Below are 108,597 nucleotides of genomic sequence, written 5' to 3' on the forward strand. Positions count from 1 at the left end.
TGCGTCCTGCGAGAAAAAGCGCCGGTGCGAAACCACCGGCATGCGCGTCCGTATGGACGCCTGTTCATCGATGTCGCGCTCGACCAGCAATACCGCTTCGCCTTGCGCCCGTTCAGCAACGATCCGCCCCCAGGGGTCGACGATCGCCGCGTGGCCATGGGTTTCCCGTGGCCCTGGATGGATACCGCCCTGGGCAGCGGCCAGCACGTAGCACTGGGTCTCGATGGCCCGTGCGCGGATCAGCACTTCCCAGTGCGCCGCTCCGGTCACGGCAGTGAACGCGGCCGGAGCGGTGATCAATTCTGCTCCGGCAGCGCGCAAGGCGCTGTAAAGCTCCGGAAAACGCAGGTCATAGCAGACACTCAAGCCGAGCCGCCCGACGGGTGTGTCAGCGACCACTACCTGGGAGCCGTGGGCATAGTCGTCGGACTCACGATAACGACCCCGCTGATCGGCCACGTCCACATCGAACAGGTGCAGCTTGTCATAGCGCGCCGCAATCTCGCCATGCTCGTCGATCAGCAGGGAGCAGGCGTGGGCCTTGGCCGTTGGTTGACCCTGCGGTGGTAGCGGCAAGGTACCACCGACTATCCATAACCTGAGGTCGCGGGCAGTGCGTTTCAACCAGGGCAGGATCGGTCCATCGCCCGAAGCCTCGGCGCGACCAATGGCGGCGGCATCATGCCGCCCCATGGCCGCGAAATTTTCCGGCAGCACGGCCAGCCGTGCGCCTGCCATGGCCGCCTGCTCGAGCAAAGCGCCAGCACGTTGCAGGTTGGCCAGCACATCGTCCTGGCTGACCATCTGGATCACCGCTGCCTTCATGGTTATCCCTGGCTTTATTTATCGAAAGGTTTCACAAATGTGATTTTAGGCTCTTTGACCGGTCCCTCGACGCGATAGTGCACGCTGGCGAAACGCGACACCCGATCGCCGATCAGGCGGTCCACCAGGAACAAGGCGCCGCCCACTGCCGGTGCACCCACGATCAGTGCTGCCAGGGGCAGGTTATTGGTGACCGGCAGGGATACCTGCAGGTTGGCGTTGACCTGATCGCGAACCATGTCCAAGGTGCCCTCGAGTTCGAAATTGCTGGAAGGCCCGGTGACGGTGATCGGTTCGCGGGTGACATACACCCCGTCGCTGGCTACCAGCAGGCCCTTGACCCGATCGTAGGCCAAGCCTTTGGAGAACAGGTCGGAAAAGTCCAGGCGCAAACGCCGGCCAATGGCATTGAAGTTGAGCAAGCCGAACACCCGCAGTGCCTGGGCACTGCCTTCCACCTCGACGAACTGGCCGCTGCGCAACGCCGCGTCCATGCTGCCGGAGAAACGCTTGAGACCGACCCAGGCTGGCGAGCCGGGCCAGCGACCATCGACGTCCAGGCGGAAGTCGCGACTGGTGACGGTCGGCGCGAAGCCCCACGCCTTGAGCACGTCGCCCAGGTTCTTGCCATCCAGCCGGCCTTTGTACCAACTGCTGGTGGCCCCCGGCACGCCCTCCCAACCACCGCTGCCGTCGACCCGCAGCCCCTTGAACGACAGGTCGATGTCGTCTGCTGAGACCCCGCGGGGGGTAGGACGTAACTTGATCGCAGCACTGCCGTAGAAGTCATCGCCACGGTAGAGCTTGTCGATGGACAGGTCCAGGGCCGGCACTTTACGCGGGTCGAAGTCAGCAAGTGGATCCGGCCCGTCTTCGTCCTGCGCCTGGGACGGATCGGCCGCCGGCAGCCGCAAAGTCTGCAGGCGCACCGCCATCGCTGCGCCCTTGGCGTCCGGTAGCCGGGCATTGCCGATCACCTCTCGGCTGTCCAGGCGCAGATCCCAGGCCGGACCACTGCGGGCCAGGCGCACCACGGCCTGGTTCAGATCCATACCGAAGGCCTTGAGCTGGCCGATGCTCAGGTCGACACTCTGCAGGCTCTGTCGGGCGCTGCCACCGGGATCGCTGCCGCCCAGCCGTTCGGCCTGAGCCTGCCAAGGGGCCAGGTCGAGGGTTTGCAGCCGGCCACGAACACGCAGGCCTTGGCCGGTCGGCAGTTGCGCCGTGCCAGCGCCCAGCAGCAACTCGCCACGGCCCTGGGCCAGCTTGTCGGCGGGTGCTGCATAGGCGAGCCGCGCCAACTCGTCGTAAGCTGCATCGAAACGACGTTCGGCGCCTTGCAGGTTCATGCTGAAACGACCGTCGCGGGTCTCGGCGGCTGACTTGCCGAAAGGGGCCGGCAGGTCCATGGCCAGGCCCTTGAGCGACGAGCGGACATTCAGACTGTTGTCGCGTTTGCCCAGGTTGACCTGCAACTGGTAGGGCAGTTCGCCCGAAACCGGTAGCGTCTGGTCGAACTGCAACCAGTCGGTCAGGGCCTTGAGCGCCACCTGGCCGCTGGCTTCGATGCGCGTCTGCATCTGCCCCGGCGCGCCCTGGGCGACGATCTGTGCGGTCACCGGTTTGCCAAACGCCTGCAGATTGATGCCCTTGCCACTCAAGCCTTTGTCCAGGTCGAAACTGAAATCACCTTTCAGGCGACTGAGTTCCAACGTCGGTGGCGCGATCTTGAGACGAGCATCGTGGGTGGCGAAATCCACCAGCACCTTCGGCTGCTCACCATGAGCCAACGGAATGTCCAGCTTGATCTTGCCGCTCAACGGGCCTTCGCCTTCCCAGCCGGCGAAGATTTCGCCGGTGCCGATGGGAGCTTGCTTGAGAATCCTCAGGCCATCGCCAAGGGTGCCGGCAAAGTCGCCATCCAGGTGCAAGTGACTGTGCTGGCCCTCCTCCACATGTGGAATGTCGACGTTGACGTCGCTGACCTGGGTATCGAGCAACAGCCCATGACGCGCTTTGATACGCACGCCGCTGTCTTCGATCAGGACATCGCCATCGACATGCTGCACCTGGGGCCAGCCGGGCTGGAAGTCGAGCGCCGCGTCATTGACCTTGAAAAACAGGCTGATGCTGCGAGCCTCAGCCGGGGCACCATGGTTGAGCGAGCCCTGGTACTGGAAATAGCCTTGCTCGACATTGCCTTTGACGATGGCGCTACGCAGCCACTCGTCCAAGGCCGGACTGAGGACTTCGGGCAGGTATTTGGCGGTGTAGCGGCCATCGCCGTCGGTGAGGCCCACCCGCAGGTCCATGTAGCTTTCGTGTCCAGGCTCGAAGAACAACCGGATGAGAAAGTCTGCGGCGATCTTGCCCTCCTCACCGAGCACCTTGATATAGGGCGCGATGAGGGTGAAGCCTTCCTGGTCCAGCGCCCAGGTCAGCCGCGCATTGGCCTTCTGGTAATGCCAGGGTTTTCCGAAGATCGGATACAGATGCAGCATGAAGGCGTCGCTATCCAGGCGCAATTCGCCATGCCCCAAGTCGCCGCTGATGCTGCCGCTGACGTTGCCGGCAGCCGGCGCGCCGTGGTATGCGTCGAAGCCGACCTTGTCCAGGTTGGCGGCGAACTGTAAACGTTGATCGCCTTCTGCCTTGGGTCGGATATCCAGGCGCACATTGCGCAGGGTACCGGTCACCTTCAGGCCATCGACCACCGCCATGAGCTTCTCCGGCAGTGGCGCGAGGGCATCGATCAATGGCGTCAATGGCGTAAGGTCGAGACGGTCCGCCTGAACCTGCCAGGTCGGTCCCCCTGCATCCTGCCCCTCACGCTGTTGCAGCTGCAGGTGGGACTCCCAGCGTTTTTCACCCATGCTGGCGGCGAGTGAGTCGACCACGACGTCGAACCCCTGCTCACGGCGCTGGAACCAGGCCCCCAGGGCGAGGTTGTCCAGCTTCACCGCTTTGCGCCCGGTGTAGGCACCGCGCAGCTCGGGCGCATTGAGGCGCACCACCGCTCGTTCGAGCCCCCCTTTACGCCAATCGATCCAGAATTCGCCACCGGCGCGCAGGGCTTGCGCCTGCCACTGGCCCAACAGCCGCGGCGGCAGCCAACGCGACCAGTCGCTCTGCGGCAAGCTCAGGTAGACCTCGGCACTGCCTTGGCGCCAGGCATCGGCGGTAGCGCGACTGCGCAGGTTCAACGCAAGGGGCTGACCATCGGGCAAGGTGGCCCGCAGGTCGAGGGCCTGGCGCGAAGCGCCGGCCTGCAAACCGAGACTGACATAGGTGAGTGTCAGCGGATCGCGCTGCCAAGGCTGCAAGGTGACTTGGCTGTCGAAGACGTCGACCCGCCCCAACCGCTCCAGACGTTCCAGGGTTTCGGCCGGATCCAGCGGTGCATCGTCTTTCTTCGGCAGGCCTTCGAGGGCCCAGCCGCCCTGCTCGTCTTCCCGGGCGATCAATTGCAGGCCGCTGAGCTCGATGTGCGCCAGACGCACCTGGCGGGCCATGAGACTGCCCCACAGATCGGGCATGACCCGCACATCGTCCAGGCGCAGGGCCGAAGCCCCCTCGCCCAGCTGCAAATCACGCAGGCGCAGCACGGGCACCAGGCCGCTCCAACGCCCTTCGAGCGCACCGATGTGCACCGGCAGGCCCAAGGCCTGCTCGGCCTTGGTTTCAACGTCTGCGCGGTACTCGGCCACCAGCGGCACCAGTTGCCGTCCGAGGCTGACATACAACGCGACGAGTACTGCCAGCAGCGCGCAGATGCCAAGACCCCAGCGGGTCATGGCAACCGGAACGCGGGTCAGACGCCCCATTGCCGTGGCCCTCCAAGTCGTCTATCCATCATGGCCCGATGTACCGGTTTTGCCAGCCCGAGCGGCTTCTATTGCGGGTCAGAGCAGCACCACATCGTATTGTTCCTGTGAATACATCGACTCGACCTGGAAGCGAATCGTTCGACCGATGAACGCTTCCAGTTCAGCCACGTTGCCCGACTCTTCATCGAGCAGCCGGTCGACCACTTTCTGGTTGGCCAGTACACGATAGCCCTCTGCCTGGTAGGCGCGGGCCTCGCGAAGGATTTCGCGGAAAATCTCGTAGCAAATGGTTTCAGGGGTTTTCAGCTTGCCGCGCCCCTGGCAGGCCACGCAGGGCTCGCACAGTACTTGCTCAAGGCTCTCGCGGGTGCGCTTGCGGGTCATCTGCACCAGACCGAGCTCGGTGATGCCGATGATGTTGGTCTTGGCATGGTCACGTTCGAGCTGCTTTTCCAGGGTGCGCAATACCTGGCGCTGATGCTCCTCATCTTCCATGTCGATGAAATCGATGATGATGATGCCGCCAATGTTGCGCAGGCGCAGCTGCCGGGCAATGGCCGTGGCCGCCTCGAGGTTGGTCTTGAAGATGGTTTCTTCGAGGTTGCGGTGGCCGACGAATGCGCCGGTGTTGACGTCGATGGTCGTCATGGCCTCGGCCGGATCGACCACCAGATAACCGCCGGACTTCAATGGCACCTTGCGCTCAAGGGCGCGCTGAATTTCGTCCTCCACACCGTAGAGATCGAAGATTGGCCGTTCGCCGGGATAATGTTCGAGGCGGTCGGCGATTTCCGGCATCAATTCGGCGACGAACTGCGTGGTCTTCTGGAAGGTTTCCCGGGAATCGATGCGAATCTTCTCGATTTTCGGATTGACCAGGTCGCGCAGCGTACGCAAGGCCAGGCCGAGGTCCTCGTAGATGACCGTCGGCGCCCCGCAGGTCTGGATCTGGCTGCCGATCTGCTCCCACAACCTGCGCAGGTAACGGATGTCCTGGAGGATTTCCTCGCTGCGTGCGCCTTCGGCCGCGGTGCGCAGGATGAACCCTCCGGCGTCCTTGATGTTCTCACTGTCCACACAATCGCTGACCACCTGCTTGAGGCGCTCACGCTCGGCTTCGTCCTCGATTTTCAGCGAAATGCCGACATGACTGCTGCGGGGCATGTACACCAGGTAACGCGAGGGAATGGACAACTGCGTGGTCAGGCGCGCGCCCTTGGTGCCGATCGGATCCTTGGTCACCTGGACCACCAGGGCCTGGCCCTCATGGACCAGGGCGGTAATGTTTTCAACCGCCGAACCTTCGCGCTGGGAAATCTCCGAGGCGTGGATGAACGCAGCGCGCTCCAGGCCTATGTCGACGAAGGCCGCCTGCATGCCTGGCAGGACGCGCACGACCTTGCCCTTGTAGATGTTGCCGACGATGCCTCGGCGTTGCGTGCGCTCGACGTGCACCTCTTGCAGCACGCCGTTTTCCACCACTGCCACACGTGATTCCATCGGGGTGATGTTGATCAGGATCTCTTCACTCATGGCAGGCTCTCGTCCAAAGTCTTCGGTAATGATGGATCGCTGTCGAATCGCTGGCTAGCGCGGTGCTGAAACCTCGTGTTGCTGCCAGCAGGCGATGGAAAACTGTGCCAGCAGTTGGGCGGTCTCGAACAGCGGTAGGCCGACCACCGTGGAGTAGCTACCCGTCAGGGATTTGACGAACACCGCACCCAGGCCCTGGATGGCGTAACCGCCGGCCTTGTCCAACGGCTCGCCCGTGGCCCAATAGCGCAGCGCCTCGTCGTGACCGATGGCGCGAAAATGCACATCGGTGGCCACGCACACGTCCAGGCAGCGCTGGCCGTCGGTCACCGCAACGGCGGTGAGCACCTGGTGCTGGCCGTCGGAAAGATCTGCGAGCATCGCCAAGGCATGCGCTTGGTCACGGGGCTTGCCCAGCATCTGGCCCTTGGCCACGACCACGGTGTCGGCGGCCAACACTACGCCTGGGCCACTCAGTCGAGCGAAGCCTGCGGCAGCCTTGGCGCGGGCCAGGCGCAGGGCGTACTCGGTGACGGCCTCGTCGGGCAGAGGGGATTCATCGATGGGAGCAGTGACGACACTGAACGGCACGCCGATCTGAGTCAGCAGTTCACGCCGCCGCGGTGAGCCGGAAGCCAGGTAAAGCGGGGTCATTCGGACATCTCCCTGTCAGTCGCGGCATCGCCGTCAGTTGATGTGCAGGCGCCGGCGCAGATCGCGCAGGGCGAAACTGATCCAAGGCCAGAGCAAGGCACTGATGACCGCCGACCAGACCAACGCCAGGGTCGGCAAGCGGTTGCCGGTGAGCGCGCTGAGCCACAGCTGGATGAGCTGGGCGATGCCGAAGATCACCAGGATCACCAGGCTTTGCTGCCACATGGGAAACATGCGCAGGCGCTGTTGCAGGGACAGCACCAGGAAGGTGATCAAGGTGAGAATCAGGGCGTTCTGGCCGAGCAGTGTGCCATACAGCACGTCCTCGGCCAGACCGAGGGCGAAGGCTGTGGTCATGCCGACCTTGTTCGGCACCGCCAGGGTCCAGAACGACACCAGCAGGGCCAGCCACATGGGCCGGAACACTTCCATGAACTGCGGCATGGGCGACACGCTGAGCAGCAGGCCGATGGCGAAGGTCAGCCAGATCACCCAGCCGTGGTTGCGTCGCGAAGCAGCCATCATTGTCTCCGGGGTTGGGTCGGCGTCGCCGGAGCCGCGGCTGGCGCCGGAGCTTCAGGCACGGCGGCAGGTGCAGTCGCAGCCGGAGCCGCCGGGACAGCCGCTGCGGGAGCGGTCGCCCCGGAAGCGCCGGTCTCGGTCGCCGGCTGGGCCGGGGACGTCGCGCCCTTGCGATCGGCCTCTTCCTGGGCGACGGCGGCGTCGGTCGCGCGTTGCTCCGGTGTGCGTCGGTCACTGAACACCAGCAGCATGTAGCGGCTGCGGTTGAGGGCGGCAGTGGGGATGGCGCGAACGATGGCGAACGGCTGGCCGGAGTCGTGGATCACTTCGTTGACCGTGGCCACCGGGTAGCCGGCGGGGAAACGCTGGCCCATGCCGGAACTGACCAGCAGGTCGCCTTCCTTGATGTCGGCGGTATCGGCCACATGACGCAGTTCGAGACGCTCAGGGTTGCCGGTACCGCTGGCGATCGCGCGCAAGCCATTGCGGTTGACCTGCACCGGAATGCTGTGGGTGGTGTCGGTCAGCAGCAGCACGCGCGAGGTGTAGGGCATCAATTCGACCACCTGGCCCATCAGGCCACGGGCATCGAGCACCGGCTGGCCCAGGAACACGCCATCACGTTCGCCCTTGTTGATCATGATCCGGTGGGTGAACGGATTGGGATCGACGCCGATCAGCTCGGCGACTTCGACCTTCTCGTTGACCAGCGCCGAGGAGTTGAGCAACTCGCGCAACCGCACGTTCTGTTCGGTCAGGGCCGCCAGCTTCTGCAGCCGCCCCTGCAGCAGCAGGGCTTCGGTCTTGAGCTTCTCGTTCTCGGCGATCAGTTCGTTGCGGCTGCCGAACTGGCCAGCCACGCCCTGCCAGAGGCGCTGCGGCAGGTCGGTGATCCAGTACGACTCCATCAGGACCAGGCCCATCTGGCTGCGCACCGGTTTGAGCACGGCAAAACGTGCGTCGACCACCATCAGCGCGACGGACAACACCACGAGCACGAGCAAGCGCACGCCCAGCGAGGGGCCCTTGGAGAAAAGCGGTTTAATGGGCCGTTCCTCGTGGACGACTCAGGAAGTCATGGGACATGGGACAACGCACCAGCCTGGTTGCGGGTTGACGGAAACGGCGCACGATTTGCGCCTGCCCAACGCATACAGGTAGCACTGCGCGTGCTACCTGTAAACCGGGCGCTCGGATGCAGCGAGCGAAATCACTCGCTGGAGAGCAGGTCCATCGCGTGCTTGTCCATCATCTCCAGGGCGCGACCACCGCCACGGGCGACGCAGGTCAGCGGGTCTTCGGCGACGATCACCGGCAAACCGGTTTCCTGGGCCAGCAGCTTGTCCAGGTCACGCAGCAACGCACCACCACCGGTCAGCACCAGACCACGCTCGGCGATGTCGGAGGCCAGCTCCGGTGGCGATTGCTCCAGCGCGCTCTTGACCGCCTGAACGATGGTCGCCAGCGACTCCTGCAGCGCCTCGAGCACCTCGTTGGAGTTCAGGGTGAAGGCACGCGGCACGCCTTCGGCCAGGTTGCGACCACGCACGTCGACTTCACGCACTTCGCCACCTGGGTAGGCGGTGCCGATTTCCTGCTTGATACGCTCAGCGGTGGATTCGCCGATCAGGCTGCCGTAGTTGCGGCGCACATAGGTGACGATGGCTTCGTCGAAGCGGTCGCCGCCAACGCGAACGGATTCGGCATACACCACGCCGTTGAGCGAGATCAGAGCGATCTCGGTGGTACCGCCACCGATATCGACGACCATCGAGCCCCGCGCTTCCTCGACCGGCAGGCCGGCACCGATAGCGGCGGCCATCGGCTCTTCGATCAGGAACACTTCGCGGGCGCCGGCACCCAGAGCCGACTCACGGATCGCCCGGCGCTCGACCTGGGTCGACTTGCACGGCACGCAGATCAAGACCCGCGGGCTCGGCTGCAGGAAGCTGTTCTCGTGAACCTTGTTGATGAAGTACTGCAACATTTTTTCACAAACGCTGAAGTCGGCGATGACGCCGTCCTTCATCGGGCGAATGGCGGCAATGTTGCCAGGTGTACGGCCCAGCATGCGCTTGGCTTCGGTACCGACGGCCACGACGCTTTTCTGGTTGCCGTGGGTACGGATGGCAACAACCGAGGGCTCATTCAGGACGATACCGCGCTCACGCACGTAAATAAGGGTGTTGGCAGTACCCAGGTCGATGGAGAGATCGCTGGAAAACATGCCACGCAGTTTCTTGAACATGGGAAAGTGACCCTGGGGAAAGCGTGGGTAAAAAAGTGCGGCAAACTCTAACAATGGCAGGGATTTTGGGCAAGGAGCCAATATGTTAAATTGGCTGTTTTTCCGAGCATGCCGACAGATGATCGCGGCCGTATGACCGCCAAAATGCTGGCATGTTCCTCATCACGGACCCTATTCCGTTCTTTGTTTCCCCTGGAGATTCCCATGGCGCTCGAACGCTGCGACGTGGAAAAGATCGCCCATCTGGCCCGTCTGGGCCTCAATGAAGGCGAACTTCCGCGCATTACCGATGCCCTGAACAGCATTCTCGGCCTGGTCGACCAGATGCAGGCCGTCGACACCACTGGCATCGAGCCACTGGCACACCCACTGGAGGCCAGCCAGCGCCTGCGCCCCGACCAGGTCACCGAGCACAACCAGCGCGACGCCTACCAGGCCATCGCACCCGCGACCGAAAACGGTCTGTACCTGGTTCCCAAAGTCATCGAGTAAGGGATAGAGCCTGCCATGCATGAATTGACCCTGGCCGAGATCGCCCGCGGACTCGCCGACAAGTCGTTTTCCTCCGAAGAGCTGACCGGCGCCCTGCTGGCGCGTGTCAAGCAACTGGACCCACAGATCAACAGCTTCATCAGCGTCACCGAAGAGCTGGCCCTGGGCCAGGCGCGGGCCGCCGACGCCCGTCGCGCCGCTGGCGAAAACGGCGCGTTGCTCGGCGCACCGATCGCTCACAAGGACCTGTTCTGCACCCTCGGCGTGCGCACCAGTTGCGGCTCGAAGATGCTCGACAACTTCAAGGCGCCCTACGACGCCACGGTGGTCGCCAAGCTGGCCGAAGCCGGCATGGTCACGCTGGGCAAGACCAACATGGACGAGTTCGCCATGGGTTCGGCCAACGAATCCAGCCACTACGGCGCGGTGAAGAACCCGTGGAGCCTCGAGCACGTGCCAGGCGGCTCGTCCGGTGGCTCGGCTGCGGCAGTGGCCGCGCGCCTGCTCCCGGCCACCACCGGCACGGATACCGGCGGTTCGATCCGTCAGCCGGCGGCACTGACCAACCTCACTGGCCTCAAGCCGACGTATGGTCGTGTCTCGCGCTGGGGGATGATCGCCTACGCCTCCAGCCTCGATCAGGGCGGCCCGCTGGCGCGCACCGCCGAAGACTGCGCCCTGCTGCTGCAAGGCATGGCCGGCTTCGACGCCAAGGACTCCACCAGCATCGACGAGCCGGTGCCTGACTACAGCGCCAGCCTGAACGATTCGCTGCAGGGCCTGCGCATCGGCCTGCCGAAGGAATACTTCGGCGCCGGCCTCGACCCACGCATCGCCGAGCTGGTCCAGGCCAGCGTCAAGGAGCTGGAAAAGCTCGGCGCGGTGGTCAAGGAAATCAGCCTGCCGAACATGCAGCACGCCATTCCGGCGTACTACGTGATCGCGCCTGCGGAAGCCTCCTCCAACCTGTCGCGTTTCGACGGCGTGCGTTTCGGCTATCGCTGCGATGCGCCCAAGGACCTCACCGACCTGTACAAGCGCTCCCGTGGCGAAGGCTTCGGCGCCGAAGTGCAACGCCGCATCATGGTCGGCACCTATGCCCTGTCGGCGGGTTACTACGATGCGTATTACGTCAAGGCGCAACAGATCCGCCGGCTGATCAAGAACGACTTCATGGCGGCTTTCGAAGGCGTCGACCTGATCCTCGGCCCGACCACGCCGAACCCGGCCTGGAAGCTAGGCGCCAAGAGCAGCGACCCGGTCGCCGCCTACCTGGAAGACGTCTACACCATCACCGCCAACCTGGCCGGCCTGCCGGGCCTGTCGATGCCGGCCGGCTTCGTGGACGGCCTGCCGGTGGGCGTGCAACTGCTGGCACCGTACTTCCAGGAAGGCCGCCTGCTCAACGTCGCGCACCGTTACCAGCAAGTCACCGACTGGCATACCCGCGCTCCTAACGGCTTCTGAGGAATTCACACATGCAATGGGAAGTTGTGATCGGGCTGGAGATTCATACCCAGCTGGCCACCCAGTCGAAGATCTTCTCCGGCAGTGCCACCACCTTCGGCTCCGAGCCGAACACCCAGGCCAGCCTGGTCGACCTGGGCATGCCCGGCGTACTGCCGGTGCTCAACGCCGAAGCCGTGCGCATGGCCTGCATGTTCGGCCTGGCGATCGACGCCGAAATCGGCAAGCGCAACGTGTTCGCGCGCAAGAACTACTTCTACCCCGACTTGCCCAAGGGCTACCAGATCAGCCAGATGGACCTGCCGATCGTCGGCAAGGGCCACCTGGACATCGCCCTCGAAGACGGCACCATCAAGCGTATCGGCGTGACCCGCGCGCACCTGGAAGAAGATGCCGGCAAGAGCCTGCACGAAGACTTCAGTGGTTCCACCGGCATCGACCTGAACCGTGCCGGCACGCCCCTGCTGGAAATCGTCTCCGAGCCGGACATGCGCAGTGCCAAGGAAGCCGTCGCCTATGTCAAGGCGATTCACGCCCTGGTGCGTTACCTCGGCATCTGCGACGGCAACATGGCCGAAGGTTCGCTGCGTTGCGACTGCAACGTGTCGATCCGGCCAAAAGGCCAGACTGAGTTCGGCACCCGCTGCGAGATCAAGAACGTCAACTCGTTCCGCTTCATCGAGCGCGCCATCAACAGCGAGATCCAGCGCCAGATCGACCTGATCGAAGACGGCGGCAAGGTCGTTCAGGAAACTCGCCTGTACGATCCAAACAAGGACGAGACCCGCTCGATGCGCAGCAAGGAGGAGGCCAACGACTACCGTTACTTCCCCGATCCGGACCTGCTGCCAGTGGTGATCGAGGATAGCTTCCTGGAAACCGTCCGCGCCGGCCTGCCAGAGCTGCCGACCCAGAAGGTCGAGCGCTTCCAGCAGCAGTACGGCCTGTCGGCCTACGACGCCAACGTCCTGGCCTCCAGCCGCGAACAGGCGGACTACTTCGAGGAAGTGGTGAAGATCGGCGGCGACGCCAAGCTTGCCGCCAACTGGGTCATGGTCGAGCTGGGCAGTCTGCTCAACAAGCTTGGGGTCGAGATCGACCAGGCACCGGTCAGCGCCGCGCACTTGGGCGGCATGCTCCTGCGCATCCGCGACAACACCATCAGTGGCAAGATCGCCAAGACCGTGTTCGAGGCGATGGCTGCCGGTGAAGGCGATGCCGACAGCATCATCGAAAGCAAAGGCCTCAAGCAGGTCACCGACACCGGTGCGATCGACAAGATGCTCGACGAAGTCCTGGCTGCCAACGCCGAGCAGGTCGAACAATACCGCGCAGCCGACGAGGCCAAGCGAGGCAAGATGTTCGGCTTCTTCGTCGGCCAGGCGATGAAGGCATCCAAAGGCAAGGCCAACCCGGGGCAGGTGAACCAATTGCTCAAGGCCAAGCTCGAAGGGTGACGGTTTTGTCCCTGTAATCCTTCGCGGGCAAGCCCGCCCTCGCAGCCCCCGCGCCACCCTCCCAGGCGGCGCCTCACCTGTGGGAGCGGGGTTGCCCGCGAATGGCCACCCTGGAGAACCCCTGACTTGCTGATGCGATCACTGGGCACCCTTGCCTTCATCTCCTTCCTGGCCGGCTGTGCCAGTCACGACATCGACCCACGCGGCTACGACCAGACCGGTACCGCGTCCTACTATGGCTCGCGCCACCATGGCAAACGTACTGCCAGCGGCGAAGCCTTCAATCAACATGGCCTCACCGCCGCCCACCGCAGCCTGCCGTTTGGCAGCAAGGTGCTGGTCACCAACCTGTCGAACCAGCGCAGCGTGGTGGTCCGCATCAATGACCGCGGCCCACACACCCGGGGCCGACTGATCGATCTATCCCGTGCTGCAGCGGAAAAAATCGGCATGCTGCGTAGCGGAACTGCGCGCGTGCGGGTACAAGGGCTGAGCGACTGATCCGACCTGACGCCCCATCTGACAGGAGCCCTGACCATCTTCGACCTGGCCACCCTTCCCACCCTCAGCCTGCTGCAACTGGGCGCGGCACTCGTATTGCTGATCGGCGGTGCCGAATTGATGGTGCGTGCCGCCCTGCGCCTGGCCCAGCATCTGCATGTGCGACCGCTGATCATCGGCCTCAGTCTGGTGGCCTTCGGCAGCACGGCGCCACAGCTCACGGTGAGCCTGCAAGCTGCCTACCAAGGTGCACCGGACGTTGCCGTGGGCAGCGTGATCGGCAGCAACATCTTCAACGTTCTGGTCATTCTCGGCCTGGCCGCACTGATCATTCCCTTGCGGGTTTCCCGTCAGCTGGTGCGTCTGGATATCCCACTGATGATCCTGGCGAGCGTCCTGGTCTACGCCCTGTGCGTCAATGGCCAGCTGGGGCGCTTCGAAGGGCTGGTACTGTTGCTCGGCCTGGTCGGCTACCTGGCCATGCTCTGGCATCAGTCTCGCCACTATGCCCGCACCTACCCAGCGCCCGCCTTGGTCGCCGTGCGCCCTGGCCGCTTCTGGTCCGCCACCTTGCTGCAAGTGTCCATTGGCTTGGTGCTGCTGAGCCTGGCCGGCCACCTGCTGCTGCAGGCCGCCGTCGAGGTGGCAACCGACTTGGGGCTTTCCGAGCGCGTCATCGGCCTGACAGTGGTAGCGGTCTGCACCTCACTGCCAGAACTGGCCGCCGCACTGGTCGCGGCGTTGCGCGGTGAACGGGAAATCGCCGTGGGCACGGTGATCGGCAGCAACCTGCTCAATTTGCTTGGGGTGCTGGGGCTGACCGCACTGATCACCCCCGAGCCCTTGAGCATTTCACCCAATGCCCTCGGGTTCGACCTGCCGGTGATGCTCGGCGTCGCTGTCCTGGCCTTGCCGATGTTCTACTCCGGCTACCGCATCACCCGCGCCGAGGGCCTGGTACTGCTCTGCCTCTACCTGGCCTATGGCCTGCATGTGGCAGCCTTCACCATGGGCATGCCGCTGGCCGGCCGGCTGGAGCGGTTGATGCTGTTCTATGTGCTGCCGGTGCTAGGCGCGGTACTGCTCTACACCACCTTACGCGCCTGGCGCCGCCAGCACTGATCGGAACTGCCTGAGTTACCGAGCTTGCCGGGCTTTCTTGACGCAGAACGCCCCCCACAGCACCAGGATCCAGGCAGGGATCAGCATCACCGAAATACGCACGCTGGGGGTCAGGAACATGACCACCAGGATCAGCACGATGAACGCCAGGCACAGGTAGTTGGTCAGCGGGTGTCCCAGGCTCTTGTAGAACGGCGTGACACCCGCCGCCAACTTGGCCTTGCGGAACTTCAGGTGAGTGATGCTGATGCTCGCCCAGTTGATCACCAGTGCCGACACCGCCAGCGCCATCAACAGGCCAAACGCCTCACCCGGCATCAAGTAGTTGATCAACACGCACAACCCCGTAGCGAACGCCGATACGCCCAGCGCGGTCAACGGCACGCCACGGCGACTCACCTTGAGCAGCTGACGCGGCGCATCGCCCTGGCTGGCCAAGCCGAACAGCATACGGCTGTTGGCATACACGCAGCTGTTGTACACCGACAACGCCGCGGTGAGCACCACCACGTTGAGAATGGTCGCCACCACGTCGCTGTCCAGTTCGTGGAAGATCATCACGAACGGACTGCCGCCCTGCACCACCTTCTGCCACGGGTACAGCGACAGCAACACCGCCAATGCGCCGATATAGAAGATCAGAATGCGGTACACCACCTGGTTGGTGGCCTTGGGAATGCTCACCTTCGGATTGGCGGCCTCAGCCGCAGTGATGCCGACCAGCTCCAGACCACCGAACGAAAACATGATCACCGCCAGCGCCATGACCAGGCCGCCGACGCCGTTGGGGAAGAAGCCGCCGTACTGCCAGAGGTTGGCCACACTGGCCTGCGCGCCCCCCTGCCCACTGCCCAGCAGCCAGGCACCGAAACCGATCATGCTGACGATCGCCACCACCTTGATCAGGGCGAACCAGAACTCCAGCTCGCCGTAGACCTTCACCTGGGTCAGGTTGATCAGGTTGATGACCACGAAGAAGATCGCCGCTGTTGCCCAGGTCGGGAAGCCCGGCCACCAGTACTGCACGTAGATACCGACGGCGGTGAGCTCGGCCATCCCCACGAGCACGTAGACCACCCAGTAGTTCCAGCCCGAAACGAATCCGGCGAACTCGCTCCAGTACTTGTGGGCGAAGTGGCTGAAGCTGCCTGCGACCGGCTCTTCGACCACCATCTCACCCAGCTGGCGCATGATCAGGAAGGCCATCAGGCCGGCGATGGCATACCCCAGCAATACCGAGGGACCGGCTAGCTGGATGGTCTGGGCGATCCCCAGGAACAACCCGGTGCCAATGGCTCCGCCCAGCGCGATGAGCTGGATATGACGATTCTTCAGCCCGCGCTGCAACTGCTCGGGCGTGCTCTGGTCTTGCATGAAGTGTCCTTTGGTTCAGTGAGGCAATGTTGTTGCTGTTATATGCAGTCGAGGATCTAGATCCATCCGCCCCACTGCAAGATGAAAATGCCGATGTTGGTGGTAATGGCCGCCATCAGCGTGGTGATCACGATGATCGACGCTGCCAACTCGTGGTTGCCGTTGGCCGCTCGGGCCATGACGTAGCTGGCCGCTGCGGTGGGGCTGCCGATGTAGAGGAACAGGATGCCCAGTTCGGCACCCCGGAAACCGCAGAGCCAGGCGCCAAGGGTGCCGAGCAGCGGCAGCCAGACCATCTTCACCAGACTGGCATCGATGGCCAGCTTGCCGCTGTCGCGCAGGGCCGCGAGTGACAGGGTCCCACCGATGCAGATCAGTGCCAGGGGCAGCGTCATCTGCGCCAGGTAGTCACCCGAAGTCAGCAGCCAGTTGGGCAACGGCACCTGTCCGTAGGCCATGGGCGCGGCCACCAGCACGCTGATGATCAGCGGGTTGCTGAAGATGCTCTTGCAGATGCTCCAGGGGTCGGATTTGAGATCGGGGCTGTATACCGCCAGTACCACTGCCGACAGAGCGTTGTACATGAGGATGACCAGACCGGCCAGCACAGCCCCGAGGGAAATACCGTAGTCACCATAGAGGCTGGCAGCCAGCGCCAAGCCGATCACGCCGTTGTTGCCGCGAAACGCCCCCTGGGTGTAGATGCCTCGCTCGGCGAGCGGACTGCGCCAGAACGCCAAGCCCCAGGACAGGGCGAAGCCGACCAGGGTAGCGGCGACGAAGTAGAGCATGACCCCTGGCTTGACCGCCGCGGCCAGGTCGGCGTGATAGATACCGAGGAACAGCAGCGCCGGCATGCAGACGTTGAACACCAATTGCGAGGCCACGCGATTGAAGTTGTCGTCGATGAGGTGGATGCGCTTGAGCAATATACCCAAGAAAAGCATGGCAAAGACGGGCGCCGTGATGTTCAGCGTCTGGATGAGAAGGGCGAGCATGCGCAAGCGGTCCTGAGGAAGGGTTGCCGTTCAAGGGGCAGATGATACGCCAACGCGTCAGGAAATGCGGGGATCTAGAGGGAAAATTCAGTTCTTCTGGAGGTTGTAACGGCCTCTTCGCGGGCAGTCGGGGCGCCGAACCGCCGCGAAGAGGCCGGGAGGATCAGCGCCGGACCGGCCGCTTCTGCAACTTGCGCTGCAAGGTCCGGCGGTGCATGCCCAGCGCCCGGGCGGTGGCCGAGATATTGCCCTCGTGCTCGTTGAGCACTCGCTGGATGTGCTCCCACTGCAAGCGGTCGACCGACATCGGGTTCTCAGGCACCAGGGTGTCGAGATCGGTGTGCTCGGACAGCAGCGCCGCCAGCACGTCGTCGGCATCGGCCGGCTTGCACAGATAGTTGCATGCCCCACGCTTGACCGCCTCGACTGCGGTGGCGATGCTCGAGTAACCGGTCAGGATCACCACGCGCATTTCCGGGTCGAGTTCCAGAAGCTTGGGCAGCAGCACCAAGCCGGAGTCGCCTTCCATCTTCAGGTCCAGCGTCGCATAGTCGGGCAGGTCCTGCTTGGCCAGCGCCAGCCCTTCTTCGGCGGAACCGGCAGTGCTGACGCGGAAACCGCGGCGGCTCATGGCACGCGCCATGACGCGGGTGAAAGTGGCATCGTCGTCCACCAGCAGCAGGTGCGGCAGCTCTTCGCTTTCGACCTGGTTTTCGTCACTCATCATTCATCTCCTCGCTTGCCGTAGGGCAGGCGCAGTTCGGTCAGGGTGCCACCCTGTTCATGACTATAGAGTTTTACCGAGCCGCCCGCACGGGTCACGCTGGCCTTGCTCAAGAACAGGCCCAGGCCGAAGCCTTTGCCTTTGGTGGTAATGAAGGGTTTACCGATGGCTTCGGCAATCGCCGGGGGCACGCCCGGGCCATGGTCGCGAATACTGATCAGGATGTCCTCGGCGTCCCAGTCCAGACGTACCTCCAGGTCATCCGGGCAGGCATCGGCAGCATTGTTCAGCAGGTTCAGCAAGGCCTGGGTCAGATCTGGCGGCGGCGTCAGGCGCGGCACCTGGCCGTCACGCAGTCGCTGGAAGCGATAGCTGGCCTCGGGGCGCATCAGGTGCCAGCGATTCAACGCTTCGTCCAACCAGGCGGTCACCTCCTGCTCGCCGACGTCCAGACGGCGGTTGGCTTCGGCGGCGCGCACCAGCTGCTGGAGGGTTTCCTTGCACAGCTTGACCTGATCCTGAAGGATCGCCAGGTCTTCCTGCAATTGCGGATCGGCGTGATCCTGGCGCATCTCGTTGAGCAGCACGCTCATGGTCGCCAGCGGCGTGCCCAGTTCGTGGGCAGCCCCGGCGGCTTGAGTCGCCACCGCCAGCAGTTGCTCGTCACGCAGGCTTTCTTCACGGCGCTCGGCCCGCAATTGTTCCTGACGACGCAGCTCCTCGGCCATCCGCGCGGCGAAAAAGGTGATGACCGCAGCGGCCAGGGCGATGCTCAGCCACATGCCGTAAACCTGCATCTTGTCCCGCGCCATCGGCAGCCCTTCGAGCGGGTAGAACTGCACCAGCAAGAGGCTGTAGGCCGTCAGCGCGATGCCCGACAGAATCAGCGAATACAGCCAGGGCAGGGTCACTGCGGCAATTGCCAGTGGCACCAGGTAGTAGGACACGAACGGATTGGTCGAACCGCCGGAGTAGTACAGCAAGGCACTGTGGATCAGCAGGTCGCAGGCCAGTTGCAGGGCATATTCGAGCTCGGTGACCGGCAACGACAGGCGCAGGCGCAAGGCGGTGAAGGCACACAGGATCGACGACAGGGCCAGGGTGGCGGCCAGGGACAACCACGGCAGCGGCAGCAGGTCGGTCCAGTAGGCGACCCCCACGGAGCCCGCCTGGGCGGCCAGCACCAGCACACGAATGACAGTCAAGCGCCAGAGGTTCTGGCGGGTAGCGGACAGCGGTTGTACGACAGCGAGCATGAGCTCTCCTGATGAGTGCTCCAGGAAAATCGGCTGGAGTATACCGAAGCCGGGCGCCTCGCTGCAGCGATGCGGCAAAGCGCCACACTTTGTCACAGGTTGATGATGGCACTTTTGAACCCACTACACTGGGGTCGGTCTGATGGGCCATGCGTGGCCTGGAACCTCTAACCACGCCTTTATTGCCAAGGAGTAACACATGCCAATACCACGTCGCGGCGCCGCCCTGATCCTGTCCTGCGGCCTGCTTGCCAGCCTACCGGCCCTGGCCGATGAGCCGCGTTACAACCAGATATCGCTGCGCGCCGAAGTGAGCAAGGAAGTGGCCCGCGATCTGATGGTCGTGACCCTCTACAGCGAAGCCCAGGACAGCGATCCAGGCAAGCTCGCCAAGCAGATCACCGAAACCATGAACAAGGCGGTGCAGCAGGCTCGCCAGGTCAAGGATGTGAAGCTCAGCCAGGGCAGCCGCAACAGCTACCCGGTCTATGACAGCAAGGGCCAGAAGATCACTGGATGGCGCGAACGCGCAGAGTTGCGTCTGGAAAGCGCCGACTTCCCGGCCCTGTCGCAACTGACCGCCGACCTGCTGCAGGAACTGAAAATGGGCGGCATGGACTTCTCCATCGCCCCGGCTACCCGCAAGACCAGCGAAGACGCCCTGCTCAAGGATGCGGTCAATGCGTTCAAGGCCCGTGCCCAACTGGCGACTGAGGCGCTGGGCGGCAAAGGCTACAAGATCGTCAGCCTCAACCTCAACAGCAGCGGCTACCCTCGCCCCTACCTGCGCAGCGCACCGATGGCCATGAAGTCCATGGTTGCCGACGAGGCCGCCCCGGCACCGGACATCGAAGCGGGCACCAGCGAAGTCAGCATGAATGCCGATGGCTTGATCGAAGTGCAGATGCCTTGATCAGCACGCCGTCCCTCTCCAGAGGGACGGCGTTTTCAGACCGTTCCTACGCACCATTCGGCTGCGTCCTACAAACTTCCGATCCAGAAATATCCAGAAAAACCCCACCTTTTCCCCTTCGCAAACGTTCAACTTCGGCAAAAATTACATGGATGCGACATCCGTGTACGTTCGTCCTACGTTTTGCCCGCCGACTATCCTTTCAAGGATTGCATTGGAATACCCCCTGCATAAGTATCCGCAGGTCGGCTCACGAGGCCACCTCGCATTCAACAATGACAACAATGAGGCCACCATGCTCAAACATGCAGTCATTCCGTTTCTGCTCGGCGCAGGTTTGCTCGCCAGTGCACCTGGCGCCCTCGCCGCGTCCAACCTGGTGTTCTGCTCCGAAGGCAGTCCGGCCGGTTTCGATCCAGGGCAGTACACCACCGGAACCGACTTCGATGCCTCGGCCGAGACCGTGTTCAACCGTCTGACCCAGTTCGAGCGCGGCGGCACCGCCGTGGTTCCGGGCCTGGCCACCCGCTGGGATGTGTCCGAAGATGGCAAGTCCTACACCTTCCACCTGCGCGAAGGCGTCAAGTTCCACACTACCGACTACTTCAAGCCAAGCCGTGAATTCAATGCCGACGATGTGCTGTTCACCTTCCAGCGCATGCTCGACAAGGACCACCCGTTCCGCAAGGCATACCCCACCGAGTTTCCGTATTTCACCGACATGGGCATGGACAAGAACATCGCCCAGGTCGAGAAGCTCGACGACCACACGGTGCGCTTCACGCTCAACCAGGTCGATGCTGCATTCATCCAGAACCTGGCAATGAGCTTCGCCTCGATCCAGTCTGCCGAGTACGCCAATCAGTTGCTCAAACAGGGCAAGGCCGCCGACATCAACCAGAAGCCGATCGGCACCGGCCCCTTCGTGTTCAGCAAGTACCAGAAGGACGCGCAGATCCGCTTCAAAGGCAACAAGGACTACTGGAAGCCCGATGATGTGAAGATCGACAACCTGATCTTCGCAATCACCACCGATGCCTCGGTGCGCATGCAGAAACTGAAGAAGAACGAGTGCCAGGTCACCCTCTTCCCACGTCCGGCCGACATCGAGCCGCTCAAGGCCGACAAGAAGCTGCAGATGCCCCAGCAACCGGGCTTCAACCTTGGCTACATCGCCTACAACGTGATGGACAAGCTCAAGGGCCGCGACACGCCAAACCCACTGTCCCAATTGAAGGTACGCCAGGCGCTGGACATGGCGGTGAACAAGGAACAGATCATCAAATCGGTCTACCAGGGCGCGGGGCAGTTGGCGGTCAACGCCATGCCGCCGACCCAGTGGTCCTATGACACAAGCATCAAGGACGCCCCCTACGACCCGGAAAAAGCCAAGCAACTGCTCAAGGAAGCCGGCATCAAGGAAGGGACCGAGATCACCCTGTGGGCGATGCCCGTGCAGCGCCCTTACAACCCCAACGCCAAGCTGATGGCCGAGATGCTGCAAGCGGACTGGGCCAAGGTCGGCATCAAGGCGAAGATCGTCAGCTATGAGTGGGGCGAGTACATCAAGCGCTCCAAAGCCGGCGAGCAGGGCGCCATGCTGATCGGCTGGAGCGGCGACAACGGTGACCCCGACAACTGGCTGGGCACCCTGTACGGTTGCGATGCCATCGACGGCAACAACTTCTCCAAGTGGTGCTACAAGCCGTACGACGACCTGATCAAGCAAGCCAAGGCCACCCCTGACCAGGCCAAGCGGACCGAGCTGTACAAGCAGGCCCAGCACATCCTCAAGGAACAAGTGCCGATCACTCCGATCGCCCACTCGACGGTTTACCAACCGATGAGCGCCAAGGTGAAGGACTTCAAGATCAGTCCGTTCGCGCTGAACAGCTTCTACGGCGTCAGCGTCGAGAAATAGGCCAGCCCCCACTAGCAAGCACTTCGCGCCCACTCCGCCGCCCCCTGCGGCGGAGTCGGGTAACTGTTGCCGCCATTCTTCGCGTCAGGCGGCGTAGACAGCTGGAAAAGGAATCGCCATGCGCCATACCACCCGCCTTTCAACCTTGCTCGCCCTGGGCCTGCTGAGCCAGGCTCCCGCACTTGCGGCCAAGAACCTGGTGTTCTGCTCCGAAGGCAGTCCGGCCGGTTTCGACACCGCCCAGTACACCAGCGCCACCGACAATGACGCCGCCGAACCGATCTACAACCGGCTGGTCGAGTTCGAACGTGGCGGCACCGCGGTGCAGCCCGCGCTGGCAAGCAAATGGGAAGTTTCCGACGATGGACTGCGCTACACCTTCCACTTGCGCGAAGGTGTGAAGTTCCATGCCAACAAAGCGTTCACTCCGAGCCGCGACTTCAACGCCGACGACGTGTTGTTCACGTTCAATCGCATGCTCGACAAGAACCAGCCGTTCCGCCAGGCCTACCCCACCGAGTTTCCCTATTTCGTCAGCATGGGTCTGGACAAGAACATCGCCGGGGTCGAGAAAACCGGTCCGCTGACCGTCGTGTTCAGCCTCAACCACGTCGATGCGGCATTCATCCAGAACCTGGCGATGAGTTTCGCCTCCATTCTTTCCGCCGAATACGCCGAGCACTTGCTCGCAAGCGGGCGCCCCAGCGACATCAACCAGCAACCGATCGGCACCGGTCCGTTCGTGTTCCAGCGCTACCAGAAGGACTCGCAGATCCGCTACAAAGGCAACCAGGACTACTGGGCGCCGGATGAGGTGAAGATCGACAACCTGGTGTTCTCCATCAATACCGACCCATCGGTGCGCATCCAAAAACTGCGCCGCAACGAATGCCAGGTCACCCTGCACCCACGCCCCGCCGATCTGCCAGCGCTCAAGGACGACCCCAAGCTCCAGGTACTGCAGCAGCCAGGCTTCAACCTCGGCTATATCGCCTACAACACCCAACACCCGCCGTTCGACCGCCTGGAGGTGCGCCAAGCCATGGACATGGCGGTGAACAAACAAGCGATCATCCAGGCCGTCTATCAGGATTCCGGTCAGCTGGCGGCCAACGCCATGCCGCCGACCCAGTGGTCCTATGACGACAGCCTCAAGGATGCTCCGTTCGACCCGGAAAAAGCCAAGCAGCTCCTCCAGCAGGCCGGCGTCCAACCTGGCACCGAAATCACCCTGTGGGCCATGCCCGTACAACGCCCGTACAACCCCAACGCCAAGCTGATGGCCGAAATGCTTCAGGCCGACTGGAGCGCCTTGGGGTTCAAGGTACGCATCGTCAGCTATGAATGGGGCGAGTACCTCAAGCGCATGAAAAGCGGCGAGCACGACATCGCCCTGATCGGCTGGACCGGCGACAACGGCGACCCGGACAACTGGCTCGGCACCCTCTACAGCTGCGATGCCATCGGCAGCAATAACTACTCGCTGTGGTGCGATCGGCAATACGACGACCTGGTCAAGCAGGCCAAACGCATCACCGACCGGGAACAGCGCACGGCCCTCTACCAGCAGGCCCAGCAGCGTCTCAAGCAGCAGGTGCCGATCACCCCGGTGGCGCACTCCACGGTCAACCAACCGCTGAGCATGAAGGTGGCCGACTTCAAGGTCAGCCCATTCGGGCGCAATGATTTTTCCGGTGTGAGTGTCGATTGAGCGATAGCCCCTTTCGAGCCGCACAACACCCCGTCTTGCCCCGGCGATCCCGGGCAACCCTGGCAATACCGCAACAAACGACCCAGCCCACAAGGCCAGGCAATAACTAAAACAAAGAAAGGGAGCTTCAACCTTGAGACTATTCACCTTAACCGCATTGGCCGTTTCCATCGGCACCCTGTCCGCGACCGCCCAGGCCGACACCCAGAGCCAGGAGTACGTCCCGTTCAGCCTCAAGTCCAGCAGCGAACAGGAGCAGGCCAAAGGCTTCATCGATGGCCAGAGCCTGTCCGGCAGCACACGCAACTGGTACGCCCGTGAGCGTGCCACCCGTGCTCCGCTGTTCAAGTACTACAAAAGCGACGGCAGCCGGCATGACAGCCACAGCCGTGACAACTGGGTGCAGGGCACCATTCTCAACTACAGCTCGGGCTTCACCCAAGGCACCGTCGGTTTTGCCGTCGAGGCCGCTGGCTACAACGCCATCGCCCTGGAACAGGGGCGCGCGGCGGTCGCCGGGCCGAACAACCGAACCTTGACCCACAGTGACGGCGACCCGGTCGGCCAGTGGAGCAAGATGGGCCTGGCCAACGTCAAGGCACGCCTGTCCAACACTACCCTCACCGTCGGCCGCCAGTCGGTGGATACGCCCATGATCGCCTACATCGGCAACCGCGCCTTGCCGTCGAGCTTCCAGGGCGCGTTCCTGCACAGCGCCGAGTTCGAGAACCTGAGCCTCGACCTGGGCACCTTCGATCGCGTTTCGCCACGCACCGAGCAGAGCCTGAGCAAGTTTCGCAGCGAATACAGCGCCACCGGCGTCGAAACCGATCGGGCCAGCACGGCGGGCATCAACTACCAGCCCCTGAAAAGCCTGACCACCAGTTTCTACGCCACCAAGGTCGAGGATTTCTGGAACCAGTACTACGTCGGCGCAAGCCACGTGCTCGGCGACAGTGCCGTGCTCAGCCTCAGTACCGGGCTGAACTACTACAAGACCGTCGATGCCGGCAGCAAGAAGATGGGGGAGATCGACAACGACACCTACAGTGTGTCGTTCGGCCTCACTCACCAGGCCCATACCCTCAGCGCCTCCTGGCAGCAGGTCAACGGCAACGAATACTTCGACTACCTGCACGAAACCAATGGCATTTTCCTGGCCAACTCGTTGCTGTCGGACTTCAACGGCCCTAATGAAAAATCCCTGCAGATCTCCTACGTGCTGAACATGGCGCAGTACGGTGTGCCAGGCCTCAAGTTCAACCTGTACAACGCACGCGGCTGGGGGATCGACGGCACCCACTACAAGGGGACGGCCTACGACGTCCGCGGCATGGACGGCGAGACCCACTACGAGTGGGGCATCGGCACCAGCTACGCGGTGCAGAGCGGAGCGCTGAAAGACACCAGCATCCGCGCTACCTACACCGCGCACCGGGCCAGCAAGGCCCAAGCCGATGGCAGCCTGGACGAGCTACGTATCGTCACCACCATTCCGTTCAACATTCTCTGACCGCTGGCGCCACGGCCCGAATCGCTCCGGGCCGTGGCAGCTACGCTGGATTCAACACACGCAGGGAGTTTCCATGACATCGCTACCGCTACGTGCTGCCTTGGCAGCGATCTTGCTGAGCGCCGCCAGCCACGGGTTCGCCAAACCCCTGGTAGTGTGCACCGAAGCCAGCCCGGAAGGTTTCGACATCGTGCAGTACACCACCGCCGTCACCGCCGATGCCTCGGCCGAGACGGTTTTCAACCGTCTGGTCGACTTCAAGCCCGGCACCACCGACATCCAGCCAGCCCTGGCCGAGCGTTGGGAGATTTCACCCGACGGCCTGACCTACACCTTCCACCTGCGTGAGGGAGTGAAGTTCCATACCACCGACTACTTCACGCCGACCCGCGACTTCAATGCCGATGACGTGCTATGGAGCCTGAACCGCCAATTCGATCCAACGCACCCGTGGCACGACAAAGCCAGTGTCGGATATCCGTACTTCGAGAGCATGGCCTTCAAGGACCTGCTCAAGTCGGTGGCCAAGACCGACGACCACACCGTGGTCATCACCCTCACCCGCCCGGAAGCCCCCTTCCTGCGCGACATGGCCATGGCTTTCACGTCGATCTACTCCGCCGAATACGGCGATCAGTTGCTCAAGGCCGGCAGGACCGCCGACCTCAACAGCAAACCGATCGGCACCGGCCCGTTCATCTTCCAGCGCTACAGCAAGGACGCCCAGGTTCGCTTCAAGGCCAACCCGGACTATTTCCGCGGCAAGCCGCCGTCCGATTCGCTGATTTTCGCCATCACCACCGACGGCAACGTGCGCCTGCAGAAGCTGCGCGCCAACGAGTGCCAGGTCGCGCTGTACCCCAAACCGGACGACGTGCCCTCGATCAAGGCCGACCCTGCGCTCAAGGTCGAAGAGATCGAGGCTCTGGTCACCGGTTACATCTCCATGAATACCGAACACCCGTATTTGAGCGATGTGCGCGTGCGCAAGGCCATCGACATTGCCTTCGACCGCCAGACCCACGTGGACCAACTGTTCGGCAAGGGCAATGCGCTGGTCGCCGTGAACCCCTACCCCCCGACCATGATCGGTTACAACACCGACAACAGGAACCCACCCCGCGACTTGGCCAAAGCCCGCGAACTGCTCGAACAAGCGGGCGTGTCACCTGGCACGGTGTTCACGCTGTTCACCCGCAGCGGCGGCGGTCCGACCAACCCCAACCCTCGCCTTTCGGCGGAAATGCTGCAAGCCGACCTCAAACAGATCGGCCTGGTGCTGAATGTCCGCGTCATGGAGTGGGCCGAAATGCTGCGCCGCGCCAAGAATGGCGAAGCCGACCTGGTGTCCACTGGCTGGGCCGGCGACAACGGCGACCCGGATAACTTCCTCAGTCCCCTGCTCAGTTGCGACGCCGCCAAGACCGGCGAGAACTACGCGCGCTGGTGCAACTCGAAATTCCAGGAACTGATCACCCGTGCCCGCGAGGTGACCGACACAGACGAGCGTGCAAGGCTCTATGCCGAGGCTTTGAAGGTGTACGATGAAGACCAGCCCTGGATCAGCATGGCCCATCCGAAGATGTTCACCGCCATGCGCAGCAACGTGGAGGGTTACGTGATCAACCCTCTGACCAACAACAACTTCGCCACGACCAAGGTGAAGTAGAACAACAACGACCGCCGGCAACCCACGAGGGGACTGGCGGCACTGCCTTGACCGGCCGATTGAGGTAACCCTGACAATGTTGAGTTTTATTGCCCGGCGCCTGGGCCTGTTGATACCGACCTTCTTCGGTATCACCTTGCTGACCTTCGCGCTCATACGCCTGATCCCCGGCGACCCGGTGGAAGTGATGATGGGCGAGCGCAGAGTGGACCCCGAGATGCACGCCCAGGCCATGGAGCGCCTGGGCCTGAACAAACCGCTTCCGGTCCAGTATCTGGATTACGTGGGCAAGCTCGCCCAAGGTGACCTGGGAGAGTCGCTGCGTACCCGCGAGAGTGTCTGGACCGAGTTCCTCACGCTGTTCCCGGCGACCCTGGAACTGTCGCTCGCCGCCCTGCTGTTCGCCGGTACCATCGGCGTGCTCGCCGGGGTGATCGCTGCGCTCAAACGGGGCTCGCTGTTCGACCACGGGGTGATGGGCATTTCGCTGGCCGGCTACTCCATGCCGATCTTCTGGTGGGGTCTGATCCTGATCATGTTCTTCTCGGTCAGCCTTGGCTGGACGCCGGTATCAGGCCGCATCGACCTGCTCTACGACATCGAGCCGAAAACCGGCTTCATGCTCATCGACACCTTGCTCAGCGATGAGGAAGGCGCGTTCAAGGACGCGGTCATGCACCTGATCCTGCCGGCCATCGTGCTGGGCACCATCCCCCTGGCAGTGATCGCCCGCATGACCCGCTCGTCGATGCTCGAGGTACTGCGCGAAGACTACATCCGCACCGCACGGGCCAAGGGCCTGTCGCCGGCCCGCGTGGTGTTCGTGCACGGCCTGCGCAACGCGCTGATCCCGGTGTTGACGGTATTCGGCCTGCAAGTCGGCACGCTGCTGGCTGGCGCCGTCCTGACCGAAACCATCTTCTCCTGGCCGGGCGTCGGCAAATGGCTGATCGAAGCCATCGGCGCCCGTGACTACCCCGTGGTCCAGAACGGCATCCTGTTGATCGCCTGCCTGGTCATCCTGGTCAATTTCGTGGTGGACATCCTCTACGGCCTGGCCAACCCACGCATCCGTCATCAGCGCTGAGGCCCTCCATGACCAGTCCGACAATCAAAACCGTCGCACCGGCCCAGCCGGTGGACACCAGTCTGCTTTACCCCTCCCCGTTCAAGGAGTTCTGGCATGCCTTCGCCCGCAACAAAGGTGCGGTGCTGGGCTTGGCCTTCATGTGCGTGGTGGTGTTCTGCGCGCTGTTCGCGCCGTGGGTGGCGCCGTATGACCCAAGCGAGCAATTTCGCGACTACCTGCTGACCCCACCGGTTTGGCTCGAAGGAGGCACCTGGCAATTCGTGCTGGGCACCGACGAACTGGGCCGCGACCTGCTTTCGCGGCTGATCACCGGCGCACGCCTGTCGTTGCTGATCGGCCTGTCATCGGTAGTGATGTCGTTGATCCCCGGCATTCTTCTGGGTCTGCTGGCCGGCTTCTTCCCGCGCCTGCTCGGCCCGTCGATCATGCGCCTGATGGACGTGATGCTGGCATTGCCATCGTTGCTGCTGGCAGTGGCGATCGTCGCCATCCTCGGCCCTGGCCTGATCAACACGGTAATCGCCATCGCCATCGTGTCGTTGCCGTCCTACGTCCGTCTGACCCGCGCTGCAGTGATGGGCGAACTCAATCGCGACTACGTCACCGCTGCGCGCCTGGCCGGTGCCGGGCTACCACGGCTGATGTTCGTGACCGTGTTACCCAACTGCATGGCGCCGTTGATCGTCCAGGCCACCCTGAGTTTCTCGTCGGCCATTCTCGACGCCGCAGCCCTGGGCTTCCTCGGCCTGGGTGTGCAACCCCCGACACCCGAATGGGGCACGATGCTGGCTTCGGCGCGTGACTATATCGAGCGCGCCTGGTGGGTGGTGAGCCTGCCCGGCCTGACCATCCTGCTCAGCGTGCTGGCAATCAACCTGATGGGCGACGGCCTGCGCGATGCGCTGGATCCGAAACTCAAGAACGCCGCCTGAGGAGCCCGTCATGTCACTGTTGCAGATCAACAACCTCAACGTGCGCTTCGGCGACGCCAATGCAGTACCGGTAGTGGACGGCCTCGACCTGGCGGTGGACGCCGGCGAGATTCTGGCCATCGTCGGCGAATCCGGCTCCGGCAAGTCGGTGACCATGATGGCGCTGATGGGCCTGATCGACGCCCCCGGGCGAATCTCCGCGGACACCCTCAGTTTTGCCGGCACCGACATGCTCAAGCTCAGCGCCCGGCAGCGGCGCAAGATCGTCGGCAAGGACATCGCCATGGTCTTCCAGGACCCGATGACCGCGCTCAACCCTAGCTATACCGTAGGCTTCCAGATCGAGGAGGTGCTGCGCCAGCACCTGGGTCTCAAAGGCAAGGCCGCTCGCCAGCGAGCCCTGGAGCTGCTGAGAAAGGTCGAGATCCCGGCCCCGGAAAGCCGCCTGGACGCCTATCCACATCAACTGTCAGGCGGCATGAGCCAGCGCGTCGCGATCGCCATGGCGATCGCCGGTGAACCCAAGCTGCTGATCGCCGACGAACCGACCACCGCCCTGGATGTGACCATCCAGGCGCAGATCATGGAGCTGCTGGTGAACCTGCAGAAAGAGCGCAACATGGCGCTGATCCTGATCACCCATGACCTTGCGGTGGTCGCCGAGACCGCCCGACGGGTGTGCGTGATGTATGCCGGCCAAGCGGTCGAGGTGGGCCAGGTGCCGGAGTTGTTCGACATTCCTGCCCACCCCTACAGCGAGGCCCTGCTGGCGGCCATCCCCGAGCACAGTATCGGTGCCGAGCGTCTGGCCACCCTACCGGGTATCGTTCCCGGCCGCTACGACCGACCGCAGGGCTGCCTGTTATCGCCACGCTGTCCTTACGTGCAAGACAACTGCCGGCAACAGCGCCCGGCGCTGGAACCCCAGGCCCACAGCCTGGCCCGCTGCTTCTACCCATTGAACCAGGAGGTGGCCTGATGGCTGTGGTACTCACCGCGCGGGAGCTTACCCGCCACTACGAGGTGTCCCGAGGGTTGTTCAAGGGTAACGCTTTGGTGCGTGCACTGAACGGCGTTTCGTTCGAACTGGAGGCCGGCAAGACCCTGGCCGTGGTGGGCGAGTCCGGCTGCGGCAAGTCGACCCTGGCACGGGCCCTGACCCTGATCGAGTCACCCACCTCCGGTTCGCTGCAGATCGCCGGAACCGAGGTGGCCGGTGCCAGCAAGGCTGCCCGCAAGCAATTACGCCGCGACGTGCAGATGGTCTTCCAGAGCCCTTACGCCTCGCTCAACCCAAGGCAGAAGATCGGCGACCAACTGGCCGAGCCGTTGCTGATCAATACCTCGCTGACCAAGGCCGAACGGCGTGACAAAGTCCAGCGGATGATGGAGCAGGTCGGTCTGCGACCGGAACATTATCAGCGCTATCCGCACATGTTCTCGGGCGGCCAGCGCCAGCGTATCGCCCTGGCCCGGGCCATGATGCTGCAGCCGAAGGTATTGGTGGCGGACGAACCGACGTCGGCGCTCGATGTCTCGATCCAGGCACAGGTGCTCAACCTGTTCATGGACCTGCAGAAGGAATTCGACACCGCCTACGTCTTCATCTCGCACAACCTGGCGGTGGTGCGTCACGTGGCCGATCAAGTGCTGGTGATGTACCTGGGCCGGCCGGCAGAGATGGGGCCGAAAGAGGACATCTACGAAAAGCCGCTGCACCCCTATACCCAGGCCTTGCTGTCAGCGACCCCGGCGATTCACCCGGACCCGCTGAAACCTAAGATTCGCATTGCCGGGGAGCTCCCTAACCCCTTGAACCCACCGGAGGGCTGTGCGTTCCACAAGCGCTGCCCTTACGCCACTGAGCGTTGCGCCAGTGAGGTGCCGGCGTTCCGGCTGGTTGGGACGCGGCAGGTGGCGTGTCATTACGCGGAGCAGTTCCTCTAGAACAGTATCGCCTCCATCGCCGGCAAGCCGGCGATGGACCCGCGAAACCTCAATGCATGAAGAACCAGATCAGAATGATCACCGGAATGGGTACACCAATCATCCATAGCAGTATCGAGCGCATAACCTTTCTCCTTGTGTGAGGTTGGTTAAGTCATTGCAGCGCCCATGCCAGACGTGTCAAAAAATTACATGCTTATGAAACAACAGGTTAGCGGCCAAGCCGCTTGAAGAAACCGTGCAAAATGCCAGATCGCCGATATTGCGTCGGGGTGTTCTGCAATGCACTATCGCTTCATGACCACGCCTGCCCTCCCCGACGGCCCCGAGCAGACCCCGCTCACGGCCGATACCGTGCTGCGCTATCACCTGTGCTGGAAGCATCGCGACCTCGAGGGCGTGATCGCGCTTTATCACCCGGAAGTGCAGTACCACGACTTCTTTCAGAACCGCATGCTCGGCTACCACGAACTGCGTGAGTACGTAAGCGCCTGCCTGCCCCACGAGGCCGGCGAAGACATCGTACACAGTGACCGTATCCGCGTGGATGGCTGCACCGCGTTCATCCAGTACCAGGTCACGGTGCAGGGTGGCGCGGGTCTGGTGGCATTCCAGTCCAGCGAGGCAATCACGGTCCGCGATGGCCTGATCTGGCGGGTCAATGAATACGCCACGCTGGTTCGCAGCAATGGCGCCGGCTCCGAAAGCGGCGGCCCACGCCCTGCCACCAGCCGGCTGGGCTTGTCACCCCGACAGCTGTCGACCATGGCCCAGGACCTGGAGCACTATTTTCAGCGCCAACGCCCCTATCTCGACCCGGAACTGAACCTGCAACAGGTGGCCGACGCCAGCGGCTACAGCCGCAACCAGATCTCCTATCTGCTCAATCAGGTGCTGGGCCAGAGCTTCTACCGCTACGTCAACCAGGCGCGTCTGCAACACTTGCTGGCCAGCCTGGACGCTGACAGCGCCGAAGCGACCATCGACGATCTGGCTTTCAATGCCGGCTTCAATTCCCTGTCGGCGTTCTACAAGTGCTTCCGCGAGCACACAGGGCTCACGCCCAAGGCCTACCTGCGGCAAATTTCCCTGCGTGCACGCACGTAAGACAGCTCCGGCCCGCCCCCACTAGGATCGCCCACAGACCCTGACGGATGTGGAGCCACCCTTCGATGCAAGCCCTGCGCACACTCAGCCTGTGGATGGAGCAACTCGACGAGCCGCTGACCCCGCGCCCGGCCCTGGAAGTCGACCTGGAGGTCGACGTGTGCATCATCGGTGCCGGCTATACCGGGCTGTGGACGGCCTACTACCTCAAGCGCCAGGCAGCGCACCTGAACATCGCCGTGATCGATGCCAAGATCGCAGGTTTCGGCGCTTCGGGGCGCAACGGCGGTTGGCTGATGGGCAACCTGCTGGGCGAGGACCGTCTATTGGCCACGCTTTCACCGCAACACCGACGCGCCAGCATCGATCTGCTGCACGGTATCCCCGACCAGGTACAGGATGTGCTGCAGCGCGAAAGCATCGACTGCGATTACCGCAAAGGCGGCGTACTGTATTGTGCTTCGCGCTACCCCGAGCAGGAGCGCAGCCTGCGTGCCTACCTCGATGACCTTTATCGCCAGGGCATGACCGAGGACGACTACCGCTGGCTGCGGCCGGAGCAACTGGATGCCCAACTGCGCGTGAGCAATGCCTACGGCGCCATCTTCAGTCCGCACACCGCGACCATTCAGCCAGCGAAGCTGGTGCGGGGCCTGGCCAGGGCTGTCGAAGCGCTGGGCGTAGCGATCTACGAGAACACCCCTGCCATTGACTGGCAGCCTGGCGAAGTGCGCTCGCCCCTGGCTCGCATCCGCTGCCAATGGACGGTGCCCGCCGTCGAGGGTTATGCCGCCAGCCTGCCGCCGCTGGGCAAGCATCAGTTGCCGGTGCAAAGCCTGCTGGTGGCCACCGAACCCTTGTCCGAATCGACCTGGGAGCAAATCGGGCTGTCCCAGGGCCAGGCCTTCAGCGAAAGCAGCCGCCAGGTCACCTATGGCCAGCGCACAGCGGACAACCGCCTGGTGTTCGGCGCCCGCGGTGGCTACCGCTTCGGCGGCCGTCTGCGGGAAAACTTCACGCTCGAACAACATGAGATCGAACTGCGCCGCTATTTGTTCGGCGAACTGTTCCCGCAACTACGGCAGGTTCGGATCACGCACTCCTGGGGCGGCAACCTCGGCATGGCCAGGCGCTTTCGTCCGCACATGCTCTGCGATCGGCAGCGCGGTATCGCCCTGGCCGGTGGCTACGGCGGCGAAGGCGTCGGCGCGACCAATCTCGGCGGACGCACCCTGGCGGCATTGATCCTCAACCAGCACAACGAACTGACTGCGCAACCCTGGGTGCTCGACAACCGTCCCGTGTCGAGCTTGGCCAGCTGGCCACCAGAGCCCTGCCGCTGGCTGGGCTACAACGCGATCATCAAAAGTTTCGTCCACGAGGACCGGACCCTCGCCAATCCCGCCAGCGCGCCCTGGAGGCGGCGCCTGGCCAGCTCGTTAGCGGACTTCATGGAAGGTTTCATGCACTGATTTCCCCCCTGACACAGGATCCAGCGGTCATGAGCATCACCCACTTCAAGCACACAGAAAGCGTCGAGCTCGATAGTTCCAACCCGGTCGCGGTGCCGCTCGGCGCCCCGGTGGCAGTCACCTCGGTCACCTGCGTGGAGCGCAGCGACGGCGTCGAGACCGGCATCTGGGAATGCACGCCCGGGCGCTGGCGACGGCAAATCGTTCAGCAAGAGTTCTGCCATTTCATCAAAGGCCGTTGCACCTTCACCGCCGACGGTGGCGAGCCCTTGGTCATAGAAGCCGGAGACGCCCTGATGCTACCGGCCAACAGCACCGGCACCTGGGACATCCAGGAAACCGTGCGCAAGACCTACGTCCTCATTTTCTGATCCGCTGATCGCCTGCCTTCGATAACAACAGACAAAGCAAGGTAAACCCGACATGCGCACGCTCCTTCTCGCTCCCCTGATGCTGGCCGCCAGCATGACCCACGCCGCTGAAACGGTGAAGATCTACAATTGGTCCAGCTACGTTGCACCCGACACCCTGAAGAACTTCCAGCAGGCCACCGGCATCGTGCCGACCTACGATGTGTACGACAGCAACGAGACCCTCGACGGCAAGTTGATGACCGGCAACTCCGGCTACGACGTGGTGTTTCCTTCCAACCACTTCATGGCCCGGCAGATCCAGGGCAAGGCGCTCAAACGCCTGGACCGCTCGCAGTTGCCCAACTGGCACAACCTCAATCCGGTGCTGCTCAAGGCGCTGGAGGTCAACGATCCGGGCAACCAGTATGGCTTTCCCTATCTCTGGGGTAGCACCGGCATTGGCTACAACATCGACAAGGTCAAGGCAGTGCTCGGCGACAATGCCCCCGTCGACTCCTGGGATCTGATCTTCAAACCCGAGTACATGAGCAAGCTGAAAAGCTGCGGCGTCGCGGTGCTGGACAACGGCCCCGAGCTGCTGCCGATCGCCCTGCATTACCTGGGTCTGCCGCACCACAGCCAGGACCGGGCGGACTACGACAAGGCCAAGGCGCTTTTGATGAGCGTGCGACCGTACATCAGCTACTTCCATTCGTCGAAGTACACCGGCGACCTGGCCAATGGCGATGTGTGCGTGGTGGTGGGTTTCTCTGGCGATGTACTGCAGGCCAAGAACCGTGCCGAGGAAGCGCACAACGGGGTGAAAGTGGGTTACTCGATTCCCAAGGAAGGCGCGCCGATGTGGTTCGACATGGTCGCCATGCCAGCCGATGCGCCCGACGAAAAAGCGGCCTACGCCTACATGAACTACCTGCTGCAACCTGAGGTGATGGCCAACATCAGCAACCATGTGCAGTACGCCAACGGTAACCTCAAGGCTGACGGCTTGGTGGACCCGGCCATGAAGGGCAACAGCATGATCTACCCGGGCGAGGATGTGATGGGCAAGTTGTATGCCCTGGAGGCGATGCCGGCGAAGATCGACCGGATCAGGACGCGGATCTGGACCAGCATCAAGGCCGGCAATTGAGACTGGGGCCGCTTTGCGGCCCCTGTTTCAATGATCAGTGGTGCTCGCGGGTCGCGCGGAACTTGATGTCCGGCCAGCGCTCTTCCATCAGCGACAGGTTGACGCGGGTCGGCGCCAGGTAGGTCAGGTGACCGCCACCGTCGATGGCCAGGTTCTCCATAGCCTTGTTCTGGAATTCCTCGAGCTTCTTCTTGTCGTCGCAGCTGATCCAACGGGCCGACCAGACGGTGATCGGCTCGTAGGCGCACTCGACCTTGTACTCTTCCTTCAGGCGGCTGGCGACCACATCGAACTGCAGCACACCGACCGCACCGAGGATGATGTCGTTACTGCGCTCTGGGAAGAACACCTGGGTCGCGCCCTCTTCCGCCAGCTGCTGCAGGCCCTGGCGCAGTTGCTTGGACTTGAGCGGGTCTTTAAGACGCACGCGGCGGAACAGCTCCGGAGCGAAGTGCGGGATGCCGGTGAAGCCCAGCGCCTCGCCTTCGGTGAAGGTGTCGCCGATCTGGATGGTGCCGTGGTTGTGCAGACCGATGATGTCGCCGGCATAGGCTTCTTCGAGCTGCTCACGTTCGGACGAGAAGAACGTCAGTGCATCGCCGATGCGCAGGTCCTTGTTCAGGCGCACGTGGCGCATCTTCATGCCCTTCTCGTACTTGCCCGAGCAGATGCGCATGAAGGCGATGCGGTCGCGGTGTTTAGGGTCCATGTTCGCCTGGATCTTGAACACGAAACCGGTGAACTTCTCCTCGACCGGCTCGACGGTCCGCTCGTGGGCGACGCGGCCCAATGGGCGCGGCGCCCAGTCGACGACCGCATCGAGCACATGGTCGACACCGAAGTTGCCCAGCGCGGTCCCGAAAAACACAGGGGTCAGTTGGCCATTGATGAACTCGTCCTGGTTGAACTCGTGGCAGGCGCCCTGCACCAGCTCGAGCTGCTCGACGAACGCGTCGTATTGATCGCCCAGGTGTGCACGGGCTTCATCGGAGTCCAGCTTCTGGATGATCTTGGCTTCGGTGCGCTCGTGGCCGTGCCCTGGGGTATAGACGATGATGTAGTCGCCGGTCAGGTGATACACACCCTTGAAGTCGCGATAGCAACCGATCGGCCAGGTGATCGGTGCGGCCTTGATCTTGAGCACCGCCTCGATCTCGTCGAGCAATTCGATCGGGTCACGGATGTCGCGGTCGAGTTTGTTGATGAAGCTGACGATCGGCGTGTCGCGCAGGCGGCAGACGTCCATCAGGGCGATGGTCCGCGGCTCGACGCCCTTACCACCGTCGAGCACCATCAGCGCCGAGTCCACCGCGGTCAGGGTGCGGTAGGTATCCTCGGAGAAGTCTTCGTGGCCGGGGGTGTCGAGCAGGTTGATCATGTGCTCGCGGTACGGGAACTGCATCACCGAGGTGGTGATGGAGATGCCGCGCTGTTTCTCCATTTCCATCCAGTCGGAGGTGGCATGGCGGTCGGACTTGCGCGACTTCACGGTACCGGCGACGGCAATGGCCTTGCCCATCAACAGGAGCTTCTCGGTGATGGTGGTCTTACCGGCGTCGGGGTGGGAAATGATTGCGAAAGTGCGGCGCTTCGCGACTTCGGCGGCCTGGTTGGTCATGGGAAATCGCCTGACTGGGGATTTGAAAGGGGCAGTATCATACCTGATGTTGGGCGGGGTACCAAAACCCGATCACTGGACGCTGGTCCAGGGTAACGGCTAGACGCGTTTCAGTTGCGCCTCAGAAAATCCGTCAAGCGTGACAGGGGGACGCCCAGGGATATGTACGACCAGCTCCAATGCCCCCCAAGGGCCTCCACATAGCTGCGGAGGGTGGAAATCAACATGTCTCTGCGTGCTCCACCTTGGAAACGTTGCTCTGCCGGATATCGAGGCGTTCCGCCAGCCCTTCCTGGGTGATTTCCAACTGCCTGCGCAATGCTTGCAGGGTCATCTCTTCACAGATCAATTCAAGCCCGCGGGCCTCGACTTTCGCCCTGCGGCCAGGCGAAAGCTCATTCATCACATCATCAAGCGTTTTCATAACTCAACCTCTGGACAGGTGTCGTTCAAAACGTGCATCGGCACGCTCGATTAGGCTCCGGTAAAACCTACGCTCACTGGTAATCCCCGGCTACTAACAGCAGCGCACAGCGAGAAGGGTCAAATGCGAACGCTACGCGCCACACTCCATCCCCGACGGTAAACCGCAGCTCTTTCATGTTCGAATGTCTTGAGCCCTTCAAGGTATCTACACGAGGTCGCCCCAGCGCTGGACCGCGGTATGCGAGCAGATGGAGTTGAGCCAAGAGTTCATCCTGTACCTCAAGAGTCAACCTCCCGAACTCGACCGCGAATTCGGGGCACATCCCTATTGCCCACACCGCAAATACCCCCAAAGGAATATTCCCTCAAGGAGATTTCGAGGAAATTTCAGAGGGTAATTGTGCTCAGGGAACAAATGGCTCGGTAGCAGGTAATTAAACGCCTTCAGGCAAGAAAAGCGCTGTTTTTTCGTGCGAAAAAACGCCACTACCAGTGATTAACGCTGGCCAAATGCCGCCTCAGATGGGAACCTTTACGCCCACGGAGACGTCCACTCCCTCACAAGCCGCTTCGCTTGGGGACTGGTTTCATCAGCATTTTCGGGCCCGACGGGGTTCGGCTCATGGCCTGATCGCTGCCCTCGGCAAGCATCACGCTGCTACTCGCGAACACACCGCCTGCCGCCCTCGAGGGCCGGCTACACAGAAGTGTGCTCGCCGACAACACAAGGAGTCCGCCTGTGGCTAAACGCTACGGAAAGGGGCTGTTGGGATGGGCCGCCGTGCTCGTCATCCTGGCCCTGCTGGTCCATTGGATCGGCATCGACACGATCGCACGCTACCGCGACGATCTTGGGTTCTACCTGCAAGCGCACCTGATGCTGGTGCTGGCTTCGATGGGGGCGGCGTTAGCCGTGGGCATCCCCGCCGGCATTGCCCTGAGTCGACCGCACCGGGTCGACAAAGCCGAACGCTTCATGCAGTTTTTCAATGTTGGCAACACCATTCCCCCTCTGGCCGTACTGGCCATCGCCCTGAGTATCCTGGGCATCGGCGCAGGCCCCGCGATCTTCGCCCTGTTCCTCGCCTCCCTCCTGCCGATCGTGCGCAACACCTACGAAGGCCTGAAAAACGTCCCCGCCTCACTCAAGGAAGCCGCCACCGGCATCGGCATGACGCCCCGCCAGCAACTGTGGCAGGTCGAACTGCCCAACGCCGTGCCGATCATCGTCGGCGGCGTACGCGTAGCCCTGGCCCTGAACGTGGGAACTGCCCCCTTGGCCTTCCTGATCGGCGCCAACAGCCTCGGCAGCCTGATCTTCCCCGGCATCGCCCTGAACAATCAGCCGCAACTGCTGCTGGGCGCCGCCTGCACGGCGCTGCTGGCGCTGGCGCTGGACGCCGCGGTGAGTTTCTCCAGCAAGCGCTGGCTGGAACGTGGCCTGACCTAATAAAAGAGGGATTGTATGAAGAGAAGAATCGCCTTGCTGCTGGGCGCGACCCTGCTGTTCGCAGGTTTCGCCCAAGCGGCGGACAAACCGCTGATCCGCATAGGCGCCCGGGTGTTCACCGAACAAACCGTGCTCGCCGAAATCACCGCACAGTACCTCAGGGCCAATGGTTTTGACGTCCGCGTCACCGGCGGCCTGGGCAGCAACCTCGCCCGCCAGGCACAAGAAACCGGCCAGCTAGATCTGATGTGGGAATACACCGGCGTGTCGCTGGTCTCGTACAACCATATCGAAGAACGCATGCCGAGCGCCGCAGCCACCTATGCCAAGGTCAAGGAACTGGATGCGAAAAAGGATCTGGTCTGGCTGACCCCGTCGAAGTTCAGCAATACCTATGCCCTGGGTTTGCCCAAGCAGGTCGCCGAAGCCTATCCACAGGTCCAGACCATCAGCGACCTCAACCAGGTACTGCGCGACGAGCATGATCGCAACCACCTGGTGGCGCTGGACACCGAGTTCGCCAACCGCCCTGATGGCCTGGTCGGCCTCAAGGCCATGTACGACCTGCAGGTGGGCCGCGCCAACATTCGCCAGATGGATGCCGGGCTGGTGTACACCGCCATGCGCAACAACCAGGTCTTCGCCGGCCTCGTCTATACCACGGACGGCCGCCTCAGCGCGTTCAATCTCAAGCTGCTCGAAGACGACAAGCACTACTTCCCCGACTACACCGCCGCCCCGGTGATCCGCAAAGCCGTGCTCGACGCCAGCCCTCAACTGGCCGATCTGCTCAAGCCTCTGGCCGAACAGCTTGACGACGAGACCATGCGTCAGCTCAACGCCAAGGTCGATGTCGAACACCAGAGCCCTTCCGCCGTGGCCGCTGCCTTCCTGCGCGAACACCCCCTCAGCGAGGTACAGCCATGACCCTGCTCGACACCTTCGCCCACCTCGACTGGGCCCAGGTCCTGCACCTGACCTGGCAGCACATCATGCTGGTCGGCATCGCCGTGAGCCTGGCGATCCTCATCGGTGTGCCGCTGGGCATCCTGATGACCCGCTTCCCCGCCCTCGCCGGCCCCCTGCAGGCCAGCGCCACGGTGCTGCTGACCATCCCGTCGATCGCCCTGTTCGGCCTGTTGCTGCCGTTCTATTCCAAGTTCGGCCAAGGCCTGGGGCCATTGCCGGCGATCACTGCGGTATTCCTCTATTCATTGCTACCGATCCTGCGTAACACCTACCTGGCCCTGACCAACGTCGAGCCTGGTATCCGCGAAGCCGCACGCGGAATCGGCATGACCTTCGGCCAGCGCCTGCGCATGGTCGAGCTGCCCATCGCAGTGCCGGTGATCCTCGCCGGCGTGCGCACCGCCGTGGTGATGAACATCGGCGTCATGACCATCGCCGCGACCATCGGTGCCGGTGGCCTGGGCGTACTCATCCTCACTTCCATCAGCCGCAGCGACATGTCGATGCTGCTGGTCGGCGCCGTGTTGGTCAGCCTGCTGGCCATCTTCGCCGATCTGCTCCTGCAAACCCTGCAACGTGCCCTGACTCCAGAAGGACTGCGCTCATGATCGAACTCAAGAACCTCAGCAAGACCTTCAACGTCAACGGCAAGGACGTCAAGGCCGTCGACTCGGTAAGCCTCACCGTCAACGAAGGGGAAATCTGCGTGTTCCTCGGCCCTTCGGGCTGCGGCAAGAGCACCACGCTGAAGATGATCAACCGCCTCATCACTCCAACATCCGGGCAGGTGTTCATCAACGGCGAGGACACCAGCGCACTGGACGAAGTGACCCTGCGTCGTCACATCGGCTATGTGATCCAGCAGATCGGTCTGTTCCCCAACATGACCATCGAGGAGAACATCACCGTGGTCCCACGCCTGCTCGGTTGGGACAAGCAGAAGTGCCACGACCGCGCCCGCGAGCTGATGCATATGATCAAGCTCGAGCCCAAGCAGTATCTGCAGCGCTATCCCCGTGAGCTATCCGGTGGCCAACAGCAGCGTATTGGCGTGATCCGCGCACTGGCTGCCGATGCGCCGGTGCTGCTGATGGACGAACCCTTCGGCGCGGTCGACCCGATCAACCGCGAGATGATCCAGAATGAGTTCTTCGAGATGCAGCGGGCCCTGAACAAGACCGTCATCATGGTCAGCCACGACATCGACGAGGCCATCAAGATGGGCGACAAGATCGCCATCTTCCGCGCCGGCAAGCTGCTTCAGCTGGACCATCCGGACACCCTGCTGGCGCATCCCGTGGACGAGTTCGTCAGCAACTTCGTCGGCCAGGACAGCACCCTCAAGCGTCTCCTGCTGGTACGTGCCGAGGACGCGGCAGACAACGCCCCGTCGGTCAGCCCGGAAACACCAGTGGCCGATGCCCTGGAGCTGCTGGACGAACACGACCGCCGCTACGTGGTGGTGACCGATGCGCAGAACAAAGCGCTGGGCTATGTGCGCCGCCGCGACATGCACCGCCAGCAAGGCACCTGCGGCGACTTCCTGCGCCAGTTCAACGCCACCGCTTCGCACGATGAACACCTGCGCATCCTGCTGTCGCGGATGTACGAGTTCAATCGCGCGTGGTTGCCGGTGCTGGATGCCGAGCAGGTATTCCTGGGCGAGGTGACCCAGGAATCGATCGCGGCGTACCTGAGCTCGGGACGTTCGCGGGGGGCGAAGACCAGTATCGTGTCGCCGGCCGAGGTGGCGGCCTCTTGAAATAGCGCCTCCCCCTTCGCGGGCAAGCCCGCCCCACCGGTCCTATGCCTGCCTGTGGGCTGGCGCTGTACCTGTGGGAGCGGGCTTGTCCCGCGAATGGGGCGACGCGGTGAATGGCACCGGCTTCGCCGGTGTTCGCGGGACAAGCCCGCTCCCACAGAGTCCAGTTAAATCAATGAGTTATGTTTAGTTCTATGGGAGCGGGCTTGCCCGCGAAGGGGACGACGCGTTGTCAGAACCCTACACTGGCCTGCACATAGAAGGTCCGTGGCTCACCCACATAGATCCCGGCATTGTTATCGCTCGAGCGGGTGAAGTATTGCTTGTCGAACAGGTTCTTCACCCCCGCCGCCAGCTTGAGATTGGACATCTGCGGCCCGAAGTCATACCCCCCACGGGCATGCCAGGTCACGTAGCCCGGGATGTCGCCATACTGCCCATCGGCACTTGGCTCGGTGATGTAGTCGCCATTGAAACTGCCATCGCTGTTGATTCCGGTCCCCGGCGCGCGCTGCTTGGATTGGGCATAGGCATCGAGGTTCCAGGTCCAGCGGTTGATCGCGTAGCGCAGCCCGGCAGTGGCCACCTGGCGTGAATAGAACGGCAGGTCGCGGTCCTTGAAGCCCGGAATCTCTCCTTCGTAGGTCGCGCGGGTGTAGGTATAGCCACCATTGACCGACAGGCCTTCCAGACGCGGGTCCAGGCCGGCCAAGTCGTAGCGCACCGAAGCCTCGATCCCCTGGTGCTTGGTCGCACCCAGGTTGGTCCAACCGACATCGTTGCTGATGTACTGCAACTCGTCATCGAAATCGATGTAGAACGCCGTCAACTCGCCAGCGAAACCACCCTTGTCATAGCGCGTACCGATTTCATAGGTCTTGGCCTTTTCCGGCTCCAGGCCGTTGGCCGTGCTGTTGCCGCTGCCGCCCTGGCCAAGCTGGAAGTACTGCAGGCTGCCGAAGGACGTCTCGTAGTTGGCGAACACCTTCCAGGCATCGGAGATGTGGTACATGACGCTCAATGCCGGCAGCGGCTCGTTGCTGGTGATGCTGCGTTTCTTCTCCGCCACCGGCTGGCCGTTGGCGCCGAGCACCGGGCGGTCGCGCCAATCGGTGTTGATGTGCTCGAAGCGGATACCCGGAGTGATCGTCCAGTTGCCGACGTCGATCTTGTCGTCGATGTAGTAGGCGCTGGCTTCAGTGCCACCGCTGCGATCCTGGAACACGTGGCCGTCGGAGGTCGGCGTGGAGGTGGGTACGTTGTCGATCAGAGCCAGGCGCGTCGACTGTTCGCGCATCGCTTCCTTGAGGTAGCGATAGCCGACACTGACTTCCTGGGTGGTTGGGCCAGCGAAGAAGATCCGCGACAGCCGGGGTTCGATGGCGAAGGTATGGTAGTTGCGCGGGTATGACGACAGGGTCTTCATGTCCCGCGAAGCAATGGCACTGCCACGGAAGCTGTCGGTGTAGTAGGTCAGCACCTCGAACTGGGTGGCATCGTCGAGCTGGCGTTGCCACTTGAACGACACGTCCTTGCGCCGCCCGGCGAAATAGTCGTAGTCGCGCAGCGACTGGAACGGTTTGTTGTCGTACTGGGCCTGGGTCAGGCCGCCGGGCATGTCGGCGCGGCCATCGTAGTAGTGGAAGTTGAGCCAGAACTCGTCGACGTCGGTGGGCGCCCAGTGGGTCTTGAGGATGACGTCGTCGATGTCGTTGCCGTTGTTGCTTTCCCGGTAGCCGTGGCCATTGACCCCGGTGTAGAGCAATGCCACACCCATGCCGTTGTCGGCGGTGCCCCCGACGAACGCCGACTCGGTGTGCTTCCAGCCGCCATGCTGCGAGGTCTCCAGGGTGGTGGACAACTCTGCCGAAGGCTTCTCGGGAATCGCCCGGGTGACGAAGTTGATCACCCCGCCGACGTTCTGCGGGCCATAGCGCACGGAGCCGGCGCCACGTACCACATCGATGCTGTCGAGGTTGCCCGAGGAGATGGGCGCCATCGACAACTGCGGCTGGCCATAAGGCGCAAAGGCGGCAGGGATGCCATCGATGAGCACCGTCGAGCGGGGCGACAGTCGCGAGGTCAGGCCACGCACGCCAACGTTCAGCGACAGGTCGCTGCCACCCGTGCCGTTGGAGTCCTGCACCTGCACGCCAGGGATGCCACGCAGCACGTCGCGCACGTTCATCGCGCCCTTCTCCACCATGGCCTCGCGGCGCACCACGGTGCGTGCGCCGGGATGGTTCTGCACCACCGCCTGGTCGGCATCGCCCAGCCAATCGCCCACCACGTTCACATCGATCGGGGCCAGTTCCAGGCTGCCGGTGTTCAGCGAGCCGGCCGACTCGGCAGGCTTGACCACCACGGTGTCCTGGGACTTTTCATAGGTCAGCCCGCTGCCTTCGAGCAGTTGTTGCAGCGCTTGCTCGGCCTGCAACGTGCCGGACACCGCCGGCGCTTGCTTACCGGCGACCAATTCGGGGCTGAAGAACAGTTGCAGATCGGTCTGCTGGCCCAGCGCGGTCAGCGCCGAGGCCAAGGGTTGTGCCTGAATCTGCAGGGCGCGGGGGGCCTCTTCGGCCTGGCTGGTGGCGGCAACGCTCGCGACGGCGAGGGCCAGCGCAAGGGCACGCATGCGGGGGAATGGCTTATTGTTGTTCACGTCGTCGAAACATCCTGGAAATACGGAATGGACCCAACCGCATGCAAATGAAAATGCTTGGCAGTTGCAGCTGGCGGGGAAGACGAACGAGTGAAAAAAAACCTGAATCTATTTCGCGATTATTTCCTGGGAGCCATCCTCATGGGCCTTGATGGCCACCGGTAGGATGCTCGGCAAGGCGCGCAACAGAGCATCCGTGTCGTCGGTGCTGAAGGTGCTGGACAGGCGCAAGCGGGCCACCTTGCCGGGTGCCACGCGCAAGGGCTGGGCACGATAGCGCGAGGTCTCGGCGACCACTTCGGCCAGCGTTGCGTCGTCGAACACCAGCTTGCCCTGGCGCCAGGCGGTAACGGCGGCAGTATTGACTGCATAAGGCGCCGCCACCACACCCTGGGCATCGATGTGCGAACCCTGGCCAGCGCTTAATTGCGCCAGCGAGGCGTCCTTGCCCTGGACCCTCACCGACCCCTGCTCCACCGTTACACGGGTGATGGCCGGATCGAGCCGGACATCGAAGCGGGTGCCGGTCACGGTGACGCTGCCCTGGGCGGTGTCGACCACGAACGGCCGGTTGCCGTCGTGGGCGACGACGAACATTGCCTCACCGGCATCCAGGTGGATGCGCCGACGCGCGCCGCTGAAATCGACGCGCATTCGCGTAGCGCCATTGAGATCCAGCCGAGTGCCATCCGGCAGTTCGACCTGGCGCCGCTCGCCGAAGGCGGTCTGCAAGAAATCCTGGTGATTGCGCTTCTGGTACTCCCAACCGCCCCAGCCAAGGCCCAGAGCCAGCAGCGCGACGCTGGCCGCCAGCGCCTGGCGCAAGAAACGCCGGCGTGGCAACTGCTGCACCGGGTCCGCCTGGCACAGTGCCTCGAGCCGCTGGCGCCCAAGCAGATCGGCGGCTTGCCAGAGCCGCAGCAGTTGCTGGTACTCCTGCGCGTGCAGCGGGTCGGTCGCCAACCACGCCTGCAAACCGGCCTGCAGCGCGGCATCGTTCGGCGCGTCCTGCACGCGGGCGAACCATTGCGCCGCCTGCTCGCGGACCGTCTCGGTACCGTGCTGTTTCATGGAAAGGGTCTCCTGCCTCATCTCGCCGACACATCCAGGTGCTCACGCAGATGCCGGAGCGTGCGGATCATATACTTTTCGACCATGTTCTTGGACAAACCCATGCGCTCGGCGATCTCGGCCTGGGTCAGGCCCTCGAGCTTCTGCCAGACGAATACCCGGCGGCAGTTCAGCGGCAGCTCGGCCAGCGCTCGCTCGACACTGTCGGCCAGTTCCAGGGCATGTACATAGGCTTCTGGGTCATCGCTGGCACCGCGCTCCTCATCCAAGGCTTCGCGCTCCAGGGCCTGGCGCCGGTCCTCGCGGCGAAAACCATCCACGGCGATATTACGCGCCGTCTGGTGCAGGTAGGCCCGTGGCTGGTCGACCTGTTCGCGCGAGGTTTCCAGCACTCGGACGAAGGCATCGTGGGTGAGGTCTTCGGCCTGCTGACGACTGCGCAGTTTGCGCGTCCAGGTGCCGATCAGCTCATGGTAATGGTCGAGGAAGCCTTTGTGTCCAGCCACGGGAAGTGTCGTCAGGGAGGCAGATGAGGGTGCGAATAGTAATGTTTCTCATCAAAGGCAGCAAATCCGTCCATCAGTAACAAAAAATTTATCGTCTTTTTTGCGCGCTTGGGCGTCGCAGGTCCGTGGCCATAAATATGAACACTTGAGGCCTTTTCCCGGATAACCCGGTTGCCACCTGTAGCGTGTGAGGCCCTTGAGACGGGCATGTCCGCAGAGGCTACGAACCGCTCCATTCCACAATTTTTTACGCTTGAAAGCCGCGATGGAACGTCAGGTAGTCACATCGGTCGGTTATTCAAATGGCTGGTCGTCGATCCGCGACGATCGTGCCCGGATTGCCTGTTGATTCTGCATTCTTCACGCCCTAAAGTGCGCGCCGAACGTCCATGCTGGAAACGATCCATCCGGCTCAAGTACTGAGTAGGCGAACCAAAGTGGGGATACGGAGGACGTTCAGTTGCAGCCACTTAAACTTTCAGTTTGCCCATGGAGTCCCTGAGCATGTCGATCCAGGTCGAAGACTATTTCGCACGTGAAACCTTCCAGAAAATGAAGGCGTTCGCCGACAAGCAGGAAACCCCGTTCGTACTCATCGACACCCAGATGATCAGCCAGGCCTACGACGACCTGCGTGCAGGTTTCGAATTCGCCAAGGTCTACTACGCAGTCAAGGCCAACCCGGCCGTCGAGATCATCGACCTGCTCAAGGACAAAGGCTCGAACTTCGACATCGCCTCGATCTATGAGCTGGACAAGGTGATGAACCAGGGTGTAAGCGCCGATCGCATCAGTTACGGCAACACCATCAAGAAATCCAAGGACATCCGCTACTTCTACGAGAAAGGCGTTCGCCTGTACGCCACCGACTCCGAAGCCGACCTGCGCAACATCGCCAAGGCCGCTCCGGGCTCGAAAGTGTACGTGCGCATCCTCACCGAAGGCTCCACCACTGCCGACTGGCCGCTGTCGCGCAAGTTCGGCTGCCAGACCGACATGGCCATGGACCTGCTGATCCTCGCCCGCGACCTGGGCCTGGTGCCTTATGGCGTGTCGTTCCACGTCGGTTCCCAGCAGCGCGACATCAGCGTCTGGGATGCGGCCATCGCCAAGGTCAAGGTGATCTTCGAGCGCCTGAAGGACGAAGACGGCATCGAATTGAAGATGATCAACATGGGTGGTGGCTTCCCGGCCAACTACATCACCCGTACCAACAGCCTCGAGACCTATGCCGAGGAAATCATCCGCTTCCTGAAGGAAGACTTCGGTGACGACCTGCCGGAAATCATCCTCGAACCTGGCCGTTCGCTGATCGCCAACGCCGGTATCCTGGTCAGTGAAGTGGTGCTGGTCGCCCGCAAGTCGCGCACTGCGGTCGAGCGTTGGGTCTACACCGACGTGGGCAAGTTCTCCGGCCTGATCGAAACCATGGACGAGTCCATCAAGTTCCCGATCTGGACCGAGAAGAAAGGCGAGATGGAAGAAGTGGTCATCGCCGGCCCGACCTGCGACAGCGCCGACATCATGTACGAGCACTACAAGTATGGCCTGCCCCTGAACCTGGCCATCGGCGACCGCCTGTACTGGCTGTCGACCGGCGCCTACACCACCAGCTACAGCGCGGTGGAATTCAACGGCTTCCCGCCGCTGAAGGCGTTCTACCTGTAATGCACGACGGGGCCGAAAGGCCCCGTCTTCTTTTGTGAATCTTTCCCGGCCTCTTAGCGGGCAAGCCCGCTAAGAGACCAGTACAGACAACCTCACTCGCCGCGCCGTTCCAGCTCCTCGGCATAGCGGCCCGCGAAGGCCATCAGCACAGGCCCTGCCTTCTGCAAAGTCACCAAGGCAGCGCGCAGGAAATTGCCATTGCCCTCCACCCTGGCCTTCTCCAGCCAAGGCGCGGCCTCACTTACCTGACCGCGCTCGACCAATACCATCGCCAAGCTGAACATCCCGCGGAAGTCCCCCGCCTCGGCCGAACGTCGGTACCAGCGTACCGCTCGCGCCGGGCTGGGCGCGGTGGCAATGCCCTGTTCCAGGTAACGCCCGTACAGGTTCATCGACTTGGCATGGCCCAGATGCGCACCTTTCTCATAGCAGACCAATGCCTGCGCCTGGTTGGCCGGCACGCCCCGTCCGGTGGCGAGCAGGTTGCCAAGGTTGTACAGCCCCCAATCGAGGCCGGCATCAGCCGCACGGGCGTAATGGATGGCCGCCTGGGACAGGTTGGTCTCGCCGCCCCAGCCATGCTCCAGGCACCGCCCAAGCATGTTGTGCGCCATGGCGTTGCCACGCTGCGCGGCGATGCCGAACCAGCGCCGTGCGACGCTGCAGTCCTGCTCGATGCCGCGACCATCAAGCAGGATCTGTCCGAGCAACAGCTGCGCCTCGACCACCCCCTGCCCCGCTGCCGCCAGGATCGCCTGGGCAGCCCTGCCCGGACTGCCTTCGAGCATGGCCTTCAGCTCGGCGATATCCACCACTTGCTCACGACGCAACGGATAGGACACGGGTCAAACCTCGGCCCAGCGGCGCAGCAGATTGTGATAGGTGCCGGTCAACTGCAGCAATGAAGGATGATCAGGCACATCGGTCGCCAGTTGCTGGATGGCCGTGTCCATCTCGAACAGCAGCGCGCGCTGGCTGTCCTCGCGAATCAGGCTCTGGGTCCAGAAGAATGCCGCATAACGAGCGCCACGGGTCACCGGATTGACCTTGTGCAGGCTGGTGCCGGGGTACAGCACCAGATCACCCGCAGCCAACTTCACCTGCTGCACGCCGAAGGTATCGTGGATCACCAGCTCGCCGCCGTCGTAGCTCTGCGGATCGCTGAGGAACAACGTCGAGGAAAGGTCGGTACGCACCCGTTCGGCGCTACCCTTGGGCTGGCGCAGGGCATTGTCGATGTGGAAATCGAAACTACCGCCCTCGCGGTAGCAGTTGATCAGCGGCGGAAACACCTTGTGCGGCAGGGCAGCCGACATGAAGCGTGGATTGCGCCACAGGCGTTCGATGAGCGCACTGCCGATTTCCTTGGCCAAGGCGTGCCCTTCGGGAAGCTGCAGGTTGTACTTGGCCTTGGCCGATTGATACCCGGCCGTGGCCTTGCCATCTGCCCAGTCGGCCTGTTCGAGAGCCTCGCGGATACGCACGAGTTCAGCGTCGTCGAACAAGCCGGGGATGTGAAGCAGCATGGCGGCGGCACCGTAAGAATCTGTTAAGGCGCCAATGATATTGATTCCCTTTTACGTCACACAAGTCCTTTTGCGACCTTTGACGTTTCAGCAGATGTAAACCGGAAAGGTAAATTGTAAAGATTGTAAATTCTTCACGAATGGTAACTAATCTCAATTGTGACTTACAATTGCTTACATTAACATCCGCGGCCTTCACACCTTGGGGAAGGTCTACAACAATGACTCACGTACCATCTGCAGCAGCTTCGCCCCGCCGGATCGCCTCGGCGATCGGCGTTGCCATCTCTGCCGCATCTTCTGGGCAAATGGCCCTGGCTGCCGACGCCGACAACAGCGCCGTGGTATCGCTGGACGCCACCAGCGTCAATGCGACCGAAGATGTCAGCCGCTACAAGACTGACGTCTCCAGCTCGAAAAAATACACCGCGCCCCTGCGCGAGACGCCCAAGAGCGTTACCGTCATTCCCCAACAGGTGATCCGCGACACGGCTGCCACCAGCCTGGTGGATGCGCTACGCACCACGCCAGGCATCACCTTTGGTGCCGGTGAGGGTGGCAACCCGGCTGGAGACCGTCCAATCATCCGCGGCTTCAACGCCGAGAGCGATGTGTTCGTCGATGGCATGCGCGATGTCGCATCGCAGAGCCGCGAGATCTTCAACGTCGAGTCGATCGAAGTGAGCAAGGGCCCCGGTTCGGCATTCACCGGCGCTGGCTCGACCGGCGGCAGCCTCAACCTGGTGACCAAGACCGCCAAGCTCGGTGACAGCTACAACGGCGGTTTCACCTGGGGCTCGGACCAGACCAAGCGCACCACCCTGGACCTGAACAAGCAGCTCACCGACACCGCAGCGTTGCGCTTGAACCTCATGAAGCATGAAGCCAATGTCGCCGGCCGTGACGACGTGGATGTCAGCCGCTGGGGTGTCGCCCCGTCGTTCGCCTTCGGCCTGGGCACCGACACCCGCGTGACGGTCGGCTACTACCACCTCAAGACCGACGATATGCCCGACTACGGCATTCCATTGAACCGCAGCGCCGATCGCAGCAAGTACAACGTCGACGGTCCCGCCCATGTCGATCGCGACAATTTCTACGGTTTGAACGATCGCGACTACCGCAAGACCAGCAACGACAGCGGCACGATCCGCATCGAACACGACCTGAACGAAAACCTCACGCTGTCCAACAGCTTCCGCATGTCGCGCTCGACGCTCGACTACATCGTCACCAACCCGGACGATAGCAAGGGCAACGTGGCCAACGGTACGGTGTATCGCGCGACGAAGAACCGCAACTCCACTTCCAAGGGCTGGGTCAACCAGACCGACCTGAGCGCCAAGTTCAATACCGGCTTCATCGAGCACAGCCTGGTGACCGGCCTGGAGTTCACCTACACCGATACCCACAACCGGGGTTACAGCATCACTTCGGCAGCCGGCACCGGCACCGTCTGCACCCCAGCGTTGCTGGCCTCGGGCGACTGCACCAGCCTGTACGATCCGTCGCCGGACGACAGCTGGTCGGGCACCATCGCCGACAGCAAGGCATTCACCGATACCGACACCAAGACCAGCGCGGCGTATGTGTTCGATACCCTGACCTTCAATGACCAATGGTCGCTGAATCTGGGTCTGCGCTACGACGACTATCAGACCAAGTCCAGTGGCTACAGCAACGGTGGACGAGGTTCGGTAGCAGGCGAGTTCTCTCGCGAGAACAACGCACACCTGTGGAACTACCAGGTCGGCGTGGTCTACAAGCCCCTGCCCAACGGCAGCATCTATGCGGCCTGGTCGACCTCGAGCAACCCATCTGGCGAATCCAGCGGCAACGGCGGCCTGGAACTGGCCACCAACAACAGCAACCTGGACCCGGAACGCAACCGCAACTACGAAATCGGCACCAAGTGGGACTTCTTCGACGAGAACCTGTCGCTGACCGCCGCGCTGTTCCGTACCGACAAGACCAACGCCCGGGTTACCGACCCCGACAATGCGACCTACCAGGTCCTGGACGGTGAGCAACGTGTACAGGGCGTGGAGCTGACCTACTCGGGTAACCTGACCAGCAAGTGGAAGGTCTACGGCGGCTATACCTACATGGAAAGCGAGATCGTCAAGACCACCACTGCGGCCAACGAAGGCAATCACATGCCGAGCACGCCACGCAACAACTTCACCTTCTGGTCGACCTACGACATCGTTCCACAGCTGACCATCGGCGCCGGTGCCACGTTCGTCGACTCGCGCTTCGGTGATGAAGCCAACTCGGTGGAAGTGCCTTCCTACTGGCGCTACGACGCCATGGCCACCTATCGCCTGACCAAGAACGTCGACCTGCAGCTCAACGTGCAGAACCTGACCGACAAGCGTTACTTCGATCAGGTCTTCGCCCCGCATTATGCTCACGTTGCCCCAGGACGTACCGCCCTGATGAGCGCGAACTTCCACTTCTGAGGTCATGCCCGCGAACCCCGCTCATTCCAGTGAGCGGGGTTTTTTCGTATCGAGGCATAATGCACCCCGCGCAGGACGCGGTAGCGATACAAGGTGATCGATGTGTTGAAAAAGACGCTGTTCCAGTTGCACTGGTTCTTCGGCATCACCGCCGGCCTGGTGCTGGCCTTGATGGGCATCACCGGGGCCCTTTATTCATTCCAGGAAGAGCTGCTGCGCGCCTTCAACGCCGACGTGCTCACGGTCCAGGTGCGCCCTGAGGGGGTATTGCCGCCCGCCGAACTGGTACGCCGGGTCGAGGCCGAACAGGGCGAGAAGGTGTCGATGCTGTGGGTGGATGTCCGCGAAGGCAACGCCGCTCGGGTCTTCTTCACCCCGCCCCCTGGTGAGCGCCGTGGCGAACTGCGCTATGCCGACCCCTACACCGGCGATCTCAAGGGCGAGGCCACCGGGCAAGGCTTTTTCAACCTGATGCTCCAACTGCACCGATTCCTTGCCATGGGCAACACGGGCCGGCAGATCACCGGTGCCTGCACCCTGATGCTGGTGTTCTTCTGCCTCTCTGGGCTGTACCTGCGCTGGCCACGCAAAGCCCTGAGCTGGCGTACCTGGCTGACGCTGGATTGGGCCAAGAAGGGCCGCGCCTTCAACTGGGACCTGCACGCGGTGGCCGGGACCTGGTGCCTGTTGTTCTACCTTCTGTTCGCGTTGACGGGGCTGTTCTGGTCCTACGAGTGGTATCGCGAGGGCCTCAACCGGCTGCTGGCTGACCAACCAGCAGCCGGTGAGCAGCACAAGCGCGGAGAAGGCCGAGGCCGTCACGGGCCCCAGAAAATCGACAAGAACGCGCCACCGCTGGTGGTCGACTACGACGCCATCTGGGCCACCCTCCAGCAAACGGCGGGCTCGGGCCTGGCGACCTACAACTTGCGCCTGCCACCGGCCGGTGGCCAACCGGCGAACCTGTTCTATCTGCAGGATGACGCCGCACATCCACGGGCCTTCAACACCTTGGTGATCGACCCGGCCACCGGCCAGATCAAGCGCCAGGAACGCTACGACGACAAGTCGTTCAAGGCGCAATTGCTGAAAAGCGTCTACGCGTTGCATGTGGGCGAATACTTCGGCCTACCGGGGCGAATCATCCTCACCCTCGCCAGCCTGAGCATGCCATTGTTCTTCGTCACCGGCTGGCTGCTGTACCTCGACCGCCGGCGCAAGCAGCGCAAAGTGCGCGCAGCCCGAGGAAACATCGGCAGCACGGCGGCCAGCGGCGACAGCTGGTTGATCGGCTTCGCCAGTCAGAGCGGCTTTGCCGAACAACTGGCCTGGCAGAGCGCCGCGCAGTTGCAGGCCGCCGGACTGCCGGTGCAAGTCCGCGCCCTGGCCGACGTCCGTGAGCACGACCTGCGGCAAACGCGTCGCGCGCTGTTCGTGGTCAGCACCTTCGGTGACGGCGAGGCGCCCGACAGCGCCCGTGGCTTCGAACGCAAGGTGCTGGGCCAGCCCTGGGCCCTGAACGACCTCAGCTACGCCCTGCTCGCCCTGGGCGACCGCCAGTACCCGCACTTCTGCGGCTTCGCCCGGCGCTTGCAGGCTTGGCTCGGTGAACGTGGTGCCAGCGCCGCGTTCAGCCCGATCGAGGTCGACAATGCCGATCAGGCGGCCCTGCAACAATGGCAGCAAGAACTGGCGCAACTGACCGGCGCACAGCCCGTGGCCGCCTGGCAACCGCCAAGCTTCGGCAATTGGAGCCTGGTCCGTCGCGAGCGGCTCAATCCCGGGAGCCAAGGCCAGCCGGTGTACCTGCTGGGTTTGCAACCTGAACAGCCCGCCAGTTGGGAAGCCGGCGACCTGGTGGAGATCCTGCCGCTCAATAGCCAGCAACGCATCAGCACCTTCCTCACTGGCCTGGCGCTGGACGCCGACGCGGCGGTTCAGGTCGACGGCCTGACTGAAACGCTGGTCCAGGCCCTGGCCGGACGGCAATTGCCAAGCCGTCGCGACCATCTGATCGGCCTGCATGGGCAAGCCCTGGTCGATGCGCTGGTACCGATCGGCAGCCGGGAATATTCGATTGCCTCGATCGCCAGCGATGGCGTGCTGGAGCTGATCGTGCGCCAGGAACGCCATGCCGATGGCGAGCTTGGCCTGGGGTCGGGTTGGCTTACCGAGCACCTGCCACTGAACGGCACCCTGAACCTGCGCCTGCGTCGCAACAGCGGCTTCCATCTGCCGGAGCATTCGGCACCGATGATCCTGATCGGCAACGGCACCGGCCTGGCCGGGCTACGCAGCCTGCTCCGGGCGCGGATCAACAGCGGCGAGCGACGCAACTGGCTGCTGTTCGGCGAGCGCAACCGGGCCTATGACCTGCTGTGTGGCGATGAATTGCAAAGTTGGCTGGCAAGTGGTGACTTGGCGCGCCTGGATCTGGCGTTCTCACGGGACCAGACGGAAAAGATCTATGTGCAGGATGTGCTGCTCGAGCACGCCGATGAATTCAAGCGCTGGATCGACGAGGGTGCTTGCGTGTATGTCTGCGGCAGCCTGCAAGGCATGGCCGCGGGAGTGGATGCAGCGCTTCATGACATGCTCGGTGATGCTGCGGTACAGCAGCTGATCGAGGATGGGCGGTATCGGCGGGATGTGTACTGAGCGGGAAACGATGTAGCCAGCACTGCCCTCTTCGCGGGGCAAGCCCGCTCCCACAGGTACCCCACAGAATTAAAGGGCTGTGGAGATCCTGTGGGAGCGGGCTTGTCCCGCGAAGAGCCCGGTAGCGTCTCAGTGCAGCTCGAAGATATCGGCATCCAGGTTGGCCGGGAACCGGCTCCGATAGCTGGCCAGGTCCGCCGCACTCAGCACCGCTGTGAACACCCCATCCGCCTCGCCTGCGCTCAACAGGCTCTCGCCCTGGAAGTCCAGTACCTGGCTGTCGCCGGAGTAGGCGAAGCCCTTGCCATCGGTGCCCACCCGATTCACCGCCGCGACATAGCACAGATTCTCGATGCCCCGTGCCGGCAACAGCCGATTCCAGTGCTGACGGCGCGCTGCCGGCCAGTTGGCGGTGTACAGCAGCAGGTCGGTGTCTTGCGCGTCACGGCTCCACACCGGGAAGCGCAGGTCGTAGCAGATCAACGGACGCACGCGCCAGCCCTTGACTTCGAACTGCACCTGACGTTCGCCTGGGGTGTAGTGTTTGTGCTCACCGGCCATGCGGAACAGGTGACGCTTGTCGTAAAACAGGATCTCGCCATCCGGGCGTGCCCACAACAGGCGGTTGCGATGACTGCCATCCGCGGCCTGGACGATCAGGCTGCCAGTGATCACCGCACCGACCTTCGCTGCCTGGGCCTTCAGCCACTTGTAGGTCGGACCATTCTCAGGCTCCGCCAGGCGCTCGGACTCCATGGAGAACCCCGTCGTGAACATCTCGGGGAGAATCACCAGGTCAACGTCACCGACCTGCTCGAGCAGCACCTCGAAGTGCGCGTGGTTGGCTTCGCGGTCGTGCCACGCCAGAGTGGTCTGCACCAGGGCGATTTTCAGATTGGGCAGTTGGCTCAGATCGCGCATAGTTTTTCCGCCGCCTGACGCAGCGTCTCCTCTCGTTTGGCAAAGCACAGGCGCACCAGGCGTTGCTCAGGAATGGGTTGCTGGTAGAACACCGACACCGGGATGGTCGCCACGCCGTGCTCACGCGTGAGCCACAGGGCCATGTCGACGTCGTTCAGGTCTGGGCGGATCTGCGAGTAATCCACCAGCTGGAAGTATGTACCCGCCGTGCGGGTAAAGCGCAGACGCGAGTCTTCCAGCAGGTCGCAGAACAGATCGCGCTTGGCCTGGTAGAAGCCCGGCAGCTCGTCGATGTGCTGCGGATGCTCGGCCATGAAATCGGCCAGCGCGCACTGCAAGGGTGTGACACCGCAGAAGTTGACGTATTGGTGCACCTTGCGCAGCTCGGCGCTGAGGGCCACTGGCGCGATCACATAGCCCGTCTTCCAGCCAGTCACGTGGTAGGTCTTGCCGAACGAGCTAACCACGAAGGCGCGGGCAAACAGCTCGGCGTGGGCCAGCACGCTGGCATGGCGCACGCCGTCGTACACCAGGTGTTCGTAGACCTCGTCGCTGATCAAATAGATATCGCGATCGGCAATCAGCCGCGCGAGCTGATCAAGGTCTTCGCGGGTGATCAGTGCCCCGCTGGGGTTGTGTGGCGAGTTGAGAATGACCATGCGTGTGCGCGGACTGAGCGCATCGCTGAACGCCTGCCAGTCGATGCGAAAATCGCCATCGCTCAATCGCACATGCACGCAGCGTCCGCCAGCCAGGGTCACCGAGGGCGCATAACTGTCGTAACAAGGGTCGAAAACGATCACTTCGTCACCCGCCTGAATCACCGCCTGGATGGCACAGAAGATCGCTTCGGTGGCACCTGGGGTGATGGTCACCTCCTGGTCGGCGTCAACCTTTGCGCCATACAAGCGCTCGACCTTGGCCGCCACTTGCTGGCGCAGGGCCGGCAAGCCAGTCATTGGTGCGTACTGGTTATGCCCTGCGGCGACGTGTCGGCCAACCGCATCGAGCAATGCTTGCGGGCCGTTGAAATCGGGGAAACCTTGGGAAAGGTTGAGCGCGCCGGTTTGCGCGGCGAGCTGGGACATGGTGGTGAAGATGGTCGTGCCGACATTCGGCAGTTTGCTGCGAATCATGGAGCCCTCTTTCCTGGGGTGGATCCGGCACGGGGGAGTCCGAGCATAGCGGATCGAGCAGTCAGGAAAAAGGTTGAAACAATGAGTGATTGCGTTGAATCAAAGTGCCTCTCCGCGGGCGAACCCGCGGAGAGGTCGACACGAAATCAGCGCTTGTCGCGGCGCTTCTTCTCGGCCTTCTTGTGGTGCGACATCAGGCGACGCTTCTTGTTGACCTGGCGATCGGTGAGGGTGTTCTTCTTGCCCTCGTAGGGGTTCTCGCCACCCTTGTACTCGATGCGGATCGGCGTACCGACCAGCTTCAACACGCGACGGTAGGTGTTTTCCAGGTACCGCGAGTACGACTTCGGAATCTTGTCGGTCTGGTTGCCGTGGATCACGATCAGCGGCGGGTTGGCCCCGCCAAGGTGCGCGTAGCGCAGCTTGATGCGACGACCGTTGACCAACGGCGGCTGGTGCTCGCTGACCGCGTCCTCGAGGATCTGCGTCAGACGACTGGTCGGCCAGCGGGTGACCGCCGACTTGAACGCAGCCTGCACCGACTTGTACAGATGCCCGACGCCGGTGCCGTGCAGAGCCGATATGAAGTGGATATCGGCAAAGTCGACGAAGAACAGCCGGCGCTCCAGCTCGGTCTTGACGTAGTCACGCTCGCCCGGCTCCATGCCGTCCCATTTGTTCAGGGCAATGACGATGGCACGGCCGGCTTCCAGGGCAAAACCGAGCAGGTTGAGGTCGTGGTCGACCACCCCTTCGCGGGCATCCATGACGAAGATCACCACGTTGGCGTCCTTGATCGCCTGCAGGGTCTTCACCACCGAGAACTTTTCAACTTCCTCGTGGATCTTGCCGCGCTTGCGCACGCCTGCGGTGTCGATGAAGGTGTACTTCTCGCCATCGCGCTCGAAGGGAATGTAAATACTGTCGCGGGTAGTACCGGGCTGGTCGTAGACCACCACACGCTCCTCGCCGAGCATGCGGTTGACCAAGGTCGACTTGCCCACGTTCGGGCGGCCGATGATGGCGATCTTGATGCCATCCTTCTCGCTCGGACCCGGGATGCGCGTCGCTTCCTCGCCTTCGGCGACCTCTTCGTCGAGCGCTTCTTCCTCGGCGTCACGCGGAATGTGGCCGAGCACGGCTTCCATCAAGGCGTTGATGCCACGGCCTTGGGAGCCCGCCACCGGAATGGCGTTGCCCATGCCCAGCGGCGAGAACTCAGCGCGAGCGACGTCGGCATCGATGTTGTCGATCTTGTTGGCGACCAGGATCGCTTCTTTGTTGCGCTTGCGCAGGTGCTCGGCAATCATCTGGTCGGCGGCGGTCATACCGGCGCGGGCGTCGACCAGGAACAGTACGTAGTCGGCTTCTTCGATGGCCATGAGCGACTGCTCGGCCATCTTTTCGTCCATGCCGACTTCATCGCCGGTGATACCACCGGTGTCGATCAGGATGTAGGAACGACCCTGCCAGGAGGCATCGCCATACTGGCGATCACGGGTCAGGCCCGACAGGTCGCCGACGATGGCATCGCGGGTCTTGGTCAGTCGGTTGAACATGGTGGATTTGCCGACGTTCGGCCGTCCCACCAGGGCGATTACGGGAACCATGCGGCTCTCCACTCTTGAATTCTAGAAAATGCAAAGGCCGCTGCAAGGCAGCGGCCGGAGTTCGTGCGGCGTGTCCTACGCCGCAGCTTGAAGCCCGCCAAGGCCTCAAGCATAGCTTCAGCGGATGGTCAGTGCCTCGAGCTTGCCGCTGTTGCCGAAGACATAGATGGTGTCGCCCACCACCAGGGGCCGGGCGCGCAGCCCATCGCTGTCGATCCGCTCACGACCGACGAAACGACCGTCGACCTGGCTGAGCAGGTGCAGGTAACCCTCGAAGTCACCTACTGCCACGTAGCTGGAGAACACTTCCGGGGCAGTCAGCTGGCGACGGGCCATCGAATCGTTGCTCCACAGTGCGCTGGAGGACCGCTCATCGACGCCCTCAACCGTGCCGCTGGCCTCACTGACGTAGACGTTGCCGAAGCCCTGGGCGACACCCACGTAGCTGGATGCATCGCGCTGCCACAGCACCCGACCGCTTTCCAGGTCCAGGCCGGCGACCCGGCCCTGGTAGGTGCTGACGTACAGGGTGCCACCGGACAGCAGCAGGCCGCCATCGATGTCGACTACACGATCGAGCTCGGAGCGCCCCTGTGGAATCGCCACGCGGCTCTCCCACACCGGGACGCCGTTGTTGATGTCGACGGCCACCACCTTGCCGGTGGACAGACCGGCGACGGCCAGGCGGTTGGTGGCAATCGGCGCGCCGGTGCCACGCAGGGTCAGCACTGCCGGGGTGTTTTCGTAGATCCAGCGGCGGTCGCCAGTAGTGGCGTCCAGGCCGATCAGGCGATCGTCCTGGGTCTGCACCACCACCACGTCACCATTGGTGGCCGGCGGCGCCAGCACCTCACTGGTGACACGCGAGCGCCAGCGCTCCTCGCCGGTGCTGGAATCGAGGGCGATCACCTCGCCCTTGAGGGTACCCAGCATGAGCAGGCCGTAGCCTACGCCGACAGCTCCGGATACCGGCAGGTCCAGGTCCTTGTTCCACACCACCTTGCCGGTGACCCGATCAAGGGCATAGACATCGCCATGGACGTCGGAGGCGTAGATGCGGTCGTTCTCGATCGCCGGCACCAGGGTATTGTAGGTCTCGCCCTGGCCATCACCGATCGAACGGCTCCACTGCTTCTTCAGCACGACTTCCTCGGTGAACTTGGTCAGCTCGGCCGGTGGCAGTTCCTTCTTGCTGTTGCTGCTGCAACCTGCGGCCAGAACGGCCAGGGTCAGCACTGCTGCTTGTTTCCAACCGATCACGTCACGCGTCCCCTTTGGCAAGGTCGTCCAGCTTCAGTTGCAGGCCACCGACCGCGGCGTCATCCGACAGCGCAGCCTTGGCTTTTTCATAGGCGTTGTGGGCATCGTCGGTACGACCGAGCTGTACCAGCAGGTCACCCTTCAATTCTTCGCGACTGGCCAGGAAAGCCTTGTCGGTGTCACCGTCGAGCAGCTTGAGTGCGTCTTCGGCCTTGTTCTGCGCGGCCATCACACGAGCCAGACGCTGACGCGAGATCTCACCCAGGGTCACGTCGGCCGGCTTGTCCAGCACGCCCTTGAGCTCGGCGGCGGCGTCATCGAGCTTGCCGGTCTCGACCGCGACCTTGGCTACGAACAGGCTGCCGTACTGGGCATAAGCGGTGCCGCCGTACTCGCTCTTGAGCTTGCCGGACAGCTCGGCGACCTTGGTCGCATCAGGCTGGCCGCTTGGCGTCAGGCTGGTTTCCAACAGGGCCTGGTACAGCTGCGAGGCACCTTGCGACTGGTTGTTCTGGTACTTGTGCCAGGTGTTCCAGCCCAGCACCACCACACCTGCCAGCAGCGCGCCAGTCAGCAGCGGCTTACCATTGCGGCTCCACCAGTCCTTGATCCCTGCCAGTTCATCATCATCAGTACTCGACACCCCAATACTCCTTTTCGCCTATTCGCTTGTTGAACCGCGTTACGCTTGAGCGATCGCGGTTTCCAGGTGCTCAGCCAGAGCATCCCAGGCAATGTTCTGTTGTTCGCCCTGGCCGCGCAGGGGCTTCAGGCCGATCTCTTGCTTGGCCAGCTCATCGTCACCGAGGATCAGGGCGAACAGCGCTCCGCTTTTGTCGGCCTTTTTGAACTGGCTCTTGAAACTGCCACCGCCGGCATTGACCGCCAGGCGCAGGCCCGGCAGGCGGTCGCGCAGGCTCTCGGACAAGCGCAGACCGGCAAGCTCGGCTTGTTCGCCAAAGGCGCACAGGTAAACATCGATCTGGCGGTTGATCGACTCGGGCACCTTGTCCAAGGTCTCCAAGAGCAGGATCAGGCGTTCGATACCCATGGCGAAACCTACGCCCGGCGTCGGTTTACCGCCCATTTGCTCGACCAGACCATCATAGCGGCCGCCAGCGCATACCGTGCCTTGGGCACCCAGCTTGTCGGTAACCCACTCGAACACGGTCTTGCTGTAGTAGTCCAGGCCGCGCACCAGTTTGGTGTTGATCACGAACGGAATGCCAGCGGCGTCCAGGCGTGCCTTGAGGCCGGCGAAGTGTGCACGCGAATCCTCGTCCAGGTAGTCTTCGAGCTTCGGCGCGTCGACAAGCACCGCCTGGGTGCCCTGGTCCTTGCTGTCGAGGATACGCAGCGGGTTGCTCTTCAGGCGACGCTGGCTGTCTTCGTCGAGCTGCTCCAGACGCGCCGAGAGGAACTCGACCAGCGCATCACGATAACGCGCACGGGCCTCGCTGGTGCCCAGGCTGTTGAGTTCGAGCTTCACCGCATCCTGGATGCCCAACAAGCCCCACAGGCGCCAGGTGAGCATGATCAGTTCGGCATCGATGTCCGGTCCGTCGAGGTTGAACACTTCGACACCGATCTGGTGGAACTGGCGATAGCGCCCCTTCTGCGGGCGCTCGTGGCGGAACATCTGGCCTATGTACCACAACTTCTGCACCTGGCCGTTGCCAGTGATACCGTGCTCGAGCACGGCGCGCACGCAGGCGGCGGTGCCTTCGGGGCGCAAGGTCAGGGAGTCGCCGTTGCGGTCCGCGAAGGTGTACATCTCTTTTTCGACGATGTCGGTGACTTCACCGATCGAACGCTTGAACAGCTCGGTGAACTCGACGATCGGGGTGCGGATCTGGCTGTACCCATAGGTATCCAGCAGGCCGGCCACGGTGCCCTCGAAATAGCGCCACAGGGGTGACTGCTCGGGCAGGATGTCGTTCATGCCACGGATGGCTTGCAGCGATTTGCTCACGAAATGTCCTTACGAATCTGTGTGTCAGCCACGGGCGATCAGCGCCGCGTCGGCTTCGGCCTTTTCAGCCGCTTTCTGGCGGATGAGTTTTTCCAGCTCATCGACCAGGTTGTCATTGGTCAGCTTCTGCGACGGCTTGCCGTCGATGTAGACCAGGTTCGGCGTACCGCCAGTCAGGCCCACATGGGACTCCTTGGCTTCACCCGGGCCGTTGACCACGCAACCGATGACCGCGACGTCCAGCGGTACCAGCAGGTCCTCCAGGCGCCCCTCCAGCTCGTTCATGGTCTTGACCACGTCGAAGTTCTGTCGCGAGCAGCTCGGGCAAGCGATGAAGTTGATTCCTCGCGAGCGCAAGTGCAGCGACTTGAGGATGTCGTAGCCGACCTTCACTTCCTCGACCGGATCGGCGGCCAGAGAGATGCGAATGGTGTCGCCGATCCCCTCGGCCAGCAGCATACCCAGGCCGACGGCGGATTTCACCGTTCCCGAACGCAGGCCGCCCGCTTCGGTGATACCCAGGTGCAGAGGCTGCACGATCTGTTTGGCCAACAGGCGGTACGCTTCGACGGCCATGAACACGTCGGAGGCCTTGACGCTGACCTTGAAGTCCTGGAAGTCCAGGCGGTCGAGGTGCTCGACATGGCGCAGGGCCGACTCGACCAATGCCGCCGGGGTCGGTTCGCCGTACTTCTTCTGCAGGTCCTTTTCCAACGAGCCTGCATTGACGCCGATACGAATCGGGATGCCGCGGTCGCGTGCGGCATCGACTACCGCGCGCACGCGGTCTTCGCGGCCGATGTTGCCCGGGTTGATGCGCAGGCAGTCGACGCCCAGTTCGGCCACGCGCAATGCGATCTTGTAGTCGAAATGGATATCGGCAACCAGCGGCACGCTGACCTGTTGCTTGATGCGGCCAAAGGCTTCGGCCGCGTCCATGTCCGGCACCGAGACGCGCACGATGTCGACACCGGCGTCGACCAGACGCTGGATCTGCGCCACGGTAGCCGCCACGTCGTTGGTGTCGGTGTTGGTCATGCTCTGCACCGCGATGGGGGCATCGCCACCCACCGGCACATTGCCGACCCAGATTTTGCGGGATTCGCGACGTTTGATCGGAGATTCGCCGTGCATGACTTACTGTCCCAACTTCAGGCGAGCAGTCTCGCCACTGGTGAACGGGGCGACATCGACGGCCTGGCCGTTGTAGCTGACCTGGGCGCCGCGGGCGAAGCCCAAGCGCACCGCGAACGGTGGCTTGCCGGTCAGGTCCAGGTTATCGCCCTTGCGCTTGATGCCGCTGAACAGCACCTTGCCGTTGCCGTCGGTGACCTGGGTCCAGCAATCGGCAGTGAATTGGATCGCGACCTTGCCGCTGCCGGCAGGCACCACGGCCTCGGTGGCAACGGCGTTGGCAGACGGTGCGCTAGCCGGTTCCGAAACGCCCGGAGTGGCCGGCGCAGATGCCGGGGCCGACGGTTCCACGGGTGCAGGTGCCGAGGTCACGCTGGCAGGGTTGCCAGGGTTCGCAGCGGTATCGACCTCGGCCGCAGGCGCCGCTTCGCTGGAGGTGCCATCAGCCTGCGCGGCACTGTTCGATTCCAGCGGCAACGGAGCGGCTTCGGGCTGCTGGCCAGCAGTCACTGCCTGGTCTTCAGGCTCGTCCAGCGGATGAATCTGAGTGGTGCCGTCGGCGCTTTCGACCTCGACGTGCTCCAAAGCCATCTTGGCCAGGTCCTTGCCGCGCAGGCTGCCCTGGTCCTGCCACCAAACGAACCCCCCCCCCACCACGGCGACCAGCAACAGCAAGCTGACGCCACGCAGGATATTGTGCGACAACCGCATTGGCTCCTCGATGCGGCCCAGCGAGTGCACCTCGCTGCCCTTGGCATGGGTACCGGTGTATTGGTCGAAGGCGGCAACCAGAGGCGCCTGGTCCATGTCCATCAGCTTGGCATAAGCGCGAATGTACCCACGGGCGAAGGTATGCCCCGGCAACTTGTCGAAGGCGCCGGTTTCCACGTGGTTCAGCGAACTTACTGTGAGGTTCAGCTTACGGGCCACCTCGGCTTGCGACCAATCCCGTTTCTCGCGGGCCTGGCGCAACAGCTCGCCGGGGTTCTGGCCAGTCGCTGCTGCTACTTCGGGATGCGCGGCTTTCATCGTTGCTCCGACAGGTATTGCTGATATTCCGGCGTACCGGGATAAAGTCGTTGTAATTGCTGGCCCAGTTCGGCCTGCGTGCCCTGCTCGTCGAACACCCTGGCAAGGCGAATGCCCAAGAGGAGACTACGGGCGCCATGGTCGCTCAACTGGCTGAAACGATCGTAGTAATCCCGGGCCGGCACATAATGCCTGTTTTCGAAGGACAACTCAGCCATTTCCAGCAATGCCCTGGGCTGCCGTGGGTTGAGTTGCAATGCCTTGGTCAGGTATGCGTGTGCCTGCTCGCGGGCATCGAGCCGCAAGGCCGTCAGGCCGAGGTTCTCGTAGACCCGCGAACGTTCAGGATACAGGGTATCGGCACTGGCTAGGCGAAACATCTGCTCAGCTTCGGGGAAACGCTGCTGAGCATATAGGAAACTGCCGTAGTTGTTGCGAATTCGCGTGTCATCAGGGCGTGCCGCGAGCGCTTGGCGAAAGTGCGACTCGGCCAGCGCCGGCTCTGCTTCGGCGGCAAAGACCAAGGCAAGTGCAGCATGGGCATCGGCATCACGGGGCTCGAGCGCCAGGGCCTTGGCCAACGGCGCTTTGGCCTGCTCGGTCATACCCTGTTGCAAATAGCCCAGCCCCAACTGCACATATGCCCGCCCTGCCTCGGCCCGTCCCTGGCTGTTGGCCAGGGGATGATGCGCGCCACCCGACACACAGCCGGCCAGCAGCGAAAGCGCAAGGATCGACAGCGCAGCGCGCAGGCTCATGGCAGGCCCGGACTCAGTGGCGCACGGCGCTGTCTGGAAGCTCAGCGTCGGCGGACAGCTGGCGTACGGCGATGTAACGCTCACTGCGGCGGGTACGGTCATTGACCTGGCCGACCAGCTGACCACAGGCGGCGTCGATGTCGTCGCCCCGGGTGGTTCGGGTAGTCACGTTGAAACCACCGTGGTGCAGCAGGTCCTGGAAACGACGGATCGCGTTGTTGCTCGGCCGCTCGTAGCCCGAGTGCGGGAACGGGTTGAATGGAATCAGGTTGATCTTGCACGGTACATCGCGCAGCAATTCGATCATCTGCGCAGCATGCTCAGGCTGGTCGTTGACATCCTTGAGCAGGGTGTACTCGATGGTGAGCACGCGCTTGCCACCCAGGGTCGCCATGTAGCCCATGCACGATTCCAGCAGCATCTTCAGCGGATACTTCTTGTTGATCGGTACCAGTTGGTTGCGCAGCTCATCGTTGGGTGCGTGCAGCGACAGGGCCAGAGACACGTCGATGTGCTTGGCCAGCTCGTCGATCATCGGCACCACGCCCGAGGTGGACAAGGTGACGCGACGCTTGGAAATGCCATAGCCCAGATCTTCCATCATGATCTTCATGGCGGCGATGACATTGTCGAAATTCAGCAGGGGCTCACCCATGCCCATCATGACCACGTTGGTAATCGCGCGGTCGATCTTGGCCGGGACGGTCCCGAAGGATTTGTTCGCAAGCCACACCTGGCCGATGACTTCGGCGGCGGTGAGGTTGCTATTGAAGCCTTGCTTGCCGGTGGAGCAGAAACTGCAGTCCAGAGCGCAGCCGGCTTGCGACGAAACGCAGAGGGTGCCGCGGTCGTCGGTGGGGATGTAGACGGTTTCGACGCAGCTGCCGGAGGCAACGCGGACCACCCACTTGCGGGTGCCGTCGGCGGAAATGTCTTCACTGACCACTTCCGGACCCCGAATCTCGGCAACGGCCTCGAGCTTTTCGCGCAAGGCCTTGCCGACATTGGTCATGGCGGCGAAATCGTCGACGCCATAGTGGTGAATCCATTTCATGACCTGACCGGCACGAAAACGCTTCTCTCCGATGGACTCGAAGAATTTTTCCATTTCCTGCAGGGTCAGGCCCAACAGGTTGATCTTGCCAGTCATGTCACTCATGGAATCACCCAAGACCTGCCTCGCTTAGCGAATGCGGTCGCACAGCTCGGTAGCGGAGAAGAAGTAAGCGATTTCGCGGGCAGCCGAAGCTTCCGAGTCGGAACCGTGAACGGCGTTCTCGTCGATGGAAACGGCGAAGTCGGCACGGATGGTGCCGGCAGCAGCTTCTTTAGGGTTGGTGGCGCCCATCAGCTCACGGTTGGCCAGAACGGCGTTTTCGCCTTCCAGAACCTGAACGATGACCGGACCAGAAGTCATGAAGGCAACCAGGTCACCGAAGAAACCGCGCTCTTTGTGCTCAGCGTAGAAGCCTTCGGCTTCGGCTTTGGACAGCTGCTTCATTTTCGAAGCGACGACGCGCAGGCCGGCTTTCTCGAAGCGAGTGGTGATCTCGCCGATGACGTTCTTGGCAACGGCGTCAGGCTTGATGATGGAGAAAGTACGTTGAACAGCCATGGAAAACTCCAGAAATATGAGTGTTGCGAAAAATTAAACCCGCGAATTATACGCGGGTTCCAGGGGATTGCCTAACCTGCAAAATGCGTTCAGTCGGCTTCTTCGATCCAGGCCGCCTGGATGGCCTCGAGCACTTTCTCACCGCCACGTGACGGATCGTCGCTGAACTCCGGCAGGGCCAGCACCCAGCGGTGCAAATCGACGAAATTCACATATTTAGGATCGACCTCAGGCTTGCTTTCCGCAAGCTGAATGGCGATCTCAAGTACATCAACCCATTTCAGACTCATGTACAAAACCTCAATGCGGCGCTTCGGCGGCGTGGTTGAGCGAATACTTGGGAATCTCGATGGTGACGTCCTCGTCAGCCACCTTCACCTGGCAGGCCAGACGCGATTGCGCCTCCAGGCCCCAGGCCTTGTCCAGCATATCCTCTTCCAGCTCATCGGCTTCTTCAAGCGAGTCGAAGCCCTTGCGCACGATGCAGTGGCAAGTGGTGCAAGCGCACACACCGCCACATGCACTTTCCATCTCGATGTGGTGCTCGTGGGCCAACTCCAGGATATTGGTTCCCGGCTCGACCTCCACGGTCAGCCCTTCTGGGCAGAACTTCTCATGCGGCAGGAAGGTTACCAGCGGCATCGATTACTCCTCGATCTCATTCAGGTTGCGCCCGGCCAGTGCGGCTTTGACCGTCGAATCAAGGCGACGGGCGGCAAATGCATCGGTCACCTGCGACAGACGCTTGGTCTGTTGCTCGATGGCCGCGCCATCGGTGCCGCTCAGCAAATCACGCAATTCTTGCATCTGGAACTCGATGGCGATCCGCTCTTCTTCGCTGAGCAGGCGTTCGCCGTCGGCATCCAGGGCGCCCTGCACCGCTTCGAGCAAGCGCTCGGCGTCGACCTGATGCTCGCGCAATTGGCGGGCCTGCTTGTCGGAGCCGGCATGCTCGAACGAATCCTTCAGCATGCGGGCGATCTCGCCATCGGTCAGGCCGTAGGACGGCTTGACCTGGATGCTGGCCTCCACGCCCGAGCCCAGCTCGCGGGCGGCGACACTGAGCAGACCGTCGGCATCGACCTGGAAGGTCACGCGGATCTTCGCCGCACCCGCCACCATGGCCGGAATGCCGCGCAGCTCGAAGCGCGCCAGGGATCGGCAGTCGCTGATCAACTCGCGCTCGCCCTGCAGGACGTGAATCATCATGGCCGACTGGCCATCTTTGTACGTGGTGAATTCCTGGGCGCGCGCCACCGGAATGGTGGTGTTGCGCGGGATCACCTTCTCCATCAACCCGCCCATGGTCTCGAGGCCCAAGGACAGCGGGATGACGTCGAGCAACAACAACTCGCCGCCTTCACGGCGATTGCCGGCCAGGGTGTCAGCCTGGATGGCGGCGCCGATGGCCACCACCTGATCGGGGTCGATCGAGGTCAACGGGGTGCGGTCGAACAGCGCCCCGACCGCCTCGCGCACCCGTGGGACGCGCGTCGAACCGCCGACCATGACGACCGCACCGACTTCTTCGAGCTCTACACCGCTGTCGCGCACAGCGCGGCGGCAGGACTTCAGGCTACGGGCAATCAGCGGCTCGATCATCGCCTCGAAGGCCACGCGGCTCAGCTCGCCCTGCCAGGCACCATGCGTGACGGTCACGGCGTCGGCATCGGTCAGGGCCTCCTTGGCCGCACAGGCTGCCTGCAGCAGTTGGCGCTGGGTGGCCGGATCGAGATCCGAAGACAACCCGGCCTGCTCGATGATCCAGCCAGCGATGGCATGATCGAAGTCGTCACCCCCGAGGGCCGTGTCGCCGCCGGTGGCCAGTACCTCGAACACACCTGCGGTCAGGCGCAGGATGGAGATGTCGAACGTTCCCCCACCCAGGTCATAGATGGCCACCACACCTTCGGCGTTTTGGTCCAGGCCATAAGCCACCGCCGCGGCGGTCGGCTCGTTGAGCAGGCGCAGCACGTTCAGGCCGGCCAGGCGCGCAGCATCCTTGGTGGCCTGGCGCTGAGCATCGTCGAAATAGGCCGGAACCGTGATGACAGCGCCCACCAGCTCACCGCCGAGGCTCTGCTCGGCACGCTCGCGCAGCACCTTGAGGATATCGGCCGATACTTCCACCGGACTCTTCGGCCCCTGGACGGTATCGATGAACGGCATGTGAGACTCGCCACCGACGAAACGGTATGGCAGTTGCTCGCCCAGTTGCTTGACGTCTGCCAGTCCGCGCCCCATCAGGCGCTTGACCGAGAGCACGGTGTTGAGCGGGTCAGTAGGTGCCGCTTCGCGAGCAGCCAGGCCGACTTCGCTATGGCCTGCCAGGTAACGCACGGCCGAAGGCAAAATGACATTACCCTGCGCATCGGGCAGGGGCTCGCTGCGACCGCTGCGCACGGCAGCGACCAGGGAGTTGGTGGTACCCAGGTCGATACCCACCGCCAGGCGACGCTGGTGCGGCTGCGGGCTTTGACCGGGTTCGGCGATCTGCAGTAGGGCCATGCTTATCTGAATACCTTAGGCGTCATCACGGGCGACACCGGGTTAATCGTCGAGGCGCTCTTCCAGTTGGCGCACTTCTTGGGCGAGCTTGTCGAGGAACTGCATGCGGCGCATCAGGCGCTCGGCCTGTTCACGCTCGGCAGGCACATCCCAGCAGGCGGCGAAATCTTCGTTGAGCGTGTCCTGGGCAGCCTTGAGGCGCTTCTTGAACACGGCCACGCCATCGAGATCGGCATCGTCCTGCAGCTCCTCGAGCTCTTCGCGCCACTGCATCTGCTGCAACAGGAAGTCCGGGTCGTGAACCGTGACTTCCTGAGGCACTTCATGGCCACCGATGGCCAGCAGGTAACGGGCGCGACGCGGCGCACTGCGCAAGGTCTGGTAGGCGTCGTTGAGGGCGGCAGACTTTTCCAGCGCGACGCGCTGCTCACGCTCGGAAGCGTCGGCAAAGCGATCCGGGTGCACCTCGCGGGCCAGCTCGCGATAGCGAGTGGCCAGCTTATCGAGGTCCAGGCGGAAGCTGGGCTGGAGGTCGAACAGAGCGAAATGACAAGGAGTACCCACAGCCAGCCTCAGACGTTGAAGCTTTCGCCGCAGCCACACTCACCGCGCACGTTGGGGTTGTTGAACTTGAAGCCTTCGTTCAACCCTTCCTTGACGAAGTCCAGCTCGGTGCCATCGAGGTAGACGAGGCTCTTGGGATCGATGATCACCTTCACCCCGTGGTTCTCGAACACGGTGTCTTCATCGGCCAGCTCATCGACGAACTCCAGCACGTAGGCCAGGCCCGAGCAACCGGTGGTGCGCACGCCCAGGCGAATGCCCTCGCCCTTGCCGCGCCCTTCGAGGGATCGCCGCACGTGGTTGGCGGCGGCTTCTGTCATGCTGATAGCCATCGGAGCTCCTCAGTTACCTTGCAACGGGCGGCTTAGATCAAGCCCTTTTTCTGCTTGTAGTCGCGCACGGCTGCCTTGATGGCATCCTCGGCGAGTACAGAGCAGTGGATCTTGACCGGCGGCAGCGCCAGTTCTTCCGCCAGCTGGGTGTTCTTGATGGTTTCGGCTTCATCCAGGGTCTTGCCTTTCATCCACTCGGTGGCGAGGGAGCTGGAAGCGATGGCCGAACCGCAGCCGTAAGTCTTGAACTTGGCATCCTCGATGATGCCTTGCTCGTTGACCTTGATTTGCAGACGCATCACGTCACCGCACGCAGGGGCGCCGACCATGCCGGTACCGACATCCGGATCTTCGGCATTCATCTTGCCGACGTTGCGTGGGTTTTCGTAGTGGTCGATGACCTTTTCACTGTATGCCATGGTGCAATTCCTTCCTCATCAGGGAGCCGCTCTTGCCGGCGACTGCTTAGTGGGCGGCCCACTCGATCTTGGAGATGTCGACGCCGTCTTTGTACATGTCCCAAAGCGGCGACAGCTCACGCAGTTTGTTCACGGCCTCGCAGACTTTCTGCGCGGCGTAGTCGACTTCTTCTTCGGTGGTGAAGCGACCGAAGGAGAAGCGGATCGAGCTGTGTGCCAGTTCGTCGTTGCGACCCAGGGCGCGCAGTACGTAGGACGGCTCGAGCGAAGCGGAGGTGCAGGCCGAACCCGAGGACACGGCAATGTCCTTCAAGGACATCAGCAGCGACTCGCCTTCGACGTAGTTGAAGCTCAGGTTCAGGTTGTGCGGCACGCGCTGGGTGCGGCTGCCGTTGACGTACAGCTCTTCGAGGTTGGAAACCTGCTCGAAGAAGCGGTCGCTCAGGGCCTTGATGCGTGCGTTTTCAGCGGCCATGTCCTGCTTGGCGATGGCGAAGGCTTCGCCCATGCCGACGATCTGGTGAGTCGGCAGGGTGCCCGAACGCATGCCGCGCTCATGACCACCGCCGTGAATGATGGCCTCCAGACGAACCCGCGGCTTGCGGCTGACGTACAGCGCGCCGATCCCTTTCGGGCCGTAGACCTTGTGCGCCGAGAACGACATCAGGTCAACCTTGAGCTTTTGCAGGTCGATCTCGACCTTGCCTGCCGACTGGGCGGCATCGACGTGGAACAGCACGCCGCGCGAGCGGGTGAGCTCGCCGATGGCGGCGATGTCGTTGATCGAACCAACTTCGTTGTTGACGTGCATCAGCGACACCAGGATGGTGTCATCGCGCAGCACCGCCTCGACCATGGCCGGGGTGACGATGCCGTCTTCGCCTGGCTCGAGGTAGGTGACTTCGAAACCTTCACGCTCGAGCTGGCGAGCGGTATCCAGGACCGCCTTGTGCTCGATCTTGGAGGTGATGATGTGCTTGCCCTTGGTCTGATAGAAGTGCGCAACACCCTTGAGTGCGAGGTTGTCGGACTCGGTGGCACCACTGGTCCAGACGATTTCGCGCGGGTCGGCATTGATCAGCTCGGCAACCTGGCGGCGGCCGTTCTCGACCGCTTCTTCGGCCTTCCAGCCGAACACGTGGGAACGCGAGGCCGGGTTACCGAAGTTTCCATCGACCAGCAGGCATTCGGCCATTTTCTGGGCGACGCGCGGGTCGACTGGGGTGGTCGCTGAGTAATCGAGGTAGATCGGCAACTTCATTGGGTATCTCCTATCAGGCGGTGGCGTCGCTCGTCGCTGTCATCGGATCCGGGTCAATCGACGGCGGACGTCTCAATCTTGTCCAGCAGGGCGGAACGACCTGCGACACGACGCAGGTCCTGGCGCTGGGCGACTTCCTGCACCTCACGGCGCATGACGAGGTCGGCCAGGCTGATGCCGCTGAGGAATTCGTGAATCTGCTGGCTGAGGTCGCACCACAGATGGTGGGTCAGGCAGGTGTCACCGGCATGGCAGTCCCCCAGGCCCTGACAACGAGTGGCATCGACCGATTCATTGACCGCGTCGATGACCTGGGCTACCTGGATGGTCTCCATGCCCCGCGACAGCTGGTAACCACCGCCGGGGCCGCGCACGCTGGAAACCAGGCTACTGCGGCGCAGCTTGGCGAACAGCTGCTCCAGATAAGAGAGGGAAATGCCCTGGCGTTCGGAAATGTCGGCCAAAGACACAGGCCCATGCTGCGCGTGCAATGCCAGGTCGAGCATTGCAGTCACGGCGTATCGGCCTTTGGTAGTCAGTCGCATGGCTAATGGGTACCACGGGAGTTACAGGATGTGAGCGAGTATGCGATTCCCGAGCATTTAAGTCAACTATTAGACCTACTGCTTTAGTCGGGTTTGCATGGGGGAGGCGGGCGCGATTGTAGCAGCAATGGGGCGTGAGCACACGCCCCATATGTCACCGAGCCGCCACCGCGGCGCGATCAATGCGACTGAGTGTCGCGCTGCGCAGCTTGCGCCTCTTCGGCGAAGTCATCCTCAGGCAGCGCCGGCAGCTCCTTGGCGCAATAGTCGCTGCCCATCTTGGTCAACGCACCGCACATGCCTTCAAGTCGCTCGTCCACCGCCTGCAGATGATCGAGCATCTGACCGATGGCGCGTGCCACCGGGTCGGGCATATCGCCGCTCACGCCGTAGGCGTCGAAGCCGATCTTCTCGGCCATGGCCTTGCGCTTGGCCTCGACCTCGCTGTCGCTCTTGACGATGATCCGCCCGGGGATGCCCACCGCCGTGGCGCCGGCCGGTACCGCCTTGGTGACGACGGCATTGGAACCGATCTTGGCCCCGGCACCGACGGTGAAGGGGCCGAGCACCTTGGCCCCGGCACCGACCACCACGCCGTTCTCGAGGGTCGGGTGACGCTTGCCCTTGTTCCAGCTGGTACCGCCAAGGGTCACACCTTGGTATAGGGTGACATCGTCACCGATCTCAGCGGTCTCACCGATGACGATCCCCATGCCGTGATCGATGAAGAAGCGGCGACCGATGGTCGCGCCGGGATGAATCTCGATCCCGGTCATCCAGCGACCGAAGTTCGACACCAGGCGTGCCAGCCACTTGAAATCGCGCTTCCACAGCGCATGCCCAAGGCGATGCAACCAGATCGCGTGCATGCCGGGGTAGCAGGTGAGCACCTCGAACGCATTGCGCGCCGCCGGATCACGATGAAAAACGCTTTGGATATCTTCACGCAGACGCTCGAACATCTGTCAGTCCTTCCGTTTATGCGGCTCGCCCCGTGCGACTTTCTGGGTCTCGGTGAGGATGCCACGCAAAATGCTCATTTCCGAACGATTGACCGCGCTGCGCCCGTACAGCCGACGCAGACGCGGCATCAGGTGCTTGGGCTTCTCGGGGTCAAGGAAGCCGATGCCCACCAGGGTTTTCTCCAGGTGTTCATAGAACAGCTCCATCTCGTCCATGGTCGCCGGCTCGTTGCTGCGCAACGAGTTGGCTTCGAACTTCTCGACCTTGGAAGGCGCGCCCTCGGCCGCCAGCCAGGCCATGCGCACCTCGTAGGCGAGCACCTGGACCGCGGCGGCAAGGTTGAGCGAGCTGAAGTCGGGGTTCGACGGAATGTGCACGTGGAAGTGACATCGCTGCAGTTCTTCGTTGGTCAGGCCCGCGTGCTCGCGGCCGAACACCAGGGCGATTTCCTCGCCGCCGATGGCATGCTCAACCGCCTTGGCCCCACACTCCCGGGGGTCGATCAGCGGCCAGGGAATGCTGCGCTCACGGGCGCTGGTGCCCATGACCAGGCTACAGCCGACCAACGCCTGCTCGAGGCTGTCGACCACCTGGGCATTGGCCAGGACGTCGTCGGCGCCCGAGGCGCGCGCGGTCGCGTCAGCGGCGGGGAATTCTTTCGGCTGCACCAGCACCAGGCGCGACAAGCCCATGTTTTTCATGGCACGTGCAGCGCCGCCGATGTTGCCGGGGTGGCTGGTATTGACCAGAACAACACGAATATTTTGCAGCAAGGTGTTGTGCTCACAGATACAGGTAAAGGGGGAAACGATCTTACAGAACCGACCAGCGTAACGCCACGAAAGCAAATGTGGCACTTCTGCCGTCAAAGTTTTCTGCTAGAATGTGCGGCTTTCTTCTTTAACATCCCAGGTGACCCGCCCATGCAGCCTATGCTGAATATCGCCCTGCGCGCCGCTCGCAGCGCCAGTGAATTGATTTTCCGCTCCATCGAACGCCTGGATAGCATCAAGGTCGACGAGAAAGAGGCAAAGGACTACGTCTCCGAGGTTGATCGCGCCGCCGAGCAGAGCATCGTCAACGCCCTGCGCAAGGCCTACCCGAATCACTCCATCCAGGGCGAGGAAACCGGCCTGCACGCCGGCACCGGCGAGGAAGGCAAGGATTACCTGTGGATCATCGACCCACTCGATGGCACCACCAACTTCCTGCGCGGTATCCCGCACTTCGCCGTCAGCATCGCCTGCAAATACCGTGGTCGCCTCGAACACGCCGTGATCGTCGACCCGGTTCGCCAGGAAGAATTCACCGCCAGCCGTGGCCGTGGCGCTCAGCTCAATGGTCGCCGCCTGCGCGTCAGCTCGCGCACCAGCCTGGAAGGCGCGCTGCTGGGTACCGGCTTCCCATTCCGTGACAACCAGATGGCCGACATGGACAACTATCTGGGCATGTTCCGCGCCCTGACTGGCCAGACCGCCGGCATCCGCCGCGCAGGCTCCGCCAGCCTGGACCTGGCCTACGTTGCCGCCGGTCGCTTCGACGCCTTCTGGGAGTCGGGTCTGTCTGAATGGGACATGGCAGCCGGCGTGCTGCTGATTCAAGAGGCAGGTGGCCTGGTGAGCGACTTCAACGGTGGTCACGACTTCCTCGAGAAGGGTCACATCGTCGCTGGCAACATCAAGTGCTTCAAGGCCGTGCTGACTGCCATCCAGCCACATCTGCCCGAGTACATGAAACGCTAAGCACCGATTGCAGACAAAAAAAGCACCCCGAGGGGTGCTTTTTTTTGTCTCGTTGCCAGGCATTCAAATCACTGCCCAGCCTCACTCAGGATCAACCTACCGTTCTCGTCCACCGGAATCGTCGAACCCGGCTCGCGATCCATCTTCACCTGCCCAACCTTGTCACCGAGGGTGTACTTGACGTTATAGCCCACCACCTTCTCGCTGACGTCGTTGACGGTATTGCAGCGAGTCTGCGTAGTGGTATAGGTATCACGCTCCTGCATACCCTCTTGCACCTTGTTACCGGCATAGCCACCACCGACCGCACCGGCCACCGTAGCTATCTTCTTGCCGGTACCACCACCAATCTGGTTACCCAGCAGCCCGCCGGCAAGGGCGCCCACTACCGTACCTGCGATCTGGTGCTGGTCCTTGACCGGCGCCTGACGGGTCACGGTCACGTCCTTGCAGACCTCACGCGGGGTCTTCACTTGCTGCTTGATCGGTTGCACGTCGGTGACCTGGGCGTATTCAGGGCCCTTCTTGACCAAGCTGTAGGTCGCCACAGCACCTCCAGCCGTGACAGCCACAGCCCCCAGCACCGCACCTACCAGCATTGACTTATTCACATGAACCTCCTGAACTTGCCGCGGGAACTGGCCCGCCTTCTCCCTGCCTTGGAGCGAAAAAAAAGGCGCAAGTTCAGCACTTGCGCCTTTTTTGCCGTCAGGCGGTGTACGAAAAGCCCTTTACGGACGATCGTCCACACCCTCGGTTTTCGCCGGCGGGATCAGGTCTTCGCTGTTCAGGTTCAGCCAGATCAACACCACGTTGGCGATGTAGATCGAGGAGTAGGTACCCGCCATGACGCCAATGAACAGCGCCAGGGAGAAGCCAAACAGATTGTCGCCACCGAAGACCAACAACGCACCGATCGCCAACAGCGTCGACACCGAGGTGGCGATGGTGCGCAGTAGGGTCTGGGTAGTCGAAACGTTGATGTTCTCGATCAAAGAGGCCTTGCGCATGACCCGGAAGTTCTCACGAACCCGGTCGAACACGACGATGGTGTCGTTGAGCGAGTAACCGATGATCGCCAGGACCGCCGCCAGCACCGTCAGGTCGAAACTGATCTGGAAGAACGAAAGGATCCCGAGGGTGACCACCACGTCGTGGATCAGCGAGACAATCGCCCCCACAGCGAACTTCCACTGGAAGCGGAAAGCCAGGTAGATAAGCACCCCTCCCAGCGCCAACAGCATGCCCAGGCCACCCTGGTCACGCAGCTCTTCCCCCACCTGCGGGCCTACGAATTCGACACGCTTGACCGTGGCCGGGTTGTCGCCACCCGCTTTCTGCAAGGCCTCGGCAACCTTGTTGCCCAGTTGCGGATCATCGCCCGGCATACGCACCAACAGGTCGGTGGTAGCGCCAAAGCTCTGCACCACGGCTTCGTGGAAGCCAGCGTCGACCAACTCGGTGCGCACGGACTTGAGATCGGCCGGTCGCTCATAGGTCAGCTCGATCAGCGTACCGCCTGTGAAGTCCAGCCCGAAGTTCAGGCCTTTTTGCCACCAGCTGAACAACGCCAACACGGTGAGGAGCACGGTGACGGCGAACGCAACATTGCGCACGCCCATGAAATTGATGGTTTTCATCGCAGCTCCCTCAAATCCACAGCTTCTTGATGTCACGCCCACCACAGGTCAGGTTGACCATGGCGCGGGTCACCATGACCGCGGTGAACATCGAGGTGAAAATCCCGAGGGACATGGTGACCGCAAAGCCCTTGACCGGACCTGTGCCCATGGCGAACAGGATACCGCCCACCAGCAAGCTGGTCAGGTTGGCGTCGATGATCGCGGTATAGGCGCGGCTGAAACCTTCGTGAATGGCGCGCTGCACCGACATGCCGGCCTTTATCTCTTCGCGGATCCGCGAGAAGATCAGCACGTTGGCGTCCACCGCCATACCCATGGTCAGGACGATACCGGCAATACCCGGCAGGGTCAGGGTCGCACCCAGCAGCGACATCAGCGCCAGCAGCAGCACCATGTTACCGGCCAGGGCGACGGTCGCGATCACACCGAAACCACGGTAGATGGCGATGATGAACAGCGAGACGAACAACATGCCCCACAGGGATGCATCGATACCCTTGGTGATGTTGTCGGCACCCAGGCTTGGACCGATGGTGCGCTCTTCGGCGAAGTACATCGGCGCGGCCAGACCACCGGCACGCAGCAGCAGCGCCAGCTCGGACGACTCACCCTGACCGTTGAGGCCGGTGATGCGGAATTGGCTGCCCAGCGGCGACTGGATGGTCGCCAGGCTGATGATCTTCTTCTCTTCCTGGAAGCTCTGGACCGGGACGTCCTTCTCGACACCGTCGACAGTCTGCTTGACGTAACGAGTGACCGGCTTCTGCTCGATGAAGATCACCGCCATGCTGCGCCCGACATTGCTGCGGGTAGCGCGGCTCATCAACTCGCCACCGTGACCGTCGAGACGGATGTTCACCTGTGGACGACCATGCTCGTCGAAGCTGGCCTGGGCGTCGGTGACCTGGTCACCGGTGATGATCAAGCCACGCTCGACCGCCGCGGAGCGGCCGCCTTCACGGAACTCGAAGACCTCGGTGGTCGCCTTGGACGCACCCGGTTCGGCACCGAAGCGGAACTCGAGGTTCGCGGTCTTGCCGAGAATACGCTTGGCCTCGGCCGTGTCCTGCACACCTGGCAGCTCGACCACGATGCGGTTGGCGCCCTGGCGCTGGACCAGCGGCTCGGCCACACCCAGCTCGTTCACGCGGTTGCGCACGGTGGTGAGGTTCTGCTTGATCGAGTATTCGCGGATCTCGGCAACCTTGGCCTGGGTCAGTGCCAGGCGCAGCACGGCGAGGTCGTTGCGCTCAGTGGTGGTCAGGTCGAAATCATTGAAATTCTTGCGGATCAGGGCACGTGCCTGTTCGCGGGTAGCATCGTCGGCGAAGCCCAGCATCACAGCACCGTCCTGCTGCGGCAGGCTGCGGTAGCGGACGCGCTCTTTGCGCAGCAAGGTCTTGACCTCGCCTTCGTAGACTTTCATGCGGGCCGTCATGGCCTTGTCCATGTCCACTTCCAACAGGAAGTGCACACCACCGGACAGGTCCAGACCCAGCTTCATGGGGCTCGCCCCCAGGTTGCGCAGCCATTGCGGAGTGGTCTGGGCCAGGTTCAGGGCCACGACATAATCATCGCCCAGTGCCTTGCGCACGACATCCTTGGCTGGCAGTTGGTCTTCCTGATTGGTCAGGCGTACCAGTCCACTGCCCTTCTCGCCCAGGCTCGCGCCCTTGACGGTGATCTTGGCGTCGGCCAGTGCCTTGGTGACGCGGTCGAGGTCGGCCTGAGTGACCTGCAGCGCCGAACTGGCACCACTGATCTGCACCGCCGGGTCATCCGGGTAGAGGTTGGGTGCGGAATAAATAAAACCGATCGCCAGAACCAACACGATCAGTGCGTATTTCCACAGAGGATATTTGTTCAGCATCACGCCGCCCGTTCAAGACGCGGGGCGCGTTGCGCGCCCCGACTGGAAAAATAAAACCGGTAACTCAGATTGCCTTCAGCGTGCCTTTAGGCAGGGTCGCGGCGATGGCGCCCTTCTGGAACTTCAGTTCGACATTGTCGGACACTTCCAGTACTACGAAGTCGTCGGCGACCTTGACGATCTTGCCGGCGATACCGCCGTTGGTGACAACTTCATCGCCTTTTTGCAAGTTGCTCAGCAGGTTCTTCTGCTCTTTGGCACGCTTGGCCTGCGGGCGCCAGATCATCAGGTAGAAGATGACCAGGAAACCGACCAGGAAGATCCACTCGAAGCCGGTACCGGCTGGGCCAGCGGCAGGTGCTGCAGCGTCCGCGTAGGCGGCGGGAATCAAGAAGCTCATTAGGCACTCCAGTTGCTAAGTTGTTTATAAGAGCGGACAGTCAGTCCAAAGGCGGCACAGGCAGCCCACGCTTGGCATAGAAGGCGTCGACAAAGGCGGCCAATTTACCCTGTTGAATAGCCTCGCGTAAACCGGCCATCAAGCGCTGGTAATGGCGCAAGTTGTGGATGGTATTCAGCATGCTGCTCAACATTTCGCCGCATTTGTCCAGGTGATGGAGATAAGCGCGGGAGAAGTTGGTGCAGGTATAGCAATCACAGGTCGGATCCAGCGGCGAATCATCATGGCGATGGAACGCGTTGCGGATCTTGATCACCCCTGTGTCGACGAACAAATGGCCATTGCGTGCGTTGCGCGTCGGCATCACGCAGTCGAACATGTCGACACCGCGGCGCACACCCTCAACCAGATCCTCCGGTTTGCCTACCCCCATAAGGTAACGAGGTTTGTCAGCCGGCATCTGGCCAGGTAGGTAGTCGAGCACCTTGATCATCTCGTGCTTGGGCTCACCCACCGAAAGACCGCCAATGGCCAAGCCATCGAAACCGACGTTCTCCAGCGCCTCCAGCGAGCGCATGCGCAAGTCCTGGTACATGCCGCCCTGGACGATGCCGAACAGCGCCGCGGTGTTGTCCGCATGGGCGTTCTTCGAACGCTGAGCCCAACGCAGCGACAGCTCCATGGACGTACGCGCCACATCATGCTCGGCGGGATATGGAGTGCATTCGTCGAAAATCATGACGATGTCCGAACCCAGATCACGCTGGACCTGCATCGATTCCTCAGGCCCCATGAACACCTTGGAGCCGTCGACCGGCGAGGCGAAGGTCACCCCTTCTTCCTTGATCTTGCGCATGGCGCCCAGGCTGAACACCTGGAAGCCACCGGAATCGGTAAGGATCGGGCCCTTCCACTGCATGAAGTCATGCAGGCCATTGTGCTTCTTGATCACCTCGGTACCCGGACGCAGCCACAGGTGGAAGGTGTTGCCGAGGATGATTTCCGCACCGATGGCCTCGATGTCACGCGGCAACATGCCCTTGACCGTGCCATAGGTGCCCACCGGCATGAACGCCGGGGTCTCGACCGTGCCACGCGGGAAGGTCAGGCGGCCACGACGGGCCTTGCCGTCGGTGGCCAGCAGTTCGAAGGACATTCGACAGGTGCGACTCATGCTTGATCCTCAGGGCCGCGTGGCGCCGGATTGCGGGTGATGAACATGGCATCACCGTAACTGAAGAAGCGGTAACCCTGCTCGACCGCCGCCGCGTAAGCGGCCATGGTCTCAGGGTAACCGGCGAAGGCCGAGACCAGCATCAGCAGCGTGGACTCCGGCAGATGGAAATTGGTGACCAACGCATCGACCACATGGAACGGCCGGCCCGGGTAGATGAAGATATCGGTGTCGCCGCTGAAGGCCTTGAGCACGCCATCGCGCGCCGCGCTTTCCAGCGAACGAACACTGGTGGTTCCCACTGCCACCACGCGCCCGCCACGGGCACGGCAGGCCTCGATGGCATCGACGACGTCCTGGCTCACTTCGAGCCATTCCTTGTGCATATGGTGGTCTTCGATCTTGTCGACCCGCACCGGCTGGAAGGTACCGGCACCGACGTGGAGCGTGACGAACGCACGCTCCACGCCCTTGGCGGCGATCTTTTCCAGCAGCGCTTCGTCGAAATGCAGGCCTGCGGTGGGTGCGGCCACCGCGCCGGCACGTTCGGCGTAGACGGTCTGGTAACGCTCACGGTCGGCGCCCTCATCGGGGCGGTCGATGTAAGGCGGCAGCGGCATGTGACCGACGCGGTCGAGCAGCGGCAGCACCTCTTCGCTGAAGCGCAGTTCGAACAGCGTGTCGTGGCGTGCGGTCATTTCCGCCTCGCCACCGCCGTCGATGAGAATCTGCGTACCGACCTTGGGCGCCTTGCTGGCGCGCACGTGGGCGAGTACCCGGTGGCTGTCGAGGACACGCTCGACCAGCACCTCGAGTTTGCCGCCACTGGCTTTCTGGCCGAACAGCCGCGCCGGAATCACCCGGGTGTTGTTGAACACCATCAGGTCACCTGGGCGCAGGTACTCGAGCAGGTCGGGGAATTGCTGGTGCGCCAGCGCACCGCTCGGCCCATCGAGGACCAGCAGACGGCTACCATGGCGCTCGGCCAGAGGGTGGCGGGCGATCAGGGAATCGGGGAGTTCGAAGGAAAAATCGGCGACGCGCATGATGATGTTCGGTTCGGCAGGGTCGGGAAGTTTAGCCCAATGTGTGAAAATTGACCATGAAACCCGATTGACCGACGTTTAGCACCTCTCTATACTGCGCGCCACACGCCCTGATGGCGGAATTGGTAGACGCGGCGGATTCAAAATCCGTTTTCGAAAGGAGTGGGAGTTCGAGTCTCCCTCGGGGCACCAAATCCGAAAGAACCGACCTTGATGGTCGGTTTTTTTATGCCTGAACGATTAGCGCCTATCGGAAGAGTGCTGACAATGTGGGGCGGCACCACACATCCCAAGCAGAGGCGTCCAAGGTCCGATTCAAGCTACTCTACCCGGCTGGTTTTCCCCTCTGGAGCTTCCCTTGGAACTCAGGCAACTGCGTTACTTCGTCAAAATCATCGAACACGGCAGCCTGGGTCGCGCTGCGCTCGAACTGGATGTCGGCGTTTCGGCGTTGAGCCAGCAGATTGCCAAGCTTGAGAACGAACTGAGCACCCGACTGCTCAATCGCACCACCACCGGGGTCACCCCGACCAGCGCCGGCGTTGCCTTTCTGCATCATGCCCAATTGAGCCTGCGCCAGGCTGATAACGCCGTGCTGGCCGCCCATCGTGGGCGGCGCAGCGGTTACGTCACCGTCGGACTCCCGCCGACTACCGCGACGGTCCTGGCCCTGCCGCTGATCAACGCCATGCGGGAACACTACCCCGACATCCAGTTGCACCTGGTCGAAATGCTCTCTGGGCACCTGGCCGCGCAGCTCAATGCCCGGCAGATCGACCTGGCCATCCTGTTCCAGCTGGAGGGCGGCAAACGCTGGAGCGTGACGCCGCTGCTCGACGAGAAGCTGTTCGTCATCAGCCCACCGCACCTTGCCTTGGCGCTCGCCCAGGACAGCGTGCAACTGGCAGACCTCGGCCAGTTGCCGCTGGTCATGCCCAGCGCCCAACACGGCCTGCGCTCTACGCTGATGGCGGCCTTCGAACGCTCGGGCCTGGCACCCAACATCACTATGGAGGTCGATGGCCTGGCGGTACTGATGAACGCTGTGCGCGCCGGGCATGCCGCGACCATTCAGCCAGGCGCCGCCGCAGCGCTCAAGGGCGAGTCCGGCTTGCGCGTCGCGCAGATCAGCGACGCCCACGTTGGGCGGCGCAACCTGTTGGCGACGCTGGCGGACGACGAACTCTCGCCCGCCGCGCTGGCGGCGCGTCGGGTGATCGTTGCCGTCGCCGGACGCCTGGTCGCCGAGCAGCAGTGGCCGGGCGCGACCTGGATCGCCGACCCGAGCGCCTGACATCAGAAGCCTTTAGAAAAACTAAATACCCCACAGCTGGGCGCGCCTTTCGACAAGCCGACGGTTTTCCTACCTTGCCCTCATCCGCAAGGGGCCCTTCGTTCATGCCTCCTTGCGACCGAGGAGCGAAAATGATCGATGTTCTTGTAATTGGTGGGGGGAACGCCGCCCTCTGCGCGGCGCTGATGGCACGTGAGGCCGGGGCCAGCGTCATGCTGCTCGAAGGCGCACCGAAAGCCTGGCGCGGTGGCAACTCGCAGCACACCCGTAACCTGCGCTGCATGCACGATGCCCCGCAGGACGTGCTGGTGGATGCCTATCCCGAGGAAGAGTACTGGCAGGATTTGCTCAAGGTCACCGGCGGCCTGACCAACGAGAAGCTGGCGCGCATCGCGATTCGCGCCTCGTCCCACTGCCGGGACTGGATGCGCGCCCATGGCGTCCACTTCCAGCCGCCGTTGTCCGGCGCGCTGCATGTCGCACGGACCAATGCGTTTTTCATGGGCGGCGGCAAAGCGTTGGTCAATGCCTACTATCGCAGTGCCGAGCGGCTGGGCGTGCAGATCCGCTATAACGCCCAGGTCCACGATATCGAGCTTGAACACGATCGTTTCGTCGCCGCCCACCTCGCCGAGCGCGAAGTCGACGGACAACGGCTGCCCGCCGAACGCATCGTTGCCAAGGCCTGCGTGCTGGCTGCGGGCGGTTTCGAGTCCAACCGCGAGTGGCTGCGGCAAGCCTGGGGACAGAACGAACGCGGGGAATGGCCCTCGGACAATTTCCTGATCCGCGGCACTCGGTTCAATACCGGCGTTCTGCTCAAGCGCATGGGCGAACTGGGCGCCGACATCATCGGTGACCCGACCCAAGCGCACATGGTCGCCATCGACGCCCGCGCGCCGCTGTATGACGGCGGTATCTGCACCCGTATCGACTGCGTGTCCCTCGGAGTGGTGGTCAACCGGGACGGTGAGCGGTTCTACGACGAGGGCGAGGATTTCTGGCCCAAGCGCTATGCCATCTGGGGCCGCCTGGTGGCCGGGCAACCCGGGCAACAGGCGTATTCGATCATCGACCAACAGGCCATCGGCCGTTTCATGCCTCCGGTTTTCCCAGGCACCAGCGCCAATACCCTGGCCGACCTCGCCGGCAAGCTGGGCCTGCCGCAAACGCAGTTCATCCAGACCATCGAGGATTTCAACCGCGCCTGCCAGGTCGGGACCTTCGACCATACCGCCCTGGACGATTGCCACACCCAAGGGCTGACGCCTGCCAAGAGCCACTGGGCGCGGCCACTGGTCAAGCCCCCGTTCTACGCCTATCCGCTGAAGCCGGGCGTGACCTTCACCTATCTGGGCCTGGCCACCGACGAAACCGCCGCCGTGCATTTCGCCGGCAAGCCGAGCCGCAATCTGTTCGTCGCAGGAGAAATGATGGCCGGTAACGTATTGGGCAAGGGCTACACCGCAGGTATCGGCATGGCCATCGGCACGGCCTTTGGCCGCATCGCAGGAGCCCAGGCGGCGTCCAGCGCAGGTTTTGCAGCCAGCACCCAGTCAATGGAGGCTCGTCATGCAACTGTTTGATCCGAACGCCAACCAGCAACTGATCCCGGTACTGAATGTCCAGGAATCCGAAGTCCAGCGGCAGATGAGCATCTGCAATGCCTGCCGCTACTGCGAAGGTTTCTGCGCGGTGTTCCCGGCCATGACCCGCCGACTGGAGTTCGCCCAGGCGGATATCCACTACCTGGCCAACCTCTGCCACAACTGCGGCGCCTGCCTGCATGCCTGTCAGTACGCCGCGCCCCATGCCTTCGAGGTCAACGTGCCCAAGGCCATGGCCAAGGTCCGCCTCGACACCTACAGCGAATACGCCTGGCCACGCGCCATGGGCCGCTTGTACCAACGCAACGGCCTGACCCTGGCATTGGCGTCCGGTTTCGGTCTGGTGCTGTTCCTGTGCTTGAGCCTGCTGGCCATGGGCAATTTGTTCAGCGCAATGCCCGGCGGCAACTTCTACGGAATCTTCCCCCACAACACCCTGGCGCTGATGTTCGGCGCGGTGTTCGGATTCGCACTGATTGCTCTCGGCATGGGGGTGCGCAGATTCTGGCGCGATGTCTCGCCCCCCGCCGCCCATGTCACGCTGAAAAGCTCGGCAGCACTGGAAGCGACCGCCAGCGTCGCCCGTCTCAAGTACCTGGATGGCGGCCATGGCCAAGGCTGCAACAACGCCGATGACCGCTTCACCCTGTGGCGCCGGCGCTTTCACCACCTGACCTTCTACGGCTTCTTGCTCTGCCTCGCAGCCACCGCCTGCGCCACGCTCTACCACTATCTGCTGGGCATGGCGGCACCCTACCCCGTGCTCAGCGTGCCGGTGCTGCTGGGCATCACGGGTGGCTTGGGTCTGCTGGTAGGTCCTGCCGGGCTGCTCTACCTGAACCTGCGCCGCAACGAAGCCCAGGGTGACGCCCAGCAAAAGCCGATGGATCGCGGCTTCATTGCCCTGCTGTTCCTGATCAGCGCTAGCGGTCTGAGCCTGCTGGCGTTTCGCGAAACGGCCGCCCTCGGCCTGCTGTTGGCCATTCACCTGGGCCTGGTCATGGCGTTCTTCCTGACCATGCCCTACAGCAAGTTCGCCCACGGCATCTTCCGCAGCGCGGCACTGCTCAAGTACGCCATCGAAAAACGCCAACCCAACCCGGTCGACGCCGGGAGCGACTGAACGCCGCATTCACCTTCAATAACAACAAAATCGAGCACAACGGTAGCCATGATGAAAACAACAACGCAAACGAGGGGGGCCAAGCTGGGCGCCATCCTTCGGGTCACCAGCGGCAACTTCCTCGAACAGTTCGACTTCTTTCTGTTCGGCTTCTATGCGACCTACATTTCCCAGACGTTCTTCCCTGCCAGCAGTGAGTTCGCATCATTGATGATGACCTTCGCCGTGTTCGGCTCGGGATTCTTGATGAGGCCCCTGGGCGCCATCGTTTTGGGGGCTTACATAGACAAGGTGGGTCGGCGTAAAGGCCTGATCGTGACACTGTCGATCATGGCCGCCGGAACCGTGCTGATCGCCCTGGTGCCGGGCTATGCCAGCATCGGTCTACTGGCGCCGCTACTGGTTTTGCTGGGGCGATTGCTGCAGGGCTTTTCAGCGGGCGCTGAAATGGGCGGGGTTTCGGTGTACCTCTCGGAAATTTCCACCCCCGGCCATGTTGGCTTCTATACCAGCTGGCAGTCGGCAAGCCAGCAAGTGGCGATCGTGGTGGCGGCGGCTCTGGGTTACACGCTCAATGCCGCCATGGCAGCAACCGAAGTGGCCGCGTGGGGCTGGCGCATTCCGTTTTTCGTCGGCTGCGTGATCATCCCGTTCATTTTCATCATCCGTCGCTCGCTGCAGGAAACCGAAGCGTTCAAGATGCGCAAACACCATCCAAGCGCCGCAGAAGTGTTCCGCTCGATGCGCGAAAACTGGCGGACGGTATTGGCCGGCGGCTTGCTGGCCTCGATGACCACCACCACGTTCTATCTGATCACGGTTTACACACCGACCTTCGGCAAGACCGTGCTGCACCTGAGCACTACCGACAGCCTGGTGGTTACGTTGCTGGTGGGGGTGAGCAATTTCATCTGGTTGCCCATCGGTGGCAGCCTCTCCGATCGGATCGGTCGAAGACCGCTGCTGCTGGCGATCTCGCTGCTGTGCATCTTCACCGCCTACCCTGCCATGCACTGGTTGGCCGAAGCTGCGAGCTTCGAACGATTGCTCGCGGTGTTGCTGTATTTCTCCTTCTTCTTCGGCATGTACAACGGCGCCATGGTCGCCGCGCTGACCGAGGTCATGCCACAGAATGTGCGGGTGGTCGGATTCTCCCTGGCTTTCAGCCTGGCCACGGCGCTGTTCGGTGGATTCACGCCAGCGGTGTCGACGCTGCTGGTACAGGCGACAGGCGACAAAGCCTCCCCGGCGTTCTGGTTGATGTTCGCCGCCGTGTGCGGTTTTACCGCAACGACGATGCTCTACCGCCGAGCGAGGCCGGTGACCGTGCGCCCGGCATGATGGTGTAACGTCCTTGATCATCGGGTGAGCCGTCCCCCATGGCAGCTCCGCAGGCAATCGACGCTGTGGAGCCTGCCATATTCTCGTTGGCACCCCGGTGTCTGCTTCGCGGACAAGCCCGCTCGGCACCTGCGTTGTACGGTTCTACCCTCCCAGCACCACACGCACCACATGATCGGCCATCGCTCGCCGCGTCTGCAGCGTTGCGCTGCCCAGGTGCGGTTGCAGCACCACATTGTCCAAGGCCAACAGTGCCTCGGGCACCAGGGGTTCGTCGGCGAACACATCCAGCGCAGCGCCGCCGAGCCGACCATCGCTCAACCGCGCCACCAGTTCGTCCTCGTCGACCACGCTGCCACGCGCCACGTTCACCAGTACGCCTTCTGCACCGAGCGCTTCCAGTACCTGGGCATCGACCAGGTGCCGGGAGCCCGCACCACCCGCTGCCGCCACCAGTAAAATGTCGCTGGCCGCGGCCAGGCTACGTGGGTCGTCATGGTAGGTATGCTCGCAGCCGGCCAGTGCCCGTCGGTTGTGGTAAGCCAGTTCGACGCCGAAGGGCCGCAAACGCTCGGCGATTGCCGTACCGATGCGGCCCAGGCCAATGATGCCCACCCGTTGCCCGCGCAGGCTGGTCCCCAGGCGTGGGAAGCCGCCCTGGCGCCAGTGGCCCGCCCGCACGAAACGGTCGGCCAGGCACACCTGGCGCAACAATGCCAACAGCAGCGCTACGGCTTGGTCGGCCACCGCATCGGTGAGGATGTCATCGGTCGTGCTGACACGAATCCCCCGCAGGCGCGCCTGCTCCAGGTCGATGGCATCGACTCCCACGCCATTGACCGCAATCAGCGACAGCTTGGGCAATGCCGCCATGAGCAAAGGTGGCACGCCCTGCACGCCATTGGTGACCAATGCCGCGAAGCGCTCGGGCCGCTCGGCCAGCAGCGCCTGGCGGGCATCGGCATCGTATGCGCGTACCAGCACGAAGCGTTCGGCCAGACGGGTCTCATGCTCGGCCAACAACGGCGCGAGCATCAACAGAGCCGGTTGGTACGCTCCGTTCATGCAGCCTCCAGTTCCAAACGCGAATCCGATTGCGACTTCGGACGCCCAAGCATGGCTGCCGGGATCGCCAAAATCAGCGCGCCACTGATGAACAGGCACAAGCCGAGCACGTAGGTGCCGTTGTTGATGTCACCGGTGAGGTTTTCCGCCACGGCGGTGATCATCGAACCGGTGAATCCTGACAGGTTACCGATGGCGTTGATCATGCCGATGCCCGCAGCCGCGGCCACCCCTGACAGCACCGTGCCCGGCAGTGTCCAGTAGATCGGCATCAGACTGAGCACACCGGAGGCGGCCACCGTCAGGAACAAGATCGACAGCACGACATTGCCGGAGAACGCCGCACTGAGAATCAGCCCGCAGCCGCCGATGAACGCTGGTACCGCAGCATGCAGGCGGCGCTCGCCCGTGCGGTTGGAGTGGCGTGCGTTGAGGAACATGGCAATCACCGCAACGCCATAGGGGATGGCAGTCAGTAGGCCGATCTCCAGGCTACTGTTGACGCCGGCACTCTTGATGATCGACGGCATCCAGAAGGCCAGGCCATAGAAGCCCGTGTTGAACGTCAGCAGAATGAACACCAACAACCAAACCCGCGGGCTGAAGAACACCTCGCCCAGACGCGAGACCTTGCCATGCTCTTCTTGCTGCAGATTGGACTTGAGCAGTCGCTTTTCGGCGTCCGACAGCCAGCCGGCCTTATCGATGTTGTCGCACAGGCAGGTAAACACCACCACTGCCATGATTACCGAAGGCACGCCTTCGATCAGCAGCATCCACTGCCAGCCAGCCATGTCGTGCCAGCCATCCAGACTGGTCATCAGCCAGCCCGAAAGTACGCCGCCCAGGGTCAGGCTGACCGGCATCGCCATCAGGAAACCGGACATCACCCGGCTCTGCCGATGGGTCGGGAACCAGTAGTTCAGATACAGGATCACGCCTGGAAAGAAACCGGCCTCGCAGATACCAAGCAGAAAACGCAGCACATAGAACATGGTGCTGGACTCGAGGTGGAAGAACGCCGCCAGTGGCTGGGTGAACGCCACGGCCATGGAGATGATGGCCCAGCTCAGCATGATGCGGGCGATCCAGAACCGCGCGCCGTAGCGATGCAGCAGCAAATTGCTGGGTACCTCGAACAGGAAGTAGCCCCAGAAGAACACGCTGGCGCCCAGCGCGTACACGGTGTTGCTGAATTGCAGGTCGTCGAGCATGCTCAACTTGGCAAAACCGATGTTGACCCGGTCCAGGTAGGCCGCCATGTAGCACAGCAGCAGGACCGGCAGGATACGCAAGATGACCTTGCGGTAGGTGCGATCTTCAAAAGCCTGATCGCTGGCGGGGTCGACAGTTTGATGAGTCATGGCCAAGCCTCTCGACATGTCGTGCATGCCTGATTGTTGTTATCGAAAGAGCGCCGGACGCGACCGCGTCCGGCGGTAGTGCGTTAGCGAATCGGGTCGCGGCTGGGCTGGCCATCGATCAGGCGCAGCAGCCCCAGGGGGTTGGCATCGCGCAGCGCCTCGGGCAGCAGCGCATCGGGGAAGTTCTGGTAGCACACCGGGCGCAGGAAACGGTCGATCGACAGGGTTCCGACCGAAGTGCCACGGCTGTCGGAGGTGGCCGGATACGGGCCACCGTGGACCATGGCGTCGCACACCTCGACACCGGTCGGATAGCCGTTGACCAGCACCCGGCCAGCTTTCTGCTCAAGTACTGCCACCAGCGGGGCAGCCTCTGCGAAGTCATGCGCTTCGCCGATCAAGGTCGCGGTCAGTTGTCCGCCCAGAGCGTGCAGTGCAGCCAGCAACTGGGCCTGGTCGGCCAGCTCGACCACCACCGTGGCGGGGCCGAAGACCTCTTCCTGCAGCAAGGGCTCACCGTCCAACAACAGCTGCACATCAGCCCGGAACAATTGCGGCCAGGCCTGATCACCCTGCTGTTCACCACCCGCAAGATGACGGACGCCCGTCAGCCCCTTGAGCGCGGCCACACCGCGGGCATAACTGGCCAGCGTGCCGCGGTTGAGCATGGTCTGCGGCGCCTGGCCGGCCATCTGCACACGCAAGTGCTCGACGAAGGCACTGAATTCAGGGGAGCGTACGCCCAGCACCAAGCCCGGGTTGGTGCAAAACTGTCCACAGCCCAGCACCACCGAAGCGGCCAATTCTCGGGCCACGGTTTCGCCACGGGCAGCGAGTGCCGCGGGCAACACGAGCACCGGGTTGATGCTGCTCATCTCAGCAAACACCGGGATCGGCTGTGGTCGCGCCGCCGCCATGTCACACAATGCTCGGCCCCCCTTGAGCGAGCCAGTGAAGCCGACGGCCTGGATGGCAGGGTGCTTGACCAACGCTTCGCCGACTGCAGCACCAAAGACCATATTGAAAACGCCCGCTGGCATGTCGCAGCGTTCGGCAGCGGCGACAATGGCTTCAGCGACCCACTGCGCCGTGGCCATGTGGCCGCTGTGCGCCTTGAACACCACCGGGCAGCCCGCGGCCAATGCGGCGGCGGTATCTCCACCGGCTGTGGAGAACGCCAGAGGGAAATTGCTGGCGCCAAATACCGCTACCGGACCCAAGCCCATGCGGCATTGACGGATGTCCGGGCGTGGCAGTGGAGTCCGCTGGGGTTGCGCCCGGTCGATACGCGCACCGGCAAAATCACCCCGACGCAGCACCGTGGCAAATAGTCGTAGCTGGCCACTGGTACGTGCGCGCTCGCCCTGAATGCGGGCAGGTGGCAGTGCCGTTTCACGGCAAACGGTCTCGATGAAATCGGCGCCCAAGGCATCCAACGCCTCGGCAATGGCGTCGAGAAAATCGGCCCGACGTCCAGCGGAAAGGGCCCGGTAGGTTGGATAGGCAGCCGCAGCAGCCAGCGCGGCGGCGTCCACTTCCGCATCCGTTGCCTGATGGAACGCCCCGGGCATCACTTGGCCGGTGCGTGCATCGACACTATGCAACGTGGCCTGACCGGTAGCGCGGCGAACCCCGCCGATGAATTGTTGACCTGCGAATGAAGTCATGGATGCACCCTTGGCGTTGCGAAAGAGATGGGCGCTAATCTAGGCGGCTCTGCGATTCTTGCCCAATGGCTTTTAGGGATCATCCGATAACGCTTTGTTATCAGTTCTCCTGTCCACGTCCCGCATTGGCCACGAGAATCTCGGCAAACTCCAACGCCGCACCGCTCAAGGGCTCGCCTTTGCGAGTCAGGATCCCGTAATCCTGAGGGGTCAGATGCAGCGGCGTGTCGAGGTTGACCAACACACCGCTGGCCAGGTGCGGCTCGACCATCGCCTGGGGCAGCATGCCGATCATCGGTCCGCCAAGCAGCACCTTGAGGAAGGTCTGCATGGAGATGGTATCGATGGTGTTGCGTGGCACCGCCACCCCCGCTTCAGCGAAGGCACGCTCCATGCGCCCGCGAATCGGCGTGCCCTTGGGATAGAGAATCCAGGGCCACTCCAGCAACTGCGCAAGCGTCACCGGCCCAACCGCACTCAAGGGATGCTGATCGTTGACCACGAAGCAGAACGGCTCGGGTGCCAGTGGCTGGAAGTCGAAGCGCTGGTGCTGCGAGACATCGGTAAAGCGGGCCACGGCCAAGTGCAGGTGCTTGTCTTCGAGCATGGCCATCAGGTGATCGCTGGTTTGTTCCACCACCTCGATCGACAACAAGGGTTTGCGCTGCTTGATCTCGACGATGGCATCGGGCAGCGCTACCGCAGTGGCGGCGAAGATGCCACCCACCTTCAAATGACCATGGCCACCCTGGCGCAGGTTGTCGATCTGGTCGACGAAGTTGCGCGCATCGTTGAGCGCGATCTGGGCATAGCGCACCACCTGCTCGCCCAATGCCGTGGGCGGCATGCTTCGAGGCAATCGTTCGAACAGCGCGAAGCCCAGGAGATTCTCGATTTCCTTGAGCATCTTGCTGATCGCCGGCTGGCTGAGATTCATCTGCTGGGCCGCCAGGTGCATGTTGTGCGTGCGCCCCAAGGTATCGATGAGCAACAGGTGCCGAAACTTGAGCCAGTTACAGACGTGGGAGAAGGACAGGTCCGACATGGAATCCACCTTTGGTGCAATAACCTGATGTTATCGAATAGTGAAAAGATGCCATTGGAGTTTATCGCGTGGCTTACCTAGCGTGCAGCTCTCCAGATCCAAAGAGACTTTGATGCCATGCCGATGACGCTCACTCCCGCCAATACCCTGCCCGAGGACGGCCTGACCGGAACCTTGATCGGTCGTGCCTGGACCCCAGGCGAACCTGGCGGTCCTTCGTTGATCACCCTACGCACCGACGGCGTGTTCGACCTGTCAGAGCGCTTCGCCACCCTCAGCCAGTTGCTTGAAAACGAAGATCCAGTGCAGGCGGTGCACAGTACCCCCGGCCGCTTCCTGGGCAGCGTCGAGGCGCTGCTGGGCAACAGCGGCGAAGCGTTCGACGCCAACCAACCCTATCTGCTTGCGCCGGTCGACCTGCAGGTGATCAAGGCCGCGGGCGTGACGTTCGCCGCCAGCATGATCGAACGGGTAATCGAGGAGCAGGCCGGTGGCGATGCCAGCAAGGCCGAGGCCGTGCGCGCCACCGTTCGTTCGGTGATCGGCGATAACCTGCGTGCGGTTCGACCCGGCTCGCAGCAAGCCATGGACTTGAAGGCATTGCTCATCGAGCAGGGCATGTGGTCGCAGTACCTGGAGGTCGGCATTGGCCCGGACGCCGAGGTGTTCACCAAGGCTCCGGTCCTGGCTGCGGTCGGCAGCGGCAGTGCGATCGGTGTGCACCCGCATTCGGCATGGAACAATCCTGAACCTGAAGTGGTGCTGGCGGTGGACAGTCGCGGTCGTATCCATGGCGCGACCTTGGGCAACGATGTCAACCTGCGTGACGTCGAGGGGCGCAGTGCCTTGCTTCTGAGCAAGGCCAAGGACAACAACGCCTCCTGTGCCATAGGCCCATTCATCCGCCTTTTCGACGAAACCTTCGACCTGGACGCGGTGCGCCGTTGCGTGGTCGACCTGGAAGTGGTGGGCGAGGACGGCTACCAACTGCTCGGCAGCAGTTCCATGGACCAGATCAGTCGCGACCCCGAAGACCTGGTTCGGCAGACCTTGAATGACAATCACCAGTACCCGGACGGCTTTGTGCTGTTCCTTGGCACGCTGTTCGCCCCGACCGAGGACCGCGACCAGGCCGGTGCCGGCTTCACTCACAAGCCCGGTGATCACGTGCGCATCGCCAGTCCGCTGCTGGGTCAACTGCGCAACCGGGTCACTACCAGCGACCAGGCCGCTCCCTGGACCTTTGGCCTGACCGCGCTGATGCGCAACCTGGCCGCACGAGGCTTGCTCAAGCCCTGACCTTCAGGGCACCGCCGTACACATAACAACAAGAAGCGAGGCAGAACATGCATACCCCAACCCGGGATACCTCCCCCGATCCCCGTCAACTGCGCCGGGCCATCTATACCGGCGCCATTGGCAGTGCCCTGGAGTACTACGATTTCGCCATCTATGGTCTGGCCTCGGCGCTGGTTTTCGGCCATATCTTCTTCCCATCCCTGGGCACGACGGGGGCGCTGCTGGCCAGTTTCGCCACCTACGGTGCAGGTTTCCTGGCGCGCCCCTTCGGTGGGCTGTTCTTTGGCTCGCTGGGTGACCGCAAGGGTCGAAAACTGGTGCTGTTGCTGACGATCGCCCTGATGGGCACGGCCACTACACTGATCGGCCTGCTGCCGACCGGCGCCACCGGGGCTGTGCTGCTGGTGCTACTGCGCCTGCTACAGGGCTTCGGTGCCGGAGCCGAGCAGACCGGTGCTGCGACCCTGATGGCCGAACTGGCACCCCGTGAGCGGCGAGGGTTCTATGCCGCGCTGCCGTTCATCGGGGTGTTCAGCGGTCTGGCCCTGGCCACCATCACCTTCCGCGTGATGCAGACCTCTCTCACCCAGGAGCAACTGCTCGACTGGGGCTGGCGAGTACCGTTCCTGGCCAGCGTGGTACTTATCTTCATGGCGGTGTGGATCCGTCTGAAGCTCAAGGAAAGCCCGGTGTTTCAACAACTGAGCCAAAGCCAGCAGGTCATCGAGTCGCCCATGCGCGCCGTTCTGCGCAATGCACACCGTCCCTTGGCAGCGACCACCCTGATGCGCATGGCCGAAACTGGTTGCTCGACGCTCTACGCTACGGTTTCCATTGCTTTCCTGACCGGCTTCGCCAGCCGCCACCTGGGCCAGGACGGTGCCAACCTGGCCAGCGTCGGGACCAACGCCGTGCTGGCAGCCAGCGTGCTCAGCGTGCTGACCACGCCCCTGTTCGGCGCCCTCTCCGACCGCTTCGGCCGGCTGGTGGTGTACCGAGGTGGCGCCCTGTTCGGTGCATTGTGGGCCTTCCCGTCTTGGTGGATGATCGACAGCGGTGATTCGACGCTGGTGTGCATCGCCGTGGTCGGTGGCTTTGCCCTCGCCGCCAACAGCATGCTTGGCGCCCAATGCGCTCACTTCACCGAACTGTTCGGCAACCGCTACCGCTACTCCGGCGTGGCCCTGGCACGTGAAATCGGCGCCATGCTGTCCGGCGGCCTTGCACCGATTCTGGGGATTTTTCTGGTGGGTCTGGCAGGCGGCGCTTATTGGGTGCTGGCCCTCTATACCCTGGCCCTGACTGGCCTGACTCTGATCGGCACCTGCCTGTCGACCGAAACCCGTGGCCGCGACCTCACCGCGCTGGACGATGCGGTGGGCAGCGGTGCTTCCTTCATGCATGGCCCAGCACAAACCGGTGTGCTGCAGCGCTGACCGACGCCGATAAATACAAGAGAGAACCACATGACCGACACCCCGAAACGCCCGCTGCGCAGCCAGCAATGGTTCGATGATCCGAGCCATGCAGACATGACCGCGCTGTATGTCGAGCGCTACATGAACTACGGCCTGACCCGCGACGAACTGCAATCCGGGCGACCGATCATCGGTATCGCCCAGACTGGCAGCGACCTGACGCCCTGCAACCGGCACCACATCGAACTCGCCCAGCGGGTCAAGGCGGGGATCCGCGACGCTGGTGGCATCCCCATGGAATTTCCGGTCCACCCGATCGCCGAGCAGAGCCGCCGTCCCACCGCTGCACTGGACCGCAACCTGGCCTACCTGGGCCTGGTGGAGATCCTCCATGGCTATCCGCTGGACGGCGTGGTGCTCACCACTGGCTGCGACAAGACCACCCCAGCCTGCCTCATGGCCGCTGCGACTACCGACCTGCCGGCCATCGTACTCTCCGGCGGACCGATGCTCGACGGCCACCACAAGGGACAGTTGATCGGCTCGGGCACGGTGTTGTGGCATGCGCGCAACCTGATGGCCGCGGGCGAGATCGACTACGAAGGTTTCATGGAAATGACCACAGCGGCCTCGCCGTCGGTTGGCCATTGCAACACCATGGGCACGGCGCTGTCGATGAATGCCCTGGCCGAGGCACTGGGCATGTCGCTGCCAGGCTGTGCCAGTATCCCCGCCCCCTATCGCGAACGCGGGCAAATGGCCTACGCCACCGGCAGGCGAATCTGCGAACTGGTACTGCAGGATGTACGCCCGTCGTCGATCATGACCCGAGAGGCTTTCGAGAACGCCATCGCCGTGGCTTCGGCCCTCGGCGCCTCGAGCAACTGCCCGCCCCACCTGATCGCTATCGCCAGGCACATGGGTATCGAGCTGTCGCTCGATGACTGGCAGCGCATCGGTGAAGACGTACCGCTGCTGGTCAACTGCATGCCGGCAGGTAAGTATCTGGGCGAGGGCTTCCATCGTGCCGGCGGCGTACCTGCGGTGATGCACGAGTTGCGCAAGGCCAAACGCCTGCATGAGAACTGTGCCACGGTCAGCGGCAAATCCATCGGCGAGGTGGTCAGCGATACCGTTACCAGCAACCGCGACGTGATCCTGCCATTCGAGCAACCGCTCAAGCACAGCGCCGGATTCATCGTGCTCAGCGGCAACTTCTTCGACAGCGCGATCATGAAGATGTCAGTGGTCGGCGACGCCTTCCGCAAGACTTACCTCGCCGAGCCGGGCAAGGAAAACAGCTTCGAAGCCCGGGCGATCGTGTTCGAAGGCCCCGAGGACTACCACGCACGAATCGACGATCCAACGCTGGACATCGACGAGCGCTGCATCCTGGTCATCCGGGGTGCCGGTACCGTGGGCTATCCGGGTAGCGCAGAAGTGGTCAACATGGCGCCACCGGCGGCGCTGATCAAGAAGGGCATCGATTCACTACCCTGCTTGGGCGACGGTCGCCAGAGCGGTACCTCGGCCAGCCCGTCGATCCTCAACATGTCACCGGAAGCGGCGGTTGGCGGGGGCCTGGCGTTGTTGCAGACCAACGACTGGCTGCGCGTAGATCTCAACCAGCGCCGCGTCGATCTGCTGGTGGATGACGATGAAGTGGCACGTCGGCGAGCGGCCTGGAAACCCAGCCTACCGGCATCGCAGACGCCATGGCAGGAGCTATACCGCCAGCTGGTGGGGCAGTTGTCCACGGGCGGCTGCCTGGAACCGGCGACCCTTCACATGCGCGTGATCGCCCGTGAAGGTGGGATGCCACGCCACTCGCACTGATAGCTGCGCCCTAGCACTTTGCCGAGCAGCCGGCTGCAGCGGACACTTGAACGCCCTCACAAAGGTGAAGTTTCCACGGCAGTTGGCTGGCCGTCCTCGCGGCCAAAGCTCGGCCAAACCTTCCTTCTATCAGCACCTACCTGATAAAACTGCCAGTTTCCTCATAAGCGAAAGGTCTTTTAGGCTCGGATCGTCTTCCCATCCAAGGAAACGTTCCCATGCTCGCTCGTCTTGCCACCACAACAGCGCTGCTGCTCAGCGTCGCCAGCCAGGGTGCAGGCGCTGACGCCTCCGAGCAGGCGGCACGCTCGGTCACCCACCATGTCGCGCCATGCCTGGAGCGGACGCGAATGTCCCCCGGCGACAGCACCTCGCTCTGTCAGGTATCTGGTGTGGTGCGCATTGCCGAGACTCTGGTGTTGGCCAACGACAAACCGATTCCAGGCGCAGGCCCCTCGGCACTGTTCAGCCTGCCTCTGGCAGACGGCAAGATCAGCGACGACACTCCGCCCACCTACCTGCAAAGCCCGGCAATCGAGGGCGCCGACAAGTTCGAAGCGCTGACCGCCACCTCGGACGGCCATTACATCATCGCCAGCACCGCGTTCATGCGAAGCGGCACGAAGAACGATCCACGCGACGACAGGCTGAACACCATCGCCTATTGGCCGGCGGACGCTGCGCAACTGGCGAAGGTCCTGGCGCCCACCACTCGCAGCGGTATCACCAGTTCCATCAGCCTGCGCAAAACGATCGGCGAGGCCGTCGGCTCCGGTTACTTCAAGGTCGAATCGCTCGCGGTCGCTCCCGGTAATCAGCTGGTGATGGGTATTCGCAAGCATGGCAACAGTTCACGCGACTCCGACCACGCATTCCTGCTGATCGCGGCGCCCTTCAGCTTCAACCACAACGTGATGGAACTCACCGGAACCTTCCGCAAGATCCTCGATACCACCCCATCAGTGCCTGGCGAACCACGCCTGATGGGGCTTTCCGGCCTGGTTTTCGACAGTTTCAGCAATGATCGCTTCTATGCAGTGACCAGCATGAAAGACGATCACGGTATTGGCGGCTATCTCTGGGAAGTCCCTTGGGCAAACGGCAAGCCAGGCAAGCCGCGGCTGGTCGAAGGCAGCGATGGTGCGCCGCTGCGCTTCGCCAACAAGCCCGAAGGAGTGACCACCCTCGGCCCGCACCAATTGCTGGTCGTTCATGATGACGATCGGGTGCAGATACAGACCTCGCTCAACGGCATCCCCCATCTACCCAACGAGTTCAGCTACAGCGTCATCTCCTTTTGAGGGGCAGTGCATGCCTGTCTGCAGGTTTCGCTCATGTTCAAACGCGGCTGGCCGACATAGGAAGACCCCTGCCTGGCGGTCATCCGTCGGATATAGCATCAAAGTATTGATGTCATATTGGCAGCATACGATAGTGCTATCTCCAACCTACAGTCGTCGCCACCAACATGAAACCTACACTGCCCTGCCTGGCCGCAATGATGCTGCTCAGTGGGTGCAACGGACTGCCTACCACCTACCTTTCCGACCCTGTCTACGACCAGGCTTTCGTGGTCACCTCAGGACCTCCGCTGCCGATGCTGCTGATGGCCACGGCCATCCAGTGGAATGATGAGTACGCCGTCACCGCCAAGCACACACCCTTCCTCCGGGGCGTTGTGCACGAAGGCCTGGGCGACCTGGTGTTCTTCAAGCACAAGGCACGCACGGTGCCCGGCTGGCGCCAGTACGTCCCGGGCGAACAGGTCACGGCAGTGGGTTTCAACAGCCTGATGATGCCGGTGCAAGGCAAAGGCCACGCCCTGGCCTCGCTGGTTCGGCTGCAAGGTACTCCGGGCAGCGTCTTCTATTCGGTGCATGACGGCCCGATGGTCAAGGGCATGTCCGGCGGCCCGGTGTTCGCCGACGACGGCAAGGTCGTGGGCATCAACGTCGCCTTCATTCCTACCCGCGAGATCGATGCGCAGAAACGTCCCGATCTGGCGGGCAAGGAGCGCATCAGTGTGTTCATGTCGTATGCCGAAATCGACAAGGAATGGCGGCGCTTCCAGTACTTGCAGGCGAACAAGGCCAAGCCACGGGCGCCCGCTGCGATCCAAGGCTTCGTAACAGTGGCGAGCAAGCGCTGAGGCTCAGGCTGGATGCTCGGCCCGCGCGGCATCGTCGGCCAGCATGATGCGATTACGCCCGGCACGCTTGGCCGCATACAGGGCCATGTCGGCCGCGTGCAGCCAGGCGTCTGCGTTGCTGAGCCGATCATTGTAAGGGGCCAGTCCGATGCTCAGACTCAGCGATAACTGCGGCAGCGCCGGGTCGTGATACGCCTCGATGGCCTGGCGCAGGCGCTCGAGGATCTCGACTGCCTGCTCGGCGGTGGTCTCTGCCAGCAATACGCAGAACTCATCCCCACCGTAGCGCGCAGCCGGGTCGCGCTTGCGCAGGTGCAGCGACAGCTTGGCGCTGATGATGCGCAGGATGTCATCGCCGACCAAGTGGCCATGCTGGTCGTTGATCCGCTTGAAGTGATCGACGTCGATCAACGCCAGGTGGCTTCTGGCGGCCCCGGCCTGACAACGCTGAAACTCCCGGATCAACAGGCCTTGCCAGGCGCCGTGGTTGCGCAGGCCGGTGAGGCTGTCGGTCTCGCTCAGCCGCGCCAGCGCACGCTTGTGCTGGGCCAGTTGCACGGTGACCTGATAGCAGATCATGCCGATGGCCATGGGATAGATCAGCAAGATCGGCAGACAGGCGAGCATCTGCGCCTGGCTGGTCTGCGGAAACAACGGCGGACCATACAGCCATAACCCGAGGCCGATACCCAGCGCTTGGGCCACCAAGGTCTTGACTAGCATGTGCCAACCACCGGCGGCAATCTTGTCCATGGCGATCATCGACAGGATGATCACACTCGGCAACGGGTTCAGGCCCATTACCCCAGCCCAGCAACCACCGGCAAAACCATCGAAGATCAGGTTGCGCTGCTCAGCGCGAAAGGGATGGCGCGAGCGACGCGCGATCTGATAGGCCAGATGCGGCCAGACGAAACCATGACCCAGCAACAAGCCCCAGATCCACCACTCCGGCGCCAGAGGGGCGATGCCGATCAGCACGCAGAAAAAACCCAGGCCCGTTCCAATGGCACGGGGCACATACATGCGTTTGGCGAAAGAAAGGCCCTTGCCGGTAAGGTCGTTCATCGAGGAAGCTGTCCTTTGACGTTCACCGGACAGGTTGGCGGGCACAAAAGTGCCCATCGGTTCGGCGCTGAAGGCATTCTGACATCACTGGTATCTCACCTCCAGATCGAAGAGACGAAATGCTGCCCTCCCCCCTCCCGCGAACCTTCACCCACCCACGGCGTCGGATGCTCGATACCACGCATTTCGAGGCAACTCGTGTGAAAGACATCATCATCCGCAAATATCGCCTGATGCTGAAGACCTTCGGTTACATCGGTTGGTCCTTGTTCTGGTTGCTGCTGTGGGACGTACTGGTCACCATCGACTTCATGCTGTTCTTCAATAGTGAGTTCACCTTGCCGCTGATCCCGCTGACCTTGCTCGGCTCGGCGCTGGTGGTGCTGGTGAGTTTTCGCAACAGCAGTGCCTACAACCGCTGGTGGGAAGCGCGCACATTGTGGGGCGCATTGGTGAATAGTTCGCGCAGTTTCGCCCGGCAGACACTGACGTTGATCGACGACCCTGAGCGCGGCCTCAATCCGGTCAAAGCCACCTTGCTGCGCCGTCACATCGCCTATGTGAACTGCCTGGCAGCGCACCTGAAGGGCGAAAGCTGCCCCGACGAACTGATGGCATTCATTTCCCCGGCAGAGTTCGAGCGTCGCAACAAGTCGAACAACTTCGCCAACGACATTCTTGGCGGTTCCGCCACCTTGCTGGCGCGAGAGTACCAGGCCGGTCGTCTGGACAGCATTCGCCTGGCGCGCTTGGAGTCCACCCTGGTCGACCTGTCCAACGCCCAGGGTGGGATGGAGCGAATCGCCAATACGCCGCTGCCCTACCCCTATGTGTACTTCCCCCGCTTGTTCATCACGCTGTTCTGCCTGATCGTGCCGGTGGGGCTGGTCGAGTCGCTCGGCTGGTTCACGCCGTTGGCCTCGACTGTCGTCGGTTTCATGTTGCTGGCGATCGAGCGAATCGGCACCGACCTGCAGAGCCCGTTTCGCTTCAGTGAACACCAGATCCAGATGGACGCCATCTGCGAAACCATCGAGCGCAATCTGGAATCGATGCAGCGCGAAGCGCAATGCGGCGAACTGGCGCACGAGGGCCCTCCTCAGGCCCTCACATAGCGCTGGCGCAACAGATCGCTGAAGGCGTCCACCAGCAATACCAGTACCAGCATGGCGATGATCACCGTGCTGGCCTGGGCTTCCTGGAACAGGCTCAGGGTGGTGTAGAGCATCTGGCCCAAACCTCCTGCGCCGACGAACCCCAGTACGCTGGCCATGCGGATGTTGTTCTCCCAGCGGTACAGGCTGTATGCCAGCAACTGCGGCCAGAGATTGGGCAAAGTGCCGAAACAGAATGCCGTGACCTGCCCGCCGCCCTGCAGGCGAATGGCTGCCGCAGGCTCGGCGGGTGCATTCTCCAGGGCCTCGGCGAACAGACGCCCCAGGACCCCGGCCGTGTGCAGCGCCAGGGCCAAGGTTCCGGCATTCGGGCCAAGTCCCGCGGCCAGTACCGTCAGTGCTGCCCAGACCAGCTCGGGAATGGCGCGCAAGGCGTTGAGCAACAGCCGTGCAGCCGACTGCATCGGCCAACCGAAGCGTCCGGCCGCCGGCAGTGCCAGGAGCATGCCCAACGCCATCGCCAGCAAGGTACCGAGCCCAGACATGGCCAGGGTTTCCAGGGCACCCCGGCACACTGCACGCAGGTGCTCGGCAGACACGTCAGGATGCAGGAAGCGGCCAGCATACTCGCCCATCTGCGCCAGCCCGCCATTGCCGACCAGGGCCTGCAGATCCAGTTCGAGGTAGCCGAACGAAGCCACCACCGCAGCGAGGATCCCCACGATCAGCATCAGGTCGATCACGCGCTTCATGCCAACCTCCCGCGCAGCAAGCGGCTGAGCAGATCGGCCAGCAACACCAGACCGAGAAAGGCCAGGAGCATGCTCGCCACCTCGCCACCGGCGAACATGCGCATCGACAGATCGATCTGCTGCCCCAGGCCACCTGCGCCGACGAAGCCCATCACCACCGAGGCCCGCACCGCGCACTCCCAGCGATAGACCGTGTATGACACCACCTCGGCTGCAGCGCTGGGCAGAATGCCATAGAAGAATGCCGCCAAGCGGCCGCTGCCGGCCTGCAGCAAGGCATGCGCCGGACGCTGGTCGACCGACTCGAAGATCTCGGCGTACACCTTGCCCAGCATGCCGCTGTAGGTGATGGCGATGGCCAACACCCCGGCAGTTGGCCCCAGCCCCACCGCACGTACGAACAACAGCGCCCAGACGATCTCGGGCACGCTGCGCAGGAAGATCAGCAGGCACCGTACCGGCAGGCGCAGCAAGCGTGACCACGGTCCGGCACGGCCACCGCGAGAGGCAGCGCGCAACGACAGCGCACGGCTGGCCAACAGACTGGTGGGAATCGCCAGCAACAGCGCCAGCGCCATGCCGGCGGTCGCCACGGCCAAGGTCTGCAGGGTTGACTGGTACAACAGCTCGAGGAACTCGGCATTGTGCGCCGGCGGCCAGAAAGCGGCAGTGAAACTGGCGATCTGCTGACGGTTTTCTGCCTGCAGCAACACCCCAGGGTTCAATTCGCTCAAACGTAACCCAGGCCACAACAGGGCCAAGGCCAGCAGGGTCAACAGCAGACGAGGCAGCGCCGCCGGATCACGGGCGTCGGCTTTCAGCATCGCGGAATCTGCACGGTCAGGGTCGGCCCTTGGACTGGCGGCGAGGCCAACTGCTCGTTGGCATACAGCGCATCGAGCAAGGCCTCGGTCACCGCCTCGGCCGGGCAGTCGAATGCCACCCGGCCTTCACGGATGCCGATGACCCGAGGAAAGTGGGCCAGGGCCAGGTCCACCGCATGCAGGCTGGCCACCAGCGTTACACCATTGGCTTGGGCGTGGCGGTTGAGCAACGCCAGACTGTGGTCGGCCAGCACCGGGTCCATGGCCGAGACCGGCTCGTCGGTCAGCAAGATCTCGGGGCGCTGGTAAAGCGCTCGGGCGATGCCGACCCGCTGCAGTTGACCGCCGGACAACTGCCCGCATTGTACGAACAGCTTGTCGGCCAGGCCCAGTTCGGCCAACACCTGGCGTACGCCGGGCACGTCGGTGGGATACACCAGGTTGAGCAACCCACGGGCCATGCTCCACTGCCCCAGGCGCCCCGCCAGCACCGCCGTCACCACGCGCTGACGGGCAGGCAACGGTGGCGCCTGGTGCACCAGGCCCACACGGGCGCGCAGGCGTTGCCGGGCACCGGACGAAATACCCCAGGGCTGCTCACCGAACAGCTCCAGGCGCCCACTGCTGGGCTGCACGGCAGTGGCCATCAGGTGCAGCAAGCTCGATTTGCCGGCCCCCGACGGACCGATGATCGCTACCCGCTCGCCCTGCTCGACTCGCAGGCTCACACCCTCGAGCGCGCGGACCTGGCCGTGGCGCAGGCCGGCGCCTTGTACCTGGATAGTCACTTGAGCAGGCCAGCCTCACGTGCCGCCTGCTCGGTGCCCAGGTAGTTCTCCGGCTTGGTCTCGATGAAGCGACTGGCAGCCTGCAGGTCGAGGATCGCCTTCTGCTCCGGGTTGGCCGGGTCGAGGTCGAGGAAGGCTTTCTTGATCTTTTCCTTCAGCGCCGGATCCATGTTGCCGCGCACGGTCCAGTTGTAGTCGTAGTAGGTTGGCGTGGTAGCGAACACCTTGACCTTGCTGGTGTCGACCTTGCCGGCATCGACCAGCTTCTGCCACACGCTGGCGTTGAGCACGCCACCGTCGACCTTGCCGGCCTGGACCCAGGCCGCGGTGGCATCGTGCGCCCCGGAATAGGCAACGCGACTGAAATAGGTTTCCGGTCTGATGTCGTTTTCCTTGAGCATGAAGTAGCGCGGCATGAGGCTGCCGGAGGTCGAGGAAATCGAGCCGAAGGCGAACGACTTGCCCTTGAGGTCGGCCAGGCTCTTCACGTCCGGGTTGGCGGTGATGAACTTGGAGGTGAACTGCGCGTCTTGCTCACGCTGGACCAACGGCGTAGCGGTAGGATCCTTCAGGTGTACCTGGACGAAGGTGAAGCCGCCCAGCCATGCCATGTCCAGGCGATTGCTCGCCAGCGACTCGACCACCGCCGGGTAGTCGGCCACCGGAACGAACTTCACGTCCATGCCCAATTGCTTGGACAGGTACTCGCCCAGCGGCTTGAACTTGCGCAGCAGCTCAGTCGGCGCTTCGTCAGGGATGGCACTGACACGCAGGGTGTCGGCAGCCTGGGCGACAACGGCACAGCAGGACAGCACGAGGCCGGCGGCGAGCGCCAGAGGGCGTTTGAGCATGGAGGTTCTCCGGTTCAATAGCGGGGAAAGTGCCGGCAACGCGCCGACGTGGGGAATTATAAGAGCCACGGGCACAAAGGCCAGCTTTGCTACAATCGCGCAATCATTTACCCCCCTGAGGTGCGTATGAGCGAGCCGATTCGCCTGACCCAGTACAGCCACGGTGCCGGCTGTGGCTGCAAGATTTCCCCCAAGGTACTGGACGTGATCCTCGCCGAGAGCGGCGCCCAAGCCCTCGACCCGAAACTGTGGGTCGGCAACGCCTCGCGTGACGACGCTGCCGTCTACGCCCTGGACGATGAACGTGGAGTGGTCTCGACCACCGACTTCTTCATGCCGATCGTCGATGATCCTTACGATTTCGGCCGCATCGCCGCCACCAATGCCATCAGCGACATCTACGCCATGGGTGGCGATCCGTTGATGGCCATCGCCATCCTTGGCTGGCCGGTCAACCTGCTGCCGCCTGAGGTCGCCCGCGAAGTGATCAGAGGCGGTCGTGCCGTGTGCGCCGAGGCCGGCATCCCGCTGGCGGGTGGCCACTCGATCGATGCGCCCGAACCCATCTTCGGCCTGGCCGTCACCGGCGTGGTCAGCAAGCGTCACCTCAAGCGCAACGATACGGCCACTGCCGGCTGCCGCCTGTATCTGACCAAGCCGCTGGGCATCGGCATCCTCACCACTGCCGAGAAGAAGGCCAAGCTGCGTGACCAGGACCAGGGCCTGGCCCGTGACTGGATGTGCACCCTCAACACCCCCGGCAGCCGCTTCGGCAAGCTCGACGGGGTCAAGGCGATGACCGACGTGACGGGTTTCGGCCTGCTCGGCCACCTGGTCGAACTGGCCGAGGGCAGCGCCCTGACCGCAGTGCTCGACTACGCCGCGGTCCCCCGGCTGCCGAGCGTCGACCACTACCTGGCCGAAGGCTGCATCCCTGGCGGCACCCTGCGTAACTTCGACAGCTACGGGCACAAGCTCGGCGCCTTGAGCGATGAACAGAAGCATCTGCTGTGCGACCCACAGACCAGTGGCGGTCTGCTGGTGGCCGTGACGCCGGAAGGCGAAGCCGAGTTTCTTGCCGTGGCCGCTGAGCTGGGTCTGCAACTCTCGCCGATCGGCCAGTTGGTCGAGCGACAGAGCCACGCAGTCGAGGTGAACTGATGCGCCCTGACTGCACCGATTTCCGCCAGTTGTTCCTCGACGACGCGCCGATGATGGACATGCGTGCCCCGATCGAATTCGCCAAGGGCGCCTTCCCCGGCGTCGTCAACCTGCCGCTGATGACGGATCAGGAACGGCAGAAGGTCGGCACCTGCTACAAGCAGCAGGGCCAGGCGGCCGCCATCACCCTCGGCCACCAATTGGTCAGCGGCGCCACCAAGCGTGAGCGCCTGCATGCCTGGGCCAGCTTCGCCAAGGCCAACCCCAACGGCTACCTGTATTGCTTCCGCGGCGGCCTGCGTTCGCTGATCGTGCAACAGTGGCTGCGTGATGAAGCCGGCATCGATTACCCACGCATCAAGGGCGGCTACAAGGCGCTGCGTACCTTCCTGCTGGAAACCACCCAGCAGGCCGTGGAGCAATGCGATTTCGTCCTGGTCGGTGGCCTGACCGGCACCGGCAAGACCGATGTGCTGCACCAGTTGAATAACGTGCTGGACCTCGAAGGCCACGCCAACCACCGCGGCTCGAGCTTCGGCAAGCGCGCCACCGCGCAACCGGCGCAGATCGATTTCGAGAACAAGCTGGCCATCGACGTGCTGAAGAAACGCGCCCGCGGCATCGAGCAGTTCGTGCTCGAAGACGAAGGGCGCATCGTCGGCAGTTGCTCGGTGCCGCTGGAGCTTTACCAGGGCATGCAGCAATACCCGCTGGTATGGTTGGAAGACAGCTTCGAGAACCGCGTCGAGCGCATCCTGCGCGACTACGTGATCAACCTCTGTGCCGAATTCGTCGATGTGCACGGCGAGGAAGACGGCCGCCGACTGTTCGCCGAGCGCATGCTGCAGAGCATGAACAACATCCATAAACGCCTGGGCGGCGAGCGCTTCCAGCGACTGTCCGAGATCCTTGGTCAGGCCTTGGACGAGCAGCAGCGCAGCGGTGCGGTGGACTTGCACCGGGGCTGGATCGAAGGCTTGCTCAAGGAATACTACGACCCGATGTACGCCTACCAGCGCCAGGCCAAGGCTGAGCGCATCGAGTTCGCCGGAGATGGCGTCGAGGTCCGCGAGTACCTGAAGGCGCGCGCCTTGCGCGCGCCGCGGTCGAACTAGCAGGGCGGCCTCGCAGCCTATCGCCGGCTAGCCGGCGATAGGGCACGCACAGCCATCGTCACTGCCCTGGGCTCAACACGCGCTCGAGCTCCGCGCCGCGCTCACGCGTCATGTCCAGCACGCACATGCCGCCCTCCAACTGTGCCAGGGTCCCGCCGCTGGCCTGGACATGAAAGGCGCAGTTGCCGTCGCGATAGGCCACCCACTGCCGTTGCACAGCCCGCAGGCTTTTCTTCGGCCCGGGCTCGAGCTTGGCCATCAGTTGCTTGTACACGCGGTTCAGCCGCTCATCTTGCAGCGCGGTCTCGGCTTTGATGCAACTGCCCATGGCAACGGTGCTGGAAGCCTTGTCCATGCACGCGGTGTAGGTCGATGAGTTGTCCTCGGCCAGAGCCAGCGGTGCCAGGCAGGCCAGCGCAAGGCCAATCAGATGTCGTCTGTCCATCGAGTCTCCCTCCTCATGAGTGCTCAGAGTGTCTGCGGTTGCTCCGGCGGCATCAGCACCTTGCCCGGCTCGAAGCGTAATGACGGCATCTGCGTGGCGGCATACAGCGTGACCGCCAGGGAGGCGATCAACACCACGTCGAGCCAGTGCCAGCCCGGCACCTCGTCGGCGCGGCGTGCCTTCCAGCATTGCCAGGCCTGGCCGGCGCAGAACACCAACATCGCCAACAACCACAGCTGGAAACCGAGGCCGAAGCCGGTGACGTCATGGAATTCGTAGCTCTGGTTGTCGGGCAGGCGCTCGATGCCCAGGCTGCTGGCGGCCAGGTACAAGGCCCCCAGCCCAAACACCAGGGCCAACCGCCGAAAGCGTCGATGGGACAGGATCGCCAGAGCCAGCATGGGGTTGGCAAACCACTGCCACAGCCCAAAGGGCACGCCCCAAGGCCCGTACAGCAGCATCTGCAAGGCGGGCATGTGCCGCCCACCCCCCATCAGCGCACCGTCGAACGCCAGGCTGAGCAGGTACAAGGCTAGGCTGATGGCGATGTAGAAAGCTGGCAAACGATTGCTCCGCGACAGGCCGTGAAAAGGTCGACCATACAGTACGACATCCTCAGGCGACAGGCGGTTCGAGCAATAGTCCGTAGATGCCTGAATCGGACAGCTCGCCAGCGACGCACCAGCGCGCCCGCAATGTGCCTTCGAGGACGAAGCCCTGCCGTTCCAGGGTGCGTGCCGAGCCATGGTTGCGCGGATCGATCTCGCCCTCCAGGCGGCGCATGTGCAGGGTATGAGCGAGGTAGTCGATGAAGCAGGTCAGCGCCTCATCCATGTAACCCCTACCCTGCACCGCGCTGGCCAGGCAGTAGCCGATTTCGCCACGCCGGGAAACGTCATCGATGTTGAACAACTGAACCATGCCGATCAGCTCGCCATTGTCGCGACGGTACATGCCGAGCTTGAGCTGCTCGCCGTTGGCGTAAGCCTGGCGGTCGGCGGCCAGGGCGCTCTGGGCCTCGGCCAAGTCCTTCCAGGGCGCATGGTGCCAGTAACGCATGACCTCGGGGTCGGCCATGATCGCCAGCCACTGCGCGGCATCGGCATGACGCATGGGCCGCAATTGCAGGCGTGGGCTGTCGAGGCAGAGGTCACTGGGGAAACTGCGGGGTGGGGTCACGCCGGATCTCCTGTCCATGGCTGGGGAGATGACATCTTAACGTCATGTGCCGGGTTCTAGCACCCAATCCCGGCACGCCGGCGGTTGGCCTGGTCAGGCCACCTCCGCCCCGTCATCCGGCCAATGCGGCTCGTTGGCCCCGGGCGGGGTCAGCGGTGGCAGGCCGTAGGCTGCCCGGGCGTCATCGCAGCTTGGATTGTGCACCCCGCCCTCCCAGGACGCCTCGAACTCGCGGCACGGACTGGAGCGGTTGGCGTATATGGTGCACGCCACCTCCTTGCCGATCTCGCCCTGCAGGCTGATGCAGCGACAAGGCTTGGCGTCGGTGCCGATCATGGCGACACGGGTAGGGTTGATCTGCACCACCAGGTCATCTGGCACGAGGCCCCCGGCAGACTGGCATTCGCCCCAAAAGAAGGACACACGGAAAAACCCGCAGCAGGCGCCGCAGTCAAGGCAAGGGTTGTATTCGGACATGATGGCACGGAGGGAAGGTTGTTGTTATCGGGGCTGGCCCGCGGCGCCATTTGTAATCCAACCGAGGTCGGCTGAGAAGAGGGGTCATGCAAAAAAACATCGCCGCCTATCTGGCGGCGAAGGGGCCGGCCGGCGGCCCCCGCGAACCGGGTTACTTGCGGCTCAGGCCATCGGCCCGGAACATCTGCCGGATACCGCGGATAGCCTGGCGGATACGGTCCTGGTTCTCGATCAGGGCGAAGCGCACATGGTCGTCGCCATAGTCACCGAAACCGATGCCCGGCGACACGCAGACCTTGGCCTCGGCCAGCAGCTTCTTGGAAAACTCCAGCGATCCCAAGTGGGCGTACTGCTCGGGAATCTTGGCCCACACGTACATCGACGCCTTGGGGTTCTCGACCATCCAGCCCAGCTCATGCAGGCCTTTGACCAGCAGGTTGCGGCGCTGACGATACTGCTCGGCGATGTCGCGCACGCATTGCTGGTCACCTTCCAGGGCGGCGATGGCCGCGACCTGCAACGGTGTGAAGGTGCCGTAGTCGTGGTAGCTCTTGATCCGCGCCAGGGCGCTCACCAGTTCGGGGTTGCCGACCATGAAGCCGATACGCCAGCCGGCCATGTTGTAGCTCTTGGACAGGGTGAAGAACTCCACCGCGATGTCCTTGGCGCCGGGCACCTGCATGATCGAAGGCGCTTTCCAGCCGTCATAGACGATGTCGGCGTAGGCCAGGTCGTGCACCACCAGTACATCGTACTGCTTGGCCAGGGCCACCACGCGCTCGAAGAAATCCAGCTCCACGCATTGGGCGGTAGGGTTGGAGGGGAAGCCCAGGATCATCATCTTCGGCTTGGGAATCGACTCGCGGATCGCCCGCTCCAGTTCGTTGAAGAAATCCACGCCTGGCACCAGGGGCACCGAGCGCACCTGGGCGCCGGCGATCACCGCGCCATAGATGTGGATGGGGTAGCTCGGGTTGGGTACCAGCACGGTGTCGCCATGGTCCAGAGTGCCGAGCATCAGGTGCGCCAGGCCCTCTTTCGAACCGATGGTGACGATGGCTTCGCTTTCCGGGTCGATAGCGACGTCATAGCGCTCCTTGTACCAGTTGGAGATCGCACGGCGCAGACGCGGGATACCGCGCGAGGTGGAATAACCATGGGTGTCGTCACGCTGGGCGACCTGCACGAGCTTTTCGACGATGTGCGGCGGCGTGGCGCCGTCGGGGTTGCCCATGCTCAGATCGATGATGTCCTCGCCACGGCGGCGGGCGGCCATCTTCAGTTCGGCGGTGATGTTGAATACGTAAGGCGGGAGACGATCGATGCGCGCAAAGCGGCGCGGCGAACCTGGGTTGGCCATGATTTCCTCTGGAGACGTAAGCGCCCGGAACCGTCCGAGCGACGTTGGCCGATGTGGCGGCCTGGATCAGAAGATAATGCTGAAATAGGATTTCTGTAAAGGTTAATTTCCTGTTTTATTAGACCTTTTTAGATGAATGATGTGTAAATTCAGAATCCATGTTTTCAGTAGCGGGTTTGGCTTGGCATTGAGATTGGGAACGGTCCAATTTGTGTAGCGGCGCTATTGGCCCCTTCCGCCTTTACGGCGGCCTACTTTTTTCTTGGAAAAAGTAGGCAAAACCGCTCGCTCCTGCATCCGGCCCTCCGCTGCGCTACGGGTCCCCTCGCTACGGCGCCTTCCGGGCCCGCGCGGCCTACGACTTGCTGCGCAAGTCTACATCTCGCGCCTTCGGCTACGCCGAAGGGTGCTGCGCACCTGGCCCTACAGACGCCTACGCTCGGCCTCCTGACGTCGCAAAGTTAGGGGCGGCGCCGCCACTGGCGTTATCTTCGAAAGACAGATCGCGCGATCCGCAACAACACAAAACGATAGGTAAAGGGAAAAGCGAGAGCGCAGCGATTCGCCTGCCGTTGCTCCGGCTTTTGATCTTGCTTTTGATCTACCCGCGACCTCAGGAGGCCGAGTGGAGGTGGCTGGAGGGCCAGGTGCGCAGCACCCTCCGGCGTAGCCGGAGGCGCGAGATGTAGACTTGCGCAGCAAGTCGTAGGCCGCGCGGGCCCGCAAGCCGCCGGAGCGAGGGGACCCCGAAGCGCAGCGTAGGGGCCGTATGTGGGAGCAAGCGGTTTTGTGCAAC

98 protein-coding genes and 1 tRNA gene (1 of these 99 cut by a window edge) are annotated in these 108,597 nt (G+C 62.8%); 39 read left to right on the forward strand and 60 right to left on the reverse strand.

Annotation, left to right across the window (positions count from 1 at the left end; all coding sequences use genetic code 11):
* The 7 genes from E2H86_RS07855 to mreB all read right to left on the reverse strand — a co-directional run.
* Positions 1-825, reverse strand: the 5' portion of a protein-coding gene (locus tag E2H86_RS07855; protein ID WP_133326398.1) for a carbon-nitrogen hydrolase family protein. It extends 27 nt beyond the left edge of the window; only the first 825 of its 852 coding nucleotides appear in the window; it begins with the start codon at positions 823-825; the stop codon falls past the left edge of the window.
* Between the two features lie 14 nt (positions 826-839).
* Positions 840-4,649 (reverse strand): YhdP family protein, encoded by a 3,810-nt coding sequence (locus tag E2H86_RS07860; RefSeq protein WP_133326400.1) that lies wholly within the window; start codon positions 4,647-4,649, stop codon positions 840-842.
* Between the two features lie 78 nt (positions 4,650-4,727).
* Positions 4,728-6,185, reverse strand: a complete 1,458-nt coding sequence (gene rng / locus E2H86_RS07865) for a ribonuclease G (RefSeq protein WP_133326402.1) — start codon at positions 6,183-6,185, stop codon at positions 4,728-4,730.
* A gap of 54 nt (positions 6,186-6,239) precedes the next feature.
* On the reverse strand, positions 6,240-6,839 hold the full coding sequence (locus tag E2H86_RS07870; RefSeq protein WP_133326404.1) for a Maf family protein: 600 nt from the start codon (positions 6,837-6,839) through the stop codon (positions 6,240-6,242).
* A 33-nt stretch (positions 6,840-6,872) separates the two neighbouring features.
* Entirely contained in the window at positions 6,873-7,361 is a 489-nt protein-coding gene (gene mreD / locus E2H86_RS07875) for a rod shape-determining protein MreD (protein WP_133326406.1), read from the reverse strand.
* A complete protein-coding gene (mreC, locus tag E2H86_RS07880; protein ID WP_243744033.1) occupies positions 7,361-8,359 on the reverse strand; it encodes a rod shape-determining protein MreC in 999 nt (332 codons plus the stop codon). Before mreC ends, mreD begins: the two co-directional genes overlap by 1 nt.
* Positions 8,360-8,571: 212 nt before the next feature.
* Positions 8,572-9,609 carry a rod shape-determining protein MreB gene (gene mreB, locus E2H86_RS07885; protein WP_003255163.1) on the reverse strand — a complete coding sequence of 346 codons (1,038 nt, stop codon included), beginning with the start codon at positions 9,607-9,609 and terminating at the stop codon, positions 8,572-8,574.
* Between the two features lie 204 nt (positions 9,610-9,813).
* Here mreB and gatC point away from each other — a divergent pair, with 204 nt between their 5' ends.
* The 5 genes from gatC (at position 9,814) to E2H86_RS07910 (ending at position 14,648) form a co-directional block, all read left to right on the forward strand.
* Positions 9,814-10,101: an Asp-tRNA(Asn)/Glu-tRNA(Gln) amidotransferase subunit GatC gene (gatC, locus tag E2H86_RS07890; RefSeq protein ID WP_133326410.1), complete on the forward strand. Its 288-nt coding sequence runs from the start codon at positions 9,814-9,816 to the stop codon at positions 10,099-10,101.
* 15 nt (positions 10,102-10,116) lie between these two features.
* Complete coding sequence (gene gatA / locus E2H86_RS07895) at positions 10,117-11,568, forward strand: Asp-tRNA(Asn)/Glu-tRNA(Gln) amidotransferase subunit GatA (RefSeq protein WP_133326412.1); 1,452 nt, start codon at positions 10,117-10,119, stop codon at positions 11,566-11,568.
* A gap of 11 nt (positions 11,569-11,579) precedes the next feature.
* Entirely contained in the window at positions 11,580-13,025 is a 1,446-nt protein-coding gene (gene gatB / locus E2H86_RS07900; RefSeq protein ID WP_133326414.1) for an Asp-tRNA(Asn)/Glu-tRNA(Gln) amidotransferase subunit GatB, read from the forward strand.
* A gap of 126 nt (positions 13,026-13,151) precedes the next feature.
* Entirely contained in the window at positions 13,152-13,526 is a 375-nt protein-coding gene (locus E2H86_RS07905; RefSeq protein ID WP_196171868.1) for a septal ring lytic transglycosylase RlpA family protein, read from the forward strand.
* Positions 13,527-13,604: 78 nt separating this feature from the next.
* The gene (locus tag E2H86_RS07910; RefSeq protein ID WP_133326416.1) at positions 13,605-14,648 is read left to right on the forward strand and encodes a calcium/sodium antiporter; all 1,044 of its coding nucleotides are present in this window, start codon (positions 13,605-13,607) and stop codon (positions 14,646-14,648) included.
* Positions 14,649-14,663: 15 nt separating this feature from the next.
* Here the strand turns inward: E2H86_RS07910 and E2H86_RS07915 are convergent, their stop codons facing one another.
* The 4 genes from E2H86_RS07915 to E2H86_RS07930 all read right to left on the reverse strand — a co-directional run bounded on the left by E2H86_RS07915 (position 14,664) and on the right by E2H86_RS07930 (position 19,000).
* Positions 14,664-16,022 (reverse strand): amino acid permease, encoded by a 1,359-nt coding sequence (locus E2H86_RS07915; protein WP_133326418.1) that lies wholly within the window; start codon positions 16,020-16,022, stop codon positions 14,664-14,666.
* Positions 16,023-16,078: 56 nt separating this feature from the next.
* On the reverse strand, positions 16,079-17,020 hold the full coding sequence (locus E2H86_RS07920; protein ID WP_133326420.1) for an AEC family transporter: 942 nt from the start codon (positions 17,018-17,020) through the stop codon (positions 16,079-16,081).
* A 163-nt stretch (positions 17,021-17,183) separates the two neighbouring features.
* Complete coding sequence (locus E2H86_RS07925) at positions 17,184-17,744, reverse strand: response regulator transcription factor (protein ID WP_133326422.1); 561 nt, start codon at positions 17,742-17,744, stop codon at positions 17,184-17,186.
* Entirely contained in the window at positions 17,744-19,000 is a 1,257-nt protein-coding gene (locus E2H86_RS07930) for an ATP-binding protein (protein ID WP_133326424.1), read from the reverse strand. The genes E2H86_RS07925 and E2H86_RS07930 overlap by 1 nt, the downstream gene beginning before the upstream one ends.
* A 199-nt stretch (positions 19,001-19,199) precedes the next feature.
* Here E2H86_RS07930 and E2H86_RS07935 point away from each other — a divergent pair, with 199 nt between their 5' ends.
* The 13 genes from E2H86_RS07935 to E2H86_RS07995 all read left to right on the forward strand — a co-directional run bounded on the left by E2H86_RS07935 (position 19,200) and on the right by E2H86_RS07995 (position 34,778).
* Positions 19,200-19,913, forward strand: a complete 714-nt coding sequence (locus E2H86_RS07935; RefSeq protein ID WP_133326426.1) for an SIMPL domain-containing protein — start codon at positions 19,200-19,202, stop codon at positions 19,911-19,913.
* A gap of 295 nt (positions 19,914-20,208) precedes the next feature.
* Positions 20,209-21,834: an ABC transporter substrate-binding protein gene (locus E2H86_RS07940; RefSeq protein WP_133326428.1), complete on the forward strand. Its 1,626-nt coding sequence runs from the start codon at positions 20,209-20,211 to the stop codon at positions 21,832-21,834.
* Positions 21,835-21,952: 118 nt separating this feature from the next.
* On the forward strand, positions 21,953-23,545 hold the full coding sequence (locus tag E2H86_RS07945; RefSeq protein ID WP_133326430.1) for an ABC transporter substrate-binding protein: 1,593 nt from the start codon (positions 21,953-21,955) through the stop codon (positions 23,543-23,545).
* 133 nt (positions 23,546-23,678) lie between these two features.
* Positions 23,679-25,058, forward strand: a complete 1,380-nt coding sequence (locus E2H86_RS07950; protein WP_133326432.1) for an OprD family porin — start codon at positions 23,679-23,681, stop codon at positions 25,056-25,058.
* A gap of 73 nt (positions 25,059-25,131) precedes the next feature.
* Positions 25,132-26,727: an ABC transporter substrate-binding protein gene (locus E2H86_RS07955; protein WP_133326434.1), complete on the forward strand. Its 1,596-nt coding sequence runs from the start codon at positions 25,132-25,134 to the stop codon at positions 26,725-26,727.
* Positions 26,728-26,803: 76 nt separating this feature from the next.
* A complete protein-coding gene (locus E2H86_RS07960) occupies positions 26,804-27,814 on the forward strand; it encodes an ABC transporter permease subunit (protein ID WP_133326436.1) in 1,011 nt (336 codons plus the stop codon).
* Positions 27,815-27,822: 8 nt separating this feature from the next.
* On the forward strand, positions 27,823-28,749 hold the full coding sequence (locus E2H86_RS07965) for an ABC transporter permease subunit (protein ID WP_133326438.1): 927 nt from the start codon (positions 27,823-27,825) through the stop codon (positions 28,747-28,749).
* Positions 28,750-28,759: 10 nt separating this feature from the next.
* The gene (locus E2H86_RS07970; RefSeq protein ID WP_133326440.1) at positions 28,760-29,728 is read left to right on the forward strand and encodes an ABC transporter ATP-binding protein; all 969 of its coding nucleotides are present in this window, start codon (positions 28,760-28,762) and stop codon (positions 29,726-29,728) included.
* Complete coding sequence (locus E2H86_RS07975) at positions 29,728-30,696, forward strand: peptide ABC transporter ATP-binding protein (protein ID WP_133326442.1); 969 nt, start codon at positions 29,728-29,730, stop codon at positions 30,694-30,696. The genes E2H86_RS07970 and E2H86_RS07975 overlap by 1 nt, the downstream gene beginning before the upstream one ends.
* 297 nt (positions 30,697-30,993) lie before the next feature.
* The gene (locus E2H86_RS07980) at positions 30,994-31,803 is read left to right on the forward strand and encodes an AraC family transcriptional regulator (RefSeq protein ID WP_133326591.1); all 810 of its coding nucleotides are present in this window, start codon (positions 30,994-30,996) and stop codon (positions 31,801-31,803) included.
* 65 nt (positions 31,804-31,868) lie between these two features.
* Positions 31,869-33,275, forward strand: coding sequence for an NAD(P)/FAD-dependent oxidoreductase (locus E2H86_RS07985; protein WP_133326444.1), 1,407 nt, complete (start codon positions 31,869-31,871; stop codon positions 33,273-33,275).
* A gap of 29 nt (positions 33,276-33,304) precedes the next feature.
* The gene (locus E2H86_RS07990; RefSeq protein ID WP_133326446.1) at positions 33,305-33,646 is read left to right on the forward strand and encodes a cupin domain-containing protein; all 342 of its coding nucleotides are present in this window, start codon (positions 33,305-33,307) and stop codon (positions 33,644-33,646) included.
* Positions 33,647-33,698: 52 nt separating this feature from the next.
* Positions 33,699-34,778, forward strand: a complete 1,080-nt coding sequence (locus E2H86_RS07995; protein WP_133326448.1) for a polyamine ABC transporter substrate-binding protein — start codon at positions 33,699-33,701, stop codon at positions 34,776-34,778.
* Positions 34,779-34,812: 34 nt separating this feature from the next.
* Here E2H86_RS07995 and E2H86_RS08000 read toward each other — a convergent pair whose 3' ends face one another.
* The 3 genes from E2H86_RS08000 to E2H86_RS08010 form a co-directional block, all read right to left on the reverse strand.
* A complete protein-coding gene (locus E2H86_RS08000; RefSeq protein WP_133326450.1) occupies positions 34,813-36,396 on the reverse strand; it encodes a peptide chain release factor 3 in 1,584 nt (527 codons plus the stop codon).
* Between the two features lie 220 nt (positions 36,397-36,616).
* Positions 36,617-36,820: a helix-turn-helix domain-containing protein gene (locus E2H86_RS26185; RefSeq protein WP_230385286.1), complete on the reverse strand. Its 204-nt coding sequence runs from the start codon at positions 36,818-36,820 to the stop codon at positions 36,617-36,619.
* A gap of 73 nt (positions 36,821-36,893) precedes the next feature.
* The gene (locus tag E2H86_RS08010; protein ID WP_230385287.1) at positions 36,894-37,145 is read right to left on the reverse strand and encodes a type II toxin-antitoxin system RelE/ParE family toxin; all 252 of its coding nucleotides are present in this window, start codon (positions 37,143-37,145) and stop codon (positions 36,894-36,896) included.
* Positions 37,146-37,561: 416 nt separating this feature from the next.
* Here E2H86_RS08010 and E2H86_RS08015 point away from each other — a divergent pair, with 416 nt between their 5' ends.
* The 4 genes from E2H86_RS08015 to E2H86_RS08030 are packed head-to-tail and all read left to right on the forward strand — an operon-like array spanning position 37,562 to position 41,003.
* Positions 37,562-38,272 (forward strand): ABC transporter permease, encoded by a 711-nt coding sequence (locus E2H86_RS08015; protein WP_133326452.1) that lies wholly within the window; start codon positions 37,562-37,564, stop codon positions 38,270-38,272.
* Positions 38,273-38,287: 15 nt separating this feature from the next.
* A complete protein-coding gene (locus tag E2H86_RS08020; RefSeq protein WP_133326454.1) occupies positions 38,288-39,199 on the forward strand; it encodes a glycine betaine ABC transporter substrate-binding protein in 912 nt (303 codons plus the stop codon).
* A complete protein-coding gene (locus tag E2H86_RS08025) occupies positions 39,196-39,849 on the forward strand; it encodes an ABC transporter permease (protein ID WP_133326456.1) in 654 nt (217 codons plus the stop codon). Before E2H86_RS08020 ends, E2H86_RS08025 begins: the two co-directional genes overlap by 4 nt.
* Positions 39,846-41,003: an osmoprotectant ABC transporter ATP-binding protein OsmV gene (locus E2H86_RS08030; protein ID WP_133326458.1), complete on the forward strand. Its 1,158-nt coding sequence runs from the start codon at positions 39,846-39,848 to the stop codon at positions 41,001-41,003. The genes E2H86_RS08025 and E2H86_RS08030 overlap by 4 nt, the downstream gene beginning before the upstream one ends.
* A 232-nt stretch (positions 41,004-41,235) precedes the next feature.
* Here the strand turns inward: E2H86_RS08030 and E2H86_RS08035 are convergent, their stop codons facing one another.
* The 3 genes from E2H86_RS08035 to E2H86_RS08045 form a co-directional block, all read right to left on the reverse strand.
* Complete coding sequence (locus tag E2H86_RS08035; RefSeq protein ID WP_133326460.1) at positions 41,236-43,665, reverse strand: TonB-dependent siderophore receptor; 2,430 nt, start codon at positions 43,663-43,665, stop codon at positions 41,236-41,238.
* A gap of 108 nt (positions 43,666-43,773) precedes the next feature.
* Positions 43,774-44,736 carry a FecR family protein gene (locus E2H86_RS08040; protein WP_133326462.1) on the reverse strand — a complete coding sequence of 321 codons (963 nt, stop codon included), beginning with the start codon at positions 44,734-44,736 and terminating at the stop codon, positions 43,774-43,776.
* Between the two features lie 17 nt (positions 44,737-44,753).
* Positions 44,754-45,242, reverse strand: coding sequence for a sigma-70 family RNA polymerase sigma factor (locus tag E2H86_RS08045; RefSeq protein ID WP_133326464.1), 489 nt, complete (start codon positions 45,240-45,242; stop codon positions 44,754-44,756).
* Positions 45,243-45,746: 504 nt separating this feature from the next.
* On the opposite strand from E2H86_RS08045, the gene E2H86_RS08050 reads away from it, so the two are divergent.
* Positions 45,747-46,910: a type III PLP-dependent enzyme gene (locus E2H86_RS08050; protein WP_133326466.1), complete on the forward strand. Its 1,164-nt coding sequence runs from the start codon at positions 45,747-45,749 to the stop codon at positions 46,908-46,910.
* Positions 46,911-47,002: 92 nt separating this feature from the next.
* Here E2H86_RS08050 and E2H86_RS08055 read toward each other — a convergent pair whose 3' ends face one another.
* Complete coding sequence (locus E2H86_RS08055; protein WP_133326468.1) at positions 47,003-47,752, reverse strand: tetratricopeptide repeat protein; 750 nt, start codon at positions 47,750-47,752, stop codon at positions 47,003-47,005.
* Positions 47,753-47,755: 3 nt separating this feature from the next.
* Positions 47,756-48,436, reverse strand: a complete 681-nt coding sequence (locus E2H86_RS08060; RefSeq protein ID WP_133326470.1) for a Fe2+-dependent dioxygenase — start codon at positions 48,434-48,436, stop codon at positions 47,756-47,758.
* A 221-nt stretch (positions 48,437-48,657) separates the two neighbouring features.
* Between E2H86_RS08060 and E2H86_RS08065 the strand changes: the two genes are divergently transcribed.
* Positions 48,658-50,898: a TonB-dependent receptor gene (locus tag E2H86_RS08065; RefSeq protein ID WP_133326472.1), complete on the forward strand. Its 2,241-nt coding sequence runs from the start codon at positions 48,658-48,660 to the stop codon at positions 50,896-50,898.
* Between the two features lie 102 nt (positions 50,899-51,000).
* Positions 51,001-53,556, forward strand: a complete 2,556-nt coding sequence (locus E2H86_RS08070; RefSeq protein ID WP_133326474.1) for a PepSY domain-containing protein — start codon at positions 51,001-51,003, stop codon at positions 53,554-53,556.
* A gap of 129 nt (positions 53,557-53,685) precedes the next feature.
* On the opposite strand, the gene E2H86_RS08075 is transcribed toward E2H86_RS08070, so the two are convergent.
* From E2H86_RS08075 to trmJ, 21 genes are all read right to left on the reverse strand, one after another.
* On the reverse strand, positions 53,686-54,477 hold the full coding sequence (locus tag E2H86_RS08075; RefSeq protein WP_133326476.1) for an amidohydrolase: 792 nt from the start codon (positions 54,475-54,477) through the stop codon (positions 53,686-53,688).
* Positions 54,465-55,613 carry a pyridoxal phosphate-dependent aminotransferase gene (locus E2H86_RS08080; RefSeq protein ID WP_133326478.1) on the reverse strand — a complete coding sequence of 383 codons (1,149 nt, stop codon included), beginning with the start codon at positions 55,611-55,613 and terminating at the stop codon, positions 54,465-54,467. Before E2H86_RS08080 ends, E2H86_RS08075 begins: the two co-directional genes overlap by 13 nt.
* Before the next feature lie 146 nt (positions 55,614-55,759).
* Entirely contained in the window at positions 55,760-57,223 is a 1,464-nt protein-coding gene (gene der, locus E2H86_RS08085) for a ribosome biogenesis GTPase Der (protein WP_133326480.1), read from the reverse strand.
* Between the two features lie 117 nt (positions 57,224-57,340).
* Positions 57,341-58,483 carry an outer membrane protein assembly factor BamB gene (bamB, locus tag E2H86_RS08090; protein WP_133326482.1) on the reverse strand — a complete coding sequence of 381 codons (1,143 nt, stop codon included), beginning with the start codon at positions 58,481-58,483 and terminating at the stop codon, positions 57,341-57,343.
* Between the two features lies 1 nt (position 58,484).
* A complete protein-coding gene (locus tag E2H86_RS08095) occupies positions 58,485-59,126 on the reverse strand; it encodes a tetratricopeptide repeat protein (protein WP_133326484.1) in 642 nt (213 codons plus the stop codon).
* 39 nt (positions 59,127-59,165) lie between these two features.
* Positions 59,166-60,455 carry a histidine--tRNA ligase gene (hisS, locus tag E2H86_RS08100; RefSeq protein ID WP_133326486.1) on the reverse strand — a complete coding sequence of 430 codons (1,290 nt, stop codon included), beginning with the start codon at positions 60,453-60,455 and terminating at the stop codon, positions 59,166-59,168.
* Positions 60,456-60,479: 24 nt separating this feature from the next.
* The gene (gene ispG, locus E2H86_RS08105; protein ID WP_133326488.1) at positions 60,480-61,589 is read right to left on the reverse strand and encodes a flavodoxin-dependent (E)-4-hydroxy-3-methylbut-2-enyl-diphosphate synthase; all 1,110 of its coding nucleotides are present in this window, start codon (positions 61,587-61,589) and stop codon (positions 60,480-60,482) included.
* Positions 61,590-61,592: 3 nt separating this feature from the next.
* Complete coding sequence (locus E2H86_RS08110) at positions 61,593-62,618, reverse strand: RodZ domain-containing protein (RefSeq protein WP_133326491.1); 1,026 nt, start codon at positions 62,616-62,618, stop codon at positions 61,593-61,595.
* Positions 62,615-63,376, reverse strand: a complete 762-nt coding sequence (gene pilW, locus E2H86_RS08115) for a type IV pilus biogenesis/stability protein PilW (protein WP_133326493.1) — start codon at positions 63,374-63,376, stop codon at positions 62,615-62,617. The genes E2H86_RS08110 and pilW overlap by 4 nt, the downstream gene beginning before the upstream one ends.
* Before the next feature lie 13 nt (positions 63,377-63,389).
* Positions 63,390-64,535, reverse strand: coding sequence for a 23S rRNA (adenine(2503)-C(2))-methyltransferase RlmN (gene rlmN / locus E2H86_RS08120; protein ID WP_133326495.1), 1,146 nt, complete (start codon positions 64,533-64,535; stop codon positions 63,390-63,392).
* Between the two features lie 24 nt (positions 64,536-64,559).
* Positions 64,560-64,991, reverse strand: coding sequence for a nucleoside-diphosphate kinase (gene ndk / locus E2H86_RS08125; RefSeq protein WP_013971021.1), 432 nt, complete (start codon positions 64,989-64,991; stop codon positions 64,560-64,562).
* Positions 64,992-65,080: 89 nt separating this feature from the next.
* Positions 65,081-65,281, reverse strand: a complete 201-nt coding sequence (iscX, locus tag E2H86_RS08130) for a Fe-S cluster assembly protein IscX (protein WP_133326497.1) — start codon at positions 65,279-65,281, stop codon at positions 65,081-65,083.
* 10 nt (positions 65,282-65,291) lie between these two features.
* Entirely contained in the window at positions 65,292-65,633 is a 342-nt protein-coding gene (gene fdx / locus E2H86_RS08135) for an ISC system 2Fe-2S type ferredoxin (RefSeq protein ID WP_133326499.1), read from the reverse strand.
* Between the two features lie 3 nt (positions 65,634-65,636).
* Complete coding sequence (hscA, locus tag E2H86_RS08140) at positions 65,637-67,499, reverse strand: Fe-S protein assembly chaperone HscA (protein WP_133326501.1); 1,863 nt, start codon at positions 67,497-67,499, stop codon at positions 65,637-65,639.
* Positions 67,500-67,541: 42 nt separating this feature from the next.
* Complete coding sequence (gene hscB, locus E2H86_RS08145) at positions 67,542-68,063, reverse strand: co-chaperone HscB (RefSeq protein WP_133326503.1); 522 nt, start codon at positions 68,061-68,063, stop codon at positions 67,542-67,544.
* Between the two features lie 8 nt (positions 68,064-68,071).
* Positions 68,072-68,395, reverse strand: coding sequence for an iron-sulfur cluster assembly protein IscA (gene iscA / locus E2H86_RS08150; protein ID WP_008092567.1), 324 nt, complete (start codon positions 68,393-68,395; stop codon positions 68,072-68,074).
* A gap of 32 nt (positions 68,396-68,427) precedes the next feature.
* Positions 68,428-68,814, reverse strand: a complete 387-nt coding sequence (gene iscU, locus E2H86_RS08155) for a Fe-S cluster assembly scaffold IscU (protein ID WP_007929523.1) — start codon at positions 68,812-68,814, stop codon at positions 68,428-68,430.
* A 46-nt stretch (positions 68,815-68,860) separates the two neighbouring features.
* Positions 68,861-70,075 (reverse strand): IscS subfamily cysteine desulfurase, encoded by a 1,215-nt coding sequence (locus tag E2H86_RS08160; RefSeq protein WP_133326505.1) that lies wholly within the window; start codon positions 70,073-70,075, stop codon positions 68,861-68,863.
* A 53-nt stretch (positions 70,076-70,128) separates the two neighbouring features.
* Positions 70,129-70,620, reverse strand: coding sequence for a Fe-S cluster assembly transcriptional regulator IscR (gene iscR / locus E2H86_RS08165; RefSeq protein WP_133326507.1), 492 nt, complete (start codon positions 70,618-70,620; stop codon positions 70,129-70,131).
* Between the two features lie 179 nt (positions 70,621-70,799).
* Positions 70,800-71,582, reverse strand: coding sequence for a serine O-acetyltransferase (cysE, locus tag E2H86_RS08170; RefSeq protein WP_133326509.1), 783 nt, complete (start codon positions 71,580-71,582; stop codon positions 70,800-70,802).
* Between the two features lie 3 nt (positions 71,583-71,585).
* Complete coding sequence (gene trmJ / locus E2H86_RS08175) at positions 71,586-72,356, reverse strand: tRNA (cytosine(32)/uridine(32)-2'-O)-methyltransferase TrmJ (protein WP_133326511.1); 771 nt, start codon at positions 72,354-72,356, stop codon at positions 71,586-71,588.
* Positions 72,357-72,506: 150 nt separating this feature from the next.
* Here trmJ and suhB point away from each other — a divergent pair, with 150 nt between their 5' ends.
* The gene (suhB, locus tag E2H86_RS08180; protein WP_133326513.1) at positions 72,507-73,325 is read left to right on the forward strand and encodes a type III secretion system regulator SuhB; all 819 of its coding nucleotides are present in this window, start codon (positions 72,507-72,509) and stop codon (positions 73,323-73,325) included.
* A gap of 68 nt (positions 73,326-73,393) precedes the next feature.
* Here suhB and E2H86_RS08185 read toward each other — a convergent pair whose 3' ends face one another.
* The 6 genes from E2H86_RS08185 to queA all read right to left on the reverse strand — a co-directional run bounded on the left by E2H86_RS08185 (position 73,394) and on the right by queA (position 79,458).
* Positions 73,394-73,936 carry a glycine zipper 2TM domain-containing protein gene (locus E2H86_RS08185; RefSeq protein ID WP_133326515.1) on the reverse strand — a complete coding sequence of 181 codons (543 nt, stop codon included), beginning with the start codon at positions 73,934-73,936 and terminating at the stop codon, positions 73,394-73,396.
* A 120-nt stretch (positions 73,937-74,056) separates the two neighbouring features.
* Positions 74,057-74,965: a protein translocase subunit SecF gene (gene secF, locus E2H86_RS08190; protein ID WP_133326517.1), complete on the reverse strand. Its 909-nt coding sequence runs from the start codon at positions 74,963-74,965 to the stop codon at positions 74,057-74,059.
* A gap of 10 nt (positions 74,966-74,975) precedes the next feature.
* Positions 74,976-76,838, reverse strand: a complete 1,863-nt coding sequence (gene secD, locus E2H86_RS08195; protein WP_133326519.1) for a protein translocase subunit SecD — start codon at positions 76,836-76,838, stop codon at positions 74,976-74,978.
* A gap of 64 nt (positions 76,839-76,902) precedes the next feature.
* Positions 76,903-77,238, reverse strand: a complete 336-nt coding sequence (gene yajC / locus E2H86_RS08200) for a preprotein translocase subunit YajC (RefSeq protein ID WP_110735801.1) — start codon at positions 77,236-77,238, stop codon at positions 76,903-76,905.
* A 40-nt stretch (positions 77,239-77,278) separates the two neighbouring features.
* The gene (gene tgt, locus E2H86_RS08205; protein WP_165976043.1) at positions 77,279-78,394 is read right to left on the reverse strand and encodes a tRNA guanosine(34) transglycosylase Tgt; all 1,116 of its coding nucleotides are present in this window, start codon (positions 78,392-78,394) and stop codon (positions 77,279-77,281) included.
* Between the two features lie 14 nt (positions 78,395-78,408).
* Entirely contained in the window at positions 78,409-79,458 is a 1,050-nt protein-coding gene (gene queA, locus E2H86_RS08210; RefSeq protein ID WP_133326523.1) for a tRNA preQ1(34) S-adenosylmethionine ribosyltransferase-isomerase QueA, read from the reverse strand.
* A 107-nt stretch (positions 79,459-79,565) separates the two neighbouring features.
* On the opposite strand from queA, the gene E2H86_RS08215 reads away from it, so the two are divergent.
* The 5 genes from E2H86_RS08215 (at position 79,566) to E2H86_RS08235 (ending at position 84,823) form a co-directional block, all read left to right on the forward strand.
* A tRNA-Leu gene (locus E2H86_RS08215) sits at positions 79,566-79,650 on the forward strand.
* 166 nt (positions 79,651-79,816) lie between these two features.
* On the forward strand, positions 79,817-80,752 hold the full coding sequence (locus tag E2H86_RS08220; protein ID WP_133326525.1) for a LysR family transcriptional regulator: 936 nt from the start codon (positions 79,817-79,819) through the stop codon (positions 80,750-80,752).
* Between the two features lie 131 nt (positions 80,753-80,883).
* Entirely contained in the window at positions 80,884-82,338 is a 1,455-nt protein-coding gene (gene tcuA, locus E2H86_RS08225; protein WP_133326527.1) for an FAD-dependent tricarballylate dehydrogenase TcuA, read from the forward strand.
* Positions 82,325-83,482 carry a tricarballylate utilization 4Fe-4S protein TcuB gene (tcuB, locus tag E2H86_RS08230; RefSeq protein ID WP_133326529.1) on the forward strand — a complete coding sequence of 386 codons (1,158 nt, stop codon included), beginning with the start codon at positions 82,325-82,327 and terminating at the stop codon, positions 83,480-83,482. Before tcuA ends, tcuB begins: the two co-directional genes overlap by 14 nt.
* 48 nt (positions 83,483-83,530) lie before the next feature.
* Positions 83,531-84,823, forward strand: a complete 1,293-nt coding sequence (locus E2H86_RS08235) for an MFS transporter (RefSeq protein WP_133326531.1) — start codon at positions 83,531-83,533, stop codon at positions 84,821-84,823.
* Between the two features lie 144 nt (positions 84,824-84,967).
* On the opposite strand, the gene E2H86_RS08240 is transcribed toward E2H86_RS08235, so the two are convergent.
* The 4 genes from E2H86_RS08240 to E2H86_RS08255 all read right to left on the reverse strand — a co-directional run bounded on the left by E2H86_RS08240 (position 84,968) and on the right by E2H86_RS08255 (position 89,964).
* Positions 84,968-85,888 (reverse strand): 2-hydroxyacid dehydrogenase, encoded by a 921-nt coding sequence (locus E2H86_RS08240; protein WP_133326533.1) that lies wholly within the window; start codon positions 85,886-85,888, stop codon positions 84,968-84,970.
* On the reverse strand, positions 85,885-87,252 hold the full coding sequence (locus E2H86_RS08245; RefSeq protein ID WP_230385289.1) for an MFS transporter: 1,368 nt from the start codon (positions 87,250-87,252) through the stop codon (positions 85,885-85,887). The genes E2H86_RS08240 and E2H86_RS08245 overlap by 4 nt, the downstream gene beginning before the upstream one ends.
* Positions 87,253-87,335: 83 nt before the next feature.
* Entirely contained in the window at positions 87,336-88,919 is a 1,584-nt protein-coding gene (locus E2H86_RS08250; RefSeq protein ID WP_133326537.1) for an aldehyde dehydrogenase (NADP(+)), read from the reverse strand.
* 100 nt (positions 88,920-89,019) lie between these two features.
* A complete protein-coding gene (locus tag E2H86_RS08255) occupies positions 89,020-89,964 on the reverse strand; it encodes a LysR family transcriptional regulator (protein WP_133326539.1) in 945 nt (314 codons plus the stop codon).
* 117 nt (positions 89,965-90,081) lie between these two features.
* On the opposite strand from E2H86_RS08255, the gene E2H86_RS08260 reads away from it, so the two are divergent.
* The 5 genes from E2H86_RS08260 (at position 90,082) to E2H86_RS08280 (ending at position 96,666) form a co-directional block, all read left to right on the forward strand.
* Positions 90,082-91,263, forward strand: coding sequence for a fumarylacetoacetate hydrolase family protein (locus E2H86_RS08260; protein ID WP_133326541.1), 1,182 nt, complete (start codon positions 90,082-90,084; stop codon positions 91,261-91,263).
* 47 nt (positions 91,264-91,310) lie between these two features.
* On the forward strand, positions 91,311-92,699 hold the full coding sequence (locus E2H86_RS08265) for an MFS transporter (RefSeq protein ID WP_133326543.1): 1,389 nt from the start codon (positions 91,311-91,313) through the stop codon (positions 92,697-92,699).
* 30 nt (positions 92,700-92,729) lie between these two features.
* Entirely contained in the window at positions 92,730-94,517 is a 1,788-nt protein-coding gene (locus E2H86_RS08270) for an IlvD/Edd family dehydratase (RefSeq protein WP_133326545.1), read from the forward strand.
* A 218-nt stretch (positions 94,518-94,735) separates the two neighbouring features.
* Positions 94,736-95,818: a hypothetical protein gene (locus tag E2H86_RS08275; RefSeq protein WP_133326547.1), complete on the forward strand. Its 1,083-nt coding sequence runs from the start codon at positions 94,736-94,738 to the stop codon at positions 95,816-95,818.
* A gap of 200 nt (positions 95,819-96,018) precedes the next feature.
* On the forward strand, positions 96,019-96,666 hold the full coding sequence (locus tag E2H86_RS08280; protein ID WP_133326593.1) for a trypsin-like peptidase domain-containing protein: 648 nt from the start codon (positions 96,019-96,021) through the stop codon (positions 96,664-96,666).
* 3 nt (positions 96,667-96,669) lie between these two features.
* Here the strand turns inward: E2H86_RS08280 and E2H86_RS08285 are convergent, their stop codons facing one another.
* Complete coding sequence (locus E2H86_RS08285; RefSeq protein WP_133326549.1) at positions 96,670-97,734, reverse strand: diguanylate cyclase; 1,065 nt, start codon at positions 97,732-97,734, stop codon at positions 96,670-96,672.
* A gap of 200 nt (positions 97,735-97,934) precedes the next feature.
* On the opposite strand from E2H86_RS08285, the gene E2H86_RS08290 reads away from it, so the two are divergent.
* Positions 97,935-98,849 (forward strand): bestrophin family protein, encoded by a 915-nt coding sequence (locus E2H86_RS08290; RefSeq protein ID WP_133326595.1) that lies wholly within the window; start codon positions 97,935-97,937, stop codon positions 98,847-98,849.
* Here E2H86_RS08290 and phnE read toward each other — a convergent pair.
* The 4 genes from phnE to E2H86_RS08310 are packed head-to-tail and all read right to left on the reverse strand — an operon-like array spanning position 98,834 to position 102,064.
* Positions 98,834-99,601 carry a phosphonate ABC transporter, permease protein PhnE gene (gene phnE / locus E2H86_RS08295; RefSeq protein WP_133326551.1) on the reverse strand — a complete coding sequence of 256 codons (768 nt, stop codon included), beginning with the start codon at positions 99,599-99,601 and terminating at the stop codon, positions 98,834-98,836. The two genes, E2H86_RS08290 and phnE, sit on opposite strands and share 16 nt — an antisense overlap.
* Complete coding sequence (locus tag E2H86_RS08300; protein ID WP_133326553.1) at positions 99,598-100,425, reverse strand: PhnE/PtxC family ABC transporter permease; 828 nt, start codon at positions 100,423-100,425, stop codon at positions 99,598-99,600. The genes phnE and E2H86_RS08300 overlap by 4 nt, the downstream gene beginning before the upstream one ends.
* Positions 100,419-101,213 (reverse strand): phosphonate ABC transporter ATP-binding protein, encoded by a 795-nt coding sequence (locus tag E2H86_RS08305; RefSeq protein ID WP_133326555.1) that lies wholly within the window; start codon positions 101,211-101,213, stop codon positions 100,419-100,421. The genes E2H86_RS08300 and E2H86_RS08305 overlap by 7 nt, the downstream gene beginning before the upstream one ends.
* Positions 101,210-102,064: a putative selenate ABC transporter substrate-binding protein gene (locus tag E2H86_RS08310; RefSeq protein ID WP_133326557.1), complete on the reverse strand. Its 855-nt coding sequence runs from the start codon at positions 102,062-102,064 to the stop codon at positions 101,210-101,212. The genes E2H86_RS08305 and E2H86_RS08310 overlap by 4 nt, the downstream gene beginning before the upstream one ends.
* Before the next feature lie 126 nt (positions 102,065-102,190).
* Here E2H86_RS08310 and selD point away from each other — a divergent pair, with 126 nt between their 5' ends.
* Both selD and mnmH read left to right on the forward strand, forming a co-directional pair.
* Positions 102,191-103,225 (forward strand): selenide, water dikinase SelD, encoded by a 1,035-nt coding sequence (selD, locus tag E2H86_RS08315; protein ID WP_133326559.1) that lies wholly within the window; start codon positions 102,191-102,193, stop codon positions 103,223-103,225.
* Positions 103,225-104,340, forward strand: a complete 1,116-nt coding sequence (mnmH, locus tag E2H86_RS08320) for a tRNA 2-selenouridine(34) synthase MnmH (protein ID WP_133326561.1) — start codon at positions 103,225-103,227, stop codon at positions 104,338-104,340. The genes selD and mnmH overlap by 1 nt, the downstream gene beginning before the upstream one ends.
* A 58-nt stretch (positions 104,341-104,398) precedes the next feature.
* On the opposite strand, the gene E2H86_RS08325 is transcribed toward mnmH, so the two are convergent.
* From E2H86_RS08325 to alaC, 5 genes are all read right to left on the reverse strand, one after another.
* Complete coding sequence (locus tag E2H86_RS08325; protein ID WP_133326563.1) at positions 104,399-104,785, reverse strand: lysozyme inhibitor LprI family protein; 387 nt, start codon at positions 104,783-104,785, stop codon at positions 104,399-104,401.
* A 23-nt stretch (positions 104,786-104,808) separates the two neighbouring features.
* Positions 104,809-105,348 carry a hypothetical protein gene (locus tag E2H86_RS08330; protein WP_133326565.1) on the reverse strand — a complete coding sequence of 180 codons (540 nt, stop codon included), beginning with the start codon at positions 105,346-105,348 and terminating at the stop codon, positions 104,809-104,811.
* Positions 105,349-105,400: 52 nt separating this feature from the next.
* On the reverse strand, positions 105,401-105,964 hold the full coding sequence (locus tag E2H86_RS08335) for a GNAT family N-acetyltransferase (RefSeq protein ID WP_133326567.1): 564 nt from the start codon (positions 105,962-105,964) through the stop codon (positions 105,401-105,403).
* A 93-nt stretch (positions 105,965-106,057) separates the two neighbouring features.
* Complete coding sequence (locus tag E2H86_RS08340) at positions 106,058-106,441, reverse strand: YkgJ family cysteine cluster protein (RefSeq protein ID WP_133326569.1); 384 nt, start codon at positions 106,439-106,441, stop codon at positions 106,058-106,060.
* A 151-nt stretch (positions 106,442-106,592) separates the two neighbouring features.
* The gene (gene alaC / locus E2H86_RS08345) at positions 106,593-107,801 is read right to left on the reverse strand and encodes an alanine transaminase (protein ID WP_133326571.1); all 1,209 of its coding nucleotides are present in this window, start codon (positions 107,799-107,801) and stop codon (positions 106,593-106,595) included.
* Positions 107,802-108,597: the final 796 nt, after the last annotated feature.

Source organism: Pseudomonas putida (assembly GCF_004357765.1).
Classification (GTDB): domain Bacteria; phylum Pseudomonadota; class Gammaproteobacteria; order Pseudomonadales; family Pseudomonadaceae; genus Aquipseudomonas; species Aquipseudomonas putida_U.

Bases quoted from the DNA above. Each gene is read 5' to 3' on its own strand.
- E2H86_RS07860 (WP_133326400.1), bottom strand. From the start codon at position 4,649: ATGGGGCGTCTGACCCGCGTTCCGGTTGCCATGACCCGCTGGGGTCTT.
- selD (WP_133326559.1), top strand. From the start codon at position 102,191: ATGAGCGAGCCGATTCGCCTGACCCAGTACAGCCACGGTGCCGGCTGT.
- mreD (WP_133326406.1), bottom strand. From the start codon at position 7,361: ATGGCTGCTTCGCGACGCAACCACGGCTGGGTGATCTGGCTGACCTTC.
- iscX (WP_133326497.1), bottom strand. From the start codon at position 65,281: ATGAGTCTGAAATGGGTTGATGTACTTGAGATCGCCATTCAGCTTGCG.
- E2H86_RS08065 (WP_133326472.1), top strand. From the start codon at position 48,658: ATGACTCACGTACCATCTGCAGCAGCTTCGCCCCGCCGGATCGCCTCG.
- E2H86_RS07990 (WP_133326446.1), top strand. From the start codon at position 33,305: ATGAGCATCACCCACTTCAAGCACACAGAAAGCGTCGAGCTCGATAGT.
- E2H86_RS07995 (WP_133326448.1), top strand. From the start codon at position 33,699: ATGCGCACGCTCCTTCTCGCTCCCCTGATGCTGGCCGCCAGCATGACC.
- E2H86_RS08250 (WP_133326537.1), bottom strand. From the start codon at position 88,919: ATGACTTCATTCGCAGGTCAACAATTCATCGGCGGGGTTCGCCGCGCT.
- der (WP_133326480.1), bottom strand. From the start codon at position 57,223: ATGGTTCCCGTAATCGCCCTGGTGGGACGGCCGAACGTCGGCAAATCC.
- E2H86_RS08050 (WP_133326466.1), top strand. From the start codon at position 45,747: ATGTCGATCCAGGTCGAAGACTATTTCGCACGTGAAACCTTCCAGAAA.
- E2H86_RS08325 (WP_133326563.1), bottom strand. From the start codon at position 104,785: ATGGACAGACGACATCTGATTGGCCTTGCGCTGGCCTGCCTGGCACCG.
- iscR (WP_133326507.1), bottom strand. From the start codon at position 70,620: ATGCGACTGACTACCAAAGGCCGATACGCCGTGACTGCAATGCTCGAC.
- E2H86_RS08260 (WP_133326541.1), top strand. From the start codon at position 90,082: ATGCCGATGACGCTCACTCCCGCCAATACCCTGCCCGAGGACGGCCTG.
- ndk (WP_013971021.1), bottom strand. From the start codon at position 64,991: ATGGCTGTTCAACGTACTTTCTCCATCATCAAGCCTGACGCCGTTGCC.
- E2H86_RS08285 (WP_133326549.1), bottom strand. From the start codon at position 97,734: ATGAACGACCTTACCGGCAAGGGCCTTTCTTTCGCCAAACGCATGTAT.
- E2H86_RS08310 (WP_133326557.1), bottom strand. From the start codon at position 102,064: ATGCTCAAACGCCCTCTGGCGCTCGCCGCCGGCCTCGTGCTGTCCTGC.
- E2H86_RS08080 (WP_133326478.1), bottom strand. From the start codon at position 55,613: ATGATTCGCAGCAAACTGCCGAATGTCGGCACGACCATCTTCACCACC.
- E2H86_RS08280 (WP_133326593.1), top strand. From the start codon at position 96,019: ATGCTGCTCAGTGGGTGCAACGGACTGCCTACCACCTACCTTTCCGAC.
- secF (WP_133326517.1), bottom strand. From the start codon at position 74,965: ATGAAAACCATCAATTTCATGGGCGTGCGCAATGTTGCGTTCGCCGTC.
- E2H86_RS08160 (WP_133326505.1), bottom strand. From the start codon at position 70,075: ATGAAGTTGCCGATCTACCTCGATTACTCAGCGACCACCCCAGTCGAC.
- E2H86_RS07980 (WP_133326591.1), top strand. From the start codon at position 30,994: ATGACCACGCCTGCCCTCCCCGACGGCCCCGAGCAGACCCCGCTCACG.
- rlmN (WP_133326495.1), bottom strand. From the start codon at position 64,535: ATGAGTGACATGACTGGCAAGATCAACCTGTTGGGCCTGACCCTGCAG.
- gatB (WP_133326414.1), top strand. From the start codon at position 11,580: ATGCAATGGGAAGTTGTGATCGGGCTGGAGATTCATACCCAGCTGGCC.
- rng (WP_133326402.1), bottom strand. From the start codon at position 6,185: ATGAGTGAAGAGATCCTGATCAACATCACCCCGATGGAATCACGTGTG.
- E2H86_RS07975 (WP_133326442.1), top strand. From the start codon at position 29,728: ATGGCTGTGGTACTCACCGCGCGGGAGCTTACCCGCCACTACGAGGTG.
- mreB (WP_003255163.1), bottom strand. From the start codon at position 9,609: ATGTTCAAGAAACTGCGTGGCATGTTTTCCAGCGATCTCTCCATCGAC.
- E2H86_RS26185 (WP_230385286.1), bottom strand. From the start codon at position 36,820: ATGAAAACGCTTGATGATGTGATGAATGAGCTTTCGCCTGGCCGCAGG.
- E2H86_RS08075 (WP_133326476.1), bottom strand. From the start codon at position 54,477: ATGCGCGATCTGAGCCAACTGCCCAATCTGAAAATCGCCCTGGTGCAG.
- E2H86_RS07935 (WP_133326426.1), top strand. From the start codon at position 19,200: ATGCCAATACCACGTCGCGGCGCCGCCCTGATCCTGTCCTGCGGCCTG.
- E2H86_RS08245 (WP_230385289.1), bottom strand. From the start codon at position 87,252: ATGACTCATCAAACTGTCGACCCCGCCAGCGATCAGGCTTTTGAAGAT.
- E2H86_RS08010 (WP_230385287.1), bottom strand. From the start codon at position 37,145: ATGTGCCCCGAATTCGCGGTCGAGTTCGGGAGGTTGACTCTTGAGGTA.
- tcuA (WP_133326527.1), top strand. From the start codon at position 80,884: ATGATCGATGTTCTTGTAATTGGTGGGGGGAACGCCGCCCTCTGCGCG.
- E2H86_RS08270 (WP_133326545.1), top strand. From the start codon at position 92,730: ATGACCGACACCCCGAAACGCCCGCTGCGCAGCCAGCAATGGTTCGAT.
- E2H86_RS07915 (WP_133326418.1), bottom strand. From the start codon at position 16,022: ATGCAAGACCAGAGCACGCCCGAGCAGTTGCAGCGCGGGCTGAAGAAT.
- E2H86_RS08000 (WP_133326450.1), bottom strand. From the start codon at position 36,396: ATGACCAACCAGGCCGCCGAAGTCGCGAAGCGCCGCACTTTCGCAATC.
- E2H86_RS07930 (WP_133326424.1), bottom strand. From the start codon at position 19,000: ATGCTCGCTGTCGTACAACCGCTGTCCGCTACCCGCCAGAACCTCTGG.
- E2H86_RS08255 (WP_133326539.1), bottom strand. From the start codon at position 89,964: ATGTCGGACCTGTCCTTCTCCCACGTCTGTAACTGGCTCAAGTTTCGG.
- E2H86_RS08040 (WP_133326462.1), bottom strand. From the start codon at position 44,736: ATGAAACAGCACGGTACCGAGACGGTCCGCGAGCAGGCGGCGCAATGG.
- E2H86_RS07985 (WP_133326444.1), top strand. From the start codon at position 31,869: ATGCAAGCCCTGCGCACACTCAGCCTGTGGATGGAGCAACTCGACGAG.
- E2H86_RS08275 (WP_133326547.1), top strand. From the start codon at position 94,736: ATGCTCGCTCGTCTTGCCACCACAACAGCGCTGCTGCTCAGCGTCGCC.
- E2H86_RS08340 (WP_133326569.1), bottom strand. From the start codon at position 106,441: ATGTCCGAATACAACCCTTGCCTTGACTGCGGCGCCTGCTGCGGGTTT.
- E2H86_RS08060 (WP_133326470.1), bottom strand. From the start codon at position 48,436: ATGCTGCTTCACATCCCCGGCTTGTTCGACGACGCTGAACTCGTGCGT.
- E2H86_RS08030 (WP_133326458.1), top strand. From the start codon at position 39,846: ATGATCGAACTCAAGAACCTCAGCAAGACCTTCAACGTCAACGGCAAG.
- fdx (WP_133326499.1), bottom strand. From the start codon at position 65,633: ATGCCGCTGGTAACCTTCCTGCCGCATGAGAAGTTCTGCCCAGAAGGG.
- E2H86_RS07960 (WP_133326436.1), top strand. From the start codon at position 26,804: ATGTTGAGTTTTATTGCCCGGCGCCTGGGCCTGTTGATACCGACCTTC.
- E2H86_RS08300 (WP_133326553.1), bottom strand. From the start codon at position 100,425: ATGCTGAAAGCCGACGCCCGTGATCCGGCGGCGCTGCCTCGTCTGCTG.
- E2H86_RS07925 (WP_133326422.1), bottom strand. From the start codon at position 17,744: ATGAGTGACGAAAACCAGGTCGAAAGCGAAGAGCTGCCGCACCTGCTG.
- cysE (WP_133326509.1), bottom strand. From the start codon at position 71,582: ATGTTCGAGCGTCTGCGTGAAGATATCCAAAGCGTTTTTCATCGTGAT.
- iscA (WP_008092567.1), bottom strand. From the start codon at position 68,395: ATGGCTATCAGCATGACAGAAGCCGCCGCCAACCACGTGCGGCGATCC.
- E2H86_RS07920 (WP_133326420.1), bottom strand. From the start codon at position 17,020: ATGCTCGCCCTTCTCATCCAGACGCTGAACATCACGGCGCCCGTCTTT.
- tcuB (WP_133326529.1), top strand. From the start codon at position 82,325: ATGCAACTGTTTGATCCGAACGCCAACCAGCAACTGATCCCGGTACTG.
- E2H86_RS07955 (WP_133326434.1), top strand. From the start codon at position 25,132: ATGACATCGCTACCGCTACGTGCTGCCTTGGCAGCGATCTTGCTGAGC.
- ispG (WP_133326488.1), bottom strand. From the start codon at position 61,589: ATGCACGGCGAATCTCCGATCAAACGTCGCGAATCCCGCAAAATCTGG.
- mnmH (WP_133326561.1), top strand. From the start codon at position 103,225: ATGCGCCCTGACTGCACCGATTTCCGCCAGTTGTTCCTCGACGACGCG.
- yajC (WP_110735801.1), bottom strand. From the start codon at position 77,238: ATGAGCTTCTTGATTCCCGCCGCCTACGCGGACGCTGCAGCACCTGCC.
- tgt (WP_165976043.1), bottom strand. From the start codon at position 78,394: ATGTCCTTCGAACTGCTGGCCACCGACGGCAAGGCCCGTCGTGGCCGC.
- E2H86_RS08235 (WP_133326531.1), top strand. From the start codon at position 83,531: ATGATGAAAACAACAACGCAAACGAGGGGGGCCAAGCTGGGCGCCATC.
- iscU (WP_007929523.1), bottom strand. From the start codon at position 68,814: ATGGCATACAGTGAAAAGGTCATCGACCACTACGAAAACCCACGCAAC.
- phnE (WP_133326551.1), bottom strand. From the start codon at position 99,601: ATGAAGCGCGTGATCGACCTGATGCTGATCGTGGGGATCCTCGCTGCG.
- E2H86_RS07965 (WP_133326438.1), top strand. From the start codon at position 27,823: ATGACCAGTCCGACAATCAAAACCGTCGCACCGGCCCAGCCGGTGGAC.
- alaC (WP_133326571.1), bottom strand. From the start codon at position 107,801: ATGGCCAACCCAGGTTCGCCGCGCCGCTTTGCGCGCATCGATCGTCTC.
- E2H86_RS07970 (WP_133326440.1), top strand. From the start codon at position 28,760: ATGTCACTGTTGCAGATCAACAACCTCAACGTGCGCTTCGGCGACGCC.
- queA (WP_133326523.1), bottom strand. From the start codon at position 79,458: ATGCGCGTCGCCGATTTTTCCTTCGAACTCCCCGATTCCCTGATCGCC.
- E2H86_RS08025 (WP_133326456.1), top strand. From the start codon at position 39,196: ATGACCCTGCTCGACACCTTCGCCCACCTCGACTGGGCCCAGGTCCTG.
- E2H86_RS08020 (WP_133326454.1), top strand. From the start codon at position 38,288: ATGAAGAGAAGAATCGCCTTGCTGCTGGGCGCGACCCTGCTGTTCGCA.
- E2H86_RS08240 (WP_133326533.1), bottom strand. From the start codon at position 85,888: ATGAACGGAGCGTACCAACCGGCTCTGTTGATGCTCGCGCCGTTGTTG.
- E2H86_RS07945 (WP_133326430.1), top strand. From the start codon at position 21,953: ATGCGCCATACCACCCGCCTTTCAACCTTGCTCGCCCTGGGCCTGCTG.
- E2H86_RS07940 (WP_133326428.1), top strand. From the start codon at position 20,209: ATGCTCAAACATGCAGTCATTCCGTTTCTGCTCGGCGCAGGTTTGCTC.
- gatA (WP_133326412.1), top strand. From the start codon at position 10,117: ATGCATGAATTGACCCTGGCCGAGATCGCCCGCGGACTCGCCGACAAG.
- hscA (WP_133326501.1), bottom strand. From the start codon at position 67,499: ATGGCCCTACTGCAGATCGCCGAACCCGGTCAAAGCCCGCAGCCGCAC.
- E2H86_RS08265 (WP_133326543.1), top strand. From the start codon at position 91,311: ATGCATACCCCAACCCGGGATACCTCCCCCGATCCCCGTCAACTGCGC.
- suhB (WP_133326513.1), top strand. From the start codon at position 72,507: ATGCAGCCTATGCTGAATATCGCCCTGCGCGCCGCTCGCAGCGCCAGT.
- E2H86_RS08110 (WP_133326491.1), bottom strand. From the start codon at position 62,618: ATGAAAGCCGCGCATCCCGAAGTAGCAGCAGCGACTGGCCAGAACCCC.
- E2H86_RS07870 (WP_133326404.1), bottom strand. From the start codon at position 6,839: ATGACCCCGCTTTACCTGGCTTCCGGCTCACCGCGGCGGCGTGAACTG.
- gatC (WP_133326410.1), top strand. From the start codon at position 9,814: ATGGCGCTCGAACGCTGCGACGTGGAAAAGATCGCCCATCTGGCCCGT.
- secD (WP_133326519.1), bottom strand. From the start codon at position 76,838: ATGCTGAACAAATATCCTCTGTGGAAATACGCACTGATCGTGTTGGTT.
- pilW (WP_133326493.1), bottom strand. From the start codon at position 63,376: ATGAGCCTGCGCGCTGCGCTGTCGATCCTTGCGCTTTCGCTGCTGGCC.